Genomic DNA, 87,640 nt, shown 5'->3' on the forward strand with positions numbered 1-87,640 from the left:
GCTGATGGTAATGCTGGTGTGTTGCCGGAGTTGAAGCAGCGTGTGCTGGATCTGGCGCAGGCTCACCCGCTCTACCCAAACCTGCAGAAGATTGGAGCATAATCATGGCTGACCTGCTTCCCGAGCACCCAGAATTTCTCTGGAATAACCCGGACCCGAAAAAGTCCTACGATGCGGTGATCGTCGGCGGCGGCGGGCACGGACTGGCGACCGCCTACTACCTGGCCAAGAACCACGGCATGACAAATATCGCCGTCCTTGAAAAGGGCTGGCTGGCCGGCGGAAATATGGCCCGCAACACCACCATCATCCGTTCGAACTACCTGTGGGACGAATCCGCAGGCATCTACGAGCACTCCCTGAAGCTCTGGGAGCAGCTGCCCGAGGAACTGGAATACGACTTCCTCTTCTCCCAGCGCGGAGTGATGAACCTGGCCCACACCCTGGGAGATGTGCGCGAATCGGTACGCCGCGTGGAGGCGAATAAGCTCAACGGAGTGGACGCCGAATGGCTGAGCCCGGAACAGGTCAAGGAAGCCTGCCCGATCATCAACATTTCCGACGACATCCGCTACCCGATCATGGGCGCCACCTACCAGCCCCGTGCCGGCATCGCCAAGCATGACCACGTTGCCTGGGCCTTCGCCCGCAAGTGCAACGAGCTGGGCGTGGACCTGATCCAGAACTGCGAAGTCACCGGAATCCTCAAGGACGGCAACAAGGTCACCGGAGTGAAGACCAACCGCGGCACCATTCTCGCCGGCAAGGTCGCCCTCGCGGGCGCCGGCCACTCCTCGGTGCTGGCCGAAATGGCCGGCGTCGACCTGCCGATCCAGTCCCACCCGCTGCAGGCACTGGTCTCCGAACTCTTCGAACCGGTGCACCCGACGGTGGTCATGTCCAACCACATCCACGTCTACGTCTCGCAGGCGCATAAGGGCGAACTGGTGATGGGCGCGGGCATCGACTCCTACAACGGCTACGGCCAGCGCGGTGCCTTCCACGTGATCCAGGAGCAGATGGCGGCCTCCGTGGAGCTCTTCCCGATCTTCGCCCGAGCCCACGTGCTGCGCACCTGGGGCGGCATTGTGGACACCACCATGGATGCCTCGCCGATCATCTCCAAGACCCAGGTCGAGAACCTCTACGTCAACTGCGGCTGGGGAACCGGCGGCTTCAAGGGCACCCCGGGTGCCGGCTGGACCTTCGCGCACACCATCGCCAACGACGAGCCGCACAAGCTGAACAAGCCGTTCGCGCTGGAACGCTTCGAAACCGGCTACCTCATCGACGAACACGGCGCCGCAGCCGTGGCCCACTAAGAAAGGGAACCAACTCATGATGCTGATTGACTGCCCGAACTGCGGGCCACGCAACGAAACCGAATTCAAATTCGGCGGCCAGGCGCACGTCGCCTACCCGGACGACCCGCAGGCGCTGAGCGATAAGGAATGGGCGCAGTACCTGTTCTACCGCAAGAATCCCCGAGGCATCAACGCCGAACGCTGGGTGCACGCCGCCGGGTGCCGCAAATGGTTCAACGCCCTGCGCGACACCGTCACATACGAATTCAAGGCAATCTACGGCGCCGGCGAAGCCCGCCCGGAACTGCAAAACACCGAGGGAGGCACCCGATGAGCACCACCGATTCATACCGTCTGGACGCTGCGCAGGCAGTCGACGCCCGGGTGGACTACGCGCAGCCGCTCGACGTGAAGCTGAACGGCCAGCCGCTGTCCGCGTTGCGCGGGGATACCCTGGCCAGCGCGATGCTGGCCTCCGGCATCCGCCGGGTGGGCGACTCGCTGTACCTGAATCGCCCGCGCGGCATCTTCGCCGCCGGGGTGGAGGAGCCCAACGCGCTGGTCCACATCCACGCGCGGCACAGCGACGACGTGGACGAGTCGATGCTCGCCGCCCCGGTGGTTCCCGCCGCCCAGGGGCTGTCCGCCCGCACCCTGTCGGGCCTGGGCACCATGGACCCGCGCAAGGACGAGGCCTACTACGACCACGCGCATGTGCACACCGACGTGCTGGTGGTCGGCTCCGGTCCGGCAGGCCTGGCCGCCGCCCGCGAGGCCGCCCGCAGCGGGGCGCGGGTGATGCTGCTCGATGAGCGCGCCGAAGCCGGCGGACGGCTGCTCGACGCGCCGGACGAACAGATCGACGGGATCGACTCCTGCCAGTGGATCGCCCAGGTCACCGCCGAGCTTGAGGCCGCAGAGGAGACCACCCACCTGCAGCACACCACGGCGCTGGGCAGCTACGACTCGAACTACGTGATCGCCGTGCAGCGCCGCACCGCGCATCTGGACGATGCGCCGGCTCCGGGGGTTTCGCGCGAACGCGTCTGGCATATCCGTGCCGGGCAGGTGGTGCTCGCCACCGGCGCCCACGAGCGTCCGCTGGTCTTCGAGAACAACGACCGCCCGGGCATTATGCTCGCCGGCGCCGTGCGCTCCTACCTGAACCGCTACGGGGTGCGCGCCGGCGCGCAGATCCTCGTGGCCACCACCAACGACTCGGTCTACCCGCTGGTCACCGAGCTGGCCGCCAGCGGCGGGGTCGTCGCGGTCGTCGACGCCCGCGAAAACGTCTCGGTGGCTGCCGCCGAGGCGGTCGGCGCCGGGGTGCACGTGATCACCGGCTCGGTGGTCGTGGATACCGAGGCGGGCGCCAACGGCGAGCTGTCGGCCGTCTGGGTCGCCAGCCTGGATGCGCAGAACAACATCGGCGCCGCGCAGCGCCTGGCCGCGGACACGCTGGCCATCTCCGGCGGCTTCAACCCGGTGGTGCACCTGCACTCCCAGCGCCAGGGCAAGCTCGCCTGGGATTCCACCGTGCACGCGTTCCTGCCCGCGGCACCCGTCGCCAACCAGCACCTCGCCGGTTCGCTCACCGGCCGCTTCGACACCGCCGGCGCGCTGGCCGGGGGCGCCGCCGCAGGTGCCGCGGCGGCCACCGCCGCCGGCTTCGCGACGATCGCCCGCGTGCCCGAAGCCATCGAGGTGGCCCTGGGCGAAACCCGCCCGGTCTGGCTGATCCCCTCGCGCCAGGGCGAGGACGCGGTGCACTACAAGCACCACTTCGTGGACCTGCAGCGCGACCAGACCGTGGCCGAGGTGCTGCGCTCCACCGGAGCGGGCATGCGCTCGGTGGAACATGTGAAGCGCTACACCTCGATCTCCACCGCCAACGACCAGGGCAAGACCTCCGGGGTGGCAGCCATCGGCGTGATCGCCGCGGTGCTGGGCATCGAAAACCCGGCCGAGATCGGCACCACCACCTTCCGCGCCCCCTACACCCCGGTCTCCTTTGTCGCCCTCGCCGGGCGGAACCGCGGCCAGCTGCTGGACCCGGCCCGCATCACCGCCATGCACCCCTGGCACCTGGCCCAAGGCGCCGCGTTCGAGGACGTCGGGCAGTGGAAGCGCCCCTGGTACTACCCGCAGGCGGGCGAGGACATGGACGCGGCGGTCTACCGCGAATGCGCCGCGGTGCGCGACTCGGTGGGCATGCTGGACGCCAGCACGCTGGGCAAGATCGAGATCCGCGGGGCGGACGCGGCCGAATTCCTGAACCGCATCTACACCAACGGCTACACCAAGCTGAAGGTCGGCATGGGCCGCTACGGGGTCATGTGCCACGCGGACGGGATGATCTTCGACGACGGGGTGACCCTGCGCCTGGCGCAGGACCGCTTCTTGATGCACACCACCACCGGCGGCGCCGCGGAGGTGCTGGACTGGCTGGAGGAGTGGCTGCAGACCGAATGGCCGGAGCTGGATGTCGTGTGCACCTCGGTCACCGAGCAGCTGGCCACCGTCGCGGTGGTCGGGCCGAAGTCCCGCGCGGTGATCTCCAAGCTTGCCCCGGAACTGGACGTGTCCAACGAGGCGTTCAAGTTCATGGCCTTCGTGGACACCACGCTGGAAAACGGCACCCCGGCACGGATCAGCCGGATCTCCTTCTCCGGAGAACTCGCCTTCGAGATCGCGGTGCCGAGCTGGTACGGGCTGGGCACCTGGGAGGCCGTCTACGCGGCCGGCGAGGAATTCAACATCACCCCGTACGGCACCGAAACCATGCACGTGCTGCGCGCCGAAAAGGGCTTCATCATCGTCGGGCAGGACACCGACGGCACGGTGACCCCGCAGGACGCGGCCATGGGCTGGGTGGTCTCGAAGCTGAAGGATTTCGTGGGAAACCGCTCCTTCAACCGCGATGACAACCAGCGCGCGGACCGCAAGCAGCTGGTCTCCGTGCTGCCGGTGGACAAGACCCTGCGCCTGCCCGAAGGCACCGCGCTGGTCGGAGCCGGAACCCCGGTCACCCCGGCCGACGGCCCGGTCCCGATGGAAGGCTGGGTCACCAGCTCCTACAACTCGCCCGCGCTGGGCCGAACCTTCGGCCTGGCCCTGATCAAGAACGGCTTCAACCGCATCGGTGAAGTCCTCAAGGCCCCCGTCGGCGACCAGCTGGTCGACGTCGAGGTCTGCGAAACCGTACTCTACGACCCGGAAGGCAGCCGCCGAGATGGCTAAGCACAGCGTGATCGAACCAACCACCGACCTGCGCCGCTCCCCGGCCGCGCACCTGGCCGAGGCGATGGCCCAGGCCTCCGTCGCCGGGACGCGCGCCGTCGCATTGCGCGAGATTGCGCTGGCCAGCGCGGTGTCGCTGCGCGCGGTTCCCGGCAGCGCCGGGCATCAGGCGCTCGCCGAGGCCACCGGCGTGGGCTTGCCGACCGGCGTCGGCGAGGTCGCCGGGAGCGTAGCCGGCACCGCGGTGCTCTGGCTCGGGCCGGACGAATTCATGGCCTTCAACGCCGCCGGACAGGAGCTCACCGAGCCGCTGGACTCCGCCCTGGGTCAGGCGCCGGGCCAGGTGATCGACCTTTCGGCGAACCGTGCGGTGCTGGAGCTGCGCGGTGCCGGGGCCACCTTGGTGCTGCGCAAGAGCTGCCCGGCCGATCTGCATCCGCGGGCCTTCGCGGTCAACCAGGCGATCACCACCACGGTAGCGAATGTGCCGATCCTGCTCTGGCGCACCGCGGAGAACAGCTGGTATGTGATGCCGCGCGCCTCGTTCACCGAACATGTGGTGCACTGGATGATCGACGCGATGGCCGAGTTCGCCGCGGACCCGGTCAGCTAGGCACAGCACGTTCGACAGTAGCAGGGCACCTGGCGGGCCGGTCCATTTTCGGGCCGGCCCGCCGGTGTCCGGCGGCAAAAATTTGCGGACAAGACTCCGGCGCGCTGGCATACTGGGATTAGCGACGCAATCTCGTTGCGGCGGATGGGAATCCGCACTCGGCACGATCCGTGGGAGTCATGATGACCGAGCGTATTTTGTTAGTTGGGGTTGAACCGGGACAGTCGCCGACGGTCCTCGAAGCCGTCATCGAGCTGGCCGAGGCCACGGGCGCGAAGATCATGTGCCTCTATGCGGACTCCGGCCGTTTTGTCACCGAACGCCTGCCCACCGGGGAAATTGTCGAAGACACCACTTTCGATGGGGATGAGCAGTTCCAGCAGGATTTCTCCGCGGCGCTCGCCGAACAGCTTTCGCAGGCCTTCGCCGGGACGAAGGTCAGCTGGGCGGCGCGCACCGTCGCCGGCGATCCGGCCAAGGCGTTGATGCGGGTGGCCGATGAGCTCAACGCGCAGCTGATCGCCATCGGCACCCGGCGTCCGGGGCTGCGCAGCCGGATGGAAGAACTCATGGACGGATCGATCGCCGTCGCGCTGGCCCATCGCCAGTCCCGTCCGGTGCTCGTCGTCCCGCAGGTTCCCGGATTCTTCGAGGCGCAGTCCGCGAGGTCATGAAGCTTCGCCCGGAGGCGAAAATAGCTCTGCGGAACCGCCGCTGGCCTACGATGAAGCCATGACTCGGCGCAACGTAGATCTCGCAATCATTGGCTCAGGTTCCGGCAACTCGCTGATTACCGACTACTGGGACGACAAGCAGGTAGCCATCGCCGAGGGGTCGACCTTCGGCGGCACCTGCCTGAACGTGGGCTGCATCCCGACGAAGATGTTCGTCCGCCCCGCCCATCTGGCCCGCGGCATCGAAGAGGCGGCCCGGCTCGGGGTGCAGCTGGCCGTGGAGAAGGTCGACTGGCTCGCCATCCGCGATCGGATCTTCGGGCGCATCGACCCGATCTCCGCCGGCGGGGAGGACTACCGCAAGCGGCTGGAGCACGTCGAGCTCATCTCCCAGTTCGTCACGCTGCGCGAGGGCAAGACCCTGCGGGCCGAAGACGGCACCGAGATCACCGCCGAGCAGCTGGTCATCGCCGCCGGATCCCGCCCCACCCTGCCCGCGCTGGAAGGCATCAACCTGGACGGGGTGCACACCTCGGACACCATCATGCGCCTGGCGCAGCTTCCCGAACGGCTGGTCATCATCGGCGGCGGCTACATCGCCTGCGAGTTCGCCGCCATCTTCTCCGCCCTGGGCTCCGAGGTCATCCAGCTGGTGCGCTCCGGGGCGCTGATGCGCCACCTGGATGCCGAGATCAGCGAGGCCTATAACGCGGAGGCGACCGCCCATTGGCAGGTGCGCTATCACACCGAAGCCCGCGCGCTGCGCCCGGCCGACTCCGGGCTGGACGTGGAGCTCGGGGGAGAAACGCTGCGTGCCGACGCGGTGCTCGTGGCCATCGGCCGCACCCCGAATACGGATCTGATCGGCGCGCGGGAAGCCGGCCTGGATCTGCACGAGGACGGCCGGCTGCAGGTGGATGAATACCAGCGGGTGCTGCGCGGCGGGCAGCCGGTGGTTGGCACCTACGCGCTAGGGGACATCAGCTCCGAAACGCAGCTGAAGCATGTGGCGAACTACGAGGCGCGGCTCGTCGCCCACAACCTGGAGCATCCCGGAGAGTTGCGCAAGAACTCCGACCGTGCGGTCCCGGCAGCGGTGTTCACCCATCCGGAACTTGCCACCATCGGGCTCACCGAGGAAGAAGCGCGCGCGCAGCTCGGCGCGGAGCACCTCACCGTGAAGACGCAGAAATTCGGGGACACCGCCTATGGCTGGGCGATGGAGGATCGCACCGGACTATTCAAGGTGCTCGCCGACAAGCGCACCGGCCAGCTGGTGGGTGCCCACGCCATGGGGCCGGAGGCCTCGAACCTCATCCAGCCGGTGATTATGGCGATGAACCTGGGCATCGATGCGCACACCGCGGCCACCGGCCAGTACTGGATCCATCCGGCGCTGATGGAGGTCGTGGAAAATGCCCTGCTCGGATTGGACGTCCCGGACTCGGGGCTGCTCTAGACCTCGAAATACAGTTCCAGGTGCAGCTTGCACCCGGGGTTGAAGAGCGCGGCGCAGGCGGGGCAGGTACTCGCGCCCAAATATTGCGTGATGCTCAGCTGGGCCTTGCAGACCCCGCAGAGCACCGCCGGTTCGCCGAAGCGCTCGGCCGGCCAGAGCCGTACCTGGTGCCCGGCAACTTCCGCGTGGCACAGGTGGCACGGATAGTACTGTCCGCAGCAGAAGTGCTTGATGGCGATGACATCGAAGTCCTGATGGTAGTGGGCGCAGCGCGTTTGCGGGTCGACCTCGACCCCGAGGACTGCGGGTGTATCGCTCATTTGTGCTCCTTATCCATCACGTAGCCTACTCATCGACGAACACCGTGACCCAAATTTTGGAGTCCTTCTCGGCGGTAATTTCTATTCGTTGCTCCGTGGGCCGGGCGCCTACCGGTGCGCTCATGCTGCTTGCGCCCTGGGTGGTGCACCCTCCGGTGGCCGAGCTACTGCCGTGGTTCGTGAGCTGCAACTCCCAATCACCGCTTCCGGTGCAGAGCACCGCAGCGCCTAGCTGCGTGTGCTCATCGGGAAGAGAAGCAACGTCGACAGTGATGCTTCCGCTGCCGGTGGCTTGGGCAATGATCGCTGCCTTCGGATTGGTTGAGGATAACGCAGCTTGCTGTTGGCCGAACATTGCGCCATCGCTCTCATCGCTGCCTACGGGCTGGTCAGCGGAAGCTTCTGGTGTCGGGTCGATCTCTGATGCATCCCCGGTGCAACTAGCCAATGAGAAAGCCAGTGCCGCTAGCAGGGTGACGACAGGCAAAGTTTTTATCATCCTCATGGGAAAATCATAGGTCTCTTCGACTGTCTGCGCTACAGCGGCTCTGGAACTGCTCGGCGCGGCAAACAGCCGGCGCTCGCCGGCAGATCGCGGCACCGCATCCCCGCCCGACCCGAAGCCGTTGTGCATTGATGCACGCTCAATGTGCGAAAGAGGAGCCCGTATTGGCGTGCTGACACCTACCTTCCAAGTGTGATCTAGGACATACTCGTGATTGATCATCACAGGTGGGGTTCGAAATCGAATCTCTTGGCTGGAAGGAAAACCATTGGTATCCGAAACCTCAACCAAGGCCGAACGCAAGGGGCTGCGCCGCGTCGTCTCCGCTTCCATGGCCGGCACCGTCGTGGAATGGTACGAATTCTTCCTTTATGCCACCGCCGCGACGCTGGTCTTCAACAAGGTCTTTTTCCCCGAATCGGCCAACGAGCTGGATAACATCATCAAGGCGTTTCTGACCTACGCGGTCGGTTTTGTCGCCCGCCCGATCGGCGGCATCGTCTTCGGCCACTTCGGCGACAAATACGGACGAAAGCACCTCTTGCAGATCGCGATCGTGCTGGTCGGCGCGACTACCTTCCTCATGGGTTGCCTGCCGACCTTCGACGCGATCGGCTACGCGGCACCGATCCTGCTGATCGTGCTGCGCTTCCTGCAGGGCTTCGCCGTCGGCGGCGAGTGGGGCGGCGCGGTCTTGCTGGTGGCCGAACATGCGCCGAACAAGGAGCGCGGCTTCTGGTCCTCATGGCCGCAGGCGGCGGTGCCGATCGGCAACCTGCTGGCCACCATCGTGCTGCTGGTGCTCTCCTCCACACTCAGTGAGGAAGCCTTCCTCGCCTGGGGTTGGCGTGTGGGCTTCTGGCTTTCGGTAGTGATCGTGGTCGTCGGCTACTACATCCGCACCCGTGTCTCGGACGCCCCGATCTTCCAGGAGGCCAAGGCCGAGCTGGAACAGAACGCGGCAGCCGGATACGGCGTCAAAGAGGTCTTCCGCCGCTACCCGCGTGGGGTGTTCACGGCCATGGGCCTGCGCTTCGGGGAGAACATCATGTACTACATGGTGGTGACCTTCTCCATCACCTACATGGCCACCCAACTGAAGATGGATACCTCCACGATTCTCGGGTTGATGCTGCTCGCGCACATCTTCCATGCGGTCCTAGTGCCGCTGGTCGGCAGGATGACCGACACCCGTGGGCGCCGACCGGTCTATGCCACCGGGGTGATCCTGATGGCCTTCTGGGGCGTGATCGCCTTCCCGCTGTTCAATACCGCAAACGACTTCGTGATCCTGTTGACCATCACCGGTGGCTTGGCCGTGCACGCATTGATGTATGCCGGTCAGCCGGCGATCATGGCAGAAATGTTCCCCACCCGCATGCGCTACTCCGGTGTCTCGCTGGGCTATCAGGTCACCTCGATCGTCGCCGGGTCGATGGCGCCGATTATCGCCACCTTCCTGCTGAAGGTCTATGGTTCTTGGGTGCCGGTGGCCGGTTACATCGTCTTCGCCGCGCTTGTCACCATGGTGGCCGTCTACTTCATGAAGGAGACGAAGGGGATTAGCCTGGCCGCTATCGACGAGCAGGACCGCATCGACACCGGGCTGCTCAACGAGGCGGTAAAGGTCAAAAAATAGGCAGAAGAACGCGGCCGGCTCCGCGCAGGGGCCGGCCGTTGCCATGCCACGATGAGGTTCTAGCAATCGTTGCCGCATCGCAGAGCAGCAGCGGAAGTGAACCTGATTCGCCACTCAATACTTTTCCACATTGGGCTAAAACCCCGCTCAAACAGTCCGTAGCCCGCGAGATCATTGAACATGGGACTACAAGAGATATTTCAGAGCGACGATGATACCCATCGTCTCCCGCTGAACCCGCCAGGACACCGGGTTGCTTCCCATCCTGACGGGTTGTTGACCTCCTTGGTTGAGCATGAGAAGTATTTCAGCCAGATCGCGGCGCTGGCCGCCGAACTCTACAACCTGCCGCCGTTGCAGGATCCGGGCTCAGGGCTGGTGCGGCTGCAGAAGCTCGCGAGGCTGCGGCGCATGCTCGACGCGGCCGAGGCGGTGACTCTTTCGGACTCGGTGGAACTGGTCGCCCAGGTCGTGGCCGAAAACAGCAGTGCGGATCCGAAGACGGAAACCGAGCAGCAACGCCGTGAGCGGATCAGCGCGAACTACTACGGCGTGGACCCGGCCGCCGAGCAGATCATCCGTTCGAACTTCATCGCCGAAGCCGCCGTGGCGTTGCGTGAGTCCGAGGAGAAGGTCCGCGGGAAGCTGTTCATTGCCGACGGGCTGCGCCATTTGTGCACGGACACGCTGGATGCTTTGGCTGCCGGGGAGATCACCACGAAGGCGGCGGGGGATATCGTGAAGCAGGCTCAGGATTTGGGGTCCGCCGATATCCGGCGGATGGAGCATGTGCTGTTGCCGATGGCGAAAACCGCGTCGGATGCGGCCGTGAGCCAGCGTGCTCGGCGGATGCATGACCGGATGAACCCCGAATCGGCGCAGGAGCGCCATGAGGCGGCGAAGGAGTCCCGGGCGTTGACGCATTGGAGTGAAGCGGACGGGATGGCGGCGTTGAAGTTGCGTGCTCCGGCGGCGGATATTATTTCCATGGTCAACACGGTGAAGTATTTCGCGAGGCATGATGTGGATCCTGACGATTCCCGTACCCAGGGGCAGCGGGAGGCTGATATTTTCCGTGATGCCCTGCTCGATGGGTGGCCGGCAACGGGTGGGACGCCGTTGAAAACGCGGGTGGCGTTGACTATCCCGGCGGTGGAGACCTTGGCGGATCCCAAGCGGGCGTTGGCGGATTTGGAAGGGTATGGGCCGATCCCGGTGGGCACGGCCTTGGCGTTGGCGAAGGACGCTCCGTCGATGCTGCGGGTGCTGACCGATCCGTGGACCGGGGCCGCGATCGATGTGGGGCGGCAGAAGTATCGTCCTTCGCAGGCGTTGAAGGATTTGTTGCGGGTGCGGGAGGTGCATTGCTGCTTCCCGGGGTGCCGGCGTACCGCGGAGACTTCGGAGATTGATCATGTGGAGGATTGGGCCAAGGGCGGGCACACGGATCGGAGTAATACGAAGTTGCTCTGCAAGCGGCATCAGATGTTGAAACACGCGTTGGGGTGGCAGTCGATTTACCGCCCTGATGGGTCGGTGGGTTGGCGGACTCCTCATGGGTTGGTCTGTCTGGAGTTGCCGGGCAGCGTTCAGGTGGTGCAGAACTTCGATCACGTTCATGACCGGACTCCGGTGCGGGAGGTGGGGCTGACTGATCGGGTGCGTCGGGTGTTGGGTTGGGTTGATCCGCCGGATCGGATTGCTAGCTAGTTGCGTTGCTGGGTTGTTGGGTGAGTGATTTTTTCATTCACCGCCGCTAGATCACATTACCTATCTGATACTTGTTTACCGGTTGCCGGGGGCGCGGTGTTCTTGGTGCCGGCTACTGGTCTGCGTGGCGTGTGTCTTGGTGGCTGGTCGCTGGTCGGGTTTGGTGGCTGAGTGAAGAATATTCTCAGTCAGTCGGTGCCCTGGTTCGTGCGGCGCGAGGCAGATTTGCTGATCGAGTGGGCTGGCCGTGCGTGGGTGACTGAAAAATTTATTCATCTGTGTTCGGGCGCCAAGTTCGTGGATGGTGGTCCGGTTGCCGCGAAACGGCAGCCCGGTCTGCGGGTGCTCGGACCGCTGTTCGGCAGAGGAGAGAAACCGTCAGTTGCTCCTCTGCCTCACATTGCTCGATGCCCGATCTGGCAGGGGGCGCAGCTCGGCGCTCAGCGGCGTTGGTACGAGGTTCGTTTGGTTCTGGATGTCCACTCGCCGCACTCCACATTCAATGCAACGCACGTAGATGACATAGCCGATCGAAGTAGGGTGCTTGGACTCGCTGATCCAGCTGTGCTCGTGGGTGCCGACGAGCGACGTGTTTTGCTGAGTTTTGATGTTCTGTTCAATGTGCATACTACTACCATGATGTAATGGTCTTATGCATCTCAACCCTTACGGAGAATATGCGGTTCTGCTAGCTGCCTCGCTCGCCTCGTCCTGGCCGGAAGACCGTGCCGGAATCGTCTCTCGCGCACGGGAATTCGGAATGACAGTTCCCTTTCCCGAGGAAACGGGGGACTACATTGCGGTTCGCCGTGTCATCGACGACTGGCTGACCGTGGTGGATGCACCAGACCCGCAAGAGCGTGCGCGCATCCTCAATGAGCACATGGCCACCGCCTCTGCGTATCCGCGGCTTACCGACCACGATGATGAAGGGTGGCATCTGCACTATCGGGATGCCGACGCGCGCGCCTTGCCCCACGTGCTCTCGGCTGTTTTCAGCGTGGGCACCGCCTTGCATCTCACGACCCGTGGGATGCATCGCCTGCACCGCTGCGCTGCGGGATCGACGCCGGGGGATCCCTGCACGGCGGTAGTGGCCGATGTGACGCGCAACGGCAGGCAGCAGTATTGCTCGGTGCGCTGCGCGAACCGGGCGGCTGTCCGCAGACACCGTGCCCGAGCAACGGCGGGCAGCGACTAGTGCGGACTGGCAGCAAGCGAGGGGCGACGGGTTCGCGGCCGCCCTCCGCCTAGGCAGTGCACCGGTTCAGCAGGGGAAGGGCGGGATGAACCAGGTGCCATGTGCGGCGGCATCGTTCAGCGCACGCACCGTCGCCTGAACCGCCTTGTTGCGCAGCGCCTCCTCGCGGCCCACCAGCCAGTATTCCGAGGTGTAGGAGAACCGATCGTGCAACACCGGCACCAGGTTCGGGTACTGCTCGGAGAGGAAGACCGGCAGCAGGCCGAGTCCGGCGTGGTTCATCGTCGCGGCGAATTGCACGGCGATGCTGGTGGAGGACACCGAACGGCGCATCGGGGGAAATAGGCTGGTCGCGTCGTCGAGCTTGTCCACGGTCAGCGCGGTGTCGATGTAGTAGTTCAGGTAGTGCTCGCGCAGATCTTCCAATGCGGTGGGGGTGCCGCGGCGCTCCAGATATTCGGCGGTGGCGTAGAGCCGCAGTTCATAGTCCATCAGCTTCGAGGACACCGCGCGGCGCACATGCGGTTCGCCGATGACGATCTCCAGGTCCATGCCGGTGCGTGTCTGCCGCGCCCGGGTGGTTTCCGAAACGATCTCGAATACCAGCTGCGGGTGCTCTTCGTGGAGCCTGGCCAGCGCCGGGGCGGCCAGGTGGGCGCTGAACGCGTCGGGCGCGGCGACCCGCACATGCCCGGTGAGCTGTCCGGTGTCCTCCTCGGTGCCAATCGCCGCCACCGCCTGTTCGATGGCCTCGGCGGAAATCATTGCGCGCCGGCCCAGATCGGTCAGCTCCCAGCCGTTCGGCGTGCGGGTGAGCAGCTGTCCGCCCATGGCTCTCTGCAGCGCGGCGATGCGCCGGGAGATCGTCGAATGGTTGACCCCGAGCACGCTCGCGGCAGCGGTGTAGCGGCCCAGGCGCGCCACCGTCAAGAAGGCGATCAGGGATTCGAGGTGGCGGTAATCGATCTGGCGGTCCATCCATACAGTGTGCACCAGCGCACAGCAGCGTTGCAATAATGACCTTTCCTTGTGCGTTGAGGTTGTGATCCGCCGCACCTACGCTGGGAATTAGTTAGGTCAACAAGGCTACGGAGGGTACGGCAATGAGCGTTTACGCATGGATCGGCTTGGGCAATATGGGTGCTCCGATGAGCGGGAACCTGGTGCGTGCAGGGCATACGGTGCGCGGTTATGACCTGAACGCCGAGGCCTGTGCCGCGGCCGAGACGGCCGGCGTGCAGATCGCGGCCAGCATCGCCGAGGCGATGGCCGGCGCCGACGCGGTATTCACCATGCTGCCCAAGGGCGAGCATGTCCGTGCGGTGTACGAGGCGCCCGAGGGGGTGTGGGCCAACGCCACGAGCGATATGCTGCTGCTCGATTCCTCCACCGTGGATATCGAATCCTCCCGGGCGCTGCACGAGGGCAGCGCGCAACGCGGCCTGGACTTCGTCGATGCGCCGGTCTCCGGCGGGATCTCCGGGGCGGCGGCCGGCACGCTCGCCTTCATGCTCGGCGGCCGGGCCGAACTGATGGACCGGGCGGTGCAGCTGATCTCCCCGATGTCGGCCAAGACCATCGTCGCCGGCGGACCGACCTCCGGGATCGCGGCGAAAATCTGCAATAACATGATGCTGTTCATCGACCTGATGGCCAGCGCCGAAGGCTCCCAGCTGGCCGAGCGCCTGGGGCTTGATCCGAAGGTGTTCTGGGAGATTGCCTCGGTCTCCTCGGGGCGTTCCTGGGCGCAGCAGACCTGGTACCCGGTGCCCGAAGTGATCGACACGGCGGCGGCGAACAACAATTTCGAGGCGACCTTCCGCGTGGATCTGGCCCGCAAGGACGTGGGCCTGGCGCTGGACGCCGGGGCGCTGACCGGGATCGACCTGCCGGCCGCCACACTGGCCCGGGAGCACTTCGACAGGCTCATCGCCGAAGGCCTGGCGGACAAGGACTGCTCGCTGATCGTGAAGAATCTGGTGCCCGACGGAGTGGTGCGCGGCTACACCCCGCAGGTCAGCGTGGGGCGGTAACGCAATGCGCAGCATCCGGGCCGCCGTCCTTCAGCAGTCGGGGGCCGCACGCCCCTACGCGCAGAGCAAGCCGCTGCGGGTTACCGAGGTGCAGCTGGCCGAACCCGGGCCCGGCGAGGTGCTGGTGCGCATCGAGGCTGCCGGGTTATGCCATTCGGACCTGTCGGTGATCGACGGCAACCGGCCCCGCCCGCTGCCGATGGTGCTCGGCCATGAGAGCGCCGGACTGATCGAGGCGCTCGGCGCGGGAGTCAGCGACCTGCACGTGGGCCAGCGGGTGGTCTCGGTCTTCCTGCCGCGCTGCGAAAACTGCGCCGCCTGCGCCACCGGCGGCAAGCTGCCCTGCACGGCCGGCAGTGCGAGCAATGCCTCCGGCACCTTGCTCAGCGGTGCGCGCAGGCTCGCGGCCGAGGGCCAACCGCTGCACCATCACCTGGGCGTTTCGGCCTTCGCCAGCCACGCGGTGCTGGACCGCCGCTCGGTGGTGCCGGTCGGCGCAGACGTGCCGCCGGCGGTGGCGGCGGTGCTCGGCTGCGCGGTGCTCACCGGGGGAGGCGCGGTACTCAACGCGGGCCGGCCGGTGCAGGGCCAATCCCTGATGGTGCTGGGCCTGGGCGGAGTGGGCATGGCGGCGCTGCTGGTAGCCATCGCCCATACCGCCGGCTGGACGCGCCCGGCCCGGCTGATCGCGGTGGACATGAATCGCGATAAGCTCCAGCGCGCCCTGGAGCTCGGGGCCACCGAGGCGCTCACCCCGGATCAGGCCGCGGATAGGGGGATCACCGCAGACGTGGTGATCGAGGCCGCTGGCCACCCAAAGGCGTTTGAATCCGCGGTACGCGCCACGTCAATCGGCGGCACGCTGGTGACCGTGGGGCTCCCGGCTCCCGGAGCGCTGGCCGAAATCGAACCGCTCGCGCTGACCAGCGGCGCGCGCACCCTCATCGGTTCCTACCTCGGCTCGGCCATCCCCGCCCGGGATATTCCCTACTATGAACAGCTCTGGCGCGACGGGCTGCTGCCGGTCGAGGAACTGCTCACCGGCCAGCGCCCGCTGAGTGAAATCAATTTGGCCTTCGACGAGCTCGCCGATGGGAGCACCATCCGCCAGCTGATCGCCTTCGACTGACCGCGTCGGACGAGGTCGCCAGCCGTGATAGTTTAGCGATTATGTCCGTGAAGAATGACCCGCCCGCCTTGCCGAACCTGCGTGAGGCCGGTGGGATTCCCGCCACCGGGGGAAGCATCCGGCCCGGGCTGCTTTTCCGCCGCGCCGCCTCCCTCGGCGATTACCTGCTCGCCCACGGCTTGAGCGTCCGGCAAATTGAACGGCTCGGGGCTCGGCTGGTGGGCAGCCGGTGAGCACCCCCGCGCCAAGCACCGGACCGCGCGCCCTGGCCACGCTGACCGATAGGCAGATCTTCGATTATCTGTGCCTGCACCAGCCCGCCACGCGCACCGATATGTCCGATTTCTTGGGCCTGTCCAAACCCACCGCTTCCCAGGGGATCTTGCGCCTCCAGGAGAACGGCCTGGTCAGCTCCGTAGCGGCCGAATACGATCCGAAGGCCGCGGTCCGGCGCGGACGCGCCCCGGAGAGCTACGGAATCAACCAGGATTTTGGCCATCTGCTCGGGCTGAGCCTGGAAGCCGGCACGCTGCTGGGCCGCACCACCGATCTGTCCGGCCGGACCGTGGCCGACGCGCACCTTGCGGTACCCATCGAGGCCAGCGCCGCGGCGGTGCAGCAGCTGGCCGCGGGCATGGTGCACGAACTATGCGCCGCCAGCCCCGGGAGCACCCTGCGCGCGGCACTGTCGCAAAGTTCGCCGGTGCAGCGCGCCGGAGAGCGGAGCACGGCGCTGCCCACCCCGGTTTTCGCCGGTTCCTCGGCCTCTTTGGCGCCGGTGGTGCACGAGCTGACCGGGGCCCCGACCAGCTTGGACAATGACGTGAACTGGATGGCGCAGGCGCAGATCGCACTCGATGCGGGCCGTGCTGCCCAATCCTTCGTGCTGCTCTACGTGGGTCCCGGTATCGGCACGGCCTTGGTGATCGACTCCAAGGTGCATCGCGGCGCCAGCGGCACCGCCGGCGAGCTGAGCGGGCAGCGCTTCGCGGAACACACGTTCCTGGAGCGCTTGAGCCATGCCGGGCTGACCGAGGCGGACAGCTCCCGGGTGGATTGCGCCCGGCTGCTGCGGGCGCTGCGTGGGGAAGAGCCGGCCGATGATCTGGTCGCCGGGCTCACCGAGCTGCTGGCCGAGGTGCTGGGCAATCTGCTGGCATTTTTCGATCCGCACCGCTTTGTGCTCTGCGGTCCGCTGGCCCCCTTCGAGTCCTTCACCTTTGCGCTGCAAAGCGCATTGGCGCGTAGGATGGGGCCGGGGAGAACCGTGTTTGAGATCAGCACGCTGGGCGAGGATGCGGCACTGCACGGGGCTTTGCATGGGGCGAGGTCCAGGTATCTGGCGCAGCTTTGGTCAAGTTACCGGGCAGAAGGCGTCTAGGCATTGACTGCGAAGCTCGCCGCTAGCTATTGTAAAGAGTCCTTAATATAGTTTCTGGTTTGCTTGCCGTGCGATACCCCACGGCCTGAACCTCTTGCAGGGGAGTACCTGATGGCAACATCTGACGCATCGGCAGCTGAGTCGCAGTACGCTGCCATCGGCCTTGACATGGGCGGCTCATCGATCAAATACGCCTTGGTCGACGCCGCCGGAAAGCTCGTGGAGAGCACCTTCGGCCAGGCCACCACGCCGGACGGCGCCCACCCGGACGCCGTGGCCCAGGTGATGTCGGAGATTATCGGCGAGCTGCAGCGGCTCACCGGCGAAGAGCTGGACGGTATCCCCGCCGGCGTCACCGTGCCCGGCGTGGTGATCGACGGGGTAGTGCATACCGCCGCGAATATCGACGAGGCCTGGATCGGGCTGGACGCCACGGCGATGCTGGGCCAGGTGCTGGGCCGCGAAGTTTCCGTGCTCAACGACGCGGACGCGGCGGGCATGGCCGAGGTGTACGCCGGCGCCGGCTCCCAGGACGGCCGGCCGATCAAGGGCAGCACCCTGTTGCTGACCTTGGGCACCGGCATCGGATCGGCGTTCTTCCGCGACGGGGTGCTCTTCCCGAATGTGGAGTTCGGGCACCTGGAGATCGACGGATTCAACGCGGAGAGCAAGGCCGCCGCCCGGGTGATGCGCGAAGAGAACCTCAATTGGGAGCAGTACATCGCGCGCCTGCAGCGCTACCTGTCCCACGTCGAATTCCTCTGCAGCCCGGATTTGATCGTCATCGGCGGCGCGATCTCCGAAGACCATGAGCAGTTCTTGCCGCAACTGAAGCTGCGGGCCAAACTCGTGCCGGCAGAATACAACAACGCCGCCGGGGTGCTGGGCGCCGCGCATCGCGCTTTGCACTCGGGCACTTAGGAACCTATGCATACCATTGACCCGAACGCCCAAATCAAGCTCGTCGCCGTTGACATGGACGGCACCTTCTTGGACGGTGAGGGGCAAATCCCCGAGGCGGCCTGGGCCGTGATCGACGAACTGCAGGGGCAGGGCATCAGCTTTGTCCCGGCCTCCGGGCGGCAGTTCGCCACGCTGCGCGAACAGTTCGCGCAATTGGGCGAAATCGCCATCATCGCCGAGAACGGCACCGTGGTGATGCACGGCGAGAACGAGATCTACTCGAACATCATCGCCGGAACATCGGTCGCCGCGGTGATCGCCGCGGTCCGCGCCCAGGAACAGCTGGATGCCGGACTGGTGCTCTGCGGCCGGCGCACCGCCTATGTGGAACGCAGCGACGCGGCCTTCACCGCCGCGATCGCCCCGTACTACCGTGCGGTGCAGGTCGTCGAGGACCTGACTCAGGTGCAGGACGAGATCATCAAGATGGCGGTGAACGTGGGCACCGGCGCGGTGCAGGAGATGGCCGCGGCCCTGGAAGTTCCGCTGCAGGTGGTGATCTCCGGAAGCCATTGGGTCGATGCCATGAACCATGGGGTGCACAAGGGCCTTGCGCTCAATGCGCTGCAGGAAAAACTCGGCGTCGGGGCCGATGAAACGGCCGTCTTCGGCGACTACCCGAACGATCTGGAAATGATCAAGGCCGCCACCTATTCCTTCGCCATGGCCAACGCCCACCCGGTGGTGGCCGCCGCGGCGAACTTCACCGCCCCGGCGAATACCGAGCACGGGGTGCTGCAGGTTCTGCGCGCCTACCTACAAGGGCGCAGCGAGCTCTGAAACGCTAGGGCGTGTCTTATAAAGGTTGAGCGGTCTGGCTGAGACTCTGGAGGGGTGTCGCGCTTCCAGCTCCTCTCCGATGATCAGTGGGCGTTGATCGCGCCGGTCCTTCCGTCCCGAACGGGCCGCCAGGGCCGCCCGTTCTCGGACGCGCGGGCGATCGTGGAGGGCATCATCTACCGATACCGGTGCGGGATTGCGTGGCGCGACCTGCCGCGAGAGTTCGGCCCATGGCAGACCGTGTGGCGGTGGCACCGCAACCTCGCCGGCGACGGCACCTGGGACCAGATCCATCAGGGGCTGCTGGCCGCCGCTGATCGGGACGGGAAGATCGGCTGGACGGTGTCGGTGGACTCGTCGATTGCCCGTGCGCATCAGCACGCGACCAATGTCACGCGCCCCACAGGGGCTGGATTGAATTACACGGATCCGGCCGTCGAGCAGCCTGATCACGCGGTCGGACGCTCCCGCGGCGGGCTGTCGACGAAGATCCACCAGCTTGTCGACGACCATGGGCTCCCGATGGTGGTCGCCGTTGCGCCCGGCCAGTCCGGCGATGCGCCCGCGTTACTGCCACTGCTATCCAGGCTCCGTGTCGCGCGCCCACTCGGGCGTCCCCGCACGCGTCCCGACGCGGTCCGTGGAGACAAGGCGTACTCCTCCCGCGCAATCCGCGCCCACCTGCGCGATCGCGGGATCCGCGCCGTGATCCCGCAACCGCGCGATCAGCAGGCTCACCGCAAACGACGCGGGTCGCGCGGCGGGCGCCCTCTTGGCTTCGACGCAGTCGAATACAAGGGGCGCAACGTCGTGGAGCGGCGCTTCAGTGATGTGAAGCAGTGGCGTGGGCTCGCGACGCGCTACGACAAGCTCGCGATCGTGTTCCGCGCCGCCGTGGTGCTCAACGCGGTGATCGCCTGGACCCAGCGATGTTTACAAGCCATGTCCTAGAGAGCGCGATCGACCACTGAGCTTCACATTGGAACGACGACCCCCAACCGTTCATGTGGACTGAGACCGTCGAGGACATCATGATCAAGATCACACGAGCACGAGCCACCCCCAGCGATGCATCACACCACTTGAATGCTTCATGCGCGTGAACTACTATGGAGACAACTACTCGGGAGGATGACGGAAATGGATACACCTGAAGCATGCTTGGACCGCATCCGCGATGCATGGAACAACGCAGATGCCGAGGCGTACGGTGCCGAGTTCGAAGAGGATGCGACTTACGTGGCCTGGTCCGGCGAGCTGCAGCACGGCCGCCAGCGAATCGTCGAGGGCCACGCGGAGATTTTCTCGAAGTGGCTCGATGGAAAGAAGATGCGGGTGACGCCGATCCGGAAGGTGCAGCTTTCGGAGACCTCGGCAGTGTTCACCACCGTCGGCGGCTTAGGTGCCGAGGATACGCCTCACGACAAGTTTCAGACGTTCACGTTCGTACGTCGTGGACAGCGGTGGTTCTGTACCGCCTACCAGAACACCAAGATGGATGAGTCGGCAAAGGTAATGTTCAACGCTCCGCACCTATGACCGACGACGCAAATCTCGCTGCGCTGTTCGTGCAAGTCTCGGACCGGGTGCGCAGCGTTCGCCGCGGTGATCTGGCGGTCCTCGACGCAGCGTCGGTGACGGCAACCCAGGCGATCCTGCTTGATCGAGTGGCGCGCGGCGCGGCATCGACTCCCTCGACGATCGCTTTCTCGCTCGGGCTGTCACAACCTTCTGCGACGCAGATGATCGATCGTCTGGAAACTGCGGGCTACCTACGCCGTACTAAGAGTCCCGTCGACCGGCGGAGCAAGACGATCACTGTCACTGCGAAGACCAGAGCCCTGTTGGAGCGGCTCGCGCGCGCGCGCTACAACGATGCCGAGGCTGAGATGACCGCACTGTCGCCGGCGACCCGCCAGGCGTTGGCTCATGCGCTCAGCGCGGCACTCGATGAGCTCGCCTTGCGGTGAGAACCGAGAACCAGCCTTCGAACATGTTCAGTCACGACGCGAACTGAATCGCTCTGAGTTTCGTCCCTATCGGGTTCCCTATCCAGCGAGCGTTCGCTGGGCTGATTCGGTCGCGGCGCTCATACCGAGCAGGCCGAGGCGGCATGCCGCACCGCGGACATCAGGTTCGGTCGACCGCCGCTCGCGCGCGCTTCATCGAGCATCCGGAGGGCGCGCTCGCGCATCTCGGGAGAGCATCTCTGGTTCGGTTCCATCCTTGCATGAAGAACGGAACGAAACCCAGGGCGGTTCACTCCGACAAGCTCGCGATCGTGTTCCGCGCCGCGGTGGTGCTCAACGCGGTCATCGCCTGGTCCCAGCAATGTTTGTGAGACACGCCCTAGCTGCCTGAGTAGCGGGAATCCCCCGGGGGCGAAGCCTGAGCTAACAGTCCCCGGGGGATTCCGGACGATCCCTATCTGGCCAGGTAATGACCAATCCCGGCCGTTGCCGCACGTACGCCGGTTGCCAGCGTTGGTTCGTAGTCCGGTAGGAAATACGGCGAGTGGTTGACTGGAAAATCGCCTGTGCGCGGCAAAAATCCGCCGAAAAACCAATATACGTACGGAACGGCTATTTCATCCCCTAGCGCGCCGAAATCTTCCGATCCCATAGCCGGGGGCAGCTCTGCTACTTGGTCGGCACCCAACTCTGCAGTCAGTGCCTGCTTGATTCGTTCGGTGTGTTCCGGATCGTTGTGAAGTTTCGGGAATGAATTGAGCTTCACGATTTCAGGAATTGGTGCATTGGAAGCGGCGGCTTCTGCCTCGACTATTCGTTTTACTCCGCTGAGGATCTTGGAGCGTGCGCTGTCGTCGAGGGTGCGGATATTCAGCGTGAATTCGGCGTGATCGGGAATGATATTTTCCTTCAGACCCGCGTGGAAGGTGCCGCAGGTAACTACGGCGGGCGTTTGTGGATGCAGCTCTCGGGATACTAGACCCTGCAAGCGCGTGATCGTATGCGCTCCAAGCAGGATCGGATCAATAGAGTCCTGCGGCATAGAACCGTGTGACTGCTTACCGCGCAAGGTAACTTTTAGCGAATCAGCCATGGCCATGGCCGGTCCGCTAGTGATTCCAATGGAACCGGCGGCAAACGGAAAGACGTGCTGGCCCAGTATTACTTCTGGTCGCGGTGCCTTGTCCCAAAGTCCGTCGTCCAGCATGGCTCGGGCTCCGGCGCTTGTTTCCTCACCGGGCTGGAAGATCCAGACGATGGTACCGCTCCAAGCGTCGGTCTGTTCGGACAACAGAGCAGCTGACGTCAGAGCGGCAGTCACATGCGTGTCATGTCCGCAGCCATGCATAACAGGGACTTCGGTGCCGTCTGCCAACGTGCCGCGAACACTGGAAGCGTAGTCGGCGCCGGTATCCTCCGCGATAGGAAGGCCGTCGGTATCGGCCCGGAACCCGATGACAGGCCCCTCACCATTGCGCTGGATCCCGACTACACCGGTTCCACCGCACGCGAAGTTCTCGATACCTAGTGCATCGAGCTGTTGCGAGATGTAGGCTGCCGTCCGATGTTCCTGCATGGAGAGTTCCGGGTTGGCATGCAGATGACGATACATCTCGTGCATGGCCGAGGTTTGCTCGCTATCTAGAGTTGTGCTGAGCGAGGCGGTAATTTCGTGGTTCATGGGGGATCCTTTTAGTCTTCGGGGCTTGCATGGACAGTCCGGCGATTCCGGAAAATCCAGGAAAATATGATGGAAGATACTACAACCAGAGCGGTAGCGAACAGCGCCAGCGAAGGCACCAGAGGAATGACAGCGAAATACATGATTAGTGAAAGCAGGATTGCGATCAGGGTTGGTCGTGGTTGCTTCATTGCAACTATCGCTTGAACTAGGACTGCACCCATCAGCGACGGCAGGATGTAGATGCGGGCAACTTCGATCATTTCGGTTGGAATGACCGAAATCATCCAAGAACCGAAGAAGCCGACAAAGACCAGCAAGCTGGTCAGATGGACAGTGGCAGCCCCGCAAATCGCCATGACGGCGGCCAAATCCCCACGCCGTGTTCCTGGCTTGGCATCGATTGAGGATTGGGCCACAATGGCCGCCGGCAGCAGCTTGTTGGAGATGTTGCCAATCATGAAAGCTTGATACATAGCAGCTGAGCCGAGGATGGGGAAGTAGGTCAGCGGCTCCACAAACCAGAAGACCCCGAAGGTGGCGGCCACAGCCGCGAATGCCACCCAGATCATTGCTGGGCTGATCTCAAGATCGGTGAACAGCACGAGATAGGCCGGGCCCAGCAGCGAGAAGAGCAATCCAGCCGTCATGGTGATAGAGCCATAACGTGTGGTTTGCTTCTCGAAACGGGCCATCGAGGCATCAGCGTTATTTAAAGTCGGTGTGCTCATCACTTAATTCCTTTCACATTTTCTATGCGGTGTGCATCAGGTAGCCGGCGGTGATCGAGATGAGGATCGCAAAACCCAAAGACCATTCCTTGAGCCACTTGGCATTCAGTGTTTTGGCGAGGAAGAGGAATAGGGCCATTGATGTCGCGGAGATTAGGACCAGCATCATATGGATATTGGATTTGGGGATTTCGGCGATGGTCAGCATGCTGAAGGCGCCGAGTAGTGCGGCGCTGGGAATCAACGCCATGGCAGCGGGATTGCGTTTTGCCAGGGACTTTCCACCACGCTTCAGTATCGGGGTGAGCAGCAGAGTGCATAGCATCCACATGCCACCAGACAAGCTCATGGCTATAAAGGCGACGGCAAAAACCTGTTGGGTATACGTATCGCCGCCCAGCATCGACCCCATGGACTGCGCAGCGAGGTTGGCGCTCGCCGTTTCAGTTGATGCCGAACCGATTAGCCCAATGCGTACCAGTACGGCAGGCGTTCCGAACAGGGCTAGTAGAGCGATGGCGACCAGCACAACCGAAAGCGATGGGCCTATGGATGCGACAGCGCCAGCGCGGAAGGCCTCTTTAACTTCGCGCAGCGGCATGTCGACATGTGGAGCAGCCGCCTTGGTGGCTTTGACGTAGAGAATCGTCTGAATAAAGATAACGGCGAAGACACCCAGAGCGCATATCCATAGAAAAGGGATATTGGCTATGGCCCAGATGTCGGTCGAACCTGGATTTCCTGCTGAAAGTGGTAGGCCCATGGGACTCTCCTAAATTTCGCATCAACTTTGTGATGTGGATCTCATGAAATAAATAGTGCCCTGCGCGTCTGGTTGCGGCAAGGAACTGGAGAAATCGCCAAATAAGTGGCCGGATCCTGCAAAACTCACTATTTTTAGCACCCCTATTCCCCATGTCGCCACTAGCGAGTGAGGATTGTGGCATACGTCGCACGACTGTTGATGTCTGAAAGGTTTGTCATGAATGAGATCCAGCGGCTCAGCGCTGTAGAGCTGACCAATAAAATTCGAAGCCGAGAATTATCTGCCCGCGAGGCCCTTCAAAGCCATATGCAGGCAATCGAAGCTGTCAACGCACAGGTCAATGCCGTTGTCACCACTGACTTCGATCGCGCGTCGACCTTGGCTGCTACCGCCGACGAGATTACCGCTCGCAATGGGGAAGTTGGTGTGCTGCATGGCTTGCCGATGACGCATAAGGATACGTTCAATACGGCAGGATTGGTCTCCACTCAGGGTTCATTGGCACTGCAGCACTACGTTCCAGAACATGATGACTTGCAGATCGCCAGGCTGGCTGGGGCCGGAGCCATCCGAACTGGCAAAACCAATGTTCCAGAATTTGGAGCCGGTTCGCACACTTTTAATGAAGTTTTCGGTACGACCACTAATCCGTTTGCCCCGGATCGATCCGCTGGCGGTTCATCCGGCGGCGTGGCAGCAGCGGTTGCGGCTCGCATCCAGCCACTTGGCGACGGATCCGACATGGGCGGTTCACTGCGCATTCCAGCTAGCTTCTGCAATGTTGTTGGGTTCCGGCCCTCGTACGGTGTGATTCCAATGGAATCGCCGTCCAACGCATACTCGTGGCTAGCTCGCTCAGGACCGATCGCGCGCACTGTGGAAGATATCGCGCTATTTATGCGCTCTAGCGCGGGGGACACCGCACTTCCTACGCCAAATACGCTCAAGGCAGAGGATTTTGTTGCCCCAACGCCAAATTTGCGTGGGGTGCGCATTGGATACAGCTTCGATTTTGGTATCGGAGTGCCAGTTGAGCCAGAAATCATCGAAGTCCTTAAATCCCAGTTATCCGTATTCGAAGCCGCTGGTGCCATCGTGGAACAAGGGTGCATAGATTTCACGGATGCCGATGAGGTCTTCGGAAATACCCGAGCGTTTGATTTCGCGACGAACCTAGGTGAACTCGTACGCAGCAAGGAATCACTTATCAAGCCAGAAGTGATCTGGAATGTGCAAAAAGGGTGGGCGCTGGACGGCGAATCAATGATTTCCACGGTTGCTGCGCGTACGCGGCTGGAACAAGCCGTCCAGGCTTATTTCTCCAGATATGACCTGTTCCTTTCACCTGCCGCGCAGGTCCTGCCGTTTGATGCCGCTATCCGCTGGCCTGAACAAATTGCGGGAACTCAGGCTGAAACTTATCTTGATTGGATGCGCTCCGCCTGCTTGCTCTCGGCCACCGGGCTTCCGGTGATTTCGATGCCTGGAGGATTCACTAAATCCGGGCTTCCAGTCGGCTGGCAACTGGCTGCCAATCACTATCAAGACGTCAACTTGCTTAATTGGGCCGCCGGATATGAAGAACAAGCGCCCTTCGCAGCAACGGCGCCCCTGCTTGCGACCAACCCGCAATCTGTGTTGGCCAATCCGGTCCGAACGATCAGCGCATAGTTGGAAAGGTAGCGAAAACAATGAGCTTCGATGCTAATGCCCAAGAAAACGGCCCCTTGACCGGGTACACGGTAATAGACCTGTCTCGTGCTCTGGCGGGGCCGCACGCGACAATGATGTTAGGGGATCTGGGTGCCCAAATCATCAAAGTCGAGAGCACCAACGGCGGGGATGACACTCGGGGGTGGGGGCCACCTTTTGTTGGACCGGAGGAGGACCGGCAATCCACCTACTTCCTGTCCTGCAATCGCAATAAGCGTTCTATTGTTTTGAATCTGAAGAGCGCCGATGGCTTCGAGACGCTGCGTTCAATGATCAAAAAGGCCGATGTCCTCGTGGAGAACTTCCGTCCCGGTGTCATGGACCGGTTGGGACTCACCACGCAATTGCTGCATGAGATCAACCCGAAACTGGTGATGCTCTCGATTTCAGGTTTCGGGCATGACGGTCCGGAAGCGGCGCGTAGCGGCTATGACCAAATACTTCAGGGTGAAGCTGGACTCATGTCCTTGACTGGCCCCTCTGCCGATGACCCGCAAAAAGTTGGGGTGCCCATAGGTGACCTGCTAGCGGGCATGTACGGAGCCTATGGTGTCTTGGCCGCTCTGCTGGAACGTGAGCGTACCGGACTCGGTCAGCAGGTCCGTACCTCGTTGCTGGCCGCAATTGTCGGCGTTCATGCGTTTCAGGGAACTCGCAATACCGTTGCGGGGCAGGTTCCCAAAGCCCAGGGAAACCATCACCCTTCCATTGCACCATACGGTTTATTCCGTTCCGCCGACGGTTTCGTGCAGATCAGCGTCGGCAGCCCAAAGCTGTGGCAAGCGCTGGTTGAGAAATTCCAGTTGCCCACAGCCGGCTTCGAATCGAATGCGCAAAGAGTTGAACGCCGTGAGGAGCTAATTGCGATCATTGAAAAGGTATTCATACAGATTCCCACCCAGCCATTGCTCAAGCAGCTAGGGGAAGCCGGAATTCCAGCGGGTATCGTTCGTACCCTCGATGAGGTATATGAGTGGGACCAGGTTCGTTCGCAAGGCCTCGTGTTACAGGTCCAGCACCCTGTGCTGGGCCAGGTGGAGCTCCCTGGCGCACCTTTGAGGTTCTTTGACGGCAAGCACGAAGTAACTCGAAAAGAACATACTGCACCCCCGTTGCTTAACCAGCACGAGCAGGAAATCCGCGAATGGCTTGGGCAAGACGCAGCGCAGGTAGCAACATGAGCAGTGATCCGGCGCGCGTCGAACGAATCACTACCAGAGCAATCATCGAGCAGGTACTGGATCCCGGCAGCTTCACCAGCTGGGATGAGCCGGTAGACTATTCCTTCGCTGCGGCCGCCTACCGAGAACAACTCGAGCAAGCAGCACTCCGTTCCGGATCGGATGAAGCAGTAATTTCGGGGTTCGGCACGGTTAAGGGGCAACAAGTTGCTGTGGTGCTTTCCGAATTCGATTTTCTGGCCGGGTCGATTGGGCGCAATGCTGCGCAACGAATCGTCGCGGCCTTCGAACGAGCAACTGCACGGGGCTTGCCGGTGCTCGCCTCTCCAGCTTCCGGCGGAACCAGAATGCAGGAAGGTACTCCGGCATTTGTGTCGATGGTGCATATCACTGCAGCGGTGCGCGCCCACACGGAGGCCTCGCTTCCATATCTGGTGTATTTGCGTCACCCAACGACAGGCGGAGTGATGGCTTCATGGGGGTCAGCGGGCCATATAACCATTTCGCAGCCGGGAGCTCTTCTGGGATTTCTCGGACCCCGGGTATATGAAACTATCTACCAGCATCCTTTCCCGGAAGGAGTCCAAGTTGCTGAGAACCTCAAGCGACATGGACTTATCGACGCGGTGGTCCCTCTGGAAGAACTCGCAAGCATCGTCAACCGGGCCTTGAGAATTCTTCGTCCCAGTGATGGCCTTTCAGTTGCGGCTGAGTTCCCAACAGTGGCAGATCGTCGGTTGGGCGAGCACCAGGTCTGGCAGGCAATCCTGGCAACTCGAAAAGCGCGCCGTCCATCGGTGCGCCATGTAGTTAAATATGCGTCGAGCGATGCAATGCAACTTTCGGGGAGCAACGAGGGCGATAGGGATCCCAGAATGTATCTGGCTATCGCCCGAATTGGTGGACATCCAGTCGTGCTCGTTGGCCAAGACCGCTCTGGCCTGAATGGTTCGGGGTCCACTGAGCCAATGGGGCCAGCGTTCCTTCGCGAGGCGCGCCGGGGCGCGCAGCTAGCGGAGAACCTGGGAATCTCGTTGGTTACGGTGATTGATACAGAAGGCGCAGCGTTGAGCCAAAGCGCGGAAGAAGGCGGCATGGCCGGACAAATTTCCCGGTCGTTGAGTGCTTTGGTTGGACTTAACGTGCCAAGCGTATCGCTGCTACTCGGCCAAGGGACTGGGGGAGGAGCTTTGGCGCTGCTGCCTGCTGACATTTCCATTGCAGCCGCAAATTCCTGGCTCTCCCCGCTGCCTCCCGAAGGGGCGAGCGCCATTATCTATCGAGACACCGAGCATGCGTCTACGCTGGCGCATGCCCAGCAAACTGATGCTTTCTCTCTGAAACGTGCGGGGATTGTGCAAGCGATTGTGCCCGAGGAGTACGATGTGTGCAAAGCGCCTAGGCGCTTTGCACAAGAAATCGGACAGATAATATCTATTGCACTGACCAAGCTGGCGAAAGAGGACATTGCCGGATTGAGAAGACAACGCGCATTGAAATATGCATCGATTGGTAAGCAAGCACTACTGGGCTAAGCGGTGAGGTTCGACCTTGCACGACCGAGAAACAGGAAGATATGACAGAGCTCAGTACCACGCAACGGCGAATAATTGCGGCGCTTCAAGTTGATGGCCGGGCTACTTGGCGCAAGATTGCCACGGTACTAGACATACCGGAACGCTCGGTTGCGCGCCACGGCGCGTGGCTATTGGAGAGCGGAGTTGTCACAGTGGCTGCAGTCAGGCACCGAGAGCACTCGCTGCTGATAGCTTGCACCTGTGCTCCGGGAACCGGCCGGCTCGCAAGCGAAGCGCTGTCTTCCCGTTCAGATACCAGCTTTTCGTATCAGGTCACAGGGCGTGAGGATCTCGTCGTGGAAATGCACTACGACGGGGACCTCACCGATGTTCTCTCATTGGAGCTTCCAGCCACGCCCGGAGTCTCATCTGTCGTGGCCTATCCTGTGCTCAAGTATTTCAAGACGGTTCGCGGCTGGCGGCTTGGCTCGCTAAATGCGGCCGAAGAAAATTCTCTGCGCAAGCACCCCGATGTCACCAGTTGGAAGGCCAAACCCGATTTGGTCCCTAAAGATCAACTGATCATCAGCTCCTTGCGCGAAGATGGCCGGGCCAGTATCGAGTCAATCGCACGACGTGTGGCGATGAGCGAGACTTCTGTTGCACGCCGAATCGACTGGCTGCTGGCCAGCGGGCAGATAGCCATTCGGGCACTGGTCGAACCGTCTGCTGTGGGACTTCCTACCGAAGCATTGCTGTGGGTGTCTACTTCTCCCATTCAAGTTGAGCAATTAGGCCAACGGCTGGCGAGGCGCCCCGAGGTGCGCTACGCAGCGGCCGTGGCGGGAGACTGCCAGCTCGTCGTTAACGTGACAGTGGCTAGCCAAACGGAACTCTATGATTTCATCTCGAATAGCGCTTGGGGAGATTCAATGCTTCAAGTCAAAACCTCGTTTGTCGTCAAGGCACGCAAACGCGGCGGAAGGCTGATCAGTATCTAGCACGGACTTATGAAGTTTGTCCCAGCGTAGCGATACCGGCTAGGCAGCTTTGCGGAGCGGCAACGGCAATACCGCGCAAAGCAGCTTGTCTGCCTCTGGCGAAACGTCGAAGCGCGAGCCGCTCACTTTCGGTTTCTTGCGGCTGCCGCCTGTTATCAGCCGTGCTGTGCCCGGGGTATTGATCTCGGCGCCAGTATTTGAAGCCCGAGGCAGTCCAGTCAGGTCAACCGCTCCCGCTGTACTTCGGTTCGGCTGATCGGCCGGTCGTCCGGCACCAGCGGATCGTCGCTGCCGCACCGGGACGAGGCGCTGGTAGCGGATGCCAACACGTGACCTGCCGGTCTTATTGAACGGTCCCGGCCCCGGCACGCGGTCCCGAATCCGGGGCGCGGTCAGTAGATGGTCGCGAGGCCGAAAGCCTAGAGGCTGTCCTGTTCGGCCAAATGATTGGCGATCGCATCGAAGGCGCGGATTGTCGGGAAGAGCTTGGAGGCATCCTGCGGCAGCGGCCAGCTGGAGAGCTTCACGCAGACCATCTTCGTGGCGGGATTCATGTAGATCATCTGCCCGTGGATGCCCAGCGCCAGGGCGACATTCGACTTGGGGTAGGGGAACCAGATCTGGTTGCGGTAGTGCCCGCCGGGCATCATATTGTCGCCCGGTGAGTCGGCGAAGGCCTTGAGCTGGTCCTCGGTGGCGGTGAAGGTGTCCCGAATCCAGTCCGGATCGAAAACCTTCTGCCCGGTCAGCGCCACCCCGTCGTTGACGTACAGGTGGCCGAGGCGCGCCAGGTCGCGCAGCGTCGCATTAAAACCGCCGTCGTACATGCCGGTGCCGAACTGATCGGTGCCCATCACCAGATCTTGCTGCGCGCCGATCTTCGCCCAGACATATTCGGAGAGCAGCTGCGCCATGCGCGCGCCGCCGGCGGCCTCCAGCACCCAGCCGAGCACGTCGGTCTCGCAGGAACGGTACTCGAACGGACCGCCGTGCTCGCCCTTGGACTTCAGCGTCAGCAGGTAGTCGTACATTCCGATCGGGCCGATCGCGCCGCTGGGCTCGGTCCAGCCGATGGCCTCCTCCAGCAGGCGCACCTCGGCCTTCGGATCCAGGTACTCCTCGGAGAACTGGATGCCCGAACGCATGTCCAGGAGGTGGCGGACCGTCGCCCCGGCATAACCCGAGCGTTCCAGAGCCGGCACGTAGTCGGTGACCAGCGCGTCCACGTCCAACTTTCCCGCGCCTGCCAGCGCGCCTGCCACGGTGCCCACGACGGTCTTGCTCATCGACATCAACAGGTGGTCGGTCAGCGAGGTCATGGTGTTGTAGTACTTCTCCACCAGCACCCGGCCATTGCGCATCACCAGCAGGCCATCGGTGTTCGTCGAGTTAATGACCCCGCGCACGGTCATCGACGGGTCGGACGCGGAGACCTTGGCTACCTCAAGCTCGCCGATCTCCATTTCGGTGAACGGCAGTTTCGCGATCGCGTCATCGCCGCGGGAGACCTTGGTGGTAGGCAAGAACTCGGCGAGGTTCTGGAAGGATACCTGGATGTTTTCCGGATACTGCCAGTTGGCGATCGTTAACTCGGATATCGCTAGGCCGCTGGTCATCTGCTGGTCCGTCTTCTCTTGGGAACGCTGTTGTGCTCTGTGTTTCGGAGCCTACCACCAGCGGTTGAACGGGAGAGTGATGCTGGGTTAGCGGTTTTCGGACGGCGGAACGTCGATGCCCTTGTACTGTGCGCGGATCGAGGAGATGAAGTGCTTCGCGTCGATGGTCAACTTCGTCTTCTTCTTCCCCTCATACTGCAGCTTCGCCTTGGTCACCAATACGCCCAAATCAGCGCCTTTCCAGCGGTAATCTTCGGCGCCGTAGATGCGCAGGAAGAACGCTTCCTTGTGGTTCTGCAGCTGGTGCCAGTCCAGCGCGCTGCGCGAGAACTGCAGCTTGCCCTTGGAGTCCAGGAAGTACTTGCCGGTGCGCGGGGCATGGGTGATGTACTGCACGATGTCATCGGTTTCCTTGATGATCATGTGGCTCCACACGTCCGCCCCGGAGAGCTCCTCCCAGCGCGCGTTGATCTCATCGACGTCCAGTTCGAAGTCCACGTCGAGGTATTCGAGCAAGTGGAAGAGGAACAGCGGGACATCCGCGTAGGCGCCGGCGGTCACGTTGGTGATCGCGCTCGCCCCGGAGATGCGTGGGTTCAATTCGCCCAGATATACCTCGTCGGTGTCGGTGTCGACCAGCACATCGACCTCGAAGAAACCGCGGTACCCGGTGGATTCAAGCCCCGCCCCGACCTTGCGGACCAGTTCGATGGCGCGGGCGCGCTGCCCGTCGGTGACCACATCGGGGTGCATCTCGTTGCCGCACCAGCCGCCCTTGTACGGGGTCAGCTCCTTGTATCCGGCCAGCTCGGTGAGGATCGGGCCGACGACGGTGCCGCAGCGGGTGAGCACCGCTTCCACGGCTACCGGCTGGTTGTTGATCCGCTTCATGACCTTGAGCTGCTCGCCGATGATGTGCTTGGAGTACTGGTTCCAATCATCCTCGCTGGTGATGAAGAACGTGGTCTTGCCCGAATCGCCGTACGGGGTCTGCACGACCAGGTCATCGCCGAGCTTCGCCCCGCGGGACAGCTTCTGCAGCTGCGCATAGGAGTCGGCGGTGCCCAGCACGTTCGGCACCGAGTGGGCGCCGGCGGCGTTGCCCAGTTCGGTGGTGACGATCTTCGAATCCAGATGGGTGCGCAGCTCGTGCGAAGGCAGGATCAGGTCGTAGCCCAGCTCCTCGCAGATCGCCTCGGTCTCCTCGTCGAAGAACACCATCGCGATCTTCGGGCGCTGGCCACCGGCTGCGCGGTGGGTATCGATGTATTCGCGCACCTCGGGGTTTTCCAGCAGCCAGTTGTTGATCTCTTCGGAGCTCTGAAAGTCCACATGCGGCTTCTCGCTCGGGGTGAAGACCCGCGGGTGGTGCCCGTCCCAGCCGTCGTAGTAGGTGATGTAGCTGAATTTGCGCACCCAGCGGTCTAGGCCCAGCAGGTTCACCGGGGTGGCGCCGATGAAATAGATCGGAGTCTGGTTGGTGCGGAAGAAATGGCGCACCTCGCTCATATTCTTCAGCGTGCGGCCAAAATTCACGACGCGTGGAGCCTCCACGATGCTCTCGTCGTCGTTATAGGCGGCATCCACGGCAACATTGGCAGTCATCTCGTCCAAAACGCTTTCCTGCGACTGCGCTTTGCCGACCTGCTTGCGTAAATTGGCCAGATCGCTTGGTTTGGGCATCTGCGGTCGTGCAGAGCCTTCGCTCGCCTCAAGAAAATTTGCCATGGGATGTCGTTCCTTCGAAGTGGTAGACCTAGTAATTCTTCACGTGCCCGACGCTGGACACGCTGTGGACCGGTTGCTCTATCCATGTTTGGGGGTGCGAGTAAGGCGAGAGCAACGGTGAGGTAAAGCTGCGGTGAATAGTGAGTTTTGGGGCGCTTTGGCGTTGAGCAATAGCCTAGACGCGAGAAAGTCCTAACGTGAATTTAATGACACGTTAGGACTTTCTCTGTCATGTGACGATGTCAGCTAGCCGAGCCGACGTAATACCCGATGGCTGCCAGGGCTGCCCGTACCCCGGTATCCAGGGCTGGCACATAGTCGGGCAGGAAATGCGGGGAGTGGTTTACCGGGGCGGGACCAGCAGTGGTGTCGAAGCCGCCGAACATCCAGAACACATTCGGTACGCCCAGCGCATCGGCCAACGCCCCGAAGTCCTCCGAGCCCATGGCCGGGGGCACGAAGCGCACCTGCTCGGCACCGAATTCGGTGCCGAAGGCCGAAGCCACAGACTGGGTCTGCTGCGGGTCGTTGTAGAGCCGCGGGAAGTTGTAGAGCGGCTCGATCAGCGGCGCCGGCGCATTGCCGGCCGCTGCTTCGGCCTCGATGATGCGGGTGACCGCGCTGAGCACCTGCGCGCGAACCTCTTCGGTGAGCGTGCGGATATTCAGCGTGAACTCCGCGCGATCCGGAATGATGTTCTCCTTCAGCCCCGCATGGAAGGTGCCGCAGGTGATCACCGCCGGGCTCAGCGGATGCAGCTCGCGCGAAACGATGCTCTGCAAGCGGGTGATGATATGCGCGCCGAGCACGATCGGGTCGATGGAATCCTGGGGTTGCGAGCCGTGGGACTGCTTGCCGAAGAGCGTCACCTTCAGCGAGTCGGCCAGCGCCATCGCGCTGCCCTCGGTGACCGCGATGGACCCGGTCTGGAAGGGGAAGACATGCTGGCCGAGCACCACCTGCGGGTGCGGGACCTTGTCCCACAGGCCGTCCGCAAGCATCGCCTGCGCGCCGGCCGCGGTTTCCTCGCCCGGCTGGAAGATCCACAGCACCGTGCCGGACCAGCTGTCGGTGCTTCGGGCCAGCACCTGCGCCGCGGCCAGCGCGGAGGCCACATGGGTGTCGTGGCCGCAACCGTGCATTACCGGCACCTCGGTGCCGTCGGCCAGTACCCCGGTGGCCACCGAGGCGTAGTCCGCGCCGGTGTCTTCCTTGATCGGCAGCCCGTCGGAATCCGCGCGGAAGGCGATCACCGGGCCGGGGCCATTGGCATGGATCCCGACCACCCCGGTGCCTCCGCAGCGGAAGTTCTCGATGCCCAGATCGCTCAGCCGGCCCTGGATGTAGTCCGCGGTGGCGTGCTCTTGCATCGATAGTTCGGGGTGTGCGTGCAGGTGCAGGTAGCTTTCGTGCAGCGCACGGGTCTCCTGGAGGTTCAACGCGATCTCGTTCATGGTCTTCCTTTGCTTGGTGGTGCTTAGTCTTCGGTGGTCGCCGAGAACTGGGTGCGGTCCCGGACCAGCCAGGAAACGAGGATGGAGGCGATGACCACCAGCGCGGTGGCGAACATCGCCAGCGCGGGAGCCGCCGGCAGGATCACGAAGTTCATCAGCAGCGCGAGCGTGATGGCCACCAGCGTGGGGCGCAGCGACTTCATCGCGACGATGGACTGCACAAGCACCGCACCCATCAGCGAGGGCAGGATGTAGAGGCGGGCAACCTCGATCACCTCGGCGGGAACCATGGACACCAGCCAGGTGCCCAGCAGCCCGACGAAGAGCAGCAGGCTGGTCAGGTGGACCGTGGCGGCGCCGCAGATGGCCATCACCGCGGCCAGGTCTCCGCGTTTGCTGCCCGGCTTCGCGCCGATGGAGGCCTGGGCGACGATCGCGGCCGGAAGCAGCTTATTGGAGATGTTGCCGATCATGAACGCCTGGTACATGGCGGCCGAGCCGAGGATCGGGAAGTAGGTGGCCGGTTCGACGATCCACAGCACCCCGAAGGTCGCCGCGACCGCGAGGAAAGCCACCCAGATCATCGACGGGGCGATGTCCAGGTCGCTGAAGAAGACCAGGTAGATCGGGCCGAGCAGGGAGAAGACCAGACCGGCGGACATGGTCAGCGAGCCGTAGCGGGTGGTTTGCTTTTCGAAGCGCGCCATCGAGGCGTCGGCGCCGGTCAGTTGTGCTGCTGAGGTGCTCATGTGGTGCTCCTGGTCTTAGGCTGCGGTGTGCAGGAAGTAGCCGGCGGTGATGGCAACGACGATGGAGATGCCCAACGCCCATTCCTTCAACCATTTCGCGTTCAGCGCCTTGGCCAGGAAGAGGCACAGCGCCATGGTGGTCGCGGACACCGCGACCAGGATCAGGTGGACGTTCGACTTCGGCAGTTCGGCGATGGTCAGCGCGGAGAACGCGCCGAGCAGGGCCGCGGTGGGGATCAGCGCCATCACCGCGGGATTGCGCTTGGCCAGCGATTTGCCGCCCTTTTTCATGATCGGGGTGAGGATCAGCGTGGCGAGCATCCACATGGCCCCGGACAGGCTCATCGCCATGAACGCGACCGCGAAGACCTGCTGGGTGTAGTCTGCCCCGCCCAGCGAGGCGCCCATGGTGACCGCGGAGATGGTCGCCGAACCGGTTTCCGCCGAGACCGAACCGATCAGTCCGATGCGCACCAGCACCGCGGGGGTGCCGAACAGGGCCAGCAGCGCAATGGCGACGAAGACGACCGCCAGCGAGGGGCCGACGGAGGCGACCGCACCGGCGCGGAAGGACTCCTTCAGCTCGCGCGCCGGCATGTCCACATGCGGCGCGGCGACCTTGGCCGCCCGCGAGTAGAGGACCGTCTGGATGAAGATGACTGCGAATACGCCCAGGGCGCAGAACCACAGGAAGGGGGTGTTGGCGATGGCCCAGATGTTCGTTGAACTCGGGTCGCCAGCGGCCAGAACGAGCTGTGGCTGCATGGTGGGCTCCTGATAAGGGTAGGTAACTAAGCGTGATGTGATGTGGATCGCATCTAGTTATAACCTTGCTAGCTTCCGTCAATAACGGCAATAATTGGCACGTATTGCCAAGTTTTTGTCGTTTTCCGCCAAATCTGTGATGGACTTGCGCGGTTGATGCAGGATTTAGTCACCGAAGGGAAACCGCATGGCGCAGCACGAAGTTTTCAACGAACTGGAACGCCGCATCGTCATCGCGATGCAGATCGATGGGCGGGCCACCTGGCGGAAGATCGCCAGGGTGCTGCACGAGCCGGAACGGACCGTCGCGCGCTATGGCCAGGCGCTGCTGGAGAGCGGGAGAGTTTCGGTGGCGGCGATCGCGCACCGTTCCGGGTCGCTGGTCGCCTCCTTCACCTGCGCGCCGGGGACCGTGCGGGTGGCCTGCGAGGCGCTGGCCCAACGTCCGGATACCAGCTTCAGCTATATGGTCACCGGGCAGAGCGACGTGGTCACCGAGCTGCATTACGACGGGGACCTGGCCGAAATCCTCACCATGCAGCTGCCGGCCACACCCGGGGTGAATGCGCTGGCCGTCTATCCGATCCTGAAGTACTTCAAGACCATTCGCGCCTGGCGCGCCGAACCGGTCAGCGAGGCCCAGGAGCGTGCGCTGACCCCGGCCACCGGCGGGGAGCTGACCGAATGGAATCCGGCCCCCGGGCTCACCGAAAACGATTCGATGATCATCGAGGTATTGCGCAAGGACGGGCGGGCGAGCATCGATGCGATCTCCCGGCAGGTGAAAATGAGCGAATCCTCGGTCTCCCGCCGGGTGGACTGGCTGCTGCGCGGCGAGCAGATCAGCATCCGCACGCTGGTGGAACCGGCGCTGCTCGGCTTCCCCGTGGAGGCGCTGCTGTGGGTGCAGACCTCCCCGCACAGCGTCGAGGCCCTCGGCCAGCGCCTGCGGCTGCTGCCCGAGGTGCGCTACGCGGCGGCCGTCGCCGGGGACGCACAGCTGATCGTCGACGTCACCGTGCGCACGCAGAAGGACCTGTACCGGTTCATCTCGGACACCGAATGGGGCGAGATGGTGCAGATCAAGACCGCGATGGTGCTTTCGGCACGCAAGCGCGGAGGGCGGCTATTCGCCGTGTAGCGTGGCGGCGAAGTCGTTCTGCGCGAAGTCGAATCCAGCGTCGGCCAGCACCCGGCTGGTGACCTTGCGCCCGGTCAGCGCCACCCGGGCGTTGGAGCCCAGCGCCGCGGCGCCAAGCTTGGGCAGCAGCGAACCGGTGGGCAGCCCGGGCAGCCCGGCGATCGAGCGCAGCGCGGCCATCACCTCGTGGTTGCGCAGCGGGTGCGGGTTCGCCGCGTGCACAACGCCCGCGGGGATCGGCGGAGTTTCCAGGCCCAGCAGATTGCGCACCAGGCGCAGCCAGTCCTCCATCCCGATCCAGCTGAACCACTGCTTGCCGCTGCCCAGCGGACCGCCCATGCCGGTGTGCACCAGCAGGCTCAGCGGCTTGAGCAGCGGGGCATCGGGATGCATCACCAACGAGGTGCGCAGCACGTAGCTGCGCGCCGCGTTGACCTGCGCGTCGTTGTAGGCCTGCTCCCAGGCCGAGGCCACGCCGGTCATTTCCGGCAGCGCCCGTGCGCCTTCGGGCAGCGGGCTGTCCTCGGTGAATTCGGTTTCCCCGCCATCGCCGAAGATCGCCGTGGTGCTGGACTGGATCCAGCTGGCCAGCGGGGTCTCCAGCGCCGCGGCGGCCTCGGCCAGGGTCGCGGTGCTCTGCACGCGCGAGGCGGTCAGCTTGGCGATGTTCTCGGCCGTATTGCGCTTGTCCACGCGCTCGCCGGCCAAGTTGATCAGGTGCACCGGATACTTTTCGTGGGTCAGCGCGCTGGCCCAGGCCCCCTGATGGCGCCCGTCCCAGGGGTATTGCTCGGCCGGAAAGTCCGGTTCCGCGTTCCGGGTGAGCACCGCGACCGAGGCGCCGCGGCAGACCAGCTCGGCGACCAGATTGCGGCCCAGGAAGCCGCGGCCCCCGGAGATGACCACATGGGCCGGTACGGTGCGGTGCGCGGCCGGTGGAATGACCTTGAACAGGCGGGCGGCCGCCAGCGCGAAGTCGGCGCACAGCGCATTGGCGACGCTGAATTTGAAGGCGGCGGTGCCGATCCCGCGCAGCGCAACGGTGAAGCGCAGCAGCGCGCCGCTGCCCGCGGAGTCGACCTGCCAGCGCAAGACCATGTCCCCGCCGGGCTGCGGCTGGGTGAACTCCACCATGCGCTGGGCCGGATTGCGGCGGGTGATCGAACCGGATGGGGCGGTGGCGCGGTGCAGCGGGCCGAACAGCTTGCCCGGCGGGCGCAGGTCAACCTTGGTGCCTACCCCGCGCTGGTCATCGTGCACCACGAAGCCGTCGAAGCTTTTCATCCAGCTGCCGGTCTGCGCCAGGTTGCCGACGATGGAATACACGGCCTCGGGGTCCGCGGCGAGGTACTGCGATTCGCTGCGCTGCCAGCGGGTGAACTTATTGAGCATCTGCGCCATTCTCGGATCATCCTTCGAGTTGATCAGAAACTTCGGACTTCTCCAAGGCTACTTCGGTTTGCTGTGCCGGGGCGTGATGCGCGCCCGGAGCTGCCCTGCAGTGTCGCGCCGGCCCCGGAGGCGACGCGGTGATTAAAGGAGAAAACCGGCGCCCGCCGAGTGCCGTTGGGCAGTCGGCGGGCGCCGGTTTCGTGAAGAAGAGCGAGGTGCGCGCTAGGCGGTAACCTTCGCGCCGAGTTCTTCTTCCATGGCGGTGAATTCCGCGTCGATCTCCGCGTTCGGCTTGAAGGTCGCCCGCGAAACGAGCCACGCGACAACCAGCGAGACGATGAAGCCCGGCACGATCTCGTACATGTTGCTGGCAAGCACGTCGATGTTGCCCCAGATGTAGACGACCGCGGCACCGGAAACCATACCCGCGAAGCCGCCCAGAGCGGTCAGCTTGCGCCAGTACAGGGCCAGCAGCACGATCGGGCCGAAGGAGCCGCCGAAACCGGCCCAGGCGAAGGAGACCAGGTCCAGGATCGAGGAACTCGGGCTCAGCGCCAGCAGCGTGGCGATCACCGCCACGATCAGCACGCCGGTGCGTCCGAGCATCACCAGTGCCTTAGGCGAGGCCTTGCGTCCGGTGATGTTGTAGAGATCTTCGACCAACGCCGAGGAGCAGACGATCAGCTGCGAGGACATCGTCGACATGATGGCTGCCAGCACGGCCGCCAGCACCAAGCCGGCGATCAGCGGGTGGAAGAAGATCTGGCTGAGCAGCAGGAACACGGTCTCGCTGCTGGCATCGGTCAACGGTTCGTCGGCGAAGTAGGCGACGCCCACCAGTGCGGTGGCGATGGCGCCTGCCGAAGCCAGGAACATCCAGCCGATGCCGATGCGGCGTGCCGTCTTGGCCTCGCCCGGGCTGCGCAGCGCCATGAAGCGCACGATGATGTGCGGCTGGCCGAAGTAGCCCAGTCCCCAGGCGGCGGTGGAGAAAATCGCCACGACCGCGAGGAACCAGTTGCTGCCGGAGAAGGAGGAGAACAGGTTGAAGGCTTCCGGGTTCACCTCGGTGATCTTCGAGGCCAGCGAGCCGAAGTCGCCCATCTGGATGACGGCGACGATCGGCACCGCGATCAGCGCGGTGAACATCAGCAGGCCCTGGGCCACGTCGGTGAGCGAGGCTCCGAGGAAGCCGCCGAACAGCGTGTAGAGCAAGGTGATGACGGCAACGAAGATCATGCCGTTCAAATAAGGCCAGCCGAAGGAAGCTTCGAAGAATTTGCCGGCGGCGACCATGCCCGAGGACACGTAGAAGGTGAAGAACACGAGAATGATGACCGCCGAGGCGATGCGCAGCAGGTGCTTGCGATCCTTCAGGCGCTTCTCGAAGAAGCTCGGAATGGTGATCGCGTTCTGTGAGATGGCGGTGTAGGAACGCAGACGCGGGGCGACGAACTTCCAGTTCGCCCAGGCACCGATCAGCAGGCCAATGGCGATCCAGGCTTCGTGCAGGCCGCCAAGGTAGATGGCGCCGGGCAGGCCCATCAACAGCCAGCCCGACATGTCACTTGCACCTGCGGATAGCGCTGCCACCCACGGCTTCAGGCCACGGCCTGCGAGCATGTAATCGTCGATATTCGATGTTCGCCTGAAAGCTACATAGCCGATGCCAAGCATCACGGCCATGTAAAAAGCGATTGCGATGATCTGATAAGTCTGGTCAGACATTTTTCCTCATTGCCGTTTTTTGTTCACCGGCGCGTGTTATCGCCCGGCGAACCGCGGATCTAGTGGTGCGAGTCACCACTATTGCACTTATTTTTCTATTTGTCTTGGCTACCTTCCCTGCTCGTTATGGATTTGTAACTTAAAAGACCGTATCGAACTAGTGCGCAGAATCAGAATCGAGTTCCGCGGTTTCGTGTTGAATTGCCAGCTGTTCGTGCACCAGCGTGCGCACCGCCTGGATCGCCGGGGACCGGGCCGAAGAGTGCCGCATCGCGGTGAAAATGGTGCGCACCGGGGCGTTGTGCAGGTCCACAAAACGCAGTTGCCGCTCGAACTGGGTCCACACCAGATCCGGCAGCAGTGCCACCGCGGTGCCGGTCTCGACCAGGGTGACATGTGCCTGAAGATCGGCCGTTTCGTAACGTACGTCCGGCTCGAATCCGGCCATGCGGCATGACTGCTCCGCCCAGTGCCGGCTTGCCGCGCCCGGCGGTTCCATCACCCACGGCAGGGAGGCGGCATCGGCCAGCGAAGTGGTCCGGTCGAATTCGGCGTTGCCCTCGCCGCCGGGCAGCGGAAGCGCCAGGCGGATCGGGTCGTGCGCGAGGTGGCGGCGATCGAGGGTTTCGAAGATCGGTGCCGCGTGCCCCTGATACTGTTCGGCGATCACCAGATCGAAGTTGCGGGCGCTGGTTTCGTGCAGCGCTTCCTCGGGTTCGTGCTGGGTCATCTCCACGCGCAGATGCGGATGCATGGAGTGCAGCTTGCGCAAGACCGACGGCATGATGGCGAGCATCGCGGTCTGGAAAACCGCCAGGCGCACGGTGCCCGAGACGTTGGACATGGTCGCCGCCAGGTCCGCTTCGGCGCGTTCCATGGAGCCGAGCAATTCCTCGGTATGGGCGACGAGAACCTGGGCCTGCGGAGTCAGCTGGAGCTTGCGTCCATTGCGTCGCAAAAGCTCGACGCCGGCTTCGTCTTCGAGCTGGCTGAGCTGCTGCGAAACCGAGGACGGGGAGTAGCGGAGCACATCCGCAACCTCGGCGATCGTTCCTCGGATGCTTAGTTCTCTTAAAAGACGTAATCGTCGCAGTTCAAGCACTGATTCATATCCTATTCACGCGGATGTTAAGTGAAGTTATGCCCGGGCGTTTCGTGCACCCATTTATACATTAGCAAACCCGAACGAAGCTCTTCGGGTTTGTTCACTTTTGCTTAATCAAAGTTGGGGTCATACTCGATCTTGCACACAGCATTTTCGCGGCCAACTATCCGGTGATTCCGTAAGCTCGTCAGCCACAACGAAATTCGCGATCGGTGTATCAATATAAGGACGAACTGCATCGAAGGGAACGGCAAATATGTCATCCTCTATCACCTCACAGCGAACCGTCGCTCCGGCGGTTGACGCAACAGGCAAGCCACTGACCCACCCCACAGAACTTGCCGATGAGACCATCGCCTTGGTCCGCCACTGGCTGACCGAAGCCGCCACATTCCCGGTCGACGCCTCTGCGGCGCGCCTCGCGGGAGTACTGAAAGATCCCAAGGGCCTGGACTTCACCGTGGGATTCGTCGACGGCGTGATCCGCCCCGAGGATCCAAAGGTCGCGGCCAGCAACCTGAAGCGGCTGGCCCCGATGGTGCCGGCCTTCCTGCCGTGGTATCTGCGCAAGGCCGTCGCCCTGGGCGGCACCATGGCTCCGCTGCTGCCGGGAATCGTCGTGCCCGTGGCCCGCAAGGTGCTGCGTGAAATGGTCGGCCACCTGATCATCGACGCCTCGGATAGCAAGCTGGGCGGCGCGATCTCCAAGATCAAGCGCGAAGGCGTGAACCTGAACGTGAACCTGCTCGGCGAGGCGATCCTCGGCGAGGGCGAAGCGAACCGCCGGCTGGAGGGCACCTCCAAGCTGTTGGCCCGCGACGACGTGAACTACGTCTCGATCAAGGTGTCCTCCACCGTGGCCCCGCATAACCACTGGGCCTTCGACGAGGCCGTGGAGCACATCGTGGCCAAGCTGCGCCCGCTCTACGAGCTGGCCAACAACGCGAGCGCGAAGAAGTTCATCAACCTGGACATGGAAGAGTTCAAGGACCTGGAACTGACCATCGCGGTCTTCACCAAGCTCCTGTCGCTGCCGGAGTTCAAGGACCTCTCGGCCGGAATCGTGCTGCAGGCCTACCTGCCCGACGCCCTGGGCGCGATGATCGAGCTGCAGGAATTCTCCGCCGCGCGCGTGGCCGCCGGCGGCGCGCCGATCAAGGTGCGCGTGGTCAAGGGCGCGAACCTGCCGATGGAAATCATGGAAGCCGATATCCACGGTTGGCCGCTGGCCACCTGCCACTCCAAGCAGGACACCGACACCAGCTACAAGTTGGTGCTCGAATACGCGCTGCGCCCGGAACATGTGCAGAACGTGCGCATCGGCATCGCCGGGCACAACCTCTTCGACGTGGCGCTGGGCTGGCTGCTGGCCAAGGCCCGCGGCGTGCAGCACGGCATCGAGTTCGAGATGCTGCTGGGCATGGCTACCGGCCAGGCCGAAGCGGTGCGCCGCGACGTGGGCGAGCTATTGCTCTACACCCCGGTGGTGCACCCGGCCGAATTCGACGTGGCCATCGCCTACCTGATCCGCCGCCTCGAAGAAGGCGCCAGCCAGGAGAACTTCATGTCCGCGGTCTTCGAACTGGAGCAGAACGAGGAATTGTTCGAGCGTGAGACCAACCGCTTCCTCGCCTCGCTGGAAAACCTGAATGACGTGGTGCCGGCAACGCACCGCGTGCAGAACCGCCAGCTGCCCGACGCCTCGCTGACCGAGGTGGTGGCCGGATTCGCCGATGGAACCACCGAGTTCTTCAACACCCCGGACACCGACCCGAACCTGGGCGCCAACCGCGCCTGGGGCCGGGAGATCCTGTCCAAAATGCGCGATTCGAACCTCGGCAAGGACCTGGTCGCCGCCCATACCCTGTCCTCGACCGCGCAAATGGATGAGACCATCGCCATGGGCGTGGACGCCTCGGCCAGCTGGCAGGCGCTCGGCGCGGCCGGCCGCGCGGAGATCCTGCACCGTGCCGGACTGCTCTTCGAAGAGCGCCGCGCGATGCTGCTGGAGGTGCTCGGCTCCGAATGCGGGAAGAACATCGACCAGGGCGACGTGGAGATCTCCGAGGCGATCGACTTCGCCCACTACTACGCGCAGCGCGGCCTGGACCTGGAAAACGTCGACGGGGCAAGCTTTGTGCCCTCGAAGCTGACCGTGGTCACCCCGCCGTGGAACTTCCCGATGGCGATCCCCGCCGGGTCGACCATGTCGGCGCTGGCCGCCGGATCCGCGGTGATCATCAAGCCGGCCACGCTGGCCGCACGCATCGGCTCGGTGATGGTGCAGACCCTGTGGGATGCGGGAGTGCCCCAGGACGTCTTGCAGCTGGTCTTCGCCGGCGAGCGGAAGCTCGGCACGCAGCTGGTCTCCGACGAGCGCGTTGACCGCTTGATCCTCACCGGCGGCTACGAGACCGCGCAGCTGTTCCGCTCCTTCCGCAAGGATCTGCCCTTGCTGGCCGAAACCTCGGGGAAGAACGCGGTCATCGTCACCCCGCATGCGGACCTGGACTTGGCCGCCCGCGATGTGGTGGCCTCGGCCTTCGGGCACGCCGGGCAGAAGTGCTCGGCCGCCTCGCTGGTGGTGCTGGTCGGCTCGGTGGCCGAATCGCGCCGCTTCAACAGCCAGCTGATCGACGCGGTGAAATCGCTGACCGTCGGCTACCCGTGGAACCCGGAATCCCAGATGGGACCGCTGATCGACGTGCCGGGGGAGAAGCTCGCGCGCGGCTTGACCACCCTGGGCGAAGGGGAGCGCTGGGCCATCGAGCCGAAGCAGCTCGACGAGTCGGGCAAGCTCTACTCCCCGGGCGTGCGCTACGGGGTGCAGCGCGGCAGCGAATACCACCAGACCGAGTACTTCGGTCCGATCCTGGGCGTGATGACCGCGCAGAGCCTTGAAGAAGCGGTCGAAATAGTCAACGACATCGACTTCGGGCTCACCTCCGGGCTGCACTCGCTGGATTCGGAGGAGATGGCCTACTGGCTGGAGAACATCCAGGCCGGCAACATCTACGTGAACCGCGGCATCACCGGTGCCATCGTGCAGCGCCAGCCCTTCGGCGGCTGGAAGCGCTCGGCGATCGGCGCGGGCACCAAGGCCGGCGGCCCGAACTACCTGGTCGGCATGGGCAGCTGGCGCGATGCACCGGTGACCGAAACGGCCACCTTGTCGGCCTTCGACGAGCGGCTGCTGAACGCCGCGGAGCTATCGGGCGAAGACGCCGACTGGTTGCGCGGTGCGCTGGGCAGCGACAAGCTGTGGTGGCACCAGGAGTTCAACGCGGCCAAGGACCGTTCGGGACTGGCCGCCGAGCGCAATATCTTCCGCTACAAGCCGGTGGATGTCACCGTGCGCTTCGAAGCCGCCTCCAGCGGGCACGGCATCACCGAGGCCTTGCGCGTGGTGGCCGCCGGGGTGACCGCCGGTTCCCGGGTGATCTTCTCCGCGGATGCGGACCTGCCACGCGGGGTGCGCAACCTGTTCGCCGAGCACTCGGTGACGGTGGTCCGCGAAGATGCAGAGGCGTTCGCCGCCCGGGCCGCGCGCCTGGCCGCGAAAGAGGGGCCGACCGCGGCCTCGCGCATCCGCTTGATCGGCGGTTCGGCCAAGGCCGTTGCCGAGGCCACCGACGGCAAGCCCGATGTGGCGATCTACGCCTCGCCGGTCACCGGTGCCGGACGAGTGGAGTTGCTGCCGTTCCTGCACGAGCAGGCGGTATCGATCACCGCGCACCGGTTCGGTACGCCGAACCACCTCAGCGACGGGCTGATCTAGTCCGCTAGAGCTCGGCGCGCAGCACTCAGGCCGGTCCGCTTCCTTCCGGGGAGCGGGCCGGCCTGTGCCGTTGGCGCACGAAGTGCGGCGCGGCAGAATATCAGGGCTCGACCAAACCGGTCCGGTACGCCAGCACGGTGACCTGGGTCCGATCGCGTGAGCCGGTCTTGGCCAGCAGCGAGGAAACATGGGACCGCACCGTTTCAATTCCGAGCACCAAATCCGCTGCGATCTCCGCGTTGGTCATGCCCCGGGCGATGCGGGCAAGCATCTGGCTCTCACGCGTGGTGAGCGGGGGCCCGGTGTAGTCCGTGCTCCGGGCCCGGGGCCGGAGCAATTCGCGGACGGCCTCGGGAAAAAGCAGGCTGGATCCGTGGGCGACGGTGCGCACCGCCTGCACCAGCTCTTCGGCGGTGGCGCGCTTGAGCAGGAATCCCGAAGCCCCGGCCGCCAGTGCCCCGCGCACGTAGTCGTCGTGCTCGAAGGTGGTCACCACCAGCACCTTCGGCGGATCGGGCAACGCCAGGATCAGCTCGGTGGCGCGAATGCCATCAACATCGGGCATCCGCACGTCCAGGCACACCACATCGGGATTCGAGCGCCGCACCAGATCCACGGCCTGCGCGCCGTCCGAGGCCTCCCCGACGATCTCCAGGTCCTCCTCGGACTCCATGATCAGCCGGAACCCCTGGCGCACCAGAGGTTCGTCGTCAACGAGCAGTACGCGCACGCCGTGCGCGCCGGGCGGGGTCGCGCCAGCGTTCATGAACCGTGTCCTTTCCTCAGCAGCGGCAACTCGATGCGTGCCGTCCAGCGATTCTCGTGCAGCCCGATGTCCGCGGTGCCGCCGCAGATCGCCACCCGTTCGCGCACCCCGAGCAGACCCCGCCCACCGCCGGGGCGGCCGCCTCCGGCTCCCGGTGCGTTCTCGACACGCAGCTCCAGGGATTTGCCGGTATGCCGAACCAGCAGCCGAACCTCCCCGCCGGCGCCGTGGCGCCGCGCGTTGCTCAGCAGCTCGGCCACGATGCCGGCCAGCTGCTGGCCGAGCATCTCGGGGAGATCCTCGGGCAGCTCGATGGCCGCCCGGAGCTCCATGCCGTTGCGCCGGTGAGTCTCGACCAGGCTTCCGAGGTCGGTGTGGGAGGGCGCCGCGGCACCGCCCCGAAGCACGGCCAGCATCGCATCGAGCTCGGCCATGGCCGAACGGGCCGTGGATTCGATGGTGTCGAATCGCTCCGCCGCCATCTCCGGGTCGCGCCGTGCCAGCCGGCGGCCGGCGGCCGCTTGAATGCCGACGATGCTCAGCGCATGCCCGATGCCATCGTGCAGCTCTCGGGCGATGCGGTTGTGCTCGGCCTCCCGATCGGCCCGGGCCAGGGCCAGCTGGAGGCGGTCATGGGTGGTGGGTCCGAGGAATCTGCCGACCAGCCGGGCGGCGAGCAGCCCGAGCGGCCACCAGGACAGCAGCGCGGCCAACGCGATCAGCGCCGCCAGCATGGCTCCGAGCCATCGGCCGGGTCCGGCCGACGGAGCAGCGAGCCCCAGCGGCAGGGGGCGAGCGGTCAACAGGTCGAAGGCCGCCGAGCCGGCCAGCGGCAGAACGATCAACAGGCAGCTGGCCACGAAGAGGCCGCCCGCCAGGTGGAACAAGACCCAGAGGACCGTCTGGATCCGGTGTGCGGGGCGCACTGTCAGCGGCGCGACCAGCTCCTGGCGGCTGGAGAGCATGGTTCGCGCTGCGCTGACCTCCACCTCGCGAACACCGGGCACCAAGCCCAGGGCCGCGCCGAGCAGAATCGACCCGGCGGCGATCGCACCGAGCAGCCGCGGCTGCATTGCCCCCTGGCTGGCCGGTGCTTCGGCGACCGTGTACACCAGGACCATGACCACCATGATCGTTGCCGTGGCGATTGCGGCGCCGGACATCAACCAGGCGAACTGCCGGAGCAATCGGGATACGGTGGTCATGGCTCTATCCTTGCCTATGAGCCGCTGTGCGGGCTAGGGGCCGGAGTCCGGATAATCCCCGAGGGGCCGGTGATCCGGCGGTGCCCGACGTAGCCCCAGGCGGCCAGCGCCAGCGCCGGTCCCCAGAGCCAGCAGGGGAACACCAGAGCCATGAGAAAGCTTCTCTCGGACGCTGCCGCCTGCACCAGCAGCGGAACCGCGGTGAAGCAGAGCATCGCGGCAACCGCCCCGGCCGGCAGTGCCGCGGCCATGACGGGTACGGGACGTCCGGCCAGCCAGGGCACCCAGCGCGGGAAGTTCTCGCCCCAGGGGCGGAGCAAACCCACGGTCAGCACCGCGCCGAGCCACGCGCCGGAGGATAGCGTGATGCCCCAGATGCGGGTCGCGGGGTCGGCCGCCGCGTCCCCGCCGAATATCGGCCAGGGGGTGAACCAGGTCAGCCGGGCCAATGCGTAGGGCAGCGGCCCGCAGGCGGCGATGATGGTGAACACGCGCCGGTGCCGGGTGACCCAGCTGGTGGCCCGGGCGACGAATTCGGTGCCCCGGGCACAGCGGATGGTCACTGCGGCCCATAGGAGCGCGAGCAGCAGCAGCAGCAACGGTCCGAACAAGTTCGCGCCCTGGCCGGCCAGCTGCGCCACGAAGGTGGTGGCCAGGTTGCCCAGCGCCTCGCGGCCCAGCACCGCCGCACCGGCCAGGAGCACAAGCGCCGGCACGCCAAACGTCCAGCGGGCCGCGGGGTAGCGGCGAATCACCTGGACAAGCAGCCCGACGAGCAGCAACGGCATGCACAGCGCGAGCAGGTAACCGGCACTGGTCAGCGTCGCGCTGCTGCCGAAACCCGCACCCAGCACCAGGGTCAGCAGCGCCGCGCAGGCCATCGTGCCCCGACGGCCCAGTGCGCCGCAGAGTGACGCGGCACCGGCGGCCAGCGCGCCCAGGGCGGTGATCAGGAAGACCCGCGTAGCGGTGTCGCCGGAGGTCAGCGCCGCGATGAGGGTGGCGGTCTGCTTCGCATGAAAAAATGAGTCGGCCGGGTGCAGCAGCCAGGCCGCGCCGAGGACCGAGGCGAAAAACGATGCGGCGGTGGCCGCCAGCAGCAATCGGGGGAGTGTGTATGTGCTCATAGTCCGATTCTTCTCCGAGCCGCTGCCGAGCGCTTCACCCGCGCGGGGGAACAGCATCCCCCGCGCGAGCGATTTTGATGCTGGCCGCGGGCAACTGCCGCAGGCTTGTACGCGGCCCCCGGTGCGCAGCACGAGGGGGCTGCCGGTCCCATTCGAACTTGCCGTGCCGATGGCGGTGAGAAAGGCAGCGACCCCGAACTCCGCGGTATTTCAATCTATCGAATTGTGCAGAGCTTGGAATATCGGGCTACTTCTTCCGGAACTTCCTCCCGACGCAAAGGGCTGCGACCCGATTGCTATGACGCGAACAACTGGTCGATGAGCTTGGTAATTGCTCCTCGCTAGCTAGGTAATCTGGCGCTATTCGGACTGAAATTGATGCCGCCACTGGCCAGCAGGCAGTCTCAAGCCAAAATGCTGAGCCGCGGATGTCGGGAACTCAAGGTCCGTTGCTGGCTGCGCTAGGTGCCGGGTGGGTCATGGGCCTTTTTGTAGACTCTGCCAATAAGCCACTGGCACTACGAGGTCGAGGACCTTATACGTGCAAGTAACAAGCAACTAATTAAAATGCGGCATTCATCGAGCCCTTCTACATCTCATCCGTCGAATCATTCGGACTCAGGAGCCTTGCGAACCAGTTGAAGCCGGACCGCGTGCGTCATGTACGTTGCGATACTCGACTCTCATGCGTACTGATCTTCTCGGCGGTGAAGTCTTAATGAAGACGACAAGCGTCCGGGGCTCTGGGCAGGGATAAGATTTCACCCATGGCGCGTACTTTTACACTCATCCAATTGCGGTACTTCATGGAAATCGCGCGATTGGAAAATATGCGTGCGGCAGCCGCGGAGCTTAATGTTACCCAATCAACTTTGTCGGCTTCCTTGAGCCAACTTGAACGCGACCTTGGAGTCCAACTCTTTCAACGGCTACCGAACCGTGCTCTGCGTTTAACCCAGGACGGCAAGCGGATGGTCGCCGGGTCGCGCATGCTACTCGAAGATGCCGATGGCCTTTATGCCTCCATTAGTGGAGAAAGCCAGCGTTTATCCGGAATCTTGCGCGTTGGGCTCTTTGCGCCGTTGGCACCATTCATTGCACCAAAACTGCTAAAGGAATTCAGTTTGATGCACCCTGGAATCACCATATATTTCGTCGAAGGTGACCAGCAAAGAATTCTTGATGCCCTACGCCATGGTGAGTGCGAGATTGCATTAATGTATGACTTAGGTGTCGGGACAGAGTTCTCAATGGAACCGGTTGATCAGCTCGGCGCGCACTTGATCGTCAGTGAAGAGCACCATCTGGCGGTTGAACGACAACCGGTGCATCTGGCGCAAGTCGTCGAAGAGCCGATGGTACTACTCGATCAAGAACACTCTCGCGAGTATTTCCTTCGACTATTTTCGAGCCTGGGTCTTGAACCCAATATTGGCCATTGGGTTTCGGGCTATGAAACTGTGCGTTCGTATGTGGCCATGGGTCTTGGATACTCGATATTGAATCGGAAATTGTCCCACGATAAGACATACACCGGTCGGTCGGTAGTTCCGATCGAAATCGCCGACCCAGTATTGCCCATCGCAATGGTGGTTGTTTACCCCAAGGATTTGCCGGTCAGCCGCAAAGCTCGGGCCTTCGCCGACTTTAGTGCACGAAATATGAGCGCGTAACCTCACTTCTGATCAATTTTTCCGATCAGGGTAACTAATCTTTTGCGTTGGATAATGTCGCTCACGTCACACATTCTTGATAACTAAGAGACCGAGCATCGAAGCTCGCTCCTTCCCAAACACCACCAGCAATATTCACCGCTGGTCCCTGTAACGAAAGAAGGCAGCATCGTGACAGTGAGTAGCAGCACCCCGACAACTACGGATGCCATAGATCAACGGCAACAACAAAAGATGAAGAGGCGTGTGCTCGCCGGAGGAAGCATTGGCCAATTCATCGAATTCTACGATTTCACGCTGTATGGGCTGTCCGCGGTCACCTTGTCTGCTTTGTTCTTCCCATCCCAGAGCCCACTCGCAGGGCTGTTGGCCACCTTCGCAACATTCGGAGTCGCCTTCTTCGTTCGACCGCTGGGTGGATTGTTCTTCGGAGCATTAGGTGACAAGATCGGTCGGCGCAAAGTCTTGTTCGTGACTCTGATGACTATCGGATTGGCCACCTTCGGGATTGGCTTGTTGCCTACTTACGCGCAGATCGGCGCGCTAGCTCCAGCGCTGCTGGTGTTGTGTCGGTTGGTTCAAGGATTTTCCGCTGGCGGCGAGTCCGTAGGCGCTCCTGCCTTCGTCTTCGAACACGCTCCGATCAACCGGCGCGGGTTTTGGCTAAACATCACCCTCGCCGCCACAGCGCTTCCCTCCGTTATAGGCGGCACGTTGATACTCGTGTTATCAACGACGATGGATCCAGCGAACTTCCAATCTTATGGTTGGCGAATTCCTTTCTTGCTCGCACTGCCGTTGGCGCTCTTTGGGCTTTGGATTCGCGCAAAGACGGAGGAATCGGAAGAATTTAAAGCCGTTCTGGCGAAGAATGAGCACAAGGAATATAGTCCGCTGCGCCAAACGTTCGCCGAGAACAAACTACGCATGCTGCAGGTAGTCTTCGTGATGGCGCTGACCGCGATGGGCTTCTACTTCCTCTCCGGGTATTTCGTATCCTATGTGCAAGTTTCTGGAAACCTCAGTCTGGAAATGTCGTTGCTTGCCAACGCCGTCGCGATGGCTTGTTATGCCCTGTTGCTACCTCTCGGTGGCATGTTGGGCGACAAATTTGGCCGAAAACCGATGCTCATTGTCGGCTCTGCTTCTTTGCTGCTTCTTAGCGTTCCCTGCTTCTGGCTCGTCACGAGTGGATCTTTGTCCTTGGCGATAGCTGGCCAACTGCTCTTTGTGATCCCAATGTGCATCTACGGAGGCGGCTGCTACACGTTCTTCGTTGAAATTTTCACCACCAAAACTAGATTTACCTCCTCTGCAATCAGCTACAACGTCGCGTATGCGCTATTCGGCGGGACGGCCCCCTTCATCGGAACGTGGCTTGTTTCGATGACTGGAGTCTCAATGATGCCAGGTGTCTATATGGCCGCAGGGGCACTGATAGTGCTTTGCCTGTTGCTGTTTACCCCGGTACCGGAAACACACCCACTGTTCAGCAAACCGGAAACGCCCCTAACCAACTAGCTAGACGAATGCCGATTCAATTTTGAAAGGTACGAATAATGCATCACGAGTTCCTGACCGATTTTCACCATGTCGCTACATTCGGCGCTACTGCTAACTTAGGCGTTGACCGTCAAGCTGCAACGCCGGAGGACAAATTGAGCCGAGACTGGTTTGCCGCGTTCACCGCCGAAAAGGGGTGGGAATTGCGCGTAGATGGGATCGGGAACATGTTCGCGCTGATCGAATTCAACCCAGGTGCGCCCTACATTCTGCTGGGCTCACATCTGGATTCCCAACCTTTGGGTGGACGCTTTGACGGCGCCTATGGCGTCATTGCCGGGTTGCACGCCGCCCAACAGATTGTGGAGCGGCAACGAATAGAGGGCGAATTGCCGCAGTTCAATTTAGGCGTTGTGAACTGGTTCAATGAAGAAGGTGGTCGTTTTGCACCATCTATCATGGGTTCTTCGGTATTTGTGGGGTCCATGGACGAGGAAGAAATGCTGAAGGTTACCGATTTGCAAGGCATCAGCGTTGCCCGGGCTCTCGAAGCAATTGGATATCTGGGCAAGGACCCTCGCCCCAACGTCGCGGGATACGCGGAAATCCATATCGAGCAGGGTCGGGTTCTGGAACGGGAATCAGTATCCATCGGTGCCGTGGACTATTCGTGGCATACGCAAAAACTGGATGTCGAAGTGCTAGGCGAACAGTCCCACACCGGGGCTACCGCCATGGCTGATCGCCATGACGCATTGGTTGCCGCAAGCAAAGTGATCTTGAAGGTGCATGACGTCGTCGAGCGCTTTAGCGAGGGGAATATCGTCTCCTCAGTGGGTCGTATGACGCTCGAGCCCAATTCGCCCATCGTGGTCGCTCGACGTGTGCATTTGGTCGCCGATTTGCGCGCGGTGGATAAAGACTTAGTTCTCGAAGCACGGCGTCTCCTTGTCGGAGAAATCGCGGAGATCGCTAGGGAGCATGACATCAAGATTAACGTCAACGATTTCGACGTGCGCGGAATCCAGTATTATCCAGAATCCGGTTTGCAATTGGTGGAAAAGGTTTCGGCAAATCTTGGCCAGAGCGTTCGCCGGATCCGTACCATGGCAGGGCATGATTCAGTTGCGATGAACAAGATCGTGCCGACGGTGATGATGTTCATTCCTTCCATCGATGGCGTCAGCCATTGCGAACGAGAATTTTCTACAGACGAAGACATGTCCACCGGCTTGAACGTCCTCGCCGAGACTGCCTGGCAGATGATATTCGGAGCGTTGGATCCAGATTGCCAGCACTCGGATCTCGTTTCTGACTCGGTGGGGCGGATTTCGTGAATTACGCAGATTTGGCATTTCTGTCAGCGGTCGAACAGAAGCAGGCATTTGTCGAGGGGCATACCTCGCCAAGCGAAGTCCTAGAAGCGCAACTTAGTAGGGTTGATTCCTTCAACTACGGTGAAGAGATAGGAGTCAATGCCTTCACCGAAGTCATGCAGAATGAAGCACGAGAATCCGCACGAGCGGCCAGCGATAGGTATGCAAGGAATCGACACAGCAGTAAGCGTAGTCTTCCTACTCTCCTTGGCATCACGGTAGCGACCAAAGAAAAACACGCCTTGGCAGGGAAAGCACATACTCAGGGGCTGATGGCCCAGCGCGGCACTTCGGCTGGGGTGGATCATCCCGTTGTCGCACGACTGCGTGCCGCGGGAGCGATCATTCATGCGCGTACGACGAGCCCAGAATTCAGTTGTGCAACTGTCACACATTCGCCGATGTGGGGAACGACGCGAAATCCTTGGAACTTGCGGATGTCGCCCGGTGGATCCTCCGGCGGTGCAGGCGCAGCCTTGGCAGCGGGGTTCACGACGTTGGCGACGGCTTCTGATATCGCAGGATCTACGCGCATACCCGCTGCCTTTACCGGAACTGTGGGTTACAAGGCGCCATACGGTCGAGTACCGGGGGCTGGGTTCTTAGCCGTCGATTGGTACCGTGGCGATGGTCCGATGGGACGCACCGTCGAGGATGTCGCGCTCATGTCATCTGTTATAAGTGGCAAACATTCGTCGGATGCGAATTCGTGGGGTGCTCCAGGAAAGGAATTGCTTGGCGAGAGAAAGCCACTCGATCAAGTGCATATCGGGGTAAGTCTTGATCTGGGGGATTACCCTGTATCAGCGGACGTAGCACGATGCTTCACAGATGCAGTCAACCTATTTCGTGCGTCCGGTGCCAAAATTTCAGAAATTAAGATTCCTTGGTCGACGGAGCAAATCAGAAAGACAATCTTTGCTCATTTTGGACAGATTCTCGCCCCGGCAATGGCTGAAATAATTGGAAACTCCACCGAACCAAGGGCGGCATACACCGACCAGTTCATCAGGGATTCTCTGGAGCAGGCAAGAACGGTTTCACTGATCGAATCATTACAGATGGATGTGCTAGTGAACGCCCAATTGGCAGCTGCGACTGCGGAGGTAGATGTATTGATATGTCCAACTAACGCGATGGACTGGCTGCTTGCTGATGGCAACTATCTCGATGGGTTACAAATTGGCGATCGGTCTCTGGCTCACTATTGGGAAGGGCATATGACTAGCCCTTTCAATGTCGCTAATCAGCGCCCAGTTCTTAGCATTCCGTGCGGAATCGGCGCCAACAACGTTCCCGTGGGCTTGCAGGTAGTGGGGCAAACCTGGGACGAATCATCGACCTTTGGAATTGCCGCCGAACTCGAACGGGTCCTTGAATTCAGCAATCGAGCCGAGTTGAATGATTCGCCCGTATTTGTAGAAGGTTAAATTTCAGGTGGAGGCCAAAGGGCTCCAGCTGCAGTTACTCCGCGGTACTTGACCCGGATCCAGACAGTGGGGCAGGACCGTCCAGAGCAGCCCGTCCTGGACGGTCGCTTCGATCCGGCCAAGCTCGATCGTCGGGTGACGGTTGAGGCAGGATAATGCCAGAATTGCCAGTCTCGTTTCGCCGCCGTCCAGCCAGACGCGGGCGCAAACCGGCAGTTCTCCGCTGCCGCCGGAATTGGCCGAGAGTTCAAACAGCGGGTGCAGCGCGTTGAGCTTGTCGGCCGGGGCGGGTGCTCAGGATTTTGCGGATAACTGGCCCCGGTAGCGCGCGGCCAGCGCATCGGCGGCCACGGAGAGCAGCGCGGGAAGGATATAGCGGGCGAGCGTGGCCAGCACGAAGAGGGGCAGCGATCCCTCGGGGGCCTGCGCGGCGGCCAGCGCCAGGAAGCCAAAGCCGAGCCCGCTGGCCAGGCCCACGATCCAGCCGGCGGCACCGCGCGGGCGCAGGATGAACCAGCCGGTGAGGGCCACCAGCGGAAGGATCAGGCCCAAGGTGTGGAAGTAGCCGGTGTAGGCGCCGGTCAGATCGAGCGCGGAGACGAAGAACCAGTCGCCGTATTCCACGCTGCCCAGCACCGGGAGCTTGAGCAGCAGATCGAGCAGGAAGCTAAGCATGATGATTCCGATGCCGAAGATTTTTGCCGCACGGGTGATTGGCAACAACCAAAAAGTGGCTAGTACCAGGCAGCGCAGCACCCAGAGGCTGACTACTACCAAGGCGTTCGAACCTAAGACCAGATGGGTCATGGCTAGCGCGGTGTTGCCGGCCAGTCCGAGGATCACCGCGAACCAGATGAAGATGGACAGGGCTGAAAGCTGCATGCGGGGTTTGTTCTCGGTCACCGAATCAAGTGTAGTCAGCGCGGCTGTGTACTGGCTATATTGGCGGTTTAGAGTTCCAGTTTGAGCGCCTTGCGCAGGGTCAGCGCCCCGCCGGTGTGCATCACCGCACGGCGGTAGATCCGTTCGGCGAACAAGATAGTGAACCAGCAGGTAGCCAGCGTAAGGGCCAGTGAGATGAGCGGTTCAACCAGTGAGACTTCACCGCCGAGCAGGCGGATTGGCATCGCGACGGAGGAAACAATTGGCACATAGGAGGCGATGACCAAAAATCCGTCCTTGGCGTAGATTCCGATGAACAGCACCGCCATCAACACACCGACTACCGGCCCAGAGGATTGTTGGAGGTCTTCGGTACGGCTGGCTAGTGCTCCCAGCGTCGCCCAGATTCCGGCGAGGACCAGGAACCCGACGAGGAAGAAGGCCACAAACCAGCCGGCTACTTGCGAGACGACTCCAAGGAACGGGATCTGAACTGGTGATAGATAGGCGGCGAACAGGCCCACGGAGAGGAAGAGCAGCAGCTGGGCCAGCGCGAGAATCACGTTACCCAAGATTTTGCCCGCAAGCAGCTGACGCAGATTGATCGCGCCGGCGAGGATCTCCACTACCCGGTTTTGTTTTTCTTCGATCACCGAGTTGGCTATCGGCATGCCGAAGATGAGTGCTGACATATAGAACAAGAAGGAGAAGAGGAACGCCATAGCCTTGATCATGGAGGCACGTTCGGCGTCCCCATGCATTTGGGTGACCGTTAGTGCACCGTCGCCCGGTAGCTGATCTGCGTTCAGCCCGGCCGAAGTGAGCAGTCGCGCGGTCAACACCTTCTCGGTGGCTTCGCGCAGCGCCCCATGGAGTTTGTCCGGGACTTCATCGGATCCGGTGAGCGTAAATTTATTTGCTGGGCCCTGGCTCAGCGTGGCATCAAGCTCCCCAACATCAAGTTGCGCGGTGGCATCATCGGCCGGTAGCTGTTCGACGTTGATTTTCAGCTGGTCTTCGGCGTCCGAGGCCGCTTGGTTGAGGACGGTGAGACTGGCCTGATCGGTGGCCGCCACCGAAAACTGCGTGGTGCGTGTGGCGAGAAATCCGGTAACGGCGATCGAACCGATGATCAGCAACAGCGTGACCAGGGTGGAGATGATGAAGGCCTTGTCGCGCAGCTTCGTTTCGACTTCGCGCAGGGTGACGATCAGCCAGGCGGGGGTGGCAAGGGTGTTCATGCGATGATCTCCCGGTAGATATCCGCCAGCGCGGGGCGGTGCAGGGCGAATTGTGTGACCGTGCCGCGGGAGAGCGCGTGGGCCAGCACGCGTTGCCCGTCCGCTGGCGTCCCGAAGCTGACCAGCGCGTGCTCCCCGGAGAGGTCGATCACCTCGACCCCCGGCTCGGTGCGCAGCCAGCCGGCATCGGCGCCCAGGGCCAGGCGGTGCCTGCTGGCTTGGGCGGTGCGCAGCTCGCTGGCCGGGGCGTTGGCCAGGATCTTGCCCTCCTGGATGATGACCAGGTGGTCAACCAGGGTATCGAGCAGATCCAACTGGTGCGAGGAGAAGAGCACCGGGACGCCGCGGGCCGCGTAGTCGCGCAGGATGGAGCTCATCGCGTCCACCGCCAACGGGTCCAGCCCGCTGAAGGGTTCGTCGAGCACCAGCACGTCGGGTTCGTGCAGCAGCGCGGCGGCCACCTGCACGCGCTGCTGGTTGCCCAGCGAAAGGGCCTCCAGCCTGGATTTGGCCCGGTCCGCCAGGCCGAAGCGGGCCAGCAGGTCCATCGCGCGGGTGCGTGCGGTGCCGCGGGCCAGCCCGTGGAGCTGACCGAGGTAGATCAGCTGGTTGATCACCGGCTGCTTGGGATACAGCCCGCGTTCCTCCGGCATGTAGCCGAAGTTGGGGCGGGTGGGCGCGTCCAGGGCGGCCCCGTCCAGGGTGAGCCGGCCGCCGTGGGCGTTGAGCAGTCCCATGATGATGCGCATGGTGGTGGTCTTCCCGGCGCCGTTGGCGCCGACGAAGCCGGTCAGCGCCCCGCGCGGCACGGTGAAGCTCACCTCGTCCAGGACCTTGGTTCCGGCAAAGGACCGGGTGATCTGCTGAAGTTCGAGCATGCTCGGTCTTTCTGGCTTGGGAATCTCTTCGCTTGCCTTCCAGCTTAGGAAGGCCGGGGCGGATCCGCCTGATGCTTGGGGATGAAACTATTGGATGAGCCCGGCGCGGTGGGCGTAGAGGGCCGCCTGGACGCGGTCGCGCAGGTGGAGCTTAGCCAAGAGATTCGACAGGTGGGTTTTCACTGTCGCCTCGGACAGGGCCAGCAGGGCGGCGATCTCCTGGTTGTTCTTGCCGCTGGCCAGCGCGGTGAGCACCTGGCGTTCGCGGGCGGTCAGCGCGTGCAGCGCCGCGCTCTCTGCGCCCGGTGCCGAGGTGCCGGGGCGCGCGCTGGTCTTGCGGGCGATGAGCTTGAGCGTGGCCTCCGGGGAGAGCAGCGCGTATCCGGCGTGGATCTGGTGGACCGCGTTGAGCAACAATTCCGGTTCGGCGTTTTTCAGCAGGAAGCCGCTGGCCCCGGCATCGAGCGCGTCGAAGAGGTAGTCCTCGCGGTCGAAGGTGGTCAGCACGATGATCTTGGTGTCCACGGTGCCCGCGAGCCGCGCGGTGGCCGCGATGCCGTCCAATGCGGGCATCTGGATGTCCATCAGCGCGACATCCGGGGTGCGGGTGCTGATCAGCTCCACGGCTTCGGCGCCGTTGGCGGCGGTGCCGATGACCAGCAGCTGCGGATCGGTTTCCAGGATGAGCTTCAGCGAGGAGCGGATCAGTGGCTGGTCATCGCAGATCACGACGGTAATTTGGCTCATGGGCTTAGCCTAGTTCCCTTCGGGGGATCCGGGCAGGCGCAGCCGGGCGCGGGTGCGCCAGCCGCGCGGGGTGCGCGGGCCGATCTCCACCAGCCCGTGATGCAGCGCGGCGCGTTCGCGGATGCCGCGCAGCCCGAAGCCGCTGCCGGCGCTGTCCGGGCGGGGGGCTCCCTCGTCGGTGACTTCCACCTCCACCCAGGATCCCTGCGCGTCGGTTCCGGAGCGCAGCGCGAGCGTGGCGGCGCGGGCGGTGGAGTGGCGCCGCACATTGGCCAGCGCCTCCCCGCAGATGCGGTAGAGGGCCAGCGAGAGGCCGGGGGCCAAGGAGGCGAAGAAGCCCGGGGCGTGCTCGTCCTCGGAGAGCTGCACGTGCAGCCCGTGCGCGGCGTTCTGCTCTAGCAGCCCGGGCAGCGCCGCCAGCGAGGGCTCCGGGGCGCGGGCGGCGGAATTGCCGGTCTCGGGATCCTGCGGGGACTGCTCGCGCAGCACGCCGAGTAGCGAACGAGTTTCGGCCACCGCGCTGCGTGCTGAGGACTCGATGCCGCGCATCAGTTCGATGGCCTGGGCCGGATCGCGGTCCTGGACCAGCCGGGCGGCGGAGGCCTGGACTCCGACGGAGGCGATGTGGTGGGCGATGACGTCGTGCAGCTCGCGGGCAATGCGCAGGCGTTCGGCGTTGACCGCGCGCGCCGCGAGCTCTTCGGCCTGCGCGGCGATGCGCGCGGCCTGGACGAGCACCAGGGATTTGGCGTAGGAATTCGACCAGCTGGTCAGCCCCAGGAAGATCGCCCCGCCGAAGAAGAGCACGTTGATCAGGAAGCTGTACAGCGGCAAGGCCAGCTCTTCGGGGATCGAGCCCATCGGGTTTTCGACCAGCAGCTGGTTCGCGGCCGAATACAGGTCGCTGGTGAAGAAGGAGAGGACCAGCCACACCGCCATGCTCAGCAGCACCAGGGCCATCGCGGTCCACAGCCCGCGGCGGTTGCGGGCCCAAGCCACGGCCGTGTACAGGCCCAGGAAGTAGGCCAGCTGGGCGCAGAACTGCATGACGACGGTGGCCGTGGCGGGGGAGCTGCCGATCAGGAAGGCGGCCGAAGAGATGAGCATCATCGTGATCGGCCAGCGGCGGCGGAACATCAGCGGCAGGATCAGGGCCGCAAGCAAGGCGAAGGCCAGCGGGCGCTCGGCGCTCTTGCCCGTCTCGGTCAGCGAGAGCACCAGTTCCAGCATGAGCAGCGCCAGCAGGTAGAAGCCCAGCGCCACCGCGATGTCGCGGCGCAACGCGGTTGCCGACGGTGCCGCGCGTTCCCAGTCGGCCGGCGGCAGCGAGGGGACCTGGCGGTGCAGCAGCTGCGAAAGGCGGTGCATAGTTCTTCCTGTTCGGTGCATTCGTTGCGGATGCGAGGGCTCTTCCGCACTGGACTTTACCCGCCGACCGGGCCCGGGTGAATGCGCCTTGGGGATTACGCCATTTGTCGCGGTGGGCGGCGGCGGGCTTGGCCACATAAGTTACTAAGCGGTAATGTGATCTCATGCACATGATTTTTCGCATCCTGCTGATGCTGCTCCAAGGCAAAAAAGCCCCGAGGCTGTCCATGCTCGACTCCGGAACCCTGTCCATGCGCGCGACGCTGACCGATATCGACTTCGCCGGGCATATCAACAACGGCATGTACTTCTCGATCTTCGATCTGGGCCGCTTCGATCTGATGTTCCGCTCCGGGGCCTGGGCGGTGCTGCGCAAGAACAAGTGGAGCCCGGTGGTACAGGCCGAAACCATGACCTTCAGGAAGTCGGTGAAGCTCGGGGTGAAGTTCACCCAGGAGACCCGGGTGCTGGGCATGGATGAGCGCTGCATCTACTTCGAGCAGCGCATCGTGGTGGCCGGCGAAATCTATGCCCGCGGCTATATCGCCACGCGCATGACCTCGAAAACCGGGCCGGTGCCCAACGAGCGGATCCTTGCCGCGCTCGGGCTGAGCATGCCCGAAGACCGCGTGCTCCCCGAATGGGTCGCCCGCTGGCGTGCCGAAAGCGCCCTGCCCGGCGCGCGCAAGCCCGCTCCGCACTCCTGGATCGGCTAGGCGCCGCGGCGCGCGGCGTCCAGGAACCGGGCGATCAGCTCCGGGTCCTTGACTCCGCGAGCGGACTCGACCCCGGAGGAGACATCCGCGCCGCTGGCCGCGGACTCGGCGAGTGCCGCGGCCACATTCTCCGCGGACAAGCCGCCGGCCACCAGCCAGTTGCGCCCGGCCGCGAGGGTGCGCACCTTTGCGTAGTCCCAGCTTTCCCCGCTGCCGGGGACCGCGGCGTCGATCAGCAAGAAGTCCTCTCCCCAGTCCTCGAATGCCTCGGGCTGCGCGTCCATGCGCACCGCGCGGATCACCCGGAATCCGGCCGCGCGCACCGCTTGCACCTCTGCGCGGCGCCGTTCCCCGTGCAGCTGGATCCAGCCGAGCCCGGCGGCGGAGGTGCGCGCGATGGCCGTTGCGGTGTCCTCATCGCGGAACACCGCCACGGTGGCCACCTTGCTGGGGACTTGCGCGGCGAGTGCTGCCGCCAGTTCCGGGGAGACCTGACGCGGCGAGGCGGTCAGCACGAAGCCCAGCGCGTCCGCCCCGTGCTCCAGCGCGATCGCCACGTCATGCTCCGTGGCCAGGCCGCAGATCTTCACAAACGGGCGGGCGCTCATCGAGTGGCCTCCGCGCTGGCCTGCGGGTCGCTCAGATGCGTGGGGGTGTAGCCGCCGGGCGCGTTGGCGCGGATCTCAAGCAGTTCGCGGGCGTGCTCCCAGAGCCGGGAGTCCTCCGCGCTGACCGGCACCCAGGTTGGCACCGGCACCGCCGTGCCGGTGTCGTCGCGGGCGACCAGCACGGTCAGGCAGTAGGTGGTCAGCTCCATCTGGTTGGTTTTCGGATCCCCGGAGCGCACGTGCACCGCGATGTGCATGCCCTTGGAGCCGGTATAGACCAGCCGGGCCTCGACCTCGACCAGATGGCCGATGAGTAGCGGGCGGTAGAAGCGCACGCCGCCGGAGAACACCGCGACGGTGTCCCGCCCGGCGTAGCGGCTGGCGCACAGGGCGGCCGCCTCGTCGATCCACTTCATCACGATGCCGCCGTGCACCTTGCCGCCCCAGTTCACGTCGGTGGGCGCGGCGAGGAAGCGCAGGGTCACCCGCGGCGCGGTGCCGGCGTCGGTATAGGACTGGTCGTTCATCGACTCGACGATGCGTTCGCGGATCTCGATGCGCGCCAACGCATTCTGCCGCAGCTGCAGCTCGCGCGGGGTGCCCGGGGTGAAGGAGGGCACTTCGGTCGGTTTGCCCCGCTCATCCACCGCCACGAAGATCACCAGGCAGGTGGAGGAGGTGACCGGGCGCAGCTCGCGCGGATCGGAGAAGGACACCTCGGTGCGGATATGCATGGAGCTGGTGCCGGTGTAGACCACCGAGGCGGTGACCTCCACCAGGTCCCCGGAATGGATCGGGTCCGCGAAGTGGATATTTCCCACGTAGGCGGTCACGCAGTAGCTGGCGGACCAGCCCACCGCCGCGGCGTAGGCGGCCTTGTCCACCCATTCGAGCACGGTGCCGGCGGCCACCGTTCCGGTGATCCCCACATCCGTGGGCGCTGCGAGGAAGCGAAGGGTCACCGAATGCGGCCGGCTGGCCGTTTGCAGAGCAGTCATTTGTCTAGTTTCCCCCGCGCGGGCGCCGGTTGCCAACCTATGACGCCGGGCTTTCGACTTAGGATGGAGGGGTGCGTAGGGTCTTTGGAATTTTTTCGGCATCCACCGCGGCGGTGGTCTGCCTCGGGTTGCTCTCGGCCATCGGTGCCATCGGGCTGGCGGTGCTCATCGGGCGCGCCATCGATTCGCTGCGCGCGGATCAGCCCTTGGACGTCGGCTGGTATGTGGCGGTGGGGTACGAACTGCTGCTGGTGGCCGCCGCGGCGCTGCTTACCCCGGTGCTCATCGCCCGCTCCGGGCGCAAGCTCGGAGCGCTGCAGCGCCACCAGCTGGTACGCCACTATTTGGCCATCGGCCCGTTGGCGGTGCGCCGGCTCGGCGAGGGCGAACTGGTCGATGCCGCCATGGACGCGGTCGATCGCTCGGTGCGCTTCCGCACCAGCTTCATGGGTCCGGCCATCTGCGCGGTGGCCACCCCGGTGCTGGTGCTGCTCGGCATCGTGTTTTTCATCGATCCGCTCAGCGCCCTGATGCTGCTGCTGCCCACCATGCTGGTCCCGGTGCTGGTCATCGGCTTCCAAAGGCTCTTCCGCGGCTCATCGGGGGAATACCGCCGGGCCCAAGGGCTGCTCTCGGCCACCTTCCTCGACGGGTTGCGGGCGCTGACCATGCTCAAGCTCAACGGCGGGGCATCCTGGATGGGGCAGCGCATCGCGGTGGCCAGCGAAAGGGTGCGCCAGCAGGTGATGAAGCTGCTGGCGCGGAACCAGCTGGTGCTGCTGGTGATCGACGCGAGCTTCGCGGTGCTGCTGCTGGCCACCGCCGCGCTGCTTGCCTGGTGGCGGGTGGGCAGCCTGGCGATCACCCCCGGGGAGGGGGCCGCCCTGGTGCTGCTCAGCTTCCTGATGCTCGCCCCGGTGAACTACGTGGGCAGCTTCTTCTACATCGGGATGACCGGCAAGGCGGCCGAGCAGAAAATTGAGAGCTTCATGGACACCGAGCGGCACCGTGCGGCGGCGAATCCGCTGCGCGTCGACCTGCGCGCCGACGCCTTGCAGCTGCTGGACCTCGGGGCCGGATACGAGGGGCACCCCGCGGCGCTGGAGCAGCTGAACTTCAGTTTCCCCGCCGGCTCGAAGACCGCGGTGATCGGGGCCTCGGGCAGCGGCAAAACCACCTTGCTGCGCGTGCTGCAGGGGCAGCTGGAGACCACCGCCGGAATCATCCACGACGGGCACCAGGCTTTGGGCCCGGCCACGCTGCGCTCGAATACGGCGGTGGTGGAACAGGGCACAACGCTCTTCGGGATCAGCCTGCGCGAGAACCTGCTGCTTGCCGCGCCGCAGGCCAGCGACGAAAAGCTGCGCGCGATGCTGCGCCGCGCCGGGTTGGCGCCGTGGTTCGCGCAGCAGGAAGCGGGGCTGGACACGGTGCTTGGCGAGGGCGGCGCAACGCTCTCCGGGGGCCAGGCCCAACGCCTGGCCATCGCCCGCGCGCTGCTGGCCGAGCGGCCCATCCTGCTGCTCGACGAGCCGACCAGCTCGCTGGATGTGCAGACCGAAGCCGAGGTGCTGGACACCCTGCGCGAGGTGGCGGCGGGGCTCACGGTCATCACCGTGACCCACCGCTTGGGGCTGCTCGCCGACTACGACCAGGTGCTGGTCCTGGATCGGGGGCGGATCGTGCAAGCCGGGTCCCGGGAGGAACTGCTGGGCACCGAGGGGTACCTGAGAACGGCGATGGAGAATTTCGGCCAGCGCGTCGCAGCGCTGGGCAGCCAACGCGGGAACGGGGCGAAATGATGAAACCGCACGGCCAGCAGCCAAGCAGCCTCGCCAGCGCCCGGTGGCTGATCGCCCAAACCCGGGACCTGCTGCCGCCGGTGCTGCTTGCCTGCCTGCTCGCCTGCCTCACCCGACTGGTCGCCTTGGCCATCTATCTCTTTGCCGGGCTGGGGCTGGTGGCGGCCATCGGCCTTCAGCTGCCCGCCGGGCTGCCGCGGCTTCCCTTCGGCCTGCTGGTGGCGGCGATTATCCTCGCCGGCCTGTGCAAGGGAGGGCTGCGCTATGCCGAACAGTATGTGGGCCACAAGGTCGCCTTCCTGGCCCTGGCCAGGCTGCGTTCAACCATGTACGAGGCCTACCAGCGGCAGGCGCCCTTCGCGGCGGCCAGCAAGAATTCCGGATCCATGCTGGCCAAGGCCACCCGCGATATCGACAAGGTGGAGGTATTCTTCGCGCATACCCTGCCGCCGGCCGCGGCAGCGCTGCTGGTCAGCGGCGCGGTGCTGGGCTGCGTCTACCAGGTCTTTGGCGGCACCGCGACGCTGATCCTCGCCGGCGGCTATCTGCTGGTCGGACTGCTGCTGCCGCTGCTCGGGGTCGGCGCGCTGCGCCAGGCGGCTGGCAGCGCCGCACAGGTGCGCGGCAGCCAGAACCGGATCATCATCGAATCCCTGGCGGGCATCGAAGTGCTCCACGCCTTCGGCGCCGGTGGGCGCATGCTCAAGCGCATGGATGAGGCCGGAGCGGCGGATACCCGGGAAGCCCACCGGGCCAGCTGGGTGACCGGGCTGCGCGCGGCGCTGAGCCAGATCGTCATCTGGGGCAGCGCGTTGGCCCTGCTGCTCACCGATTCCGCCCAAGGCACGGCGGCCACGATCATCCTGGTGGTGATCGCGGTCCCTTCCTTCGAGCCGGTGCGCGCCGTGGACGGGTTCGTGCTGGGGCTGCAGGACTCCCTGGCGAGCGCTCGCCGATTGTTCGCCACCGCCAGCGCGCCACCGGCCGTGGCCGAGCCGAGCGAGGCGGGGGACCTGCCGGATACCGGGACGCTGAACGTCCAAGACCTCACCGTGCGGCACGGGCAGCGCGAAGTGGTGCAGCAGGTGGACTTCACGGTGGAGCCCGGGGAACTGGTGGCGCTGGTGGGCGCCTCGGGCTCCGGGAAATCCTCCATCGCCGCCGCGCTGGTCCGGGCGCTGCCGGCCGGCGGAAGGCTCAGCTTTGGCGGGGCGGCCCTGGATGCGCTACCGCTCCAGGCGCTGCGTTCGCGCATCGTGGTGGTCTCCCAGGAGGCGGTGATGGTCCGCGGCACGGTCCGCGAAAATCTGCTCTTGGGCACCACCGGAACTAGCGACGAGGAGCTCCGCGCGGTGCTTGAGGAGCTGGGCCTGGGCGAATGGCTGGAGCAGCAGCCGCAGGGCCTGGACACCCGGCTGGCGGATCGTTCCACCAGGCTTTCCGGCGGCCAGCGCCAGCGCTTGGCCCTGGCGCGCGCCCTGCTGCGGCACCCGGCGCTGCTGGTTATGGACGAATCGACCAGCGCACTGGATGCCGCGAGCGAAGCACTGGTGCTGAAGGCGATAAATGAGCGCCGCGGATACGGGATGGGGGTGCTGATGATCAGCCACCGCCTTTCCATCGTGCAAGAGGCCAGCGAGGTGCTGGTGCTGCGCGAGGGGCGGGTGGTCGAAACCGGTTCCCCCCAACAGCTGCTGGCCGATGGCACCAGCGAGTTCTACCAGATGGTGCTGCGCGAAAACGATCGGATCAATACCGGGGCCTAATCCCTGACAAGTCCCGGTGCAGGCAGTAGGGTCGAAAACATGATGCGAATAGTAGTGATTCTGTTCCTGTTCGTGCTCGCCGCCGGGTTTGTGCTCACGGCGCTGCTGGCGGGAACTTCCGGCAACTGGGTGTGGTGGATCCTGGTGGCGCTCACCGCGGTGCTGGTGGCCGTGGGGATCCGGGATATGACACAGAAACGGCATGCGATCCTGCGCAACTTCCCCATTCTGGGACATGCCCGCTACCTGTTCGAATTCATCCGCCCGGAGATCCAGCAGTACTTCATCGAGCGGAACACCGACGGCACGCCCTTTGACCGCGACACCCGCTCGATGATCTACGCCCGGGCCAAAGGCGCCGACAGCCACAAGGCTTTCGGCACCGAGCTGAAAGTGAACGAGGTCGGCCACGAATACCTGCTGCATTCAAGCGCGCCGGTGGCTCCGAGCAAGGAGCAGCACCGGGTGGAAATCGGTTCGAGCCAGTGCGCTCAGCCCTATGAGATGTCGCTGCTGAACATCTCCTCGATGAGCTTCGGGTCGCTCTCGGCCAACGCGGTGCTGGCGATGAACAAGGGCGCGGCCATGGGGGATTTTGTCCACGAGACCGGCGAGGGCGGGCTGACCAAATACCATCTGGAGCACGGTGCGGACCTCTTCTGGGAGATCGGTTCGGGCTACTTCGGCTGCCGCACCCCCGAAGGCCGGTTCAACCCCGAGACCTTTGCGCAGAAGGCCAACCTCCCGCAGGTCAAGGGCATCACCATCAAGATGTCGCAGGGTGCAAAGCCCGGACTCGGCGGGGTGCTTCCGGCGGCGAAGGTGACCGCGGAAATCTCCGAGGCCCGCGAGGTGCCGATGGGCCAGGACTGCATTTCCCCGGCGAGCCACGCCGAATTCTCTACCCCGCGCGAACTGCTGGCCTTCGTTTCAAAGCTGCGCAAGCTCTCCGGCGGCAAACCGGTGGGAATCAAATTCTGCGTCGGTTCACGCACCGATGTGATGGCGATCTGCAAGGCCATGATCGAAACCGGGGTGCTGGTTGACTTCATCACCGTGGACGGTGCCGAAGGCGGCACCGGCGCCGCACCGCTGGAGTACGAAGACCATGTGGGGACACCCCTGACCGAGGGGCTGATGCTGGTCCACAACGTGTTGATGGGCGCCGGGCTGCGCCACGAAATCCGCCTGGCGGCGGCAGGGAAGATCGCCAACGGCTCGGATATCGTCAAGCGCCTGATCCAGGGCGCGGACTTCGCCTTTTCCGCCCGGCCGATGATGATGGCCACCGGCTGCATCCAGGCGCAGAAGTGCCATACGAACCACTGCCCGGTTGGCGTAGCGACGCAGAACAAGCGGCTCATGCGCGCCTTGGACGTCGAGGACAAGGGCCACCGGGTGTACAACTACCACCGGCTGACGGTCACCGAGGCGGGACAGATCATGGCGTCCATGGGCCTGCACGGTCCGGACCAGCTGAACACCCGGATGCTGCGGCGCCGGGTGAATCTCCAGTCGACCCGCTCCTACGCCTCGCTGTTCCACTGGCTGCAGCCCGGCGAGCTGCTGGAGAATCCTCCGGCCTCGTGGCGGGATGACTGGCAGGAGGCGGACGCGGATCACTTCGGCGAACACGCCCCGGTGCATTTCGGCCTCCCGAGCAGTGTGGCGCTGGCCCCGGCCCGCCGGCTCAGTGAACCCGGCGAAGCGGTGAAGGCCACGCGCGTGGAGCCGCGCGATTCGCAGAAGGTCCATCCGGTGCCCAGCGATGTCACCCGGCCCGAAGGCCAGCCAGGGTCCTGAACCGAAGCTACTCGCCCATGAGCGCCAGCAGCGCCGCGGCGTTGACCTCGCCCGGCGCTGCGGGTTGCCAGCTGGGATTCCGGTCCTTGTCGATGACCTGGGCGCGGATGCCTTCGGCCAGGTCGGGCTGGTGCATCAGGTGCGCCGCCAGGCGCAGCTCCCGGTCCAGGGCGCCGCGCAGGTTCTGCTCGGCGCGGGCCGCACGCACCGCATGGAACGCCGCGGCCACGCTCGTCGGGGAGTTCGCAGATATCATCTCGGCCGCGCGCCGCGCGCCGGGGTGGACCATGGACTGCAAACGCTCCAGGACCGCGTCCGGGCTCTCGGCGCCGAAGGCGTAATCGATCCAGCCCTGTTCGATTTCCAGCCGGCGGGATTCGGGAACCGCGTGGAGCACCTCGAAGGCCGCGGCGATCTCTGCGGCGCCCAGGCCGATCAGGTCATCGAGCTCATCAACTATGGACGCGGCGAGGGATTCGCTAATGACCGCGTCGGCGAAACCCAGGAAGACCGCGTCCGCGCCGCTGAAGGAAGTGGCCGTCATGGCGAAGTATTCGCCGAAGTGCCCCGGCGCGTTGGCCAGCAGGTGGCTTCCGCCAACATCCGGGGTGTAGCCGATGCGCGCTTCGGGCATGGCCAGCTTCGCGTCGGCGGTGACCAGACGCACCGGTGCGTGGCTGGCCAGGCCGATGCCGCCGCCCATGGTGATCCCGTGGGCCAGCGTAATCAGCGGCTTGGGGTAGACCGAAATCAAGTGGTCGGTGCGGAACTCCAGGGCGAGCAGTTCCAGGAAGTCCGCGTGCCGGCCACCGGTGATCGCGGCATGGAAGTCGGCGATATCTCCTCCGGCGCAGAACCCCCGCTCGCCGCGTCCGGTGAGCAAAACGAGCCCGATCTTCGGGTCCTCGGCCCACAGGTGCAGGACCCGGTGCAGCTCCTGGAGCATGGGCAAGGTCAAGGCGTTGAGTTTGCCCGGACGGTTCAGTTCAAGATGACCTACCGGTCCGTGCACGGACGCTACGACAAGTTCTTCCACGATCGCCCTTTCCGAGGCTGCCTACCGATGACCGCTTTCCAGCCTAGTCGGAAAGGATCTGCGTGAGCCGGTCCAAAACGAGGGCAACCTTGGGCTTCTTCGAATTCTCTGGCTTCAAGGCGAAAATCGAGCGGGCGAGCCGGATTTCCGGTGCGTCGACAATACGCAGGCCCGCGGGGGCCTGGGTCATGGCCAGATCCGGCACCAAGGCGGCGCCGAGGCCCGAGGAGACCAGATTCAGCGAAGCGTTAAAATCGTCGCAGTAGGCCGCAACCTGCGGGTGGATGTTGTACGAGGCGAAGAGCCGGGAGATCAAGGTGGCATCCGAGGTGCCCGGGTGGTGGAAGATCCACGGCCATTCGGCGAGCTGGTCCACGGTCAGTTGGGCGTCGTCTGCGATCGGCCACGAGGCGGGGATGACGACGCGGAACTGGTCATCGCCCAGCCAGGCGCGCTCCAGCGAGGCGGGCCAGCTCAGTCCGCCGGGTCCCACCTGGAAGATGAGCGCGAGGTCCAGGTCCCCGCCGTTGCCCAGGCCGGCGACGGTTTGCTGGGGTTCGCCGATCCACAGGCGCAGATTGATGCCCAGGGAGTTCCAGTCTTCGCTGGTCAATAGCTTGGGAAGTGCGTAGGTGGCCAGGGACGGGAAGATGCCGAGCTTGATCTCTTCACGGTCTGTGGAATCCGTGGAGATGGTTGCTACGTCGGCCATCAGGGCGTCGAGGTCGGTGAGCACGCGCTTGGCGTGGCGCACCATGCGCAGCGCCCCGGGCGTGGGGGTGATGGAGCGGGCACCACGCAGGAACAACGTGGTTCCGGTGCTGCGTTCTAAGGCGGTCATCTGTTGGGAGACGGCGCTGGCAGTGTAGCCCAGCCGGGTTGCGGCTGTGGCAAAGGAACGATGCGCCACCACTTCGAGCAGGGTGCGCAGATGAACTGGATTGATCACTTCTAAAGTCTAAACGCTGAAGCCTAAGGGATGCTTAGTCAGTGAGCTAGTCCTCATCTTCGTCGGCATTGGACTCTTCGGTGAATTCGTTATCCAGTTGCGCCTCGGTTTCCAGATCGTCATCGAGCAGGTAGGCGCGTGTAGCCAACGGGTCGATGTTCCGCATCGTTTCGGGCGAATCGCTGGAGCCCTCATAGGCTTGCGAATCGCGGCCGTCGTCGGGCTCGTAGATGTCGTTCCCGTATTCGGGTGCGAAGTCGGTTGGTTCAAAATCCTTGGTCATCACGTACTCCTCCACAGAATGCGAGGGACCCGACGAGAGCCGGGGTTATCCCTCATGACTTCTCGTAATCACAGCCTAGGCCGGGAAGGCGCACAAGGAAAGACTTGTATTTTCGCGCTGCTCAGTGATTGTGTTCGGCGTAGTGCTCCAGCAGCGGAGCGGCCCGGTAGGCCAGGTGGGTGTGGAGCGCGAAGGTGGTTTCGGATCGGGTGACCCCCTTGATCCGCAGGATCTGCCGCAGCCCGGACTGCAGCTGGTGGGTATCGGTAGCGATCAGCCGCACCCAGACATCTCCACGGCCGGAGGTTTCGTGGATTTCCAGCACGTTGGGAATCTGCCGCAGCGAGGTCACCACGGTATCGAGGTCGCGGTGCAGCACTTCCAAGGTGACGAAGGCCAGCACGTCGTAGCCGAGTTTTGCCAGGTCGAGGTCTCGGCCGCCTTCGCGCAGCACATCCGCGCGCTGCAGGCGGCGGAGGCGCGACTGGGCGGTGTTGCGGGCCACGCCGACTTCGTCGGCGAGATCGGAGATCTGGATCCGCGGATCCCGGATCAACGCCAAGAGAATTTTCAGATCGACGTCATCCAAACGCACCATTTGCTCACTCCTAGGACCCGCGGGGGCCAAGTTTTTGACTATTTTGCTCAAACTCTAACAAGTTTTGAGCCGAACTATCCTTCTTTAGCGGATATTTATGAGTGAACGATCTAGATCAGTAGACATTTTCTTACAGATCGCTCAACTAGCCGGTGGGGTAACGAGCAACCCCACCGCTAAAAACCTTTGAGTGCAACAACCTGGCGACCTCCTTTGGACCACCCGCCTTTTTGGGAGACCCCATGTCGGTAATCAGCGAACTGCGCATGCAGCCGGCTCGAACCAGGCCACTGACCTGGAACCCGGGCACCACCACGCGGCTGAGCATCACCGTGCTGGTGAGCTTCACCTTGCTGGTGGGCGCGAATCTGGCAACGCCGCTCTACCCGCAGCTGCAGGCCGAACTTTCCCTGGGCGCCATGGGGACCACCATCGCCTTCGCCAGCTACGTCTGTTCGCTGATGTTCTTCCTGTCCATCGTGGGCCACTGGTCCGATCACATCGGCCGCCGGGCCGCGCTGGTGCTCGCCATCATCGTCTCGCTGGTGGGCACGCTGAGCTTCGGTGCGGCCTCAACCCTGTGGGAACTGTGCCTCGGCCGCGGCCTGCAGGGCGCCGGGGTGGCTCTGGCCACCGGAGCCAGCGCCGCGGCGCTGCGCGAGCTGCTGCCGCATAAACCAGAATGGGCCTCGCGTTTCACCCTGCTGGCCTCCTCCGGAGGCGTGGCCTTCGGCCCCTTGCTCGGCGGCGTGCTGGCTTTGCTGCCCGGCGGACGGACCACGGTGTTCACCGTGCAAGCGGTGCTGCTGCTCGCAACGCTCATTCCACTGGTCGCGCTGCAGGCGCGCCCGGCGATTGCCATGGCCGAGCGCGGGCAACGGCACCGCGCGCTGGCCCCGCGCCGGCTGGGGATCCCGCGCGAGGCGCGAGCCAAATTCTGGATGGGTGCGCTGGTCGGTTTCTTGAGCTTTGCCGTGTTCGGTTTCGCCTTGTCCTTGGCTCCGGGCTATTTCGCGCAGGTTTTCGAGCTGACCTCGCTGCCGGTGATCGGACTGGTTGCGGGTCTTCCCTTGGGGATCTCGGCGCTGTCCCAGGTAGTGATCCGCGGCGGCCAGCGCCTGCTGCCGCTCGGCTTGGTGGTGCTGGCCGCCAGCACCATTGGCCTCGTGGTGGCCGCCGAGCTCGGTTCGCTCTGGTTGGCCATGCTGGCGCTGGCGCTGATCGGCCTGGGGCAGGGAATCGCGTTCCGAACCGCGTTCAGCGGTGCGGTTAATGCCGTGTCGGCCTCCCTGCACGCCCAGACCGTGTCGACCATCTACCTGGTGACCTACCTCGGCAGCGCGCTGCCGGTGATTGCCTTGGGTTGGGCGGTAGGGGTCTATGGCCAGGAACTGAGCATTCTGGTCTTCGGCGTGCTCTGCGCGCTGCTGGCCCTGCTCCTCACCGGGTGGTCCGTGGCCTCATTGGCGAAGGACCGCACCGCTCGGGCATAGCCCAGAATCGCTGAGTGCTTCCGTCTCTCCGCCCGGCCGCGCGGACCGCGCGGCTACCACGGGGGCGTTAAAACAGAAGCAATCCACCCCGGCGTCCGGCCAGGCACCGCTATGGTGCGTGGCCGGTTCCTTTCGGGGCGGATCGCTGTGGCGCTAGGCCGACGACGAGATTGCCGGCCCGGTGCGCATCAGCTCGCGGTAACCAACCGGCAGGCCTGTGCGGTGAGGTTGACCGAATTCAACCGGTCCTCTTCGAGCAATGGGTGGTGCACGGTGATCAGCTCGTCCGCCTGGGCGGTTTCGGCGAAATCGGCAAGGTATTCGGCCACGTTATCCCCGGTTCCGATGGCGGTGAAGCGCATCATGTCCAGGATCTGTTCGGCCTGCGGGGTATCCATCACCATGTCGAGTTCGACTTCGGTGAATTCCTTCTTTGCGTTGCGGCCCAAGAAGGACGCGACGCGGTGGCGTTCGGAGGCCACCTTGAGCTCGTGGGCGTGCTGCACGCTTTCGGCGGCAATCACTCCGACGCCGGCAATGACATATGGTTCGGCCAGCTGGGCCGACGGCTTGAACTGCTCGCGATAGGTCTTGACCGCCTGCTGCAAGGCCGCCGGGGCGAAATGCGAGGCGAAGGAGTAGGGAAGGCCGAGCTGCGCGGCAAGCTGCGCGCCGAAGAGCGAGGAGCCCAGAATGTACAGCGGAACGTTGGTGCCCGCCCCCGGGATGGCTTGCACACCCGGGATGCGTGACTCGCCGGCGAGATAGGCCTGGAGCTCCAGCACATCGTGCGGGAAGGAGTCGGCGGACGAGGCGTCGCGCCGCAGTGCGCGCAAGGTGGTCATATCGGTGCCCGGGGCGCGTCCCATTCCCAGGTCGATACGATCGCCGAAGATCTCGGCCAGGGTGCCGAATTGCTCGGCAATCACCAGCGGCGAATGGTTGGGGAGCATGATGCCGCCAGAACCCAAACGGATGCGTTCGGTGTGGTGGGCCACGTGGCTGATCAACAGGGAGGTCGCGCTGGAGGCGATGGTCGGCATGTTGTGGTGCTCGGCGTACCAAACACGTTCATAGCCGGTGCGCTCAGCAAGCTGAGCGAGGCGTACAGATGACTTGAAAGAGTCGGAAATGGTGCTATTAGGTGCAACCGGGGCAAGGTCCAGAATCGAAAGCTTCACGGTTAGTACAACCCACCGAGGTGCGGGACTATTCCGTGAAGCCCGATAAACGTGAAAACGGCGTCTTCCCGGATAATTCCGGGAAGACGCCGTTGACGCTAATGTCTAGGGGCTATTCGCCTAAGACGCTTTAGAGTCCGCGGATGTCCGCTGCCTGAAGACCCTTAGGGCCCTCAACTACTTCGAACTCAACCTTCTGGCCTTCTTCCAGGGTACGGAAGCCCTGGGTCTGGATGGCGGAGAAGTGAGCAAAGACGTCAGGATCTCCGCTGTCTGGAGCGATGAAGCCGAAGCCTTTTTCAGCATTAAACCACTTGACGATACCGGTTGCCATTATACTATTTGGTCCTTTCAGACGTTCCTCACCGATTTTTTGGTGAGCTTGGTTGTAATCCACGAGAGACGTTGAAACCGAAGTTCCCTCGTCCTACGAAGCAGCCAAGTCATTCACTTCACGTCTAGAAGGGGTTCGCGCCAACCATGCGGATCGACATTCACAAACTTCTAAAGGGTTCTTCGCGAATTACTTTGGAACTACACTGCCTAGCCTACGTCGAGATTCGCAACTTTTGAATAACTTTGACCTAATTAATCTAGATTTTCGGAAAGTGTCCCAAATCGTTTACCGAGTAGCGGGTTTGATGATTCGAGCCACCACGATTGCGGCGACCAGGGCCAGCACCGCCGCGATGCTCGAGGTGATGAGCACCCCGTGGTCAAAAGCGTGGGCCGCGGAGGCCAAAAGCGCCTGCGCCTGATCGGCGGGCAGCCCCTGCGCAATCTGGTGCGCGCCGCTCAGGGTTTCCACGGCCGCTTGGGTCGCCGCGGCGTCGAGCGCCTCCGGAACCTTGAGCTGCGCGGCATAGACGGTATTCAAAATGGTGCCGAGCACGGCCACCCCGAGCACCGCTCCGACCTCATAGGCGGTTTCCGAGATTGCCGAGGCCGCCCCCGACTTCGAGGCGGGCACCGCGGTGAGCACCATGTCATTGGACAGGGTCTCGGACATGCCCACCCCGATTCCCAGGACGCAGAAGGCCGCCATGAGCCAGAAGACATCTCCGGAAGAGCCGGCGAAAACGACCACCGCGTAGGCCACGGCCGAAAGCATCAGGCCGCCGACCATGATGGCCGGTGCGCCGAAGCGCGCGGCCAGCGGGACCGAGACGAGGCCGAAGACCATCGTCAAGACCAGGCCCGGGGTCATCAGCAGGCCGGCATCGAGCGGGCTGTACCCGGCGATGAGCTGCAGATGCTGGGAAACGAAGTAGATGAAGCCCACCAGCGAGAAGACGCCGATCAGGTTCACCGTCAGCGCTCCGGAGAACGCGGCATTGGAAAACAGGCGCACGTCGATCATCGGGTTGGCGGCGGCCAGCTGCCGGCGCACGAAGCCCACCCCGCTGGCAACGGAGAGCGCTACGGCGCCAATGACCACGTACAGCGGCTCGGAGGTGAAGGACTTGATCGCGTAGACGAAGGGCAGCAAGGTGAAGATGACCAAAACGATGGACAGCGGATCGACTCGCCCGGGATTCGGGTCCTTGGATTCGGGCAGGAGCAGCAGGCCGCCGATGAGCAGCGGCAGCAGCATCGGAACTGCCAGCAGGAAGACCGAACCCCACCAGAAGTGCTCCAGAAGGAGTCCGCCGATGATGGGGCCGAGGACCGCTCCGCCGGAGAACGCACTGGCCCAGATGGCAACCGCGGTCCGGCGTTCTTTGGCGTCCGGGAAGATATTGCGGATCAAGGAGAGCGTGGCCGGCATCAGCATGGCACCGAAAATACCGAGCAGGGCGCGGGCGAGCACCAGCTGGAAAGCGTCGGTGGCGAAGGCCGCCAACGCGGAGATCAGCGCGAATCCCGTGGCACCGATCAGCAGCACCTTGCGTCGGCCAATCCGGTCACCCAGGAAGCCCATGGGGACCAGCAGTCCCGCGAGGATCAGTGGGTAGATGTCGATGATCCATAACAGTTGCGTACCGCTAGGCGATAGCGCACCCGAGATGGCGGGAACCGCGAATGACAGCACCGTATTGTCCACGGAGACGAGTAGTACCGGGAAAAGCAGTACGGTCAGAGCGGCCCAGCGGCGCGAACGACTCAGCGTGGAGGCGCGTTCGGTGATCTGTGAGCTCATGGGATTGGCCTTTGAAATTAGTGCGTAGGAAATTGGGGTGTGGTTTCACCCTCAAGAGTAACTATACCGTCCGGTTGGTATAGTTACCATCGAATGTAAGGTTAAATCCGTCACCGTCTAAAATCCTAAGGAGACTCATGGCCCGTCCACCTGCGGCACGCACGAAGGTACTGGATGCTTATATCTCGCTGCTCTGCGAAGAAGGGGAACGCGCGGCAACCCTCGAAGCCGCCGCGACACGAGCAGGAGTTTCAAAAGGCGGACTGCTTTACCACTTTGCCTCGAAGGAAGCGCTCGCCGCCGGGGTGATCGAGTCCACCGAGGAGCACGTCCAACTGGATCTCGATCGGATGCACGAGGCCGCAGAGGGCGCCTCGGTTTATTACGTGCAGACCTCGGCGGAAGTCGACACCGAATTGGACCGCCATCTGGTCGCGGTGCAGCGCCTGGCGCAGGCCGGAGTCGGCAGCGCCGCGGCGATGCTCGAGGACGTGCACGCCCGGTGGCTGCAGCTAATCCTCGACGAAGTGGGGGACCCGGCGATCGCGCATCTGGTCATCCTGATTGGCGAGGGGCTCTATGCGCATCTGGCCATGCCCGGCTCCTGGTATCAAAGCAATTTTGAGGGTCGGCTCAAAGAATTACTAGAATTGGTCCCGCAACTCAAAAAGTTGAAAGAACTCAACGAATAATTCTGCAGGGATGTGTCACATGGCCGAAGACGGCACAAGGAACCGGCTCAAAGGCCGTATCGGGGCGCTGCTTGGCATCTTGCTGATGGCCCTGTCGCTGCGCGCGGCGGTAGTGTCCGTGCCGCCGCTGCTGGCCCGCATCCAAGAAGATATCGAGTTCACCGAATTCACCACCGGGCTGCTGGCCATGCTGGCACCGATCTCATTCGCCGTCTTCGGGCTGTTGACCCCGCGGCTGATTCGGCTCTGGGGCCTGGAGCGTACGCTGGTCATCGCGGTCGCGCTGGCCGTGGCCGGACAGCTGGCACGGCCATTGATGCCCAATGTCTATCCCTTCCTGGCCTTGTCCATTGTCACCCTGGCCGGTTACGGCATGGGCAACGTGGTGCTGCCGCCGTTGGTGAAAAAATACTTCCCGGACCGCATCGGCGTTGTCACCAGCGGATACGTCACGATGATCGCCATCGGCACCTGGCTGGCGCCGCAATTCTCGGTTCCCTTCGCCAATGTCGGCAGCTGGCAGACCTCGATCGGCTCGTGGGCCCTGTTGTCCGGGATCGTGCTGATCCCCTGGATGATGCAGCTGTTTGCGGACCGCCGCGTGGAGCGCCCGGAGGCGGCATTGCCGGCGGCCGGGGGACACGAGATCGCGCGGATCAACCCGTGGAAGTCCAAGGTCGCCTGGGGGCTGGCCATCTTCCTTGCCGGCAACTCAGCGCAGACCTATGTGTACTTCACCTGGCTGCCGCCGTACCTGTACGCCCAGGGCCTGGACGAGGCGGCCAGCGGAAATATGCTCGCGCTCTTCGCGATCCTCGGATTGCCGGTGGCACTGCTGGTCCCGCTGTGGGTTCCGCGCTTGAAGAACCCGATCATCGCGGTGGGCGTGTTCACCGCCTGCTGGATTACCGGCCACCTCGGAATCTATCTTTCCCCGACCCAGGGAACCTGGTTCTGGGTGTCGATGGCGGGCCTGGGCCAGGGCACCTTCGCCATTGCGCTGTTGATGATGAACCTGCGCTCGCGCACCACCTACGGTTCGGGCGTGCTTTCGGGCTTCGCCCAGGGCCTGGGCTATGCCGGCGCCGCCATCGTTCCGATGCTCTTTGGCGTCGTGCAGCAGGCCAGCGGATCCTGGGGCGTGGCCTTCTCGATGCTCGGGGTGTGCATCGTGGTGATGCTGCTCGGAGCGGTGATCATCAATCCATCGCGCACCATCGAGGACAGCGCGCCGGGTGCCGAAAACGAGGGCAAGCTCGAACGCGTGGACTAGGCGGAACTAGAAATGCCGTTGCGGTCCGTTCTCCGGTGGGGATCCCGGGGTAGGCCGGTGCCAGTGTCCGGCCGCCAGCGGGATGCGCCAGCCGAACTTCAGCGAGGCCAGCCGCGTGGCAAAGGTCAGCGCCGCGATGCCCACGCCGACCATGGGGTTGAAGAGCTCAAAGCTCCAGCACACCGCGGTGAGGATGCCGCCGATCATCGCCGGGATCGCATAGATGTCCCGCGGGTTGAACAAATCAGGGGTGACATTGGAAATGACATCACGCATCAGCCCGCCGCCCACCCCGGTAATCATCCCTAGCAGCACCGCGGTGACCGGATTAAAATCGTGCTGCAGGGCCTTGAGTGTGCCGGTCATGCAGAACAAGCCCAGTCCCGCGGCATCGAAGACCAGCACCAGGCGGTGAAGTTTTTGGATGGCGGGAGTAAAGCCATAAACGAGCAACGCGGCCAGCACCGGCGGCAGGAAATAAATGGGATGCCCGAAGGTGGCCGGGGACTCGTTCAGGATCAGGTCGCGCACCACGCCGCCGCCCAGGCCGGTGACGCCGCCGAGGAATACCGAACCGAGCATGTCAAAACCGCGGCGCGCGGCCATCAACGAGCCGGCGACGGCGAAAAAGAAAATGCCAACGAGTTCGATGACAATGAGCATGTAGTGGCCCTCAGCGAGTTGGAGTGGAAGCAGATGCAGAGCTTATTATTCTCCGAGTTCCTGCGCGCGAATAATCGTGGAAAGTTTTACTAAGGTATTCAGGTTGCGCGTGGTGATAATCCGCTGGCGCGCCTGCGCGGTGACAAGTTTCGAAACCGGGGTTTCAAGGCTTTGGCCCTTTGGGCTGATCCAGCACAAGCTCCTGGCGCGCACCGCCACCACCGTAGCATCGGCGAGTTGGGCCGCCGCGGCATATAGTTCCTGGGCATCGCGCTCACTGGCGCACAGGGTCAGGTAGCGGTGGAACTCGGCAGCTGCCGCGGGCACCGGCACCGGGAAGTCGGCGGCGAGTTCATGGACTTCGGCGGCGCTGAAAGCCAGCGCCGGAATGGGGCGGCCGTAGTAGTCGGCCAGCAATTGCTCGCAGTGCGCACGCAGCTCGGGCGCCGCGCCGTGCGGCGCGTCGAGGATTGCATTGCCGCTGGCGAGCACGGTTTTAACCGGGCCGTAGCCGGCCTCGCCGAGCAGTGTCGCGAGATCTTTCATCAAAACTTTGACGCCGCCGACGTTAACCCCGCGCAAGAACAATACGAACTTTGCCATGGCTCCATCCAAGCGCACCGAGTTAGCGCTTGTCGAGGGTCGTTCCTGGCCCGAAATATGACTAGGATCGAACACATGCTTCAGCACATGCCCTTTGGTTCCTGGCCCTCGACCATCTCAGCTGCGCAAGTAGCGGCTGGCACTAAACCGCTCGGCGGAGCCTGCTTCTTCGGAGACAAGCTGATCGTGCAGGAAGGCCTGCCTGCCGAGGGCGGACGGGTGACCCTTGTCGAGTATGGGCGCAGCGCTGCCGCGGCGGGACGTCAGCTGATCGCGGCACCGTATAACGTGCGCTCGCGGGTGCATGAGTACGGGGGTGCCAGCTGGCTGCTGCTCGAAGGGGCGGTCCCCGCGGTGGTCTTTGCAAACTTCGAAGACCAGCGCGTCTACTTGAAGGTGCTGGCCAATGAAGAGCCGGTGGCGCTGACCCCGCCAAGCATGATCGACGGCGATCCGGCACTGCGCTTCGCAGAATTCGTGCCGGGGCCGGCGGGCCAGGTGCTGGCAATTATGGAAGACCTGCGGGCCGAACCGGTGCGCCATATCGTGGAAATTCCGCTGGACGGCAGCGCCAGCGAAGATCTGGCGGCCATTCGACTGCTCAGCACTCCGGCGCGGTTTGTCGCCGGGCCGCGGCTGAGCCCGGATGCCACGCATCTGACGTGGATCAGCTGGGAACACCCGGATATGCCCTGGGATGCGACCGAACTCCACCTCGCCGAATACACCGAGCAGGGAACCTTGCGGGGCTCGGTGATCGCCGGAGGCCCGGAGGTCTCGGTCATGCAGCCCGAATGGACCGACGATGACCGGCTGACCTTCATCTCGGATGCCTCGGGATGGTGGAATCCCTACACCTACCAGCTCAGTTCCGGGCGCACCGTGCGTCTGGTTGACCGTGCCGCAGAGTTCGCAGGTCCGCTGTGGCAGGTAGGCACCGGATGGTATCTGAACGAAAATCAGCAGACCCTGTTGTGTTCCTACGGAACGGGCACGACCAAGCTGGCACGGGTGCATACGATTACCGGGGGACTGGAAGACCTCGCCTTGCCCTTCACCCGGGTGCGTCCGCTGGCGTTGCAAGATGGGTGGCTGTTGGCTGGCACCTCTTCGCTGACCCAAGGCGAAGAGATCTCCTTGATCAACGTGGAGACCCTGGAGCACCGGTCGGTGACCCGGTCGATCGCCGAGCTGCCAGAGCCCGCCATGCTTCCGGAAGTCGAAGAATTTGAATGCGCCAACGCGGCCGGCCAGGCGGTCCACGCGCTGCTCTACAAGCCCCGCCAAGAAGGCTTTGCGGGAGCAGAAGGGGAACTGCCCCCGTATGTCACCTTCGTGCACGGCGGGCCAACCAGCCAAGCGGTCGCAACGCTGAGCGCCACCGTTGCCTACTACACCTCGCGGGGCATCGGTGTGGTGGACGTGAACTATGGTGGCTCCACCGGTTATGGCCGGGATTATCGAAACCGGCTCCGTGGCGCGTGGGGTGTAGTCGACGTGGCGGACACCGTAGCGGTGATCAAGGCGCTCATCGCCCGGGGACTTGCCGATCCGGCAAGGATCGGCATCGAAGGCGGCAGCGCCGGCGGCTGGACGGTGCTGTGCGCGCTGACCTTCTCCGAGGTCTTCACCGCCGGCATCAGCCGGTACGGCGTCTCGGACCTGGTGGGATTGGTGGAGGATACCCACGACTTCGAATCCCAGTACATGTTCTCCTTGGTCGGTCCTTACCCGGAAGCGGCAGAGCTGTACGAAAAGCGGGCGCCTATCAACCATGTGGAGAAGATTTCCTGCCCGGTGCTGCTTCTCCAGGGCGATGAGGACAAGGTGGTCCCGCCGGCTCAATCACAGGTGGTGGCCGACGCGTTGGCCAAGCGGGGGATTCCGCATGCCTACATCCTGTTTGCCGGAGAACAGCATGGCTTCCGCAAGTCGGCAAATATCATCAAGGCGCTAGAAAGCTCGCTGTCGTTCTATGCACAGATCTTCGACTTCGCGGTGGACGTGCCAGCGATCGAGCTGACTTAGTCTTCGGGTCCCTGCCAGGAGGTGCGCAAGCGATCAATTTCGCGGCGGTCCTTCTTGGTGGGGCGCCCGGTACCCCGGTCGCGGATCGGGACCTGCGGGATGACGACCTTCTCGCGGGGCGGGGTGTGGTCCAGATAGCATTTGACGGCTACCGGCGCACCGACGCGCTTAGAAATGAGCCCGGTGACCTCAAGGTCCCGGTCCCAGCCGTCCTTACGGACCCGGATGCGGTCCCCGGGAACGACGATCTGCGATGCCTTGACCGGATCCCCATTGAGCCGAACATGACCGGCGCGGCAGGAGGTGGTTGCCGCCGAGCGAGTCTTATACATGCGCACCGCCCAGAGCCAGGCGTCAAGACGGACCTTACCGCCGGTGGGAATTTCGACCATAGGTCAAAAGTCTAGATCACCGTGGGATTAGTTGTTGTTTGCGTTGGCATCATCGCAGGCCTGCACCAGGCGATCTTGCAGTGCTTGCGGCGCCTGGTCTCCCGAACTTGCCAGTTCCTTGAGCACATCGACTATTGGCTGCGGCAAACCGCCGCCTTCAACCGAACCGATGATGGAACTGAGTACGCGCAGCTCTCCGGCATCTATGCTGCCATCCTGGACCGGCGCACAGGCCTGGCGGACCATCTCCGTGGCGGCAGCGTCAGTGAGCTGCGTGGCAGCCGACGTGGCGGTGTCTTCCAGCACGGAACAACCAGCGGTCACCATGATGAGCGACGATACGGCGAGTATCGCGGCTGACTTTCGAATTGCTACATTCCCCATAGCTAGCAAGTCTAGCGTCCAAGTTTTAGGATCTGCTGGGTGTGAACCGAGTTGATCATCTGAAGATTAAGCTCTTTGGGGCACAATGGTTCGGTGAGTAGCACAGAGCAGAAGATCATTGAACAGCTGGCGGCCGAACTATCTGGAGACTCCAAAGTCGCGGTCTGGCAGGTCAAAGCGGCCGTGGAACTTTTGGACTCGGGGTCAACGGTTCCCTTTATCGCAAGGTACCGAAAAGAAGTCACCGGGATGCTCTCGGACACGCAGCTGCGTTTGCTCGAAGAACGCTTGCGGTACTTGCGAGAACTCGAAGAACGCCGTGTCACGGTCCGCGAAGCCATCAGCGAAGCCGGAAAACTAACCGATCAGCTTGACGCCGCGATTTCGGCAGCTGCCACCAAGGCCGAGCTGGAAGACATCTACCTTCCGTTCAAGTCCAAGCGGCGGACCAAGGCGCAGATAGCTCGTGAAGCTGGGCTGGAACCGTTGGCGGATTTGCTGCTTGGCGATCCGAGCACCGATCCGCAGGTGGCCGCGGCCGCTTACCTCAACGTCGAAGCCGGCTTCGGCACCGAGCTGGATGTGCTTTCCGGTGCCCGTTCGATCGTGACCGAGCGGGTTTCCCAGGATGTCGCCTTGGCTTCCGAGCTTCGCGAGCGGCTGTGGAAGTCGGGCAAGATCGGGGCCAGCGCCGCGGCCGCCGCTACTGCTGAGGCGCAAGGTAAATACAAGGACTACCTCGACTATGTGGCGACCCTGGATTCGCTGCCTTCGCACCGGGTGCTGGCCTTGCTGCGCGGCGAACGCGACGGAGCGCTGAAACTGCAGTTCGCCGAGGCGGATCCGCGCGATGAGCAAGCGCTCGCCGCGGCCCGTACCGGCTACGAAAACGCCATCGCTTCCTCCCTCGGAATTTCCGCCAGCCCCGATGCCCCGGCCGCGAGCTGGCTGGCGCAGACCGTTCGCCTGGCATGGAAGGCCCGGCTGCTCACGCGATTTGAATCCGATCTGCGCGCTCGCCTCTTCGAAGCGGCAGAGGATGAATCGGTGAAGATTTTCGCGGCCAACCTGCGCGATGTGCTGCTGGCCGCGCCGGCGGGAAGCAAGGCGGTGCTCGGCCTCGACCCGGGTCTGCGCACCGGGGTGAAGGTCGCGGTAGTCGATCTCACCGGCAAGGTCGTAGATATAGCCACCATCTACCCGCATGCCCCGGCTAATCGGTGGGACGAGTCGGTGAAGACGCTGACCAGATTGGCGCAGAAGCACGGTACCTCGCTGATTGCCGTGGGCAACGGCACCGCGGGACGCGAAACCGATCGCCTGGCCGCAGAGGTCATCAAGGCACTGGGCGGCAAGGACCTGTCCAAGGTCATCGTGTCCGAGGCCGGAGCGTCCGTCTACTCTGCCTCCGAACTTGCCAGTCAAGAACTACCGGACCTGGACGTGTCGATCCGCGGCGCGGTGTCCATTGCCCGGCGCCTGCAGGATCCCTTAGCCGAGCTGGTCAAGATCGATCCGAAGTCCATCGGAGTGGGCCAGTACCAGCACGATGTGGGGGCCACGAAACTGGACCGTGCCTTGGACGCTGTCGTGGAGGACTGCGTGAATGCGGTCGGCGTGGACGTAAATACCGCGTCCCCGGCGCTGCTTTCCCGCGTGGCGGGCGTAGGCCCCCTGCTCAGCCGGAACATCGTCGATCACCGCAACGCCAACGGGGCTTTTGCCACGCGCAAGGAGCTGCTGAAGGTGCCGCGCCTGGGCGCCAAGGCCTTCGAGCAGTGCGCCGGCTTCTTGCGTATCACCGGTGGCAAGGAACGCCTGGATGCCTCCTCGGTACATCCCGAAGCGTACGCGCTGGCCAATAAGCTGCAGCAGGCTGCCGAAAGCCAGGGACGCCGTTTAGAAGAGCTGAACCCCGCCGACTTCACCACCGAGCAGTTCGGCGAGCCGACGATACGGGACGTCATTGCAGAACTTCGCCGTCCGGCGCGTGACCCCCGCGGCGAATTCGTTACGGCCGCATTGCGTGAAGGCGTGGAAACACTTTCCGACGTCAAGCCGGGGATGATCATGGAGGGCACCGTGTCCAACGTGGCTGCCTTCGGCGCGTTCGTAGATTTGGGCGTGCACCAAGACGGACTGATCCATGTCTCGGCGATGAGCAACAAGTACATCTCCGATCCGCGCGAAGTAGTCAGCTCGGGACAAATCGTCAAGGTGAAGGTCCTCGAAGTCGATGCGGCGCGCAAGCGCATTTCGCTCACCTTGCGTTTGGACGACGAGCTGCCGGGCGAGAAAACGACGCCAGAACAGACAAAACCGCGCGGTCAGGGTGGGCCACGGTCCAACGGCGGACCAAGCAAGCGGGGCGAGCGTGGCCAGGAGGGGAATCGGAAGGCCGCACCGGCAGCCAGCGCCAATACGGCCATGGCCGAAGCTCTGCGCCGCGCAGGGCTGGGGAAATAGGTAGCACCCAGGTGGTTGTTGCCCTTGCCTTTGTTAGCATCGGCTCAATTAACTACTGGTCAACGCTAAAGTATGCGCTAATTACCCTCGTGATAAGTGTGTCCGAACTTCGGTGACAAGCAAGAAAATGAGTCGTAGTCTGTAGACATGGAACTTACAGGAAAACTGGCAGAGGCCTTCAACACTCAGTTAACTCTCGAATTGACAGCTGCGACCGTTTACCGTCAGCTGGCAGTGGAAATGGACGTTATGAGCCTTTCCGGCATTGCCGGTTGGTTCCGTGCGCAGGCGGCCGAAGAAGTAGTGCATGCGGAGAAGTTCATGACTCACATGACCGACCGTGATGCCCGCCCTAAGATCGGCGAACAGCCGGCACCGGTGATGAACGTCAAGACCGTTGTCGACGCTTTCACCGTTTCCCTGTCCCACGAGCGCAAGGTTTCCGAAGCAATCCGGGAACTCTACCGACTGGCACAGACCGAGGGCGACATCGATTCGATCCCGATGCTGAACTGGTTCATCGAGGAACAGGTCGAAGAAGAGGCCACCGTTTCCGAGATTCTGGACCGGCTCAAGCTCGTCGGAGACGACGGCAGCGGCATTCTGCGACTGGACCGCGAGCTCGGGGCACGTACGTCGGCAGGCGAATAAAACTTCAGGAAGATAAAAACTCTTCAAACATGAAATAAACTTAGGGAATCAGCTAATTGCTGGTTCTCTAAGTTTTTCTATATCGAGGTGGTTGTGAACCAATTGGGTTATCCGCATCCTTCGGCTCGGACGTCGTCACCGACGCATACGCACCGCACGACGGCAGAGCTGAAACTACGTAAGGGTGCCGGGCGACACTACCTTGTGCAGAGCAATCTGAGCTCGGGAACGGAACTTGCGCTCGTTGAAGTGCGCGGCTCCTGGGCGCACGTTTACGTTCACCGAATCTATGGGTGGCTGCCGAATATCTATCTTGAACCGATTCCGGCGGCCTTTGAAGAAAACGTTGAAGGCAATCCTGAAGTAGCTAGCGGTTCGCGGGTGCTTTCGCGCTATTCGCTGATCGAGGCAACTCATCTCACCACCGCGACTCTCAATCTGCGCCAGGGCAGCGGCACGGGATATCCGGTACTCAAAGTCGTCGAACAGGCGAGCAAGGTGCGGATGGTGCTGCAACAGGGACTGTGGTCGCAAATCCAGTTTGGCCAACTGCTGGGCTGGGTCCCGAGCATGTATCTGCAGACCTTGCCGTCGCGTCCGGCCAAGGGCGGGCTCATCGCGGTTCCCAACCAACGGGCTCTGACGACCATTCAACTCAATGCCCGACGCGGACCTGGAGACCACCACTCTTTGGCGCGCATTTTGCAGGCCGACACCGCCGTGGTGATCGTGGCCCGCCAGGGTGCCTGGCGGCAGATCGACCGCGACGGTGAAGAAATGTGGATTCCAGCCAGCCAACTGCGGACCGTCTACTAAGCGGTCAGCAGATCCGCTGAGGTAATGAGCCCTGTCTCTGCTGCGATGACTGCCAGCTGAACTCGGTTCGAAACGCCGAACTCGTCCATGATCCGGGCCAAATGCAATTTCACCGACCCTTCGCTGATGTGCGTTGATCGCGAAATCTGGATGTTCGTCATACCTGACGCGACACCACGCACGAGTTGCCTGTCGCGATCACTCATTTTGTCAATGATTGCTTGATTCTGGGATCGCCTGGCGAATCGCAGCGGCTTCTCCCAACCTTCGGAGGGCTGGGCAAATAGTTGATAGCCGGCGGCGACCATGCGAAGCGCGCTGGGCAGCTCGGCGCTAATCGAATTCTTCGAAATCAGTCCGGAACTACCCGACTCGTAGGCCTTCGCGAGTTCCGCGCGCCCGTATGAATTGGCGAGCAGCACGACCTTCGTCGATGGTGCTTGGGACGTAATATCCTGGATGGCGAGATGGATATCGGCGCCACTAAGTGAGTACTCAAGAATCACGATGTGCGGGGTAAAGCTCACGGCATTTTGCACTGCTTCATGCATCGAGTCCGAGATTTTCTCGATCGTAATGTCATTGGCCGATGCTAAAACAGCGGAAATCCCTGCGCGCGAAAAATGATCGCTATCGGCCAAATGGACTCGAATAGGGGGCAAGGGGCATCATCCTTATTCAGAAAATACTCAGGTTGAGGTGCAACAGATCGCCCCTTCATGTCCCCACATGAGTTCATCCATTGCTTGTAGTGTAATCCTATAGCCATGTGGCTAAAAAAACACTCCGACAGTCGGCTGTTAAGTCTCAAATCAGACACGGTTTTCACAATGGACCTCCACCTAAGCGGTGTCAATACCTAATTTTGATGAATTTCAATTGAAGTGTATATGTCAGCTACCGACGGGTAACCCATATCAGCTAGATTTTTTAGCCAAGTGGCCAAGATTAATAACCTGAATTAGCAAAGAATTAGCTGAAAGAAACCTGAGAGTGTGGGGTTGCTCGGCATAGGGTCAAAGTTGGGTTTCATTTTGATGACCCAAAGATCACAACATCTAACTTGGAGGACAGCGGTGCAAGCTACTAATTTGCCGCCAAAGAAGAAGGGAACGAAGGCCAAGGGTGCTCGTCGGGTTCTAGCCGGCGCTGTAGTCACCAGCCTTTTCGTTGCCCCGACCGTTACCGCCGCACTTGCTGCGCCAGCGGATCACTCGGAAGCCTTTGGCCAAGTCATTAATGTCGACGGATTGGGCCTGGACCTAGCGGAAGCTGGTTACTCCTACTCAGCAAACCCAAGTTCGTCAACCGCGCAGGCGAATCCACTGAATGTTTCCGCCTTGAATGGCGCAGTGGATCTAACCCTGCCGACCATCAATCTTCCAGTAATCAGCGACGACGGCAGCGGATTGCTTGACCTTGGTCAAGCAGGCGCACTGTCCTCTTACGCGATTGCCGATACTGCGACTCATGCCAAGGGATCCGCCGGCGTATTGGGCGCAGATGGCGCCCTTGCCGTTGACACCAGCTCCGGTGACTTAGCAACGGTCGACTTGACGAAGCTGTTCGGTCAGCTGGGCATCGATGGAGTAACCACCGATGTATTAGACGTTGCAGAACTGCAACTGGGCGCACTTGGTTCGACTACCGAGCGTACCGATGGCGCGGATCCGACGCACGAGTACCAGATCGCCTCGGCTACCGTAGACCTGCACAGCCCGCTTTTGTCGGACCTCAGCGATACCTTGACTGCCACCACCACTGGCGCAGGCGAGGCGCTCAATGGGCTGGTAGGCGCAGAAGGTCTTGTTCCGCAGATTGTAGACGCACTGAATGCAGCAAATGTTAACTTGGGCTTGGCTGAACTTGGCCTGTCTAACGTTGCACTTTCTATTGATGGTCTTCCTGACGTCGTAGCGACTCTCAACGGTGTGTTGACAGAAGAGCTGATTTCGGAGTCCGGCCTGGTTTCGCTGAACCTTGGCGAAGGTACTGTCCAGCTTGACCTGTCAAAGGCAATTACCGGCGGGCTCAACGATCAGCCAGCCAACACGAAATTGCTTGACGACGCCGTAGCGCTGCAGGTGAGTGAAGAGCTGACTGGTCTTCTCGAAGGTGTCACCACCAAACTTACTACTGCCCTGAATGAAGTACTCGATCAGGCTTCCTTCACCTTGACCGCAGATGTGAACGCCGAAGTCGCAATACTTGGTGACCTCGTCGACGGCGGCATCAACCTCAGTGGTTCACTGGGTGATTTCCTGAATGGAAATACCGAGAATTTCACTGTCAACAATACGCTGGTCCTGCTACCGGGCCTGGGTGGCGGAATTGATCTAGGCGGAGTCCTTGACTCTGTAGTTGGACTGGTCATGGATACGACTGCTCCACTATTGTCGACAGTAACCGGTCTAGTGAATGCTCTTCCGGGCACCGTTGACGGACTGGTCACCGATGTAGTCGCACCAGTTATTGATGGAGCAATCGAGCCACTTTTGGCCGGCGTTCTTGAAATTACGATTAATGAGCAGGGCACGATCGCGAGCTCGGAAATCAGCAATCCTGCAGCTTCACCTGCCGCCGCCCAGATTGTGGCTCCGGCACCAGAGGGCGAGCTTAACTACGTTACTGCCTTGGCAATTGACGTCTTGCCTGATGTGGCCGGCGTCGGCGTTGATTTGGGAACCTCAGCGGTTCGAGCAGCAGCCGAAGCTACGGATACCGAAGCAACTGATGCTGTAGACGCTGACACCGAAGCAACTGACGCTGTCGATACCGAGGCAACTGATGCTGTCGATACCGAGGCAACTGATGCTGTCGATACCGAGGCAACTGATGCTGTCGATACCGAGGCAACTGATGCTGTCGATACCGAGGCAACTGATGCTGTCGATACCGAGGCAACTGATGCTGTCGATACCGAGGCAACTGATGCTGTCGATACCGAGGCAACTGACGCTGTAGACGCTGACACCGAAGCAACTGACGCTGTAGACGCTGACACCGAAGCAACTGACGCTGTAGACGCTGACACCGAAGCAACTGACGCTGACGCTACCGATGCTGATGCAACTGATGCTGACGCTACCGATGCTGATGCAACTGATGCTGACGCTACCGATGCTGATGCAACTGA

Annotated in this window: 77 protein-coding genes and 1 pseudogene (1 of these 78 cut by a window edge); 42 read left to right on the forward strand and 36 right to left on the reverse strand. The window is 63.2% G+C overall.

Features of this window, described 5'->3' with window-relative positions:
• Window positions 1-104 precede the first annotated feature (104 nt).
• From CQ017_RS15570 to CQ017_RS15595, 6 genes are all read left to right on the forward strand, one after another.
• Entirely contained in the window at window positions 105-1,322 is a 1,218-nt protein-coding gene (locus CQ017_RS15570; protein ID WP_096286670.1) for a sarcosine oxidase subunit beta family protein, read from the forward strand.
• 16 nt (window positions 1,323-1,338) lie between these two features.
• Window positions 1,339-1,638: a sarcosine oxidase subunit delta gene (locus CQ017_RS15575; RefSeq protein ID WP_105554468.1), complete on the forward strand. Its 300-nt coding sequence runs from the start codon at window positions 1,339-1,341 to the stop codon at window positions 1,636-1,638.
• Complete coding sequence (locus CQ017_RS15580) at window positions 1,635-4,544, forward strand: sarcosine oxidase subunit alpha family protein (RefSeq protein WP_105554469.1); 2,910 nt, start codon at window positions 1,635-1,637, stop codon at window positions 4,542-4,544. Before CQ017_RS15575 ends, CQ017_RS15580 begins: the two co-directional genes overlap by 4 nt.
• Window positions 4,537-5,157, forward strand: a complete 621-nt coding sequence (soxG, locus tag CQ017_RS15585; protein ID WP_105554470.1) for a sarcosine oxidase subunit gamma family protein — start codon at window positions 4,537-4,539, stop codon at window positions 5,155-5,157. Before CQ017_RS15580 ends, soxG begins: the two co-directional genes overlap by 8 nt.
• A 182-nt stretch (window positions 5,158-5,339) precedes the next feature.
• Window positions 5,340-5,831, forward strand: coding sequence for a universal stress protein (locus CQ017_RS15590; protein ID WP_181148614.1), 492 nt, complete (start codon window positions 5,340-5,342; stop codon window positions 5,829-5,831).
• Window positions 5,832-5,889: 58 nt separating this feature from the next.
• Window positions 5,890-7,290 (forward strand): mycothione reductase, encoded by a 1,401-nt coding sequence (locus tag CQ017_RS15595; protein WP_105554472.1) that lies wholly within the window; start codon window positions 5,890-5,892, stop codon window positions 7,288-7,290.
• Here CQ017_RS15595 and CQ017_RS15600 read toward each other — a convergent pair.
• Both CQ017_RS15600 and CQ017_RS15605 read right to left on the reverse strand, forming a co-directional pair.
• Window positions 7,287-7,610, reverse strand: a complete 324-nt coding sequence (locus CQ017_RS15600; RefSeq protein ID WP_181148613.1) for a CHY zinc finger protein — start codon at window positions 7,608-7,610, stop codon at window positions 7,287-7,289. The genes CQ017_RS15595 and CQ017_RS15600 overlap by 4 nt on opposite strands.
• A 25-nt stretch (window positions 7,611-7,635) precedes the next feature.
• On the reverse strand, window positions 7,636-8,115 hold the full coding sequence (locus tag CQ017_RS15605) for a hypothetical protein (RefSeq protein WP_146112510.1): 480 nt from the start codon (window positions 8,113-8,115) through the stop codon (window positions 7,636-7,638).
• A gap of 268 nt (window positions 8,116-8,383) precedes the next feature.
• On the opposite strand from CQ017_RS15605, the gene CQ017_RS15610 reads away from it, so the two are divergent.
• From CQ017_RS15610 to CQ017_RS15625, 4 genes are all read left to right on the forward strand, one after another.
• The gene (locus CQ017_RS15610; protein ID WP_308727267.1) at window positions 8,384-9,754 is read left to right on the forward strand and encodes an MFS transporter; all 1,371 of its coding nucleotides are present in this window, start codon (window positions 8,384-8,386) and stop codon (window positions 9,752-9,754) included.
• A gap of 273 nt (window positions 9,755-10,027) precedes the next feature.
• Window positions 10,028-11,464, forward strand: coding sequence for an HNH endonuclease signature motif containing protein (locus CQ017_RS15615; RefSeq protein ID WP_181148612.1), 1,437 nt, complete (start codon window positions 10,028-10,030; stop codon window positions 11,462-11,464).
• Between the two features lie 171 nt (window positions 11,465-11,635).
• Window positions 11,636-12,109 (forward strand): hypothetical protein, encoded by a 474-nt coding sequence (locus CQ017_RS18190; RefSeq protein ID WP_181150571.1) that lies wholly within the window; start codon window positions 11,636-11,638, stop codon window positions 12,107-12,109.
• A gap of 7 nt (window positions 12,110-12,116) precedes the next feature.
• Window positions 12,117-12,665: a CGNR zinc finger domain-containing protein gene (locus CQ017_RS15625; protein ID WP_105554476.1), complete on the forward strand. Its 549-nt coding sequence runs from the start codon at window positions 12,117-12,119 to the stop codon at window positions 12,663-12,665.
• 66 nt (window positions 12,666-12,731) lie between these two features.
• Here the strand turns inward: CQ017_RS15625 and CQ017_RS15630 are convergent, their stop codons facing one another.
• Window positions 12,732-13,643 carry a LysR family transcriptional regulator gene (locus CQ017_RS15630; protein WP_146112511.1) on the reverse strand — a complete coding sequence of 304 codons (912 nt, stop codon included), beginning with the start codon at window positions 13,641-13,643 and terminating at the stop codon, window positions 12,732-12,734.
• A 125-nt stretch (window positions 13,644-13,768) separates the two neighbouring features.
• On the opposite strand from CQ017_RS15630, the gene mmsB reads away from it, so the two are divergent.
• From mmsB to CQ017_RS15675, 9 genes are all read left to right on the forward strand, one after another.
• Window positions 13,769-14,698, forward strand: a complete 930-nt coding sequence (gene mmsB, locus CQ017_RS15635; RefSeq protein WP_105554478.1) for a 3-hydroxyisobutyrate dehydrogenase — start codon at window positions 13,769-13,771, stop codon at window positions 14,696-14,698.
• A 4-nt stretch (window positions 14,699-14,702) separates the two neighbouring features.
• Window positions 14,703-15,827 carry an alcohol dehydrogenase catalytic domain-containing protein gene (locus CQ017_RS15640; RefSeq protein ID WP_105554479.1) on the forward strand — a complete coding sequence of 375 codons (1,125 nt, stop codon included), beginning with the start codon at window positions 14,703-14,705 and terminating at the stop codon, window positions 15,825-15,827.
• A 41-nt stretch (window positions 15,828-15,868) separates the two neighbouring features.
• On the forward strand, window positions 15,869-16,060 hold the full coding sequence (locus CQ017_RS15645) for a hypothetical protein (protein ID WP_105554480.1): 192 nt from the start codon (window positions 15,869-15,871) through the stop codon (window positions 16,058-16,060).
• Window positions 16,057-17,208, forward strand: coding sequence for an ROK family transcriptional regulator (locus CQ017_RS15650; RefSeq protein WP_105554481.1), 1,152 nt, complete (start codon window positions 16,057-16,059; stop codon window positions 17,206-17,208). Before CQ017_RS15645 ends, CQ017_RS15650 begins: the two co-directional genes overlap by 4 nt.
• 111 nt (window positions 17,209-17,319) lie before the next feature.
• Window positions 17,320-18,129, forward strand: coding sequence for a polyphosphate--glucose phosphotransferase (gene ppgK, locus CQ017_RS15655; protein WP_105554482.1), 810 nt, complete (start codon window positions 17,320-17,322; stop codon window positions 18,127-18,129).
• A 6-nt stretch (window positions 18,130-18,135) separates the two neighbouring features.
• Window positions 18,136-18,951: a Cof-type HAD-IIB family hydrolase gene (locus CQ017_RS15660; RefSeq protein ID WP_105554483.1), complete on the forward strand. Its 816-nt coding sequence runs from the start codon at window positions 18,136-18,138 to the stop codon at window positions 18,949-18,951.
• A gap of 54 nt (window positions 18,952-19,005) precedes the next feature.
• Window positions 19,006-19,902, forward strand: coding sequence for an IS5 family transposase (locus tag CQ017_RS15665; protein ID WP_105554484.1), 897 nt, complete (start codon window positions 19,006-19,008; stop codon window positions 19,900-19,902).
• Window positions 19,903-20,091: 189 nt separating this feature from the next.
• Window positions 20,092-20,490, forward strand: coding sequence for an SgcJ/EcaC family oxidoreductase (locus CQ017_RS15670; RefSeq protein WP_181148610.1), 399 nt, complete (start codon window positions 20,092-20,094; stop codon window positions 20,488-20,490).
• Window positions 20,487-20,921, forward strand: coding sequence for a MarR family transcriptional regulator (locus tag CQ017_RS15675; RefSeq protein WP_105554486.1), 435 nt, complete (start codon window positions 20,487-20,489; stop codon window positions 20,919-20,921). Before CQ017_RS15670 ends, CQ017_RS15675 begins: the two co-directional genes overlap by 4 nt.
• A gap of 454 nt (window positions 20,922-21,375) precedes the next feature.
• Here CQ017_RS15675 and CQ017_RS15680 read toward each other — a convergent pair whose 3' ends face one another.
• From CQ017_RS15680 to CQ017_RS15690, 3 genes are read right to left on the reverse strand one after another with little or no spacing between them, the layout of a single operon-like run.
• Window positions 21,376-22,602: an amidohydrolase gene (locus tag CQ017_RS15680; protein ID WP_181150572.1), complete on the reverse strand. Its 1,227-nt coding sequence runs from the start codon at window positions 22,600-22,602 to the stop codon at window positions 21,376-21,378.
• A gap of 11 nt (window positions 22,603-22,613) precedes the next feature.
• Complete coding sequence (locus tag CQ017_RS15685; protein ID WP_105554487.1) at window positions 22,614-23,333, reverse strand: hypothetical protein; 720 nt, start codon at window positions 23,331-23,333, stop codon at window positions 22,614-22,616.
• A gap of 22 nt (window positions 23,334-23,355) precedes the next feature.
• Window positions 23,356-24,096, reverse strand: a complete 741-nt coding sequence (locus CQ017_RS15690; RefSeq protein WP_105554488.1) for a DUF5058 family protein — start codon at window positions 24,094-24,096, stop codon at window positions 23,356-23,358.
• 219 nt (window positions 24,097-24,315) lie between these two features.
• Between CQ017_RS15690 and CQ017_RS15695 the strand changes: the two genes are divergently transcribed.
• From CQ017_RS15695 to CQ017_RS15710, 5 genes and pseudogenes are all read left to right on the forward strand, one after another.
• Window positions 24,316-25,770: an amidase gene (locus tag CQ017_RS15695; RefSeq protein ID WP_105554489.1), complete on the forward strand. Its 1,455-nt coding sequence runs from the start codon at window positions 24,316-24,318 to the stop codon at window positions 25,768-25,770.
• A 20-nt stretch (window positions 25,771-25,790) separates the two neighbouring features.
• Window positions 25,791-26,993 carry a CaiB/BaiF CoA-transferase family protein gene (locus CQ017_RS15700; RefSeq protein ID WP_105554490.1) on the forward strand — a complete coding sequence of 401 codons (1,203 nt, stop codon included), beginning with the start codon at window positions 25,791-25,793 and terminating at the stop codon, window positions 26,991-26,993.
• Complete coding sequence (locus CQ017_RS15705) at window positions 26,990-28,528, forward strand: carboxyl transferase domain-containing protein (RefSeq protein ID WP_105554555.1); 1,539 nt, start codon at window positions 26,990-26,992, stop codon at window positions 28,526-28,528. The genes CQ017_RS15700 and CQ017_RS15705 overlap by 4 nt, the downstream gene beginning before the upstream one ends.
• A 41-nt stretch (window positions 28,529-28,569) precedes the next feature.
• Window positions 28,570-28,710, forward strand: a pseudogene (locus CQ017_RS18575) (AsnC family protein); the annotation flags it as partial.
• Window positions 28,711-28,872: 162 nt separating this feature from the next.
• Window positions 28,873-29,511 (forward strand): Lrp/AsnC family transcriptional regulator, encoded by a 639-nt coding sequence (locus CQ017_RS15710; RefSeq protein ID WP_258133764.1) that lies wholly within the window; start codon window positions 28,873-28,875, stop codon window positions 29,509-29,511.
• A 419-nt stretch (window positions 29,512-29,930) separates the two neighbouring features.
• Here the strand turns inward: CQ017_RS15710 and CQ017_RS15715 are convergent, their stop codons facing one another.
• The 5 genes from CQ017_RS15715 to CQ017_RS15735 form a co-directional block, all read right to left on the reverse strand.
• A complete protein-coding gene (locus CQ017_RS15715; protein ID WP_105554492.1) occupies window positions 29,931-31,127 on the reverse strand; it encodes a serine hydrolase in 1,197 nt (398 codons plus the stop codon).
• Window positions 31,128-31,214: 87 nt separating this feature from the next.
• On the reverse strand, window positions 31,215-32,855 hold the full coding sequence (locus tag CQ017_RS15720; protein ID WP_219843957.1) for a biotin carboxylase: 1,641 nt from the start codon (window positions 32,853-32,855) through the stop codon (window positions 31,215-31,217).
• A 242-nt stretch (window positions 32,856-33,097) separates the two neighbouring features.
• On the reverse strand, window positions 33,098-34,309 hold the full coding sequence (locus CQ017_RS15725) for an amidohydrolase (RefSeq protein WP_105554493.1): 1,212 nt from the start codon (window positions 34,307-34,309) through the stop codon (window positions 33,098-33,100).
• Between the two features lie 23 nt (window positions 34,310-34,332).
• Window positions 34,333-35,058, reverse strand: coding sequence for a hypothetical protein (locus tag CQ017_RS15730; protein WP_105554494.1), 726 nt, complete (start codon window positions 35,056-35,058; stop codon window positions 34,333-34,335).
• 15 nt (window positions 35,059-35,073) lie between these two features.
• Entirely contained in the window at window positions 35,074-35,823 is a 750-nt protein-coding gene (locus tag CQ017_RS15735) for a DUF5058 family protein (protein WP_105554495.1), read from the reverse strand.
• 187 nt (window positions 35,824-36,010) lie between these two features.
• Between CQ017_RS15735 and CQ017_RS15740 the strand changes: the two genes are divergently transcribed.
• Complete coding sequence (locus CQ017_RS15740) at window positions 36,011-36,964, forward strand: Lrp/AsnC family transcriptional regulator (protein WP_105554496.1); 954 nt, start codon at window positions 36,011-36,013, stop codon at window positions 36,962-36,964.
• Here CQ017_RS15740 and CQ017_RS15745 read toward each other — a convergent pair.
• The 3 genes from CQ017_RS15745 to CQ017_RS15755 all read right to left on the reverse strand — a co-directional run bounded on the left by CQ017_RS15745 (window position 36,950) and on the right by CQ017_RS15755 (window position 41,186).
• Window positions 36,950-38,365: an NAD-dependent epimerase/dehydratase family protein gene (locus CQ017_RS15745; protein WP_105554497.1), complete on the reverse strand. Its 1,416-nt coding sequence runs from the start codon at window positions 38,363-38,365 to the stop codon at window positions 36,950-36,952. The two genes, CQ017_RS15740 and CQ017_RS15745, sit on opposite strands and share 15 nt — an antisense overlap.
• Before the next feature lie 213 nt (window positions 38,366-38,578).
• Window positions 38,579-40,084 carry a sodium/proline symporter PutP gene (gene putP / locus CQ017_RS15750; RefSeq protein WP_105554498.1) on the reverse strand — a complete coding sequence of 502 codons (1,506 nt, stop codon included), beginning with the start codon at window positions 40,082-40,084 and terminating at the stop codon, window positions 38,579-38,581.
• A 157-nt stretch (window positions 40,085-40,241) separates the two neighbouring features.
• Window positions 40,242-41,186, reverse strand: coding sequence for a LysR substrate-binding domain-containing protein (locus CQ017_RS15755; RefSeq protein WP_105554499.1), 945 nt, complete (start codon window positions 41,184-41,186; stop codon window positions 40,242-40,244).
• A gap of 259 nt (window positions 41,187-41,445) precedes the next feature.
• On the opposite strand from CQ017_RS15755, the gene CQ017_RS15760 reads away from it, so the two are divergent.
• Window positions 41,446-44,967 (forward strand): bifunctional proline dehydrogenase/L-glutamate gamma-semialdehyde dehydrogenase, encoded by a 3,522-nt coding sequence (locus CQ017_RS15760; RefSeq protein ID WP_105554500.1) that lies wholly within the window; start codon window positions 41,446-41,448, stop codon window positions 44,965-44,967.
• A gap of 100 nt (window positions 44,968-45,067) precedes the next feature.
• Here CQ017_RS15760 and CQ017_RS15765 read toward each other — a convergent pair whose 3' ends face one another.
• Genes CQ017_RS15765 through CQ017_RS15775 form a run of 3 tightly spaced genes read right to left on the reverse strand, consistent with a single transcriptional unit; the run spans window position 45,068 to window position 48,065 of the window.
• Window positions 45,068-45,733, reverse strand: coding sequence for a response regulator transcription factor (locus tag CQ017_RS15765; RefSeq protein ID WP_105554501.1), 666 nt, complete (start codon window positions 45,731-45,733; stop codon window positions 45,068-45,070).
• Window positions 45,730-46,938 carry a sensor histidine kinase gene (locus tag CQ017_RS15770; protein ID WP_105554502.1) on the reverse strand — a complete coding sequence of 403 codons (1,209 nt, stop codon included), beginning with the start codon at window positions 46,936-46,938 and terminating at the stop codon, window positions 45,730-45,732. The genes CQ017_RS15765 and CQ017_RS15770 overlap by 4 nt, the downstream gene beginning before the upstream one ends.
• 14 nt (window positions 46,939-46,952) lie before the next feature.
• Window positions 46,953-48,065 carry a hypothetical protein gene (locus CQ017_RS15775; RefSeq protein WP_146112512.1) on the reverse strand — a complete coding sequence of 371 codons (1,113 nt, stop codon included), beginning with the start codon at window positions 48,063-48,065 and terminating at the stop codon, window positions 46,953-46,955.
• A 767-nt stretch (window positions 48,066-48,832) separates the two neighbouring features.
• Between CQ017_RS15775 and CQ017_RS15780 the strand changes: the two genes are divergently transcribed.
• From CQ017_RS15780 to CQ017_RS15795, 4 genes are all read left to right on the forward strand, one after another.
• On the forward strand, window positions 48,833-49,738 hold the full coding sequence (locus CQ017_RS15780; RefSeq protein WP_105554504.1) for a LysR family transcriptional regulator: 906 nt from the start codon (window positions 48,833-48,835) through the stop codon (window positions 49,736-49,738).
• A gap of 177 nt (window positions 49,739-49,915) precedes the next feature.
• Entirely contained in the window at window positions 49,916-51,259 is a 1,344-nt protein-coding gene (locus CQ017_RS15785) for an MFS transporter (protein ID WP_258133755.1), read from the forward strand.
• 38 nt (window positions 51,260-51,297) lie between these two features.
• On the forward strand, window positions 51,298-52,578 hold the full coding sequence (locus CQ017_RS15790; protein WP_105554505.1) for a M20 family metallo-hydrolase: 1,281 nt from the start codon (window positions 51,298-51,300) through the stop codon (window positions 52,576-52,578).
• On the forward strand, window positions 52,575-54,047 hold the full coding sequence (locus CQ017_RS15795; RefSeq protein WP_105554506.1) for an amidase: 1,473 nt from the start codon (window positions 52,575-52,577) through the stop codon (window positions 54,045-54,047). Before CQ017_RS15790 ends, CQ017_RS15795 begins: the two co-directional genes overlap by 4 nt.
• A 294-nt stretch (window positions 54,048-54,341) precedes the next feature.
• Here the strand turns inward: CQ017_RS15795 and CQ017_RS15800 are convergent, their stop codons facing one another.
• From CQ017_RS15800 to CQ017_RS15820, 5 genes are all read right to left on the reverse strand, one after another.
• Window positions 54,342-54,950 carry a hypothetical protein gene (locus CQ017_RS15800; protein ID WP_105570261.1) on the reverse strand — a complete coding sequence of 203 codons (609 nt, stop codon included), beginning with the start codon at window positions 54,948-54,950 and terminating at the stop codon, window positions 54,342-54,344.
• 47 nt (window positions 54,951-54,997) lie between these two features.
• The gene (locus tag CQ017_RS15805; RefSeq protein ID WP_096286726.1) at window positions 54,998-56,170 is read right to left on the reverse strand and encodes an ABC transporter permease; all 1,173 of its coding nucleotides are present in this window, start codon (window positions 56,168-56,170) and stop codon (window positions 54,998-55,000) included.
• The gene (locus CQ017_RS15810) at window positions 56,167-57,048 is read right to left on the reverse strand and encodes an ABC transporter ATP-binding protein (protein WP_105554508.1); all 882 of its coding nucleotides are present in this window, start codon (window positions 57,046-57,048) and stop codon (window positions 56,167-56,169) included. Before CQ017_RS15810 ends, CQ017_RS15805 begins: the two co-directional genes overlap by 4 nt.
• A gap of 87 nt (window positions 57,049-57,135) precedes the next feature.
• Entirely contained in the window at window positions 57,136-57,795 is a 660-nt protein-coding gene (locus tag CQ017_RS15815) for a response regulator transcription factor (protein WP_096286730.1), read from the reverse strand.
• 9 nt (window positions 57,796-57,804) lie between these two features.
• A complete protein-coding gene (locus CQ017_RS15820) occupies window positions 57,805-59,163 on the reverse strand; it encodes a histidine kinase (RefSeq protein WP_181148608.1) in 1,359 nt (452 codons plus the stop codon).
• Window positions 59,164-59,327: 164 nt separating this feature from the next.
• Here CQ017_RS15820 and CQ017_RS15825 point away from each other — a divergent pair, with 164 nt between their 5' ends.
• Window positions 59,328-59,879 carry an acyl-CoA thioesterase gene (locus CQ017_RS15825; protein WP_105554510.1) on the forward strand — a complete coding sequence of 184 codons (552 nt, stop codon included), beginning with the start codon at window positions 59,328-59,330 and terminating at the stop codon, window positions 59,877-59,879.
• Here the strand turns inward: CQ017_RS15825 and CQ017_RS15830 are convergent.
• Complete coding sequence (locus CQ017_RS15830; protein WP_105554511.1) at window positions 59,876-60,487, reverse strand: phosphoribosylanthranilate isomerase; 612 nt, start codon at window positions 60,485-60,487, stop codon at window positions 59,876-59,878. The genes CQ017_RS15825 and CQ017_RS15830 overlap by 4 nt on opposite strands.
• Window positions 60,484-61,485 carry an acyl-CoA thioesterase gene (locus tag CQ017_RS15835; protein WP_105554512.1) on the reverse strand — a complete coding sequence of 334 codons (1,002 nt, stop codon included), beginning with the start codon at window positions 61,483-61,485 and terminating at the stop codon, window positions 60,484-60,486. The genes CQ017_RS15830 and CQ017_RS15835 overlap by 4 nt, the downstream gene beginning before the upstream one ends.
• 71 nt (window positions 61,486-61,556) lie before the next feature.
• Between CQ017_RS15835 and CQ017_RS15840 the strand changes: the two genes are divergently transcribed.
• From CQ017_RS15840 to CQ017_RS15850, 3 genes are read left to right on the forward strand one after another with little or no spacing between them, the layout of a single operon-like run.
• Window positions 61,557-63,287, forward strand: coding sequence for an ABC transporter ATP-binding protein/permease (locus CQ017_RS15840; protein ID WP_105554513.1), 1,731 nt, complete (start codon window positions 61,557-61,559; stop codon window positions 63,285-63,287).
• Entirely contained in the window at window positions 63,284-65,053 is a 1,770-nt protein-coding gene (locus tag CQ017_RS15845) for an amino acid ABC transporter ATP-binding/permease protein (RefSeq protein WP_105554514.1), read from the forward strand. Before CQ017_RS15840 ends, CQ017_RS15845 begins: the two co-directional genes overlap by 4 nt.
• A gap of 39 nt (window positions 65,054-65,092) precedes the next feature.
• Entirely contained in the window at window positions 65,093-66,856 is a 1,764-nt protein-coding gene (locus CQ017_RS15850) for an FMN-binding glutamate synthase family protein (protein ID WP_105554515.1), read from the forward strand.
• 7 nt (window positions 66,857-66,863) lie between these two features.
• Here CQ017_RS15850 and CQ017_RS15855 read toward each other — a convergent pair whose 3' ends face one another.
• From CQ017_RS15855 to CQ017_RS15870, 4 genes are all read right to left on the reverse strand, one after another.
• Entirely contained in the window at window positions 66,864-67,892 is a 1,029-nt protein-coding gene (locus CQ017_RS15855; RefSeq protein WP_258133761.1) for an enoyl-CoA hydratase/isomerase family protein, read from the reverse strand.
• 43 nt (window positions 67,893-67,935) lie between these two features.
• Entirely contained in the window at window positions 67,936-68,841 is a 906-nt protein-coding gene (locus tag CQ017_RS15860; RefSeq protein ID WP_096286746.1) for a LysR family transcriptional regulator, read from the reverse strand.
• A gap of 46 nt (window positions 68,842-68,887) precedes the next feature.
• Window positions 68,888-69,124, reverse strand: a complete 237-nt coding sequence (locus tag CQ017_RS15865) for a hypothetical protein (RefSeq protein WP_096286748.1) — start codon at window positions 69,122-69,124, stop codon at window positions 68,888-68,890.
• A 121-nt stretch (window positions 69,125-69,245) separates the two neighbouring features.
• Complete coding sequence (locus CQ017_RS15870; protein ID WP_096286750.1) at window positions 69,246-69,722, reverse strand: Lrp/AsnC family transcriptional regulator; 477 nt, start codon at window positions 69,720-69,722, stop codon at window positions 69,246-69,248.
• A gap of 242 nt (window positions 69,723-69,964) precedes the next feature.
• On the opposite strand from CQ017_RS15870, the gene CQ017_RS15875 reads away from it, so the two are divergent.
• Window positions 69,965-71,215 carry an MFS transporter gene (locus CQ017_RS15875; RefSeq protein WP_105554517.1) on the forward strand — a complete coding sequence of 417 codons (1,251 nt, stop codon included), beginning with the start codon at window positions 69,965-69,967 and terminating at the stop codon, window positions 71,213-71,215.
• A 188-nt stretch (window positions 71,216-71,403) separates the two neighbouring features.
• Here CQ017_RS15875 and CQ017_RS15880 read toward each other — a convergent pair whose 3' ends face one another.
• The 3 genes from CQ017_RS15880 to CQ017_RS15890 all read right to left on the reverse strand — a co-directional run bounded on the left by CQ017_RS15880 (window position 71,404) and on the right by CQ017_RS15890 (window position 74,536).
• Window positions 71,404-72,396, reverse strand: a complete 993-nt coding sequence (locus CQ017_RS15880; protein ID WP_105554518.1) for an LLM class flavin-dependent oxidoreductase — start codon at window positions 72,394-72,396, stop codon at window positions 71,404-71,406.
• A gap of 130 nt (window positions 72,397-72,526) precedes the next feature.
• Window positions 72,527-72,730, reverse strand: a complete 204-nt coding sequence (locus tag CQ017_RS15885; protein WP_096286756.1) for a cold-shock protein — start codon at window positions 72,728-72,730, stop codon at window positions 72,527-72,529.
• Between the two features lie 288 nt (window positions 72,731-73,018).
• Window positions 73,019-74,536 (reverse strand): MFS transporter, encoded by a 1,518-nt coding sequence (locus CQ017_RS15890; RefSeq protein WP_105554519.1) that lies wholly within the window; start codon window positions 74,534-74,536, stop codon window positions 73,019-73,021.
• 137 nt (window positions 74,537-74,673) lie between these two features.
• On the opposite strand from CQ017_RS15890, the gene CQ017_RS15895 reads away from it, so the two are divergent.
• Window positions 74,674-75,228, forward strand: coding sequence for a TetR/AcrR family transcriptional regulator (locus tag CQ017_RS15895; RefSeq protein ID WP_096286760.1), 555 nt, complete (start codon window positions 74,674-74,676; stop codon window positions 75,226-75,228).
• A gap of 19 nt (window positions 75,229-75,247) precedes the next feature.
• Window positions 75,248-76,501, forward strand: a complete 1,254-nt coding sequence (locus CQ017_RS15900; RefSeq protein WP_096286762.1) for a CynX/NimT family MFS transporter — start codon at window positions 75,248-75,250, stop codon at window positions 76,499-76,501.
• 6 nt (window positions 76,502-76,507) lie between these two features.
• Here CQ017_RS15900 and CQ017_RS15905 read toward each other — a convergent pair whose 3' ends face one another.
• Entirely contained in the window at window positions 76,508-77,164 is a 657-nt protein-coding gene (locus CQ017_RS15905) for a trimeric intracellular cation channel family protein (protein WP_096286765.1), read from the reverse strand.
• Between the two features lie 45 nt (window positions 77,165-77,209).
• Window positions 77,210-77,767: a DUF1697 domain-containing protein gene (locus tag CQ017_RS15910; RefSeq protein ID WP_096286767.1), complete on the reverse strand. Its 558-nt coding sequence runs from the start codon at window positions 77,765-77,767 to the stop codon at window positions 77,210-77,212.
• 75 nt (window positions 77,768-77,842) lie between these two features.
• On the opposite strand from CQ017_RS15910, the gene CQ017_RS15915 reads away from it, so the two are divergent.
• Entirely contained in the window at window positions 77,843-79,795 is a 1,953-nt protein-coding gene (locus CQ017_RS15915; protein WP_105554520.1) for a prolyl oligopeptidase family serine peptidase, read from the forward strand.
• Here CQ017_RS15915 and CQ017_RS15920 read toward each other — a convergent pair.
• Both CQ017_RS15920 and CQ017_RS15925 read right to left on the reverse strand, forming a co-directional pair.
• On the reverse strand, window positions 79,792-80,187 hold the full coding sequence (locus CQ017_RS15920; RefSeq protein ID WP_105554521.1) for an RNA-binding S4 domain-containing protein: 396 nt from the start codon (window positions 80,185-80,187) through the stop codon (window positions 79,792-79,794). The two genes, CQ017_RS15915 and CQ017_RS15920, sit on opposite strands and share 4 nt — an antisense overlap.
• A gap of 27 nt (window positions 80,188-80,214) precedes the next feature.
• Complete coding sequence (locus tag CQ017_RS15925) at window positions 80,215-80,571, reverse strand: hypothetical protein (RefSeq protein ID WP_096286773.1); 357 nt, start codon at window positions 80,569-80,571, stop codon at window positions 80,215-80,217.
• Between the two features lie 93 nt (window positions 80,572-80,664).
• On the opposite strand from CQ017_RS15925, the gene CQ017_RS15930 reads away from it, so the two are divergent.
• The 3 genes from CQ017_RS15930 (at window position 80,665) to CQ017_RS15940 (ending at window position 84,504) form a co-directional block, all read left to right on the forward strand.
• Window positions 80,665-83,037 carry a Tex family protein gene (locus CQ017_RS15930; RefSeq protein ID WP_105554558.1) on the forward strand — a complete coding sequence of 791 codons (2,373 nt, stop codon included), beginning with the start codon at window positions 80,665-80,667 and terminating at the stop codon, window positions 83,035-83,037.
• 147 nt (window positions 83,038-83,184) lie between these two features.
• Window positions 83,185-83,688, forward strand: a complete 504-nt coding sequence (locus CQ017_RS15935) for a ferritin (protein WP_096286777.1) — start codon at window positions 83,185-83,187, stop codon at window positions 83,686-83,688.
• 204 nt (window positions 83,689-83,892) lie between these two features.
• Entirely contained in the window at window positions 83,893-84,504 is a 612-nt protein-coding gene (locus CQ017_RS15940) for an SH3 domain-containing protein (RefSeq protein WP_096286779.1), read from the forward strand.
• Here the strand turns inward: CQ017_RS15940 and CQ017_RS15945 are convergent.
• A complete protein-coding gene (locus CQ017_RS15945) occupies window positions 84,501-85,145 on the reverse strand; it encodes a response regulator transcription factor (protein WP_181148607.1) in 645 nt (214 codons plus the stop codon). The two genes, CQ017_RS15940 and CQ017_RS15945, sit on opposite strands and share 4 nt — an antisense overlap.
• Window positions 85,146-85,580: 435 nt before the next feature.
• On the opposite strand from CQ017_RS15945, the gene CQ017_RS17945 reads away from it, so the two are divergent.
• On the forward strand, window positions 85,581-87,640 hold the 5' portion of the coding sequence (locus CQ017_RS17945) for a choice-of-anchor G family protein (protein WP_181150573.1). The gene runs 427 nt beyond the window's last position; only the first 2,060 of its 2,487 coding nucleotides appear in the window; it begins with the start codon at window positions 85,581-85,583; its stop codon lies beyond the right edge, outside the window.

The organism is Arthrobacter sp. MYb224, assembly GCF_002975455.1.
In the GTDB taxonomy this organism is placed as follows: domain Bacteria; phylum Actinomycetota; class Actinomycetes; order Actinomycetales; family Micrococcaceae; genus Glutamicibacter.

Coding starts and splice junctions, on each gene's coding strand:
- CQ017_RS15570 (WP_096286670.1), top strand. CDS start 105: ATGGCTGACCTGCTTCCCGAGCACCCAGAATTTCTCTGGAATAACCCG.
- CQ017_RS15575 (WP_105554468.1), top strand. CDS start 1,339: ATGATGCTGATTGACTGCCCGAACTGCGGGCCACGCAACGAAACCGAA.
- CQ017_RS15580 (WP_105554469.1), top strand. CDS start 1,635: ATGAGCACCACCGATTCATACCGTCTGGACGCTGCGCAGGCAGTCGAC.
- soxG (WP_105554470.1), top strand. CDS start 4,537: ATGGCTAAGCACAGCGTGATCGAACCAACCACCGACCTGCGCCGCTCC.
- CQ017_RS15590 (WP_181148614.1), top strand. CDS start 5,340: ATGACCGAGCGTATTTTGTTAGTTGGGGTTGAACCGGGACAGTCGCCG.
- CQ017_RS15595 (WP_105554472.1), top strand. CDS start 5,890: ATGACTCGGCGCAACGTAGATCTCGCAATCATTGGCTCAGGTTCCGGC.
- CQ017_RS15600 (WP_181148613.1), bottom strand. CDS start 7,610: ATGAGCGATACACCCGCAGTCCTCGGGGTCGAGGTCGACCCGCAAACG.
- CQ017_RS15605 (WP_146112510.1), bottom strand. CDS start 8,115: ATGAGGATGATAAAAACTTTGCCTGTCGTCACCCTGCTAGCGGCACTG.
- CQ017_RS15625 (WP_105554476.1), top strand. CDS start 12,117: ATGCATCTCAACCCTTACGGAGAATATGCGGTTCTGCTAGCTGCCTCG.
- CQ017_RS15630 (WP_146112511.1), bottom strand. CDS start 13,643: ATGGACCGCCAGATCGATTACCGCCACCTCGAATCCCTGATCGCCTTC.
- mmsB (WP_105554478.1), top strand. CDS start 13,769: ATGAGCGTTTACGCATGGATCGGCTTGGGCAATATGGGTGCTCCGATG.
- CQ017_RS15640 (WP_105554479.1), top strand. CDS start 14,703: ATGCGCAGCATCCGGGCCGCCGTCCTTCAGCAGTCGGGGGCCGCACGC.
- CQ017_RS15645 (WP_105554480.1), top strand. CDS start 15,869: ATGTCCGTGAAGAATGACCCGCCCGCCTTGCCGAACCTGCGTGAGGCC.
- ppgK (WP_105554482.1), top strand. CDS start 17,320: ATGGCAACATCTGACGCATCGGCAGCTGAGTCGCAGTACGCTGCCATC.
- CQ017_RS15660 (WP_105554483.1), top strand. CDS start 18,136: ATGCATACCATTGACCCGAACGCCCAAATCAAGCTCGTCGCCGTTGAC.
- CQ017_RS15670 (WP_181148610.1), top strand. CDS start 20,092: ATGGATACACCTGAAGCATGCTTGGACCGCATCCGCGATGCATGGAAC.
- CQ017_RS15675 (WP_105554486.1), top strand. CDS start 20,487: ATGACCGACGACGCAAATCTCGCTGCGCTGTTCGTGCAAGTCTCGGAC.
- CQ017_RS15680 (WP_181150572.1), bottom strand. CDS start 22,602: ATGAACCACGAAATTACCGCCTCGCTCAGCACAACTCTAGATAGCGAG.
- CQ017_RS15685 (WP_105554487.1), bottom strand. CDS start 23,333: ATGAGCACACCGACTTTAAATAACGCTGATGCCTCGATGGCCCGTTTC.
- CQ017_RS15690 (WP_105554488.1), bottom strand. CDS start 24,096: ATGGGCCTACCACTTTCAGCAGGAAATCCAGGTTCGACCGACATCTGG.
- CQ017_RS15695 (WP_105554489.1), top strand. CDS start 24,316: ATGAATGAGATCCAGCGGCTCAGCGCTGTAGAGCTGACCAATAAAATT.
- CQ017_RS15700 (WP_105554490.1), top strand. CDS start 25,791: ATGAGCTTCGATGCTAATGCCCAAGAAAACGGCCCCTTGACCGGGTAC.
- CQ017_RS15705 (WP_105554555.1), top strand. CDS start 26,990: ATGAGCAGTGATCCGGCGCGCGTCGAACGAATCACTACCAGAGCAATC.
- CQ017_RS15710 (WP_258133764.1), top strand. CDS start 28,873: ATGCACTACGACGGGGACCTCACCGATGTTCTCTCATTGGAGCTTCCA.
- CQ017_RS15715 (WP_105554492.1), bottom strand. CDS start 31,127: ATGACCAGCGGCCTAGCGATATCCGAGTTAACGATCGCCAACTGGCAG.
- CQ017_RS15720 (WP_219843957.1), bottom strand. CDS start 32,855: ATGGCAAATTTTCTTGAGGCGAGCGAAGGCTCTGCACGACCGCAGATG.
- CQ017_RS15725 (WP_105554493.1), bottom strand. CDS start 34,309: ATGAACGAGATCGCGTTGAACCTCCAGGAGACCCGTGCGCTGCACGAA.
- CQ017_RS15730 (WP_105554494.1), bottom strand. CDS start 35,058: ATGAGCACCTCAGCAGCACAACTGACCGGCGCCGACGCCTCGATGGCG.
- CQ017_RS15735 (WP_105554495.1), bottom strand. CDS start 35,823: ATGCAGCCACAGCTCGTTCTGGCCGCTGGCGACCCGAGTTCAACGAAC.
- CQ017_RS15740 (WP_105554496.1), top strand. CDS start 36,011: ATGGCGCAGCACGAAGTTTTCAACGAACTGGAACGCCGCATCGTCATC.
- CQ017_RS15745 (WP_105554497.1), bottom strand. CDS start 38,365: ATGGCGCAGATGCTCAATAAGTTCACCCGCTGGCAGCGCAGCGAATCG.
- putP (WP_105554498.1), bottom strand. CDS start 40,084: ATGTCTGACCAGACTTATCAGATCATCGCAATCGCTTTTTACATGGCC.
- CQ017_RS15760 (WP_105554500.1), top strand. CDS start 41,446: ATGTCATCCTCTATCACCTCACAGCGAACCGTCGCTCCGGCGGTTGAC.
- CQ017_RS15765 (WP_105554501.1), bottom strand. CDS start 45,733: ATGAACGCTGGCGCGACCCCGCCCGGCGCGCACGGCGTGCGCGTACTG.
- CQ017_RS15770 (WP_105554502.1), bottom strand. CDS start 46,938: ATGACCACCGTATCCCGATTGCTCCGGCAGTTCGCCTGGTTGATGTCC.
- CQ017_RS15775 (WP_146112512.1), bottom strand. CDS start 48,065: ATGAGCACATACACACTCCCCCGATTGCTGCTGGCGGCCACCGCCGCA.
- CQ017_RS15780 (WP_105554504.1), top strand. CDS start 48,833: ATGGCGCGTACTTTTACACTCATCCAATTGCGGTACTTCATGGAAATC.
- CQ017_RS15790 (WP_105554505.1), top strand. CDS start 51,298: ATGCATCACGAGTTCCTGACCGATTTTCACCATGTCGCTACATTCGGC.
- CQ017_RS15805 (WP_096286726.1), bottom strand. CDS start 56,170: ATGAACACCCTTGCCACCCCCGCCTGGCTGATCGTCACCCTGCGCGAA.
- CQ017_RS15810 (WP_105554508.1), bottom strand. CDS start 57,048: ATGCTCGAACTTCAGCAGATCACCCGGTCCTTTGCCGGAACCAAGGTC.
- CQ017_RS15815 (WP_096286730.1), bottom strand. CDS start 57,795: ATGAGCCAAATTACCGTCGTGATCTGCGATGACCAGCCACTGATCCGC.
- CQ017_RS15820 (WP_181148608.1), bottom strand. CDS start 59,163: ATGCACCGCCTTTCGCAGCTGCTGCACCGCCAGGTCCCCTCGCTGCCG.
- CQ017_RS15825 (WP_105554510.1), top strand. CDS start 59,328: ATGCACATGATTTTTCGCATCCTGCTGATGCTGCTCCAAGGCAAAAAA.
- CQ017_RS15830 (WP_105554511.1), bottom strand. CDS start 60,487: ATGAGCGCCCGCCCGTTTGTGAAGATCTGCGGCCTGGCCACGGAGCAT.
- CQ017_RS15835 (WP_105554512.1), bottom strand. CDS start 61,485: ATGACTGCTCTGCAAACGGCCAGCCGGCCGCATTCGGTGACCCTTCGC.
- CQ017_RS15845 (WP_105554514.1), top strand. CDS start 63,284: ATGATGAAACCGCACGGCCAGCAGCCAAGCAGCCTCGCCAGCGCCCGG.
- CQ017_RS15850 (WP_105554515.1), top strand. CDS start 65,093: ATGATGCGAATAGTAGTGATTCTGTTCCTGTTCGTGCTCGCCGCCGGG.
- CQ017_RS15865 (WP_096286748.1), bottom strand. CDS start 69,124: ATGACCAAGGATTTTGAACCAACCGACTTCGCACCCGAATACGGGAAC.
- CQ017_RS15870 (WP_096286750.1), bottom strand. CDS start 69,722: ATGGTGCGTTTGGATGACGTCGATCTGAAAATTCTCTTGGCGTTGATC.
- CQ017_RS15875 (WP_105554517.1), top strand. CDS start 69,965: ATGTCGGTAATCAGCGAACTGCGCATGCAGCCGGCTCGAACCAGGCCA.
- CQ017_RS15885 (WP_096286756.1), bottom strand. CDS start 72,730: ATGGCAACCGGTATCGTCAAGTGGTTTAATGCTGAAAAAGGCTTCGGC.
- CQ017_RS15890 (WP_105554519.1), bottom strand. CDS start 74,536: ATGAGCTCACAGATCACCGAACGCGCCTCCACGCTGAGTCGTTCGCGC.
- CQ017_RS15895 (WP_096286760.1), top strand. CDS start 74,674: ATGGCCCGTCCACCTGCGGCACGCACGAAGGTACTGGATGCTTATATC.
- CQ017_RS15900 (WP_096286762.1), top strand. CDS start 75,248: ATGGCCGAAGACGGCACAAGGAACCGGCTCAAAGGCCGTATCGGGGCG.
- CQ017_RS15905 (WP_096286765.1), bottom strand. CDS start 77,164: ATGCTCATTGTCATCGAACTCGTTGGCATTTTCTTTTTCGCCGTCGCC.
- CQ017_RS15910 (WP_096286767.1), bottom strand. CDS start 77,767: ATGGCAAAGTTCGTATTGTTCTTGCGCGGGGTTAACGTCGGCGGCGTC.
- CQ017_RS15915 (WP_105554520.1), top strand. CDS start 77,843: ATGCTTCAGCACATGCCCTTTGGTTCCTGGCCCTCGACCATCTCAGCT.
- CQ017_RS15920 (WP_105554521.1), bottom strand. CDS start 80,187: ATGGTCGAAATTCCCACCGGCGGTAAGGTCCGTCTTGACGCCTGGCTC.
- CQ017_RS15925 (WP_096286773.1), bottom strand. CDS start 80,571: ATGGGGAATGTAGCAATTCGAAAGTCAGCCGCGATACTCGCCGTATCG.
- CQ017_RS15935 (WP_096286777.1), top strand. CDS start 83,185: ATGGAACTTACAGGAAAACTGGCAGAGGCCTTCAACACTCAGTTAACT.